General features: G+C 62.7%; 103 protein-coding genes and 2 pseudogenes. 55 read left to right on the forward strand and 50 right to left on the reverse strand.

Features of this window, described 5'->3' with window-relative positions; translation table 11 throughout:
- Positions 1–85: 85 nt before the first annotated feature.
- The 7 genes from LPA36_RS12010 (at position 86) to LPA36_RS12040 (ending at position 7,114) form a co-directional block, all read left to right on the forward strand.
- A complete protein-coding gene (locus tag LPA36_RS12010) occupies positions 86–1,060 on the forward strand; it encodes a DUF2971 domain-containing protein (RefSeq protein WP_228876733.1) in 975 nt (324 codons plus the stop codon).
- Between the two features lie 347 nt (positions 1,061–1,407).
- Positions 1,408–1,746, forward strand: coding sequence for a hypothetical protein (locus LPA36_RS12015; protein WP_228876735.1), 339 nt, complete (start codon positions 1,408–1,410; stop codon positions 1,744–1,746).
- 87 nt (positions 1,747–1,833) lie between these two features.
- Positions 1,834–2,730: a LysR substrate-binding domain-containing protein gene (locus LPA36_RS12020; protein WP_228876737.1), complete on the forward strand. Its 897-nt coding sequence runs from the start codon at positions 1,834–1,836 to the stop codon at positions 2,728–2,730.
- Between the two features lie 111 nt (positions 2,731–2,841).
- Positions 2,842–4,059 (forward strand): CaiB/BaiF CoA transferase family protein, encoded by a 1,218-nt coding sequence (locus tag LPA36_RS12025; protein ID WP_228876738.1) that lies wholly within the window; start codon positions 2,842–2,844, stop codon positions 4,057–4,059.
- Positions 4,060–4,069: 10 nt separating this feature from the next.
- Complete coding sequence (locus LPA36_RS12030; protein WP_228876739.1) at positions 4,070–4,846, forward strand: enoyl-CoA hydratase-related protein; 777 nt, start codon at positions 4,070–4,072, stop codon at positions 4,844–4,846.
- A gap of 46 nt (positions 4,847–4,892) precedes the next feature.
- Entirely contained in the window at positions 4,893–5,720 is an 828-nt protein-coding gene (locus LPA36_RS12035) for an enoyl-CoA hydratase-related protein (RefSeq protein WP_228877483.1), read from the forward strand.
- Positions 5,721–5,743: 23 nt separating this feature from the next.
- Positions 5,744–7,114 carry an MFS transporter gene (locus tag LPA36_RS12040; RefSeq protein WP_228876740.1) on the forward strand — a complete coding sequence of 457 codons (1,371 nt, stop codon included), beginning with the start codon at positions 5,744–5,746 and terminating at the stop codon, positions 7,112–7,114.
- A 33-nt stretch (positions 7,115–7,147) separates the two neighbouring features.
- Here LPA36_RS12040 and LPA36_RS12045 read toward each other — a convergent pair whose 3' ends face one another.
- The gene (locus LPA36_RS12045; RefSeq protein ID WP_228876741.1) at positions 7,148–8,524 is read right to left on the reverse strand and encodes an NAD-dependent succinate-semialdehyde dehydrogenase; all 1,377 of its coding nucleotides are present in this window, start codon (positions 8,522–8,524) and stop codon (positions 7,148–7,150) included.
- A 171-nt stretch (positions 8,525–8,695) separates the two neighbouring features.
- Here LPA36_RS12045 and LPA36_RS12050 point away from each other — a divergent pair, with 171 nt between their 5' ends.
- Complete coding sequence (locus LPA36_RS12050) at positions 8,696–9,649, forward strand: AraC family transcriptional regulator (protein WP_228876742.1); 954 nt, start codon at positions 8,696–8,698, stop codon at positions 9,647–9,649.
- Between the two features lie 47 nt (positions 9,650–9,696).
- On the opposite strand, the gene LPA36_RS12055 is transcribed toward LPA36_RS12050, so the two are convergent.
- Positions 9,697–9,858 carry a hypothetical protein gene (locus LPA36_RS12055; protein ID WP_228876745.1) on the reverse strand — a complete coding sequence of 54 codons (162 nt, stop codon included), beginning with the start codon at positions 9,856–9,858 and terminating at the stop codon, positions 9,697–9,699.
- 548 nt (positions 9,859–10,406) lie between these two features.
- On the opposite strand from LPA36_RS12055, the gene hydA reads away from it, so the two are divergent.
- From hydA to LPA36_RS12100, 9 genes are all read left to right on the forward strand, one after another.
- Positions 10,407–11,816: a dihydropyrimidinase gene (hydA, locus tag LPA36_RS12060; RefSeq protein ID WP_228876746.1), complete on the forward strand. Its 1,410-nt coding sequence runs from the start codon at positions 10,407–10,409 to the stop codon at positions 11,814–11,816.
- Positions 11,817–11,904: 88 nt separating this feature from the next.
- Complete coding sequence (locus LPA36_RS12065; protein WP_228876748.1) at positions 11,905–13,542, forward strand: ABC transporter substrate-binding protein; 1,638 nt, start codon at positions 11,905–11,907, stop codon at positions 13,540–13,542.
- Between the two features lie 52 nt (positions 13,543–13,594).
- The gene (locus LPA36_RS12070; protein WP_267478900.1) at positions 13,595–14,635 is read left to right on the forward strand and encodes an ABC transporter permease; all 1,041 of its coding nucleotides are present in this window, start codon (positions 13,595–13,597) and stop codon (positions 14,633–14,635) included.
- Positions 14,632–15,477 carry an ABC transporter permease gene (locus LPA36_RS12075; RefSeq protein ID WP_228876752.1) on the forward strand — a complete coding sequence of 282 codons (846 nt, stop codon included), beginning with the start codon at positions 14,632–14,634 and terminating at the stop codon, positions 15,475–15,477. The genes LPA36_RS12070 and LPA36_RS12075 overlap by 4 nt, the downstream gene beginning before the upstream one ends.
- A complete protein-coding gene (locus LPA36_RS12080) occupies positions 15,474–17,132 on the forward strand; it encodes an ATP-binding cassette domain-containing protein (RefSeq protein ID WP_228876754.1) in 1,659 nt (552 codons plus the stop codon). Before LPA36_RS12075 ends, LPA36_RS12080 begins: the two co-directional genes overlap by 4 nt.
- Complete coding sequence (locus tag LPA36_RS12085; protein WP_228876755.1) at positions 17,129–18,043, forward strand: NAD-dependent epimerase/dehydratase family protein; 915 nt, start codon at positions 17,129–17,131, stop codon at positions 18,041–18,043. The genes LPA36_RS12080 and LPA36_RS12085 overlap by 4 nt, the downstream gene beginning before the upstream one ends.
- An 11-nt stretch (positions 18,044–18,054) precedes the next feature.
- The gene (locus LPA36_RS12090; protein ID WP_228876757.1) at positions 18,055–18,813 is read left to right on the forward strand and encodes an SDR family NAD(P)-dependent oxidoreductase; all 759 of its coding nucleotides are present in this window, start codon (positions 18,055–18,057) and stop codon (positions 18,811–18,813) included.
- A 17-nt stretch (positions 18,814–18,830) separates the two neighbouring features.
- A complete protein-coding gene (locus tag LPA36_RS12095; RefSeq protein WP_228876758.1) occupies positions 18,831–19,754 on the forward strand; it encodes an allantoinase PuuE in 924 nt (307 codons plus the stop codon).
- 54 nt (positions 19,755–19,808) lie between these two features.
- Positions 19,809–20,519, forward strand: a complete 711-nt coding sequence (locus tag LPA36_RS12100) for a GntR family transcriptional regulator (protein WP_228876759.1) — start codon at positions 19,809–19,811, stop codon at positions 20,517–20,519.
- 627 nt (positions 20,520–21,146) lie between these two features.
- Here the strand turns inward: LPA36_RS12100 and LPA36_RS12105 are convergent.
- Complete coding sequence (locus LPA36_RS12105) at positions 21,147–21,746, reverse strand: TetR/AcrR family transcriptional regulator (RefSeq protein WP_228876760.1); 600 nt, start codon at positions 21,744–21,746, stop codon at positions 21,147–21,149.
- A gap of 81 nt (positions 21,747–21,827) precedes the next feature.
- On the opposite strand from LPA36_RS12105, the gene LPA36_RS12110 reads away from it, so the two are divergent.
- Genes LPA36_RS12110 through LPA36_RS12120 form a run of 3 tightly spaced genes read left to right on the forward strand, consistent with a single transcriptional unit; the run spans position 21,828 to position 24,644 of the window.
- Positions 21,828–22,922, forward strand: coding sequence for an FAD-dependent monooxygenase (locus tag LPA36_RS12110; RefSeq protein ID WP_228876761.1), 1,095 nt, complete (start codon positions 21,828–21,830; stop codon positions 22,920–22,922).
- Complete coding sequence (locus LPA36_RS12115; protein WP_228876762.1) at positions 22,882–24,354, forward strand: MFS transporter; 1,473 nt, start codon at positions 22,882–22,884, stop codon at positions 24,352–24,354. The genes LPA36_RS12110 and LPA36_RS12115 overlap by 41 nt, the downstream gene beginning before the upstream one ends.
- The gene (locus LPA36_RS12120) at positions 24,351–24,644 is read left to right on the forward strand and encodes a hypothetical protein (RefSeq protein ID WP_228876764.1); all 294 of its coding nucleotides are present in this window, start codon (positions 24,351–24,353) and stop codon (positions 24,642–24,644) included. The genes LPA36_RS12115 and LPA36_RS12120 overlap by 4 nt, the downstream gene beginning before the upstream one ends.
- A gap of 188 nt (positions 24,645–24,832) precedes the next feature.
- Here the strand turns inward: LPA36_RS12120 and LPA36_RS12125 are convergent, their stop codons facing one another.
- The 3 genes from LPA36_RS12125 to LPA36_RS12135 form a co-directional block, all read right to left on the reverse strand.
- Positions 24,833–26,215 (reverse strand): tyrosine-type recombinase/integrase, encoded by a 1,383-nt coding sequence (locus tag LPA36_RS12125; protein WP_228876767.1) that lies wholly within the window; start codon positions 26,213–26,215, stop codon positions 24,833–24,835.
- Positions 26,216–26,541: 326 nt separating this feature from the next.
- The gene (locus tag LPA36_RS12130) at positions 26,542–27,231 is read right to left on the reverse strand and encodes a haloacid dehalogenase type II (RefSeq protein WP_228876769.1); all 690 of its coding nucleotides are present in this window, start codon (positions 27,229–27,231) and stop codon (positions 26,542–26,544) included.
- A gap of 59 nt (positions 27,232–27,290) precedes the next feature.
- Positions 27,291–27,920, reverse strand: a complete 630-nt coding sequence (locus LPA36_RS12135; RefSeq protein ID WP_228876771.1) for a CGNR zinc finger domain-containing protein — start codon at positions 27,918–27,920, stop codon at positions 27,291–27,293.
- A gap of 172 nt (positions 27,921–28,092) precedes the next feature.
- Between LPA36_RS12135 and LPA36_RS12140 the strand changes: the two genes are divergently transcribed.
- From LPA36_RS12140 to LPA36_RS12155, 4 genes are read left to right on the forward strand one after another with little or no spacing between them, the layout of a single operon-like run.
- Positions 28,093–28,824 (forward strand): alpha/beta fold hydrolase, encoded by a 732-nt coding sequence (locus LPA36_RS12140; RefSeq protein WP_228876772.1) that lies wholly within the window; start codon positions 28,093–28,095, stop codon positions 28,822–28,824.
- 42 nt (positions 28,825–28,866) lie between these two features.
- Entirely contained in the window at positions 28,867–29,721 is an 855-nt protein-coding gene (locus LPA36_RS12145) for an alpha/beta fold hydrolase (RefSeq protein WP_228876774.1), read from the forward strand.
- Between the two features lie 54 nt (positions 29,722–29,775).
- Positions 29,776–30,747, forward strand: a complete 972-nt coding sequence (locus LPA36_RS12150; RefSeq protein ID WP_228876776.1) for a zinc-binding alcohol dehydrogenase family protein — start codon at positions 29,776–29,778, stop codon at positions 30,745–30,747.
- A gap of 33 nt (positions 30,748–30,780) precedes the next feature.
- On the forward strand, positions 30,781–31,551 hold the full coding sequence (locus tag LPA36_RS12155; RefSeq protein WP_228876778.1) for an SDR family oxidoreductase: 771 nt from the start codon (positions 30,781–30,783) through the stop codon (positions 31,549–31,551).
- Between the two features lie 3 nt (positions 31,552–31,554).
- On the opposite strand, the gene hpaC is transcribed toward LPA36_RS12155, so the two are convergent.
- Positions 31,555–32,088: a 4-hydroxyphenylacetate 3-monooxygenase, reductase component gene (gene hpaC / locus LPA36_RS12160; protein WP_228876780.1), complete on the reverse strand. Its 534-nt coding sequence runs from the start codon at positions 32,086–32,088 to the stop codon at positions 31,555–31,557.
- Between the two features lie 335 nt (positions 32,089–32,423).
- Between hpaC and LPA36_RS12165 the strand changes: the two genes are divergently transcribed.
- A complete protein-coding gene (locus LPA36_RS12165; protein WP_228876782.1) occupies positions 32,424–33,065 on the forward strand; it encodes a response regulator transcription factor in 642 nt (213 codons plus the stop codon).
- A gap of 66 nt (positions 33,066–33,131) precedes the next feature.
- Here LPA36_RS12165 and LPA36_RS12170 read toward each other — a convergent pair whose 3' ends face one another.
- The 5 genes from LPA36_RS12170 to LPA36_RS12190 all read right to left on the reverse strand — a co-directional run bounded on the left by LPA36_RS12170 (position 33,132) and on the right by LPA36_RS12190 (position 37,280).
- Positions 33,132–33,875, reverse strand: coding sequence for an SDR family NAD(P)-dependent oxidoreductase (locus LPA36_RS12170; protein WP_228876783.1), 744 nt, complete (start codon positions 33,873–33,875; stop codon positions 33,132–33,134).
- Between the two features lie 62 nt (positions 33,876–33,937).
- Positions 33,938–35,062 (reverse strand): amidase, encoded by a 1,125-nt coding sequence (locus LPA36_RS12175; protein ID WP_228876785.1) that lies wholly within the window; start codon positions 35,060–35,062, stop codon positions 33,938–33,940.
- A gap of 4 nt (positions 35,063–35,066) precedes the next feature.
- Positions 35,067–35,633, reverse strand: coding sequence for a nuclear transport factor 2 family protein (locus LPA36_RS12180; protein WP_407674266.1), 567 nt, complete (start codon positions 35,631–35,633; stop codon positions 35,067–35,069).
- 21 nt (positions 35,634–35,654) lie between these two features.
- Complete coding sequence (locus LPA36_RS12185) at positions 35,655–36,032, reverse strand: hypothetical protein (RefSeq protein ID WP_228876787.1); 378 nt, start codon at positions 36,030–36,032, stop codon at positions 35,655–35,657.
- Positions 36,033–36,140: 108 nt separating this feature from the next.
- The gene (locus LPA36_RS12190) at positions 36,141–37,280 is read right to left on the reverse strand and encodes an acyl-CoA dehydrogenase family protein (protein WP_228877487.1); all 1,140 of its coding nucleotides are present in this window, start codon (positions 37,278–37,280) and stop codon (positions 36,141–36,143) included.
- A 292-nt stretch (positions 37,281–37,572) separates the two neighbouring features.
- Here LPA36_RS12190 and LPA36_RS12195 point away from each other — a divergent pair, with 292 nt between their 5' ends.
- The gene (locus LPA36_RS12195) at positions 37,573–39,096 is read left to right on the forward strand and encodes a PAS domain-containing sensor histidine kinase (RefSeq protein ID WP_228876791.1); all 1,524 of its coding nucleotides are present in this window, start codon (positions 37,573–37,575) and stop codon (positions 39,094–39,096) included.
- Here the strand turns inward: LPA36_RS12195 and LPA36_RS12200 are convergent.
- The 3 genes from LPA36_RS12200 to LPA36_RS12210 form a co-directional block, all read right to left on the reverse strand.
- On the reverse strand, positions 39,093–39,479 hold the full coding sequence (locus LPA36_RS12200; protein WP_228876792.1) for a tautomerase family protein: 387 nt from the start codon (positions 39,477–39,479) through the stop codon (positions 39,093–39,095). The two genes, LPA36_RS12195 and LPA36_RS12200, sit on opposite strands and share 4 nt — an antisense overlap.
- A gap of 80 nt (positions 39,480–39,559) precedes the next feature.
- The gene (locus LPA36_RS12205) at positions 39,560–40,060 is read right to left on the reverse strand and encodes an aromatic-ring-hydroxylating dioxygenase subunit beta (RefSeq protein ID WP_228876794.1); all 501 of its coding nucleotides are present in this window, start codon (positions 40,058–40,060) and stop codon (positions 39,560–39,562) included.
- On the reverse strand, positions 40,057–41,340 hold the full coding sequence (locus LPA36_RS12210; RefSeq protein ID WP_228876796.1) for an aromatic ring-hydroxylating oxygenase subunit alpha: 1,284 nt from the start codon (positions 41,338–41,340) through the stop codon (positions 40,057–40,059). The genes LPA36_RS12205 and LPA36_RS12210 overlap by 4 nt, the downstream gene beginning before the upstream one ends.
- A 108-nt stretch (positions 41,341–41,448) precedes the next feature.
- Here LPA36_RS12210 and LPA36_RS12215 point away from each other — a divergent pair, with 108 nt between their 5' ends.
- Complete coding sequence (locus LPA36_RS12215; protein ID WP_228876798.1) at positions 41,449–42,369, forward strand: LysR family transcriptional regulator; 921 nt, start codon at positions 41,449–41,451, stop codon at positions 42,367–42,369.
- A gap of 8 nt (positions 42,370–42,377) precedes the next feature.
- Here LPA36_RS12215 and LPA36_RS12220 read toward each other — a convergent pair whose 3' ends face one another.
- Together LPA36_RS12220 and LPA36_RS12225 are read right to left on the reverse strand one after the other, a co-directional pair.
- Positions 42,378–43,355 (reverse strand): PDR/VanB family oxidoreductase, encoded by a 978-nt coding sequence (locus LPA36_RS12220; RefSeq protein ID WP_228876800.1) that lies wholly within the window; start codon positions 43,353–43,355, stop codon positions 42,378–42,380.
- 156 nt (positions 43,356–43,511) lie between these two features.
- Positions 43,512–44,939: a spinster family MFS transporter gene (locus LPA36_RS12225; protein WP_228876802.1), complete on the reverse strand. Its 1,428-nt coding sequence runs from the start codon at positions 44,937–44,939 to the stop codon at positions 43,512–43,514.
- 425 nt (positions 44,940–45,364) lie between these two features.
- On the opposite strand from LPA36_RS12225, the gene LPA36_RS12230 reads away from it, so the two are divergent.
- Complete coding sequence (locus tag LPA36_RS12230) at positions 45,365–46,459, forward strand: porin (protein WP_228876803.1); 1,095 nt, start codon at positions 45,365–45,367, stop codon at positions 46,457–46,459.
- A gap of 56 nt (positions 46,460–46,515) precedes the next feature.
- Here the strand turns inward: LPA36_RS12230 and LPA36_RS12235 are convergent, their stop codons facing one another.
- Together LPA36_RS12235 and LPA36_RS12240 are read right to left on the reverse strand one after the other, a co-directional pair.
- Entirely contained in the window at positions 46,516–47,559 is a 1,044-nt protein-coding gene (locus LPA36_RS12235; protein WP_228876805.1) for a LysR family transcriptional regulator, read from the reverse strand.
- Positions 47,560–47,588: 29 nt separating this feature from the next.
- Positions 47,589–48,572 (reverse strand): AraC family transcriptional regulator, encoded by a 984-nt coding sequence (locus tag LPA36_RS12240; RefSeq protein WP_228876807.1) that lies wholly within the window; start codon positions 48,570–48,572, stop codon positions 47,589–47,591.
- Between the two features lie 212 nt (positions 48,573–48,784).
- Between LPA36_RS12240 and LPA36_RS12245 the strand changes: the two genes are divergently transcribed.
- On the forward strand, positions 48,785–49,891 hold the full coding sequence (locus LPA36_RS12245; RefSeq protein WP_228876809.1) for an NAD/NADP-dependent octopine/nopaline dehydrogenase family protein: 1,107 nt from the start codon (positions 48,785–48,787) through the stop codon (positions 49,889–49,891).
- Positions 49,888–50,919 carry a 3-hydroxybutyryl-CoA dehydrogenase gene (locus tag LPA36_RS12250; protein WP_228876811.1) on the forward strand — a complete coding sequence of 344 codons (1,032 nt, stop codon included), beginning with the start codon at positions 49,888–49,890 and terminating at the stop codon, positions 50,917–50,919. The genes LPA36_RS12245 and LPA36_RS12250 overlap by 4 nt, the downstream gene beginning before the upstream one ends.
- 37 nt (positions 50,920–50,956) lie before the next feature.
- On the opposite strand, the gene LPA36_RS12255 is transcribed toward LPA36_RS12250, so the two are convergent.
- Positions 50,957–51,892: a LysR family transcriptional regulator gene (locus LPA36_RS12255; RefSeq protein WP_228876812.1), complete on the reverse strand. Its 936-nt coding sequence runs from the start codon at positions 51,890–51,892 to the stop codon at positions 50,957–50,959.
- 401 nt (positions 51,893–52,293) lie between these two features.
- Here LPA36_RS12255 and LPA36_RS12260 point away from each other — a divergent pair.
- Positions 52,294–53,536, forward strand: a pseudogene (locus tag LPA36_RS12260) (MFS transporter).
- Between the two features lie 326 nt (positions 53,537–53,862).
- Positions 53,863–54,972: an alkene reductase gene (locus LPA36_RS12265; protein WP_228876813.1), complete on the forward strand. Its 1,110-nt coding sequence runs from the start codon at positions 53,863–53,865 to the stop codon at positions 54,970–54,972.
- 92 nt (positions 54,973–55,064) lie between these two features.
- Here LPA36_RS12265 and LPA36_RS12270 read toward each other — a convergent pair whose 3' ends face one another.
- Both LPA36_RS12270 and LPA36_RS12275 read right to left on the reverse strand, forming a co-directional pair.
- Complete coding sequence (locus tag LPA36_RS12270) at positions 55,065–55,985, reverse strand: LysR family transcriptional regulator (protein WP_228877489.1); 921 nt, start codon at positions 55,983–55,985, stop codon at positions 55,065–55,067.
- Between the two features lie 195 nt (positions 55,986–56,180).
- The gene (locus LPA36_RS12275; RefSeq protein ID WP_228876815.1) at positions 56,181–57,299 is read right to left on the reverse strand and encodes a Gfo/Idh/MocA family protein; all 1,119 of its coding nucleotides are present in this window, start codon (positions 57,297–57,299) and stop codon (positions 56,181–56,183) included.
- Between the two features lie 283 nt (positions 57,300–57,582).
- On the opposite strand from LPA36_RS12275, the gene LPA36_RS12280 reads away from it, so the two are divergent.
- A complete protein-coding gene (locus LPA36_RS12280) occupies positions 57,583–57,981 on the forward strand; it encodes a hypothetical protein (RefSeq protein ID WP_228876818.1) in 399 nt (132 codons plus the stop codon).
- A 152-nt stretch (positions 57,982–58,133) separates the two neighbouring features.
- The gene (locus LPA36_RS12285; RefSeq protein ID WP_228876820.1) at positions 58,134–59,252 is read left to right on the forward strand and encodes a porin; all 1,119 of its coding nucleotides are present in this window, start codon (positions 58,134–58,136) and stop codon (positions 59,250–59,252) included.
- A 77-nt stretch (positions 59,253–59,329) separates the two neighbouring features.
- Here the strand turns inward: LPA36_RS12285 and LPA36_RS12290 are convergent, their stop codons facing one another.
- Both LPA36_RS12290 and LPA36_RS12295 read right to left on the reverse strand, forming a co-directional pair.
- Positions 59,330–59,908, reverse strand: a complete 579-nt coding sequence (locus LPA36_RS12290; protein ID WP_228876821.1) for a GNAT family N-acetyltransferase — start codon at positions 59,906–59,908, stop codon at positions 59,330–59,332.
- 79 nt (positions 59,909–59,987) lie between these two features.
- The gene (locus tag LPA36_RS12295; RefSeq protein WP_228876823.1) at positions 59,988–60,377 is read right to left on the reverse strand and encodes a VOC family protein; all 390 of its coding nucleotides are present in this window, start codon (positions 60,375–60,377) and stop codon (positions 59,988–59,990) included.
- 274 nt (positions 60,378–60,651) lie between these two features.
- Here LPA36_RS12295 and LPA36_RS12300 point away from each other — a divergent pair, with 274 nt between their 5' ends.
- Positions 60,652–61,590, forward strand: coding sequence for a hypothetical protein (locus LPA36_RS12300; RefSeq protein ID WP_228876826.1), 939 nt, complete (start codon positions 60,652–60,654; stop codon positions 61,588–61,590).
- Positions 61,591–61,600: 10 nt separating this feature from the next.
- Here the strand turns inward: LPA36_RS12300 and LPA36_RS12305 are convergent, their stop codons facing one another.
- Positions 61,601–64,033, reverse strand: coding sequence for an alkaline phosphatase family protein (locus tag LPA36_RS12305; protein ID WP_228876827.1), 2,433 nt, complete (start codon positions 64,031–64,033; stop codon positions 61,601–61,603).
- A gap of 455 nt (positions 64,034–64,488) precedes the next feature.
- Here LPA36_RS12305 and LPA36_RS12310 point away from each other — a divergent pair, with 455 nt between their 5' ends.
- Positions 64,489–67,416 carry an ATP-binding protein gene (locus LPA36_RS12310; protein ID WP_228876828.1) on the forward strand — a complete coding sequence of 976 codons (2,928 nt, stop codon included), beginning with the start codon at positions 64,489–64,491 and terminating at the stop codon, positions 67,414–67,416.
- 140 nt (positions 67,417–67,556) lie between these two features.
- Here the strand turns inward: LPA36_RS12310 and LPA36_RS12315 are convergent, their stop codons facing one another.
- Positions 67,557–68,213 carry a hypothetical protein gene (locus LPA36_RS12315; RefSeq protein WP_228876829.1) on the reverse strand — a complete coding sequence of 219 codons (657 nt, stop codon included), beginning with the start codon at positions 68,211–68,213 and terminating at the stop codon, positions 67,557–67,559.
- Between the two features lie 56 nt (positions 68,214–68,269).
- Positions 68,270–69,316 (reverse strand): annotated as a pseudogene (tehA, locus tag LPA36_RS12320) (dicarboxylate transporter/tellurite-resistance protein TehA).
- A 205-nt stretch (positions 69,317–69,521) separates the two neighbouring features.
- On the opposite strand from tehA, the gene LPA36_RS12325 reads away from it, so the two are divergent.
- The 3 genes from LPA36_RS12325 (at position 69,522) to LPA36_RS12335 (ending at position 70,356) form a co-directional block, all read left to right on the forward strand.
- Positions 69,522–69,779, forward strand: coding sequence for a hypothetical protein (locus LPA36_RS12325; RefSeq protein ID WP_228876831.1), 258 nt, complete (start codon positions 69,522–69,524; stop codon positions 69,777–69,779).
- A gap of 70 nt (positions 69,780–69,849) precedes the next feature.
- Positions 69,850–70,068, forward strand: coding sequence for a hypothetical protein (locus LPA36_RS12330; RefSeq protein ID WP_228876832.1), 219 nt, complete (start codon positions 69,850–69,852; stop codon positions 70,066–70,068).
- Positions 70,069–70,110: 42 nt separating this feature from the next.
- Positions 70,111–70,356: a hypothetical protein gene (locus tag LPA36_RS12335; RefSeq protein WP_228876833.1), complete on the forward strand. Its 246-nt coding sequence runs from the start codon at positions 70,111–70,113 to the stop codon at positions 70,354–70,356.
- A gap of 92 nt (positions 70,357–70,448) precedes the next feature.
- Here LPA36_RS12335 and LPA36_RS12340 read toward each other — a convergent pair whose 3' ends face one another.
- The 4 genes from LPA36_RS12340 to LPA36_RS12355 all read right to left on the reverse strand — a co-directional run bounded on the left by LPA36_RS12340 (position 70,449) and on the right by LPA36_RS12355 (position 71,984).
- The gene (locus tag LPA36_RS12340) at positions 70,449–70,652 is read right to left on the reverse strand and encodes a hypothetical protein (protein WP_228876834.1); all 204 of its coding nucleotides are present in this window, start codon (positions 70,650–70,652) and stop codon (positions 70,449–70,451) included.
- A gap of 256 nt (positions 70,653–70,908) precedes the next feature.
- Positions 70,909–71,139: a hypothetical protein gene (locus LPA36_RS12345; RefSeq protein WP_228876835.1), complete on the reverse strand. Its 231-nt coding sequence runs from the start codon at positions 71,137–71,139 to the stop codon at positions 70,909–70,911.
- A 196-nt stretch (positions 71,140–71,335) separates the two neighbouring features.
- Positions 71,336–71,620, reverse strand: a complete 285-nt coding sequence (locus LPA36_RS12350) for a hypothetical protein (protein ID WP_228876837.1) — start codon at positions 71,618–71,620, stop codon at positions 71,336–71,338.
- Between the two features lie 88 nt (positions 71,621–71,708).
- Positions 71,709–71,984 (reverse strand): hypothetical protein, encoded by a 276-nt coding sequence (locus LPA36_RS12355; protein WP_228876838.1) that lies wholly within the window; start codon positions 71,982–71,984, stop codon positions 71,709–71,711.
- 424 nt (positions 71,985–72,408) lie between these two features.
- On the opposite strand from LPA36_RS12355, the gene LPA36_RS12360 reads away from it, so the two are divergent.
- Positions 72,409–74,523, forward strand: coding sequence for a serine/threonine protein kinase (locus tag LPA36_RS12360; RefSeq protein WP_228876839.1), 2,115 nt, complete (start codon positions 72,409–72,411; stop codon positions 74,521–74,523).
- 50 nt (positions 74,524–74,573) lie between these two features.
- Here LPA36_RS12360 and LPA36_RS12365 read toward each other — a convergent pair whose 3' ends face one another.
- A complete protein-coding gene (locus tag LPA36_RS12365) occupies positions 74,574–76,484 on the reverse strand; it encodes an SUMF1/EgtB/PvdO family nonheme iron enzyme (protein WP_228876841.1) in 1,911 nt (636 codons plus the stop codon).
- Between the two features lie 356 nt (positions 76,485–76,840).
- Between LPA36_RS12365 and LPA36_RS12370 the strand changes: the two genes are divergently transcribed.
- The 9 genes from LPA36_RS12370 (at position 76,841) to LPA36_RS12410 (ending at position 89,483) form a co-directional block, all read left to right on the forward strand.
- Positions 76,841–77,281: a DUF4399 domain-containing protein gene (locus LPA36_RS12370; RefSeq protein ID WP_228876842.1), complete on the forward strand. Its 441-nt coding sequence runs from the start codon at positions 76,841–76,843 to the stop codon at positions 77,279–77,281.
- Positions 77,282–77,325: 44 nt separating this feature from the next.
- Complete coding sequence (locus LPA36_RS12375) at positions 77,326–77,769, forward strand: DUF4399 domain-containing protein (protein WP_228876843.1); 444 nt, start codon at positions 77,326–77,328, stop codon at positions 77,767–77,769.
- Between the two features lie 388 nt (positions 77,770–78,157).
- On the forward strand, positions 78,158–78,433 hold the full coding sequence (locus LPA36_RS12380) for a hypothetical protein (protein WP_228876845.1): 276 nt from the start codon (positions 78,158–78,160) through the stop codon (positions 78,431–78,433).
- A gap of 386 nt (positions 78,434–78,819) precedes the next feature.
- Positions 78,820–80,202, forward strand: a complete 1,383-nt coding sequence (locus tag LPA36_RS12385; RefSeq protein WP_228876847.1) for an efflux transporter outer membrane subunit — start codon at positions 78,820–78,822, stop codon at positions 80,200–80,202.
- Positions 80,203–80,413: 211 nt separating this feature from the next.
- A complete protein-coding gene (locus tag LPA36_RS12390) occupies positions 80,414–82,912 on the forward strand; it encodes an FHA domain-containing protein (protein ID WP_228876849.1) in 2,499 nt (832 codons plus the stop codon).
- Positions 82,890–84,263, forward strand: a complete 1,374-nt coding sequence (locus LPA36_RS12395) for an HlyD family efflux transporter periplasmic adaptor subunit (protein ID WP_228876851.1) — start codon at positions 82,890–82,892, stop codon at positions 84,261–84,263. The genes LPA36_RS12390 and LPA36_RS12395 overlap by 23 nt, the downstream gene beginning before the upstream one ends.
- Before the next feature lie 78 nt (positions 84,264–84,341).
- Positions 84,342–85,094 carry a peptidylprolyl isomerase gene (locus LPA36_RS12400; RefSeq protein ID WP_228876852.1) on the forward strand — a complete coding sequence of 251 codons (753 nt, stop codon included), beginning with the start codon at positions 84,342–84,344 and terminating at the stop codon, positions 85,092–85,094.
- Positions 85,095–85,098: 4 nt separating this feature from the next.
- Positions 85,099–88,155, forward strand: a complete 3,057-nt coding sequence (locus LPA36_RS12405) for a peptidase domain-containing ABC transporter (RefSeq protein ID WP_228876854.1) — start codon at positions 85,099–85,101, stop codon at positions 88,153–88,155.
- Positions 88,152–89,483: a sigma-54 interaction domain-containing protein gene (locus LPA36_RS12410; protein WP_228876855.1), complete on the forward strand. Its 1,332-nt coding sequence runs from the start codon at positions 88,152–88,154 to the stop codon at positions 89,481–89,483. Before LPA36_RS12405 ends, LPA36_RS12410 begins: the two co-directional genes overlap by 4 nt.
- Positions 89,484–89,526: 43 nt before the next feature.
- Here the strand turns inward: LPA36_RS12410 and LPA36_RS12415 are convergent, their stop codons facing one another.
- Together LPA36_RS12415 and LPA36_RS12420 are read right to left on the reverse strand one after the other, a co-directional pair.
- Positions 89,527–90,297, reverse strand: a complete 771-nt coding sequence (locus LPA36_RS12415; RefSeq protein ID WP_228876857.1) for a PP2C family protein-serine/threonine phosphatase — start codon at positions 90,295–90,297, stop codon at positions 89,527–89,529.
- A gap of 5 nt (positions 90,298–90,302) precedes the next feature.
- Positions 90,303–90,590: a hypothetical protein gene (locus tag LPA36_RS12420; protein WP_228876859.1), complete on the reverse strand. Its 288-nt coding sequence runs from the start codon at positions 90,588–90,590 to the stop codon at positions 90,303–90,305.
- 475 nt (positions 90,591–91,065) lie between these two features.
- Between LPA36_RS12420 and LPA36_RS12425 the strand changes: the two genes are divergently transcribed.
- The 3 genes from LPA36_RS12425 to LPA36_RS12435 all read left to right on the forward strand — a co-directional run bounded on the left by LPA36_RS12425 (position 91,066) and on the right by LPA36_RS12435 (position 92,478).
- Positions 91,066–91,596, forward strand: a complete 531-nt coding sequence (locus tag LPA36_RS12425; RefSeq protein ID WP_407674267.1) for a lecithin retinol acyltransferase family protein — start codon at positions 91,066–91,068, stop codon at positions 91,594–91,596.
- 38 nt (positions 91,597–91,634) lie between these two features.
- A complete protein-coding gene (locus tag LPA36_RS12430) occupies positions 91,635–91,880 on the forward strand; it encodes a hypothetical protein (RefSeq protein WP_228876860.1) in 246 nt (81 codons plus the stop codon).
- Between the two features lie 151 nt (positions 91,881–92,031).
- Positions 92,032–92,478, forward strand: coding sequence for a hypothetical protein (locus tag LPA36_RS12435; protein ID WP_228876862.1), 447 nt, complete (start codon positions 92,032–92,034; stop codon positions 92,476–92,478).
- 18 nt (positions 92,479–92,496) lie between these two features.
- On the opposite strand, the gene LPA36_RS12440 is transcribed toward LPA36_RS12435, so the two are convergent.
- The 5 genes from LPA36_RS12440 to LPA36_RS12460 form a co-directional block, all read right to left on the reverse strand.
- Entirely contained in the window at positions 92,497–94,275 is a 1,779-nt protein-coding gene (locus tag LPA36_RS12440) for a chloride channel protein (protein WP_228876863.1), read from the reverse strand.
- Between the two features lie 6 nt (positions 94,276–94,281).
- Positions 94,282–94,695 (reverse strand): MarR family winged helix-turn-helix transcriptional regulator, encoded by a 414-nt coding sequence (locus tag LPA36_RS12445; protein WP_228876865.1) that lies wholly within the window; start codon positions 94,693–94,695, stop codon positions 94,282–94,284.
- Positions 94,696–94,772: 77 nt separating this feature from the next.
- The gene (locus tag LPA36_RS12450) at positions 94,773–95,933 is read right to left on the reverse strand and encodes an HPP family protein (protein ID WP_228877494.1); all 1,161 of its coding nucleotides are present in this window, start codon (positions 95,931–95,933) and stop codon (positions 94,773–94,775) included.
- Between the two features lie 338 nt (positions 95,934–96,271).
- Positions 96,272–97,486, reverse strand: coding sequence for an NnrS family protein (locus LPA36_RS12455; RefSeq protein WP_228876866.1), 1,215 nt, complete (start codon positions 97,484–97,486; stop codon positions 96,272–96,274).
- Between the two features lie 238 nt (positions 97,487–97,724).
- Positions 97,725–97,970, reverse strand: coding sequence for a hypothetical protein (locus tag LPA36_RS12460; RefSeq protein WP_228876867.1), 246 nt, complete (start codon positions 97,968–97,970; stop codon positions 97,725–97,727).
- Position 97,971: 1 nt separating this feature from the next.
- On the opposite strand from LPA36_RS12460, the gene LPA36_RS12465 reads away from it, so the two are divergent.
- On the forward strand, positions 97,972–98,532 hold the full coding sequence (locus LPA36_RS12465) for a DUF3280 domain-containing protein (protein ID WP_324250934.1): 561 nt from the start codon (positions 97,972–97,974) through the stop codon (positions 98,530–98,532).
- A 172-nt stretch (positions 98,533–98,704) separates the two neighbouring features.
- The gene (locus LPA36_RS12470) at positions 98,705–99,814 is read left to right on the forward strand and encodes a beta-propeller fold lactonase family protein (RefSeq protein WP_228876868.1); all 1,110 of its coding nucleotides are present in this window, start codon (positions 98,705–98,707) and stop codon (positions 99,812–99,814) included.
- Between the two features lie 95 nt (positions 99,815–99,909).
- Here LPA36_RS12470 and LPA36_RS12475 read toward each other — a convergent pair whose 3' ends face one another.
- Complete coding sequence (locus tag LPA36_RS12475; protein ID WP_228876869.1) at positions 99,910–102,249, reverse strand: TonB-dependent receptor; 2,340 nt, start codon at positions 102,247–102,249, stop codon at positions 99,910–99,912.
- A 243-nt stretch (positions 102,250–102,492) separates the two neighbouring features.
- Between LPA36_RS12475 and LPA36_RS12480 the strand changes: the two genes are divergently transcribed.
- Positions 102,493–103,518 (forward strand): histidine kinase, encoded by a 1,026-nt coding sequence (locus LPA36_RS12480; protein WP_228876871.1) that lies wholly within the window; start codon positions 102,493–102,495, stop codon positions 103,516–103,518.
- On the opposite strand, the gene LPA36_RS12485 is transcribed toward LPA36_RS12480, so the two are convergent.
- From LPA36_RS12485 to LPA36_RS12530, 10 genes are all read right to left on the reverse strand, one after another.
- The gene (locus LPA36_RS12485; RefSeq protein WP_228876873.1) at positions 103,449–104,150 is read right to left on the reverse strand and encodes a response regulator; all 702 of its coding nucleotides are present in this window, start codon (positions 104,148–104,150) and stop codon (positions 103,449–103,451) included. The two genes, LPA36_RS12480 and LPA36_RS12485, sit on opposite strands and share 70 nt — an antisense overlap.
- Positions 104,147–105,382: a pyrroloquinoline quinone biosynthesis protein PqqE gene (gene pqqE / locus LPA36_RS12490; protein WP_228876874.1), complete on the reverse strand. Its 1,236-nt coding sequence runs from the start codon at positions 105,380–105,382 to the stop codon at positions 104,147–104,149. Before pqqE ends, LPA36_RS12485 begins: the two co-directional genes overlap by 4 nt.
- Before the next feature lie 5 nt (positions 105,383–105,387).
- The gene (gene pqqD, locus LPA36_RS12495; protein ID WP_228876875.1) at positions 105,388–105,687 is read right to left on the reverse strand and encodes a pyrroloquinoline quinone biosynthesis peptide chaperone PqqD; all 300 of its coding nucleotides are present in this window, start codon (positions 105,685–105,687) and stop codon (positions 105,388–105,390) included.
- Positions 105,684–106,421 (reverse strand): pyrroloquinoline-quinone synthase PqqC, encoded by a 738-nt coding sequence (gene pqqC, locus LPA36_RS12500; protein ID WP_228877499.1) that lies wholly within the window; start codon positions 106,419–106,421, stop codon positions 105,684–105,686. The genes pqqD and pqqC overlap by 4 nt, the downstream gene beginning before the upstream one ends.
- Positions 106,422–106,468: 47 nt before the next feature.
- The gene (gene pqqB / locus LPA36_RS12505; RefSeq protein ID WP_228876876.1) at positions 106,469–107,389 is read right to left on the reverse strand and encodes a pyrroloquinoline quinone biosynthesis protein PqqB; all 921 of its coding nucleotides are present in this window, start codon (positions 107,387–107,389) and stop codon (positions 106,469–106,471) included.
- A gap of 49 nt (positions 107,390–107,438) precedes the next feature.
- Positions 107,439–108,014, reverse strand: a complete 576-nt coding sequence (locus tag LPA36_RS12510; RefSeq protein WP_228876877.1) for a cytochrome b — start codon at positions 108,012–108,014, stop codon at positions 107,439–107,441.
- A gap of 127 nt (positions 108,015–108,141) precedes the next feature.
- Positions 108,142–108,960, reverse strand: coding sequence for a formylmethanofuran dehydrogenase subunit C (locus tag LPA36_RS12515; protein ID WP_228876878.1), 819 nt, complete (start codon positions 108,958–108,960; stop codon positions 108,142–108,144).
- Entirely contained in the window at positions 108,957–109,919 is a 963-nt protein-coding gene (gene fhcD, locus LPA36_RS12520) for a formylmethanofuran--tetrahydromethanopterin N-formyltransferase (protein WP_228876879.1), read from the reverse strand. The genes LPA36_RS12515 and fhcD overlap by 4 nt, the downstream gene beginning before the upstream one ends.
- Positions 109,916–111,625, reverse strand: coding sequence for a formylmethanofuran dehydrogenase subunit A (locus tag LPA36_RS12525; protein ID WP_228876882.1), 1,710 nt, complete (start codon positions 111,623–111,625; stop codon positions 109,916–109,918). Before LPA36_RS12525 ends, fhcD begins: the two co-directional genes overlap by 4 nt.
- Complete coding sequence (locus tag LPA36_RS12530; protein WP_228876883.1) at positions 111,622–113,001, reverse strand: molybdopterin-binding domain-containing protein; 1,380 nt, start codon at positions 112,999–113,001, stop codon at positions 111,622–111,624. Before LPA36_RS12530 ends, LPA36_RS12525 begins: the two co-directional genes overlap by 4 nt.
- Between the last annotated feature and the right edge of the window lie 171 nt (positions 113,002–113,172).

Raw genomic sequence — 113,172 nt, forward strand, 5'->3', positions numbered from 1 at the left:
CCAGCCTGATTCGAAAAGATCAGTCATGCGAGTTTGTTGGCTGGCCGTTTGCCGGCTACATGCCAGTAATTACGCGAATAAATTTATGATGAGACCGCCGGTTCTGTACAAGTACCGCCACTTCAATGATCGGACTGTCGAACTGTTGTGTGCCGATCGCGTCTACTATGCTGATCCAAGCACATTCAACGATCCGCTCGACACAAGACCATGTGTCGAAGCCGATTGCGATATCAGCACGCTCGAGCGTACCGTTCAGGAAATGGTGCGACGGCGCGTCAGCGCCGAGATGCGAGCTGCTGCGGATGCGGTCAAATACCGTGGTCCGAAAACGATGGCGCACATCGAGAAGCATAGCGAGGCTGCAGCGCTTAAGATGATCGACACGCTGCAATATCAAGCATCGGACCCCGAGTATTCAGAAGACGTGCTGGATGCGTACACCTTCGTCGTCACAAGGGCCATCGAGGACGAGTTGCTGCGTCAGTACAACAGGGGAATTCTGTCGCTCGCAAGCCGGCATGACTGCCCGTTGATGTGGAGCCACTACGGCGATCAACACCGCGGTCTGTGCATCGGGTACGCCGCCCCAACTCACGAACAGGCGCCCGATTGGGCCATCGAGTTGCACGAGGTCGTGTATGGCGGAAACCGGAATGTTCGCGCGAGCCTCGTTGCCGCGATGGTACTGGAAGACAATGCATTGGCGCGGAGAGAGGTGGACGCGGCCGTTCTTTTGCGAAAAGCACCCGATTGGCAGTATGAAAAGGAGTGGCGTCTGCTCGGCTCGCGCGGCACATCAGACTCGCCGCTGGAGATGGTCGAAGTCGTATTCGGTATGAGATGCGACAGCACTGTCATGCACACGGTGGCGCGTGCTTTGAGCGGGCGCGACAAGGAAGTAAAGCTATACGAGACGCATGAGGTCCGCGGAACCTTCGAGCTCACGCGAAACGAAGTGGACGTAGGCGAACTGTCTGCGTACTACCCCCGGCGCGCGCAGACCATTTTCGAAGAGTTTGCCCCTTTGACGGAGCAGGACGACGAGTCGCGTTCCTAGAGGCAGGGCTGCATGGATTCGAACCGCGTGCCGATGGCGACAATTCTGCCGCCTGCCAGCCGGGGCGAACGTCGTGACTGTTTTCGGCTTTACGCGGAACGCGCGGGAAACATTGTGACGGTACGTGTGACGGTATGGCCGTCACGCAATCTCTCTATTTGCCTCGTTCCTCGCGATGATTTAAACAATAGTTGCAGCGTCGTCCATTGCGATCGCTGCGAAGCCGAGGAGTGCCGACAGAATTTTTCGGTATCGCTGGCGGTATCGGTGGGACGGGAACTCGCCGAGCCGCTGTCATATAAAGGCTCCGGCGTGTTGATTGACAATCGAGTGGGAAGTGAAAACCCATGGTGCGACAACTGCAGCTCAATTTCACGCCGTTGCAGGTGAGCTGTGATGCTATTCGGCTGCAGACCTTGCCTTTCAAGGACGCTCAGCAACTTCGAGAACTGCGCGACGAATACCGTATGCGCTACGCGATGCCCCGACGCTCTGACCAGATTGTGGCGCTTCCCCTCATACCGGGTCTGCCACCCATTGGCAAAGAGAAGATTGTCTCGGCCGTCGTTCAAAGAACGGGTCACATTGTTCCGATGGCTTCAAACCAGATCGTTACCAATCCAGCACGCACCGGTGGGTTACGAAAGGCCAAACAATCGGTTTCCTCGCTGGCCAAATCCAAGTGAAACCGGTTGACCTCAAGTTGGACGAAACATTCCCAGCCCACGCGATTTTGCGTCAGAATTCCGAATTCCGATATCTCCCCGATATTCATGGACCGTCGCTCGCCGCTGCCCTCCCTTAATTCCATACGCGCTTTTGAAGCAACGGGGCGTCTGCTGAGCGTATCGAAAGCGGCGAATGAACTCGCCGTGACACCAGCGGCTGTGAGCCGACAGGTGAAGACGCTGGAAAGCTTTCTCGGTGTGGCATTGTTCGAGCGTGTCAAAGGACGGCTCGAGCTGACTTCGGCGGGTGCGCGCTATCTGGCCGAACTGATGCCGTTCTTCGCGGGCCTGCGACAGGCGACCGACAGCATTCGTACGGCAGGGCGACGCTCGCAGGTACTCAAGATTCGTTGCCCCGCCACGTTCGCGGTCCGCTGGCTCATACCGCGGCTCGCCAGTTTTCATCGGCAGCATGAGGACGTCGATGTGCAGCTCACCACTTCGTCGGCGCCGCTCAACTTCGAGCGCGAAGATATCGACGGCGGAATCCAGCTCGGCGATGGCAACTGGCCCGGTCTTTCTGCTCAGAGGCTCATTCCCAATGAACTCATACCCGTCGCCGCGCCATCGCGCAAAGTGCGGGCGCGAAGCAGACTGCAGGGTGAGACGCTGTTGCACTCGCTCGCGCGCGCCGATGACTGGGCGCTATGGATGAAAGCGGCGGGGTTCGCGCTCGACGGGCGTCGTCGCGAAATGCGCTATGAGACGTCGCTGCTAGCGTATCAGGCCGCCATCGAGGGACATGGCGTGGCGATCGCGCAAAAGGCGTTGGTACGAGCAGAACTCGATAGCGGGCAACTGGTCGCGCCGTTTCGCCTGGAGCTCGACCGTGGCGCCTATACGTATTACTTCGCATGGCCTGCTACGCGTCGTCAGTCCGCAGCATTGACGACGTTCCGCGACTGGCTGGTTTCACTCGTGCAGACTGCCGGCACCTTTTAACAAAAACTCAAAGCCCCATTTCGAAAAAGTCGATTGTTCCTGTGATGGCGCGAATCTAATCTGCGCACATGGTTCGACGCAACGTCGAACCCGGAGACAGGACCACGACGAATGATTCGAGACAGTTTGAAAGGCGTGCGCGTGCTCGACTTTTCGCACGTGCTGGCGGGACCGGTGTGTTCGATGACGCTTGCCGACCTCGGTGCCCACGTCGTCAAGATCGAGCCGCCCGGCGGCGAAATCGGCAGGCAGATCGGTCCGCCGTGGCAGAACGGCGTGAGCCCGGCTTTCATGAGCGTCAATCGCGGCAAGTACAGTCTCGCCATCGATCTGAAGACTGATGCCGGACGGCGGACTATCGCGACGATGGTGCGCAAGGCGGACGTGCTCATCGAGAACTTCCGGCCGGGCGTCATGGCCGCGATGGGACTCGGCTACGACGCGCTTCGCGCCGTCAATCCGAAGCTCGTCTATTGCTCGATTTCGGCGTTCGGGCAACGCGGCGAGAGCACGAAGCGGCCGGGGGTCGATGGCGTGATACAGGCCGTCAGCGGGCTCATGAGTACGCTCGGTACGGCGCACGGCGATCCGCTGAAGGTGCCGGTGCCCGTCGCCGACATGATGGGCGGCTACCTCGCCACGATTGCCGTGCTCGGCGCGCTGCACTCCGTGCGCACGAAAGGGATAGGGCAGCACCTCGACGTCAGCCTCTACAACTCGACGCTGATGCTGCAGCAGATCGCATTCGCGGCGTTTTTCGCGTCGGGGGCCGATCCGGAGAAGGTCGGGAGCGCGGCGCCCTATGCTTGTCCGAACGAAGCCTTCCGCACCCGCGACGGATGGATGATGGTCGTGGCCTACCATCCAGGCCGCTGGAACGCGTTGTGCGAATTGCTCGATGCGCCTGGTCTCGAGACCGACGCGCGCTTCGCCACCAACGATGCCCGCGTACATCACCGTGCGCAACTGCACGACATTCTCGACGCGCATTTCGCCCGGCGCAGCACCGCCGAGTGGATCGACATGCTGTCGGCGCGAGATATTCTCTGCGCGCCCGTCACGACTTACCGGGAAGTCATCGAAACGACGGAGTATCGGGAAAGCGGCATCGCCCGTACTGTCGCGCATCCGGTGGCGGGCCGCGTAAGAACACATGGCTTCGCGCTCGGGCCTTCCGATGCGCCTGCGCCGGACGAAACACCGGCTCCGATGACCGGGCAGCATACGCTCGAAATGCTCGGCTTCTATGGGATAGACGAAGACGAAGTCGCGGCGCTGCTGAACGCCGGTGTGATACGTGCAAGCGCGGCTCATGCCGGGACGGCATAGGAGAGTCAGCATGGAACGACAACTCATACGAAGCGAGCGGCGTGGAAAGGTCGCGCTCGTGCGGCTCGCGTCCGATAACACGTTGAACCCCCTCACGGACGCGCTCATCGACGCACTCGTCATGGAGATGCAACACATCGAGTCCGATCCCGCCGTGCACGCGACCGTACTGACGGGTTCGGAAAGGGCGTTCGCGGCGGGCGCCGATATCGTCGCCATGTCGAAGCTCGACTACGCCACGGCATTTTCCGAAGACTATATCGGCCGCAACTGGGACCACTTTCGGGCGCTGCGCAAGCCGGTCGTCGCGGCGGTCGGGGGTTACGCGCTCGGCGGCGGATGCGAGCTCGCGATGATGTGCGACATCGTGATCGCGGCGCGCAATGCGATGTTCGGTCAGCCCGAAATCAAGCTCGGGATCGTGCCCGGCGCGGGCGGTACGCAACGCCTGCCGCGCGCGGCTGGCAAGTCGACGGCGATGCTCGCCTGTCTCACCGGCGAATCGCTGACGGCAAGCGAGGCGCTCGCGTGCGGACTGGTGTCGAAAGTGGTCGAGCCGGAAGTGCTGGTCGATGAAGCGTTGCGGATCGGCGAGCAGATCGCCCGGCATTCGCTGCCCGTCATTCTGGCCATCAAGGAAGCCGTCAATCGCTCGTTCGAATCGTCGCTGGCAGAGGGACTGTTGTTCGAACGAAGGCTCTTTCATGCCGGCTTCGCGCTCGCCGACCAGAAGGAAGGCATGGCCGCGTTTCTCGGCCGGCGTAACGCCGCGTTTTCCAACCGATGAAGCGTCACAACCCCGGATTCAACTCAGGAGGCAGACCGTGCAGGAAATGGAACTGGATGAAGCGCCGCTCGTGCGCTACTCAGTGGAAGAGGGCGTAATGACACTCACGCTCGACGGCGCCGCGAATGGCAATGCGCTTACAGTGGCGATGACCGAAGCGTTATCGGACGTGCTCGAAAACGTCAACCGGAGGGACGACGTGCACTGTCTCCTGTTGCGCTCGTCGTCGAAGCACTTCTGCACGGGCGGAAACGTCAAGGACATGCAGAGCGGCAAGGATCTGATGGACGGCGGCATCGAACAGGTGCGTGAGCGCCTGCGCAGGAGTCTGCACCGGATCACGCGTGCGCTGAACGAACTGGATGTGCCTTCGATCTGCGCGGTCAACGGCGCCGCGGTCGGCGCAGGCTGTGACCTCGCGCTGATGTGCGATATCCGGCTCGCGGGAACGCGGGCTGTCTTCGCAGAAAGCTTTCTTCGGCTCGGCCTTGTGTCGGGCATCGGCGGCGCATGGTTTCTATCGCGCATCGTGGGGCCTGCGAAGGCGCTTGAATTGACGCTGACCAGCGAATTCCTCGATGCCGAAGCGGCAAAGCGACTCGGCATCGTCACAAGCGTTTATCCCGATGACGCGCTTGACCGCGAAGCGCTCGCGCTCGCGCAGCGCATCGCCGGCAGTCCGCCGCTCGCGCTGCGTATGGCGAAAAAGCTGGTGCGCGAGTCCTCGCAGTGTACGTTGTCCGCCGCGCTCGAAATGGCGGCGAACATGCAGGCCATTCTGCTTTGCGGGAGCGAGCACAAACAGGCGGTATCCGGCTTCCTTGAACAGCAGGCTCGACAGAAATCGCTGCGGACTGAATGCGGCGCCGCCTGACACATTCATTGGAGGAGACAAACATGATCATCGGACCGCGCAAGGTTCATCGTCGTCCAGGCATGTTGCGGATCATCGTGACATCCAGCCTGGGAACGATGCTCGAGTATTACGACTTCTTCGTCTATGTCGCGTTGACTGCGACGCTGACGCATCTGTTTCTTCCGTCCACCGACAAGTCCGTCGCGGCACTCGCCGGTGTCGCCACCTTCGGCATTGCCTATGTGGCACGCCCGCTGGGAACCGTGATCTTCAGTCCGATGGCCGACCGGGTCGGCCGCAAGAAGACCTTTGTCATCACCCTCGCGATCATGGGAGTCGCCACCGTCGGCATCGGTTGTCTGCCGACCTACGCAGCCGCCGGCATGGCCGCGCCTGTCGCGCTTCTCACACTGCGCGTCGTGCAGGGCGTCGCGATCGGTGGCGAGTACGGCTCGGCCGTCGTGTACGTCATGGAACATGCGACCGAAGGCCGCAAGGGTATGGCGACCAGCGTCCTGCAGGGCACGGCGAGCATCGGCTTGCTGCTTGCGCTCATCGTCGTGTCGGCGCTGAAGCTCTCGCTCGATGCGGCCAGCTTTCTGTCCTGGGGATGGCGTGTTCCCTTCCTGATCTCGGCGCCGATCGTGGCCGTCGCCACGTGGATACGGCTGGGCATGACAGAGACGCCGGTGTTCGCGGAGATGCGGGACGCGGGCCGGCTGTCGAAGCGGCCCTTGCGGGAGACACTGTCGAGCAGAACTTCCTGGAAAGCCATTCTGGTTGCGATGTTCGGCGCGCAGGGCGGCACGTCGGTGTCGCTCTACACGTCGATCGTCTACATGCTCTATTTCCTGCAAAACGTTCTCCAGGTCGAACCGATGCGGGCAAACCTGTGCCTCGGTGTTGGCATCCTGATTGCCGCGCCGCTCTATCCGGTGTTCGGCAAGTTGTCGGATATCTTCGGGCGCGCGCGCGTCATGTTGATCGGCATCGTCATGTGGATCGCCATTGTTTATCCGGCGTTCGCGGGCATCAGGGCAGGCGTGGCGTCGTCACAGTGGATCTCGGTCTCGCTGCTGATTGCGGTGCTTGCCGTGCTGACCGCAATGATCATGGCGCCGCTGCCCGCGTTTGTCGCCGAATGCTTTCCGCCGCAAAGCCGGACGACCGGGTTCGGCCTCGCGCAACAACTCGGCAACGTGATGTTCGGCGGGTTTCTGCCATTGATCAGTCTGTCGCTCGTCAATCTGACGGGCAATCCGCTCGCGGGCGTCGGGTATTCGATCGTCTCGCTGCTGCCTTGTCTTGTCGTGACGTGGATCTGGGGCCTGAAACAGGATGCGCGGATTAGAAACGTGCACGGCGGCGGGATGCCGGCGCATCCCGCCGCTGAGACAATGACCACCCGCTGAGCCAGGCACGAGCCGGGGTCGCCTGACGAAAGCTCAGGCCAGCCCGGCCATCAGCGTGTATTTGACATGCACATATTCCTCGATGCCGTAATGGCTGCCTTCACGCCCGTAGCCCGATTGCTTGACACCGCCGAATGGTACCGAGGCCGTGCCCACCGATCCGGAATTCAGGATCACCATGCCCGATTCGATATTGCGCGACAGCCGGAACGAGCGGCCGAGCTCGCGTGTCCAGGCGTAGGCGACAAGGCCATACTCCGTGTCGTTGCTGCGCGCGATGACTTCATCTTCGGTGTCGAAGCGATAGACGGGAAACACAGGTCCGAAGATTTCGGTCGAGCGGATCTGCATGTCGTCGTTCAGTTCCGTCAGGATCGTCGGTGCGTAGAAAAGTCCGCCTCTGGCGTGCGCGCTGCCGCCGAGCACGACCTTCGCGCCGTGTGCCTTCGCGTCATCGACGAGCTCGGCAACCTTGTCGAGCGCTCGGCGATTGATCAGCGGACCCACAACGAAGCGCTCCTGCAAGCCCTGCTCGACGGGGATCTCCTCGACCAGCTCCTTGATCCGCGCGACCAGGCGGTCGTGCACGCTCGACTGCACATAGATTCGGTTCGGCGAGATGCACACCTGCCCGGAGTTGCGCAGCTTTGCGGCGACGAGCCCTCTTGCGGCCTGCTCGATATCCGCATCGTCGAACACGATGAAGGGCGCGTTGCCGCCCAGCTCCATCGTCATCTTCTTGAGCGTGCCGGCACTCTGCCGCGCGAGCAGCTTGCCGACGGCCGTCGATCCGGTGAACGAGATTTTCCTGATGCGCGCATCATTCGTGAAGCGTTCGCCGATCCCGACGGGGTCACCCGTCACCATCTCGAAGACGCCCTCGGGAATGCCGGCCTTGCGTGCGTATTCGAGCAACTTGTACGCGGTGAGCGGCGTTTCCTCTGCCGGCTTGATGATGATCGTGCATCCGGCGGCAAGCGCGGTCGCCACCTTGCGCGTGATCATCATGAACGGAAAGTTCCACGGCGTGATGGCCGCGACCGGGCCCACGGGCTCCTTCGTGACGAGCACGGCGGCGTCGCTTGCGTGCGTGGGAATGGTGTCACCATAGACGCGCTTGGCTTCTTCCGCATACCACTCGATGAAGCCGAGCCCGTAGTCGATTTCGCCAAGCGCTTCGGCGACGCACTTACCGTTCTCGAGGCACATTAGTTCGGCGAAGGCGCGCCTGTCCGCGCTGACGAGTTCGAACCACTTGCGCAGCAGTTCGCTACGCTGTTTCGCGAGCGTGCGCGACCATGCGGGAAAGGCGGCGCTGGCGCGATCTACCGCGGCGCTAACCTGCGCCGCGGAATGCAAAGGTGCGCGTCCGACGAGCGTACCGTTCGCGGGATTGAACACATCGATCATGCTGATTTCTCCTTGCGTGGATGAATGAAAATAGCGTGATCGAATGCTATGGCTTGCGCGCAGTTCTGCGAACGCATGATCTTCTGAAAACCTTGCCTGATTCTATGAAGCACTGGAAACAGCGGTTTTTCATGTGTCACACTGAGCGCGTCAGAAGATGAGGCGAAGAGGATGGTCAGAGTGAAAGACGAAGCACTGACGCGCGTGCGCGCCGAGATGATTCCACTGATGCTCGAGCTCGCGCCGTCGGAAGGCTATAACCTGACGCCGATGCGCGATATACGCCTCCTGCGCTCGAATCGGTCGCTTACACGCACGCCCGTGTTGTACGAGCCGGGCATCGTTATCGTCTGTCAGGGAAGAAAGAGGGGCTTCCTCGGCGACACCGTCTATCTCTACGACGCGCAACATTATCTGGTCGTATCGTTGCCGCTGCCTTTCTCGATGGAGACGGACGCGAGCGAGGCGGAACCCTTGCTCGCGATCTATCTACGCCTCGACTTTGGTCTGGCGGCGGATGTTCTCACGCAAATCGACGAGCGAAGCGGCTTCGTGTTGAACGAACCATGTGGCATGGCGACGACGGAGCTTGACGTCGCGCTCGGCGATTCGGTTGTGCGCTTCCTGCGCGCCATGCGTAATCCGCTCGAAGCCGCGATTCTCGGCCCGGCGCTCGTTCGCGAGATTTATTTTCGCGTGTTCATCGGCGAGCAGGGTGGCTCGATGCGTGCTGCGTTGAACCGGGAAGGTAATTTTGGGCGTATATCAAAAGCGCTCAGGAAGATTCACTCCAGCTATGCGGAGCCGTTGTCGATGGAGTCGCTGGCGTTCGAGGCGCAGATGAGCGTTCCTTCGTTTCATGCACATTTCAAGACAACGACAAACACGTCACCTTTGCAGTACCTCAAGTCGACGCGGCTTCATCAAGCGCGCCTCCTGATGGCCAGACAGGGCATGACTGCGGCTGCTGCGAGCGCACAGGTCGGATATGAAAGTCCGTCCCAGTTCAGCCGCGAGTTCAAGCGTCTCTTCGGCAGAACGCCTTCGCAGGAGATCCTGCGTATGAAGCGGCACTTCGCAATACCGCATGCGGATCGCCACGCGGTGTTCGTGTCGTCGCATTGACCTTCGACGCATTTAACGGTGACTCCTGAAATCGGCCTGGCGTACAGTCACCGCTCACCAACCGCATACATCACTACCTGTCGAACCTCGAACGCCGGCATCACCTGCTCTGTGAATATCTGGGGAACGTGATCGACATCCGCGAGCAGTATCCGATCCATCCCACCACCGAGATGCATGCGCTCGCGGATGAAGTGGGTATCGCACATTCCTTGAACACCTAAACGGTTGTTCCGTCGCCGCACACGAGGTCCGCGTCCAGAAGCTGATCATGAACAGGTTGGAAGCCTCATGCCATGCTGGCGGCCGGCGGCCGGCGTCCGGGTGGCGGATCGCCGGCGGAGCGGGGCAGAAACTCGACAAGACCAGGCAGTGGTTGTGCATCGACTAACTCGAGGTGAACCGCGCAATGCGGAGTCGATCAATAGTCCCTTCGGGACGGGGCGCGTGGGTGGCGCCTCGCACACAGTCGTCCGTTTCTTGTGTGGCGCACGGTCGACGCCGTTGGCACTTATCTGCCCATCCTCAGAGTTGTTCTATTTACGTATGAAATGATTAATACAAACTACTGGTGACACCCGGGTTTGCACCAATTGAGTTCCTAGTGAGCTGATTTGATTATGCAATCGTTGTTGACATGTGTTGTTGACAACGTAGATTTATAAGCATGTTGACGAATCTTGTTGACGGATTTTTGGCGCGATAGATTCGCTTCACTGACGCGCGCGGCGCAATTCAAAAAGTGCAAGGGAACGCAATGCCCAACGATTTCAATCTGGTGGTTCGTAACGCCCGGGTAGCCACCGCGTGCGACACTTTTCAGTCGGACATCGGCATCAGGGATGGAGTCATCGCTCAGATGGGTTTGTCATTGCCGCGGGGCGACGAGGAGATTGACGCCGCCGGCCGTGTAGTAACCCCTGGGGGTGTTGACGGCCACTGCCATTTGGACCAGGTTATTCCGCCGCCAGCAAAGATGGCAGATGACTTTCTCACGGGCACCCGTTCCGCTGCATGCGGCGGAACGACCACTGTCATTCCATTCGCAGCTCAGCAGAAAGGCGAATCGCTTCGGGCTGCAGTGGAGGAATATCACCGCCGAGCCGACGGACGCGCCACCATTGATTATGGTTTCCATCTCATTGTCGTCGACCCCACGCCTGAAGTCATTGCGACGGAGTTGCCTCAGCTAATCAAAGAGGGATACACGTCATTTAAGATTTACATGACGTACGACGATCTGAAGCTAAATGACCGCCAGATGCTTGAGATGCTTGCCGCAGCACGCAAGCACGGCGCAATGAGTCTGGTTCACGCGGAAAATTCAGAGTGCATTGGGTGGCTCACGGAAAGTCTCGTGAGCAACGGGCTTACCGCACCGCGTTACCACGCAACATCCCGGCCGATGCTGGTGGAGCGTGAGGCTACGCATCGGGCAATCAGCTTCGCTGAGCTCGTCGATGTGCCTATTCTCATCGTTCACGTGTCGGGTCGCGAAGCGGTCGAGCAGATTCAATGGGCTCGTAATCGAGGCATCAATATTCTGGCGGAGACCTGCCCTCAGTATCTTCTTCTCACATCTGACGACTTGGGCATCGACGTTGACTATCACGGTGCAAAGTGTGTCTGTAGTCCTCCTCCTCGCGATTCGGAGAATCAGAACGTCATCTGGAGAGGGTTGGCCGACGGCACGTTCACTATTCTTTCTTCAGACCATGCACCGTTTTCCTTCGATGACGAACAGGGCAAACATCCAAATGGGGAGCAAGTCGCTTTTCCATATATTCCCAACGGAATTCCGGGCCTGGAGACCCGCCTTCCGCTGCTCTACACGGAAGGCGTGCTGGAAGGCCGGATCTCGCTCAACCGCTTCGTCGAATTGACGTCAACAAATCCAGCCAAACTCTACGGCTTGCATCCGCGTAAGGGCACCATCGCCATCGGCACGGATGCAGACCTTGTAATTTGGGATGAGGTCGACACGACGTTGACAAACTCAATGTTGCACCACGCCGTCGATTACACGCCATACGAGGGACGAAGAGTCCGTGCGTGGCCGGCGTACACCCTCTCGCGCGGGCAGATCGTGTGGGACGGCAAGGAATTCAGAGGAAAAGCCGGTGCCGGTCAGTTCCTGCGCCGCGGACTTCCGACGTTGCGCTGCTGAACGGAGAAAAGATGAAATTGAAGAAGTCGCTTTACTGGATGATTAGTTATACGTATTAAGAATCTTAACGAATCTGGATGAGGAAAACATGATGGAAAAATTTACAGATGTCTACGCCGCGCGCTCTGGTGGGTGCCGGGGTGCTTTCCGCGTCGCCCTCGCAAGCATCGTGCTCATGGGGGCGGTTGGAACTTCAGCGTCCGTTCAGGCGCAGAACAACAACTCGGTGCTGGTGGTAGCCGGTCCCCGGACGCCTGAATCCCTGGACCAGGAGTACCCTCCGACCGAAGCCAGTCATGAGGCACGGCGCAACATCTTCGAACGGCTCCTGACTTACGAGATGAAGCCGGGCGAAGGTGGCGTGACGGTTGAGAACTTCGACAAGCTTAAAGGCGCTCTTGCCGAGTCCTGGCAGACATCTCCCGACAAGACATCCATTACTTTTCATTTGCGAAAGGGCGTCAAGAGTGCTGCAGGAAATACGCTCAATGCCGACGACCTGATGTGGACCTTCGAACGTGGCTGGAATTTAAAGGCCAACTTCCACTGGTACATGACGCAGGTTCTTAAAATCCAGGACTTCAAGACGGCGTTCCAGAAAATTGACGACCAGACCGTGAAGGTGACGCTACCTAAGCCGTCGCCTCTGATTGAACGAATCTGGGTGAACAACGACCTCGGAATCATCGATTCCGTGGAAGCAAAGAAGCATGTGACACCCGACGACCAATGGGCCTCGCGTTGGCTGTCGAGCCATTCCGCTTCGTTTGCGCCCTACCAGGTGACCAAATACTCGCCAGGGCAGGAGGTGGTCTATGAAGCTAACCCGAACTACTATCGCGGCGCGCCGAAGATTTCGCGGGTAATCTTCCGTGAGATGCCAACGTCCGCCAACCGGCTGGCAGCCTTGCAAGCGGGGGCCGTGGATGTTGCCGAATGGTTGCCGCCGCGGGAACTCAATATTCTGGCCAGCATGCCAACCGTGAAAGTCTGGAAGGTGTACGGCAACTACGTACAGCGCGTCGAGATGAACAACACGACGCCTCCGTTCAATAACGAGAAGGTGCGTCAGGCGCTGAACTATGCCGTACCCCGTGACGAAATCCTGAAGTCAATCTTCTACGGGACCGCACGAGCGACCAAGAGCCCCATTTCGGAAATCTATCCAGCCTACACCGACAAATACTACGACTACGGCTACAACCTTGAAAAGGCAAAAGCGCTTCTCAAGGAAGCGGGGTTCGCAAATGGTTTCAAGACGCAGCTCGGATACCCGACCGGCGACCAGACCGAGGAAGAGCTCGCAATCGTCCTGAAGACAGCGTTCTCGAAGATTGGCGTCGATGTTGAGCTGCAGAAGCTGCCTGCGTCGACGCTCGTCGAGCGCTATTCGAAGGGAACCATCCCGATGTATTTCTTCCGCGACATGGCGATTGTTCCGGACGCGGGATATGTCGCGAATCTCTGGCTGAACAGTGCATCGTTGATTAACTACTCTCGATACAAGAATCCGGAAGTGGACCAGCTGATTAACGACAGCCTCTCGTCGACCGACGAACCGAAGCGCAAGACCCAGATGGAGCGAGTCCAGCAACTCGTCATGCAGCAGGCCCCTTGGGTCTTCCTCATCAACCCCGGCTACCAGCTGGCAACGCGAAGCAACGTGAAGGGTTATAGCTGGAATACCACTAACGGAAATACCTGGTACGACTTCTCGAAGAACTGATGGGCCCGGGGCCCTCCGGCCCTTTCTTCATGTTGCCGAAAGTGAGGTCACAATGGCACTTATATCGTTCTGGCGGTCGTTTCCGCGACCGATACGTATCATCCTTGCCAGACTTGGAACACTGGTGCCCCAGCTGTTCGGGGTCATGTTCGCAACATTTCTGCTGGTCCGACTGCTTCCCGGAGACCCAGCATTGTTGATGTTGGGAAATATGGCGACTCCGGAGGCCATCGCTGCCTTGCGCGAAAAGCTGCATCTGAACGCTTCCATCTGGTCACAGTTCGGCGCGTATCTCCACGCGCTTACGCACGGCGACCTGGGGACGTCCATGTTCACTTCTAACCCTGTAACGGTTGACCTGTTTCAGCGTGTCCCTGCCACCCTGGAACTCATCGTGTATTCAATGCTGGCGACCATCATCATCGGCGTCGGACTCGCGGTCGTGTCCGTGGTGCGAAAAGGGGGCATAGTCGACCGTATGGGCAAGGTCTACGGCCTGGCCGCGGGCGCTATCCCTGATTTCTGGGTTGGCCTGCTTCTGATTTACGCGCTCTTCCACATGGCTGGCATTGCTCCCGCACCGTTTGGCCGCATCGATACATTCATTACTCCACCATCGACGATAACCGGCTTCTACACAATAGACAGTCTCCTGACCGGGAATTGGGTCGCCTTCAGGTCGTCTGTTTCGCACCTCTTTCTGCCTGTGTTGACGTTGAGCATCGTCAATGCCGGCGGCCTGATGAAGTTAAGCCAGTCCGTGTTTGAAGACATCTACAAGAGCGAGTTCATCCGGCATGCCCGAGCGTCGGGTCTCTCCGAGCGACGCATCATCCTGAGTGCATTGCGTAACAGCCTTCCGCCCATCATCACCATGATTGGTTTCCTCTTCAGCTTCCTGCTTGGGGCCGCCGTTTTGGTAGAAACCATTTTCGCCTGGGGCGGCCTCGGTCAATACGCAGTTCAATCGGTGGTCAACAGTGACTATCCGGCCCTTCAGGGATTTGTCCTCGTTGCGGCAGGATTCATCCTTCTTGTCTACACCGCGGTGGACGTCCTGTATGGGTTGGCTGACCCGAGGATTGAAATATGAAAACGCTCAAGCTCTTTTCTGGAACTCGACTCAGTACTGGTTTAACCATCGGTTGCGTACTGCTTGGCCTCCAGATAGTTCTTATTGTGTTCGCGCCGTGGCTGTCACCATACTCGCCAGTTGATGCTGACCCGCTCAACGTGCTGCAGGCGCCGTCCTGGCAGCACTGGTTCGGTACCGACGTCTCGGGTATGGACATACTGTCTCGCGTCATCTATGCCACGCGTATTAACCTGTTGATTAGCATTACCGCGGTTGCAGCGGCGTTTGTGATTGGCGTGCCTATCGGCCTCCTCATAGGCTTCTATCGAAACACGGTGAGTACACTCGTGATGCGAGTGTTTGACTTCATTCAGTCGTTTCCGGTCTTCGTTATCGGCATGGCGCTCGTTTCGGTGATGGGCCAGGAAATCTGGAACGTGGCAATCGTACTGGCCGTCCTTTTCGTACCGATGTTCGCCCGCTTGATTCGGGGTGAGGTCCTGTCGCTTCGAGACCGGCCATTTATTAGTGCAGCCCGCTGCAGTGGTGCGACCGACGGAGCAATCATGTTCAGGCATATTCTGCCGAACGCCATAACTCCGGCCATTGTGCAAATTTCCATCTCTATCGGCATGGCGATTCTGCTGACTGCGGGCTTGTCCTTCGTCGGCGCCGGTGTCCGTATGCCAACGCCGGAGTGGGGGCTCATGGTTGCGAACGGTGCTCAACAGATGATTCTTGGTGTCTGGTGGGCGGCCCTGTTCCCGGGCCTGGCGATCGTAGTCTCCGTACTGACATTTGCCGTACTCGGCGATGCGCTTAAGCACATCGCCGCTCCGGCGTCGCGAGGTGAAAAGTGAACGCTTCCACAGAATCCCCGTTGCTCGAGGTCGACGGATTGTCCGTCAATTGGGGCGAAGGCGATACGAAGGTCCTGGACGGCATCGGTTTTTCGCTCAAACGCGGAGAAATCGTTGGTATTGTCGGCGAGACAGGTGCGGGTAAGTCGGTGCTTGCCCGCGCCATCATCGATATGCTTCCGGAAGGCGCGGGTATCAGCGGCGGCACGATTAAAGTTGAAGGGCGCGACATACTTCGGCTTAGCGAGGCGGAACGCCAAAAGTATCGCGGCGGCGACGTCGCTCTAATTGGCACCAATGCCAAGATGTTGCTCGACCCGGTCGAGACGGTCGGAGCACAGGTTGTACGTGTTCTGCGTGACCACAAGCGCATGAGCAGGAAACAGGCTTGGGCAGAGGCCATTGAACTGTTCAAGCAGGTCGGTATCGTCAACCCGGAAGCACGGGCTCATTCGTATCCGCATGAGATGTCGGGCGGGATGGCGCAACGGGTAGTCATTGCAATGGCACTCATCGCACAGCCGAAGATTCTGCTTGCCGACGATGCGACCCTTGGTCTGGATGCAACCATCCAGCTCCAGGTTCTTGACCTCATGGCCCAAAAGGGTAAAGACCTGGGCCTTGGTGTAGTGCTAATCACCCACGATCTCGGTATTGTCGCGAACTACTGCGACCGCGTTGCCATCATGAAGGGTGGGAAGCTGATTGAACTCGCGGACGTTGAAGATTTCGTTAAAGAACCTTCCCGGGAATACAGCAGAGAGTTGCTGGATGCGGCGAAGGTACGCCCTTCGACGCTCAGGTTGACCGCCAGTGCGACCAGCGCCCCGGCGGACAGGCCTACTCTGCTCGAGGTCGAGAACCTCGTTAAGACATTCAAGTCTGACCGGACTCACGCGGTTGTAAGAGCGATCGACGACGTTTCCTTCAAGATTGCGCGTGGCGAGACGTTGGCGTTGGTAGGGGAGAGTGGTTCCGGAAAGACAACGACCGGTCAGTGCCTCCTCCGGCTTCTCGAATCAGATTCCGGCTCAATGCGATTTGACGGGCAGAGTACCCGAGAGATGAGCAATTCCGAGTTTCGCGGCATCAGGCGTCGTATGCAGATGGTGTTCCAGGAACCCTACGTATCTCTGAACCCGCGCTGGCGGACGGGTGACCTGATCGCGGAACCTTTCGCGCTGCTTCCGAAGATGACGAGAGCGGACCGTCAAAAGCGCATCCTTGAACTTCTGCAACTCGTCGGCGTCTCCGCGCGGCGTGTGGGCTGCTATCCGCATGAACTGACGGCGGGCGAACAGAAGCGAGTCGGCATTGCACGCGCGCTGGCCGCGAACCCGGACTTCGTCGTGTTCGACGAATGCACGACGGCGCTGGATATTCGTGTACGCGCGCAGATTATCGACCTTGTCCGAAATCTGCAGGCAGAGATGGGATTGTCCGCGCTCTTCATCACGCATGACCTTAACTCTGTTCGTTCGCTCGCTCATTACGTTGCGGTGATGCAGCACGGCAAGATTGTTGAGACGGGAGAGACAGAATCAATTTTCTCGCAACCGGTGCAAGCATACACACGCAAACTTCTGCAAGCGGAGCTTCCGATTGAGTGCAAACCGCGGGTCTCTCATCTGGAAACCGCTGGAGTAAAACAATGAGCAAAGAACGAGTCCTTGTCACAGGCGCGGCAGGTTTGGTCGGCAACGCGGTCGCTCGCGCGTTGTTGGCAAGAGGCGATGAGGTGATCGCCATCGACCGGTTCCCTGGTGAGGTCGAAGGCGTCCGTGTGATTGCTTGCGACCTGAATGACATTCACCAACTGCACGCAGCGACGGGTCCGGGGCTTACGGCGATTGTTCATTGCGGGGCGTTTTCCGGCCCTATGGTGGCACGCGACAACCCCTATGCGATGGTGCAGGTCAATGTTGTGGGCACCGCGAACGTCCTTGAGATCGCTCGCATTTATGAGTCGCGCCGTTTTGTGTTCTGTTCGTCCACTAGTGCATATGGCCACACAAGAGGCGACCCGGTGCAGGAAGACTCGTGTATGGAACCCGAAAGCCTCTATGGGGCGAGCAAGGTCGCGAGTGAGCAGATGATTTCTGCTTACTCGAAACAATACGGTGTGGATGGGGTCAGCCTTCGTCTGTCCTGGGTGTATGGGCCGCGGCGGACGACCGACTGCGTCATCCGGGACATGCTGACGAACGCATTTGCCGGCCGACTGACGAAGTTGGGGTTTGGCGCTGACTTCTATCGCCAGTTCATTCATGTCGACGATGCGAGTGTTGCTGTGTTGAAGGCGCTCGATGTCCCCGAACTGCCGAGGCGCACGTACAACGTGACTGGAGGAACGCGGGTCACGCTACAGGAGGTCGGCAATATGGTGAAGCTGCTTTATCCTGCGGCGGAAATTGAGTTGGCCAACGGCCCAGATCCGGTGGATGAATTCCAGGATGCGTTTGATATCTCTGCTGCCCAGCGAGATCTGGGATATGTCCCGCGAGTTGGGCTTGCCGAAGGCATTCAAGAGTATGCCCGTTGGCTTATGGCTACACGAAAAGACTAGGAGAGGGACTCATGGAATCGTTTTCCCTGAAAGGAAAAACGGCGGTCGTGACCGGTGGGAATACCGGCATCGGCTTCTCAATTGCGAAGCTGTTCGCGGCCAATGGCGCGAGAGTGGTCATGTGCCATTTCAACGACCAGGAAGGAGCGAGGGAACTGGCTGCACAACTCGTACAGCAGGGGGCGGATGTAGTTACTGCCGAGTGCGATGTCACTGATGAAGCTTCTGTACAACGACTAGGCGAATGGGCAATTCACGACCTCGGACCTGTCGATATTCTGGTCAACGGCGCGGGCATCTGTAGCGAGGTCCCCTTCAGCCAGTTGTCGGTCAAAGAGTGGGACCGGATGATGTCGGTCAACCTCCGCGGCGCTTTCCTCGTCACCCGGCAGTTCTTCGATGGAATGAAGGAACGCCGATATGGGCGAATCATCAATATCGCCTCGCAGTTGGCCTACAAGGGCACAACTGACGCTGCGCACTATTGCGCTTCCAAGGCGGGCCTCGTCGGGTTCACGCGTGCGCTTTCCTACGAAGGCGCGCCCTTCGGCGTCACCGTCAATGCTATCGCACCGGGGCCGGTCGAGACTGCGATGCTCGCCGGATTTACAGACGAGTGGCGTGCCATGAAGTTCTCGCAGCTTCCGGCCGGGCGGTTTGGGAAAGTCGACGAAATCGCACCGACGGCGCTTCTGCTGGCGTCGGAAACCGGCGGTGCCTACTTCATTGGACAAACCCTGTCGCCCAATGGCGGCGACGTGATGCTCTAACCAGGAGCGAGGATTCTATGAACACCAATCAGTGGGCGACACCCACTCGCGATTTTGAGGGTTACGGAGCAAACCCTCCGCATGCGAACTGGCCAAACGGCGCTCGCATTGCCATTAACATTGTCCTGAATTATGAGGAAGGTTCGGAGCCGTCGATCGAACTCGGCGAGAAAGAGTCCGAAACGTGGTTCACGGAGTCGCACGGCTTGAATTCAGGCGTGGTTGGTCGTGACCTGGCTGCTGAGGGCCTCTTCGAATACGGCAGCAGGGTCGGCTTCTGGCGGCTCATGCGGATAATCCAGGAGCGGGAGTTGCCTGCGACCATCTATGGTTGCGCATTGGCACTGGAACGCAATCCGTCGGCAGCGGCTGCGATTCGCGAGTCCGATTTCGATGTTTGTAGCCACGGGTATCGGTGGGTGAAGCACTACTCACTCTCGCGAGAGGAGGAGAAGAAGCACATCCATCAGGCAGTCGAGTCCCTTACGAGGACGATTGGTCGTGCGCCAGAAGGATGGTATTGCCGGTATTCCCCATCGGTAAACACCCGGCGGTTGCTCGTCGAGCATGGCGGATTTCTGTACGATTCGGACTATTACGGCGACGAACTTCCGTTTTGGACGACGGTTGACGATACGCCGCATCTGGTCGTCCCTTACTCGTTGACGACCAATGATGGCCAATATGCTGGAGCAACCGGTACGTCGCAACAGTGGTTCGAATTCATGCGGGACGCGTTCGACACGCTCTACAAAGAGGGCGCCAGGACCCCGAGGATGATGTCAATAGGGCTTCACCTCAGACTTATCGGTCATCCATCGAGGGCCGCTGGCCTGGAGCGGTTTCTCGACTATGTTCAAAGACACGAGGATGTCTGGTTCACGCGGCGAATCGATATTGCTCGCCATTGGATAAAGGAGCATCCTTACGAGCGTGCGTGACAGCGCCCGCGCCCTCCCGAATCAGGCGCCTTCCAGAGTTTCGAATTTTTTGATATGCCCAAGACATCAGCTCTTCCGCTTCTCAAAGACCCGCAGTCAGCGGACAGCACCAGTGATGAAATCTACGAGCGAATCTATCTCGCGATCCTCGAGCATCGACTGACACCGGGGACGAAACTTGCCGAAGAACGCCTTGCCTCAATCTTCAAGGCTAGCCGGGCTCGCGTGCGCGAAGCGCTAAGCAAGTTGGCATATGAGCAGATTGTTGAGGTCTTTCCCAAGAAGGGTTGGTTTGTCGCCAGGCCGTCGGTAGAGCAGGCCCGTGACGTTTTCGAGGCAAGGCGGTTGATAGAGCCCGCGGTCATGAGACGCCTGGCGCAGAATATGGATGTAGAGAAAAAGACCGCTCTGCATGAACACCTGGAGAAGGAGATGGATGCGCGCAAAGTCGACGACAAGCGTGCAATCATCCGCCTCTCTGGCGAGTTTCATAACCTGGCGGCCGCGCTCGCCGGTAATTCATCTTTCACTCGGAGTCTGCGAGAGCTCTCAACGCTGACTTGTCTCGTGATTTTGCTATACAACGCTCCCATCGTGGCCAGTTGCCGAGCGGATGAACACGAAAGAATCGTTGAAGCGTTGGATAGAGGAGATGGGGAAACCGCTGCGCAGGTGATGCTCGAGCATCTCGACCACATTGAAGGGGCGTTGAAGTTGGATTCAACGGAAGAAGAGGCTGACCTCGAAGAGATATTTCTTCGCTAGATGCGAGGCGGTCAAACCAGACGCATCGGGTGTTGGTCTTTTTCCTTGACGGTAGACTGGCGTCGCGGTATCTAGATTGGGCCGCTGTCATCAGTGACGCGGTTAAGGCCCCCACAGAACTCGGTAATGAAGGATATTACCTTTCTGTGCCGGTTTTCATCGCCCAGGCAGAGGTTTGCTAAGCGAAATCACCGGTGTGAAGTCAGCCCTGATGCAATCTCAAAAATCGACGTGTTCGCCAAAGGAGTCGCAAGCCGCTGAAGCGTTGCGTCTCCGATTGCAGGCGGACCCGGGATCGATGGCTCTGGTCTCTTTCGGCCTATCGCCGAGCTTGATCTCGTTCAAGCGGAAGCTCCCCGCGGGGATGATCGCCACGTTCGAGCATTTGCTTCACCTGTCCGATGTAGTCACCGACCGGCGGCGCGAGGGTCAACAGCCTGCTGGGTACCGGTCAGTCCCGTTTGAACATTGGGAGGGTGGCGAAAGCTCACGCACTTCGACAGGAATTTTGCGGAGATGATGACTCCACTGGTGCGCTTCATACTGATCGTTTGGGTTGTCGCCTTCGTCGCTGTTTTTGCCCTTCAATCCTGCACGATCCGTTCGCGTCGCCAGAACGTGTCTCAATTAGTCACCGTGGCCGGGAGCCTTTGCTGAGATACCTGCGAGCAACAACTCAACCATTCGAACTGCCGAGCGCTTCCAGTTTTCGCCCACTCTAATCGTCGCCACGCCGGAGAGTGCGCGAAGCAAATCCAGCGGCTCAACATCCCTCTGACATGCACCCGCCTCGACTGCATAGGTGACCAGCGCCGTGATCGGCGATGCAAGTCGGTCTGGGGTCTTGCTGTAGAGATCCTCCGGACCTCCCATCAGGGTATCCATGGCCTCGGCCATGCCATGTTTTGCGTCGAGAAACTCTACGAAAAGCATCAGCCATTCGCGTAGAGCGGCCTCTGGCTCCCGTTCCGCAATCAAGCCGTCGGCAGCCTCGATGAGCGCATCTACTTCCTGCCGATAAACGGCCGAGATCACGGCGTCCCGCGTCGGAAAGTGTCGGTAGAGCGAAGCGATGCTGACCTTTGCCTCGCGCGCGACCTGTTCAAGGCTGGCGGCTGCCCCCTTTTCGGCAAAGACGTGCTTGGCCGCATCGATCAATCGCAGCCGGTTGCGTTCGCCATCGGAACGCGGCCGGCGGCTTGGTTTGGAAGGTGGGGCTGATTGCACCTCAGAAAGCTCCTTGTTAAGCGTAGTGGAACTACGGTAATATAACCGTAGTATCCCTCCGTATAATACAGGATCGAGCAGATGGAACGTCAGACGCACAAAACCGGCGGCGCGGCCGTGCTTGTCGGGGCATCCCTGTCAGGCTTGATGGGTGCTTTATCCCTATCCCGCATCGGAATGACTGTGACGATGCTGGAACGATCGGACGGGAAGGCTCGCGCGGGCGCAGCCTTGCCGGTCAGCGAGGGTCTCCTCCAACGTTTGACCGGTCGGAGCTTAGGACAGCATGCACTGCCTTCGGGGCCGCAAGCCTGGGCCGATGTCTACGCAGCTCTGCGTGCCGTCGTTGATGCCGATCCCAACATACGAGTTCGCGCTCCGGCGCGCGTGAAGTTTGTTGATCAGGATGAGCACTCAGCATGGGCGGTAACGGACAACGCGGAGGTTGTGCGAGGCGACATTGTCGTCGGCGCCGACGGTCATGCAAGCATCGTCCGTTGTCATGTTGCCCCTGAGCAGCCCGATGCGGTGTTCGCCGGCTATCTCATCTGGCTTGGCATAGTCGACGAAAGCGAAGTCCGAGCCCAGCCTTGGCCGGATCAACTCGCGATCCTCGAAGAGCGAGGGTACTGCCTCAACGCCTATTACCTACCGGGTGCGGATGGGTCGCTTGTGAGAGGCCATCGACGTTTGGGGTTTGGTTGGTACGACGCCGGCCGCAATGATCTCCTGCGGTCGAGCGGCGTCCTCGTTGGGGACGTCGTGCAGCGAACACTGCGTCCCGCTGACATTCCGGACGCTACTTTCAGGGACCTGGCGGCGGAGGCTAAAGCGATCTGGCCCGCCCCCTGGCGCGAAGCCATTCGCGACTGCCTTTCCCGACGCGCTGTGATCGGCACGCCCATCGGCGAATACATGCCGCAGCGCTTGGCACGCGGGAGGGTATGTCTCGTTGGAGATGCCGCTCATGTGCCGTCGCCGATGACCGGCAAGGGCTTCGATGCCTCGGCGCTCGATGCGCTCGCCCTCGCCGAAGCACTGCACGACGGCTTGGCTCATGGAGGCGCGGCCGAGGCCTTGCGCCACTACGAGGCAAAACGGCTCGCCGCGGCTCGCGAACTCGTCCGCTCCGGTTGTGGCTTCAGCCAGTCATTCGGGCCGCATCAGGCATCGTGACGCCGCGACGCTTCCAACAATCAATGATGAAAAGCAATTCTTGACAATGGAAATTCCTGAACTGACCCTGCGGCGCGGAAGCGACGCGCCCCCGATGACGGTACGACAACGGCTCATAGTCATCCTTCTTCTCGGTGCCAACTTCATGTTGTCCGCCGACTTCTCAATTCTTAACGTCGCATTGCCCGAAGTTGGACGGGCGGTCGGGCTTAAGGTGAGCGACTTCCCGTGGGTCGCTACGTCTTTTGCGCTACCAGCCGCAGGGCTGTCCCTGCTCTTCGGCCGGCTCGGCGATCTGTATGGTCTGCGCCGCATGTTTCTCATCGGCCTCGCGCTTCTGGCGGCATCGTCGCTCCTGGGCGGTATCGCAACCGAACCTGTCGTTCTTCTCGCTGCTCGCGTGCTCCAGGGCGTCGCAACAGCGATGACGGGCCCAGCCGCACTGGCACTGCTGATCACGGTGTTCGCCGACGAACGACAGCGCGCGCGGGCGCTAGGCTTGAACGGTGCACTGCTCTCAGGCGGTTTCACTTTTGGAGCCTTGGTGGGCGGGATGCTCGTCGACGTGCTGAGCTGGCGCTGGGCCTTTCTCATCAACGTTCCGACCGCCATCATCATCCTCGCCGTGACGCCGTTCGTGATTTCCGCGGCACATTCCCGGAACGGTGTTCGTCTGGACATCCCGGGCGCAGTATCGGGGACGCTCGGGCTTGTCGCCATCGTCTTCGGCTTCACGGAACAGTCCGCGGCAGCGCTCGCGGTCGGAGCGACGCTTCTAGTTCTGTTTTTCTGGATTGAGCGGCGTGCGTCAGCGCCTTTGGTCGCGATCGAGATGTTGGCCTGGCCCTCGGTGCGCTGGGGAAATGTGGCGGTGCTGACCATCTTCTCAATGGAGGCCGGCCTCATTTACCTCGTAACAATCTACTTGCAAGAGGTGCTGCATTTGGGGCCGTTCGCGACCGGCCTGGTGTTCGGCGTCCCGGGGCTCGCATCGATAGTTGCAGGCATTCTCGCCGGCCGGATCGTCGCTCGGCGCGGCGCGCGTCCCGTGCTTCTGGTGGCCTTGCTCGTTCAGGGCGGCTTTACCGCACCGCTGATCCTGCTTGGATCGGACCCGAACTCGATGTGGCTTTTGATCCCGGCACTCTTTGTCGGATTTTTCGGCCATATTACGGCTGTTGTGGCAGCTACCGTTGCCGCTACCTCGGAAGTTCCAGAGACCAGCAAAGGGCTTGCCTCTGGCCTGATGACAACGAGCCAGCGCGTTGCGTCCACCATCGGCATCCCGGCCTTGGCTGCCGTGATGGCCGCTCGTGCGAATCTCCTGGGCGGCATTCATATCGCGCTGGCTGCCGATGTACTGTTCACGGTGATCGCAGTGGTCCTGATTGCTGCCGGTTTGAAACAACGTCTGCCCGCTGCAACAAGATGATCCTGCATTACAGTCCAGTCGAAAGACCGTGGCGCGGTGCAAAACGTACCAATGCCGGCATCGGCATCGCGCGCGATTTGTTCAAGGTTTGTCGCCGCTTCTCGTTCCACGAATGGCGCGTTGATCTGGGACTAGACGTTGGCTACGAGGTGGACCTCTTTGGTCGTGTCAGCCGCAGCGTAGAAGCGGCGCGTAGCGAAGCGGATGCGTCCGACGCAGATGTCGATGCCGTACGAGCATCAACCAGCTGGCGTGGACAGATCCGTGGTGCTGTTCCGTCGCAACTATGATCGACTTCGCTCGACGAACCAATCGATTGCGTTTCCAGGCATTTGATCGATTCGCGCTTCGATATGCGTATCGATAAGAGAGTGAGCGGCCTCCGGTGAACAGTGCCATGATGTAAGCGAGTTTTCGGCAGGCCTGTTCGCTGCCTTCGCGATAATCGTGCAATGCAGAGAAGTTCGTTCCTCATGTCTCAAGGCAGGTGAGTGGTCTCGCCTGGCACTGCTTCGCTCGACTCCTTATCAGAAGAACTATCTTCGGTCTTTTGCTTGTCGGCGTCTTCCGCTGTCAGCTCTCCGAGGTGTGCGCCGAGCAGCCGCCAAGCCTCGCGTTTCTCGGCGGTGTATGGGTATCGCTGATAGATGCGCTTCATACGGTTCTGCTCGCGGTGATTCATGCACTTGTCGATCACTGCGGGCAATACACCAAGCTCCTGCATCAGCGTCGCGGCTGTCCGGCGCAGGTCATGAGGCGTCCACTTTTCCTCGCTGAGAACGAGAGAATTCCCGTTAGAGGCTCGCTTGGCGTGAGCCTCGCGCTCATAAAACACCAACTGACGATCAGAGACCTGCTTGGTAATACTTTTCAGCCCGACGTGCGTTTCAGGTTCGTTTTCGCGCCGGAGGCCCGGCAGCAGCCATTCCTTGCTGTCAGACAATTCAAAGAGTACCCGCATGTGCTGTAGAGCGAAGTCGGACAGGAACACGATGTGAGACTCTCTATTCTTCGCGTTCTGGAATGGAATGCGCCAGATCTTCAGTTCAAGATTGATATCCTGTTTGCGTGCTTTGATGACCTCGCCAACGCGCGCGTTGGTCGCCAGGATCAGCATAAGCGCCCGCTTTGTCGTTTCAAGGAGGTTGGCGCATTCCAGTACGCCTGGCAGGGCACGGATCTCATCTTTGGACAGTGTACGTTCCCGCTCGCCATCCGCGCCGCCCACGTCCTTTTTGACGATGGTGAGCAGGGGGTCGACTGAAACGTACTCGCGTACCTGGCACCATTTAATAAACTGTTTCAGGTCTGTGAGCATCCTGTTGGCAAGCCGGTTCGCCCCCCGAGCGACGATGGTATCGAGCGAGGATATGAGATGCGAGCGGCGGACGTCCTCCATCGCCATGTCGCCGACCACGGGAAGTATGTCTTTTTCGAACGCGCGTCGAACTTCTTGTCCCCCGTCTGCGCGCTTCTGAAGCGCAGAGTCGATCCATTCGTTGAATCGCTGCCGGAACGTCTTTCGGGCAAGCCTCTCTTCTAGATTGGAAACCGCTGCGTCAACCTCGACTTGCTTCCTCAACCTTTCGATGCGCTTATGCTCCAGTGGATCTTCACCCTCGTTGATTTGCGCCCGTGCACTATCACGAGCATCCCGGATCTGACGCAGGGTTGATTTCGGGAAGGTGCCGAGTCGAAGCTCGCGGATCGCGCCGGCTGATCGGTAGCGCAGCGAAAAATGGACCGAAATACTTTTTGCTCCCACGCGGACCACGCCAAAGACGCCATGCCCATCGGTGAGACGCCGTCCGTCGTCGCTTGACGTCAACGCTTGCAATTCCTTCGTCGTAAGTGTGGCCATTCACCCCTCCATCCAAGCAGATTTTGCCCCCACATTTGCCCCCACAGATCTGAAGGCGCGTGACGTATTGTAGTGGAAGTCGATAGCCTAGGCGGTGAGATTAAATCCATAAAATCAATGGATTATGTGATTTAGTTGGACGTTGTCGGAAACCCGTGGAACGGCAAAGACTTTTATGGGGTGCAGGTGGTCGGAGGTTCAAATCCTCTCGCCCCGACCAAAGAAATCAAGGCCTTACAAGCAATGCTTGTAAGGCCTTTTTCTATTTCTGGCTTCGACACTCGCGCGTTGCCCGACGTGTTCCGCGCAGCGACCTCGTCGCGCAATTACCGACCCGCAGCGCCCGAGTCGAACAGCGACAGCATTTCATCGAGGCCTCCGCGCTGCCAGTCGGGCGTCTGTCCCATCTCTTCGAAGACACTGCCGCTACGATTGATCCAGCACGTCGGAAAGCCAAAATAGCGCGCGCCCGTCGCGTCCCACGCATTCGATGATACAAACAGGATCGACGAACGGCCAACCCCGAAGGCCTTCTCCGCAAGCAGGTAAGCGCGATCGTCCGGCTTGTACACGCGCACCGGATCGACGCTAAGCAGATAGTCGAATTCGCCACGCAGTCCAGCGTTCCCCACTACCGCGCCAATCGAATGCGGAGAGCCGTTCGACAGCATCGCGAGCTTCAATCCGCGCCGACGCAATTCACGCAGCGTTTCGGGTACTTCGGGGAACGGCTGCAGACGCAGATATGCCTCGCAGAGTGTCTTGCACGCTTCGCTATCCAGATCAAGCCGCAGGTGCCGGCAGGTAAAGCGCAATGCGTCTTCGGTCGCCTGTTCGAAGGTGACGTAGCGGTTCATCAGGCTTCGCAGCCACGTGTATTCGAGTTGCTTCTGTCGCCAGATCGTGCTGATTTCACGCCCGCGTCCCGGGAATTGCTCATCGCAGCGGGCAACAACCGAATGGACATCGAACAGCGTGCCGTACAGATCGAATGCAATCGCCTTGATGTGATCCATATCTCCTCCCCGAAAAAACCATCAGCACACCGAACGGCCGGGTTTCAACCAGCCTGATGTCAAGCCTCACGTTCCTTGAGTCGCTTCCGGTGGGCCGCTACTTTCGCGCGATTACCGCAAATCGCCATGCTGCACCACCGGCGCGCGTGCCCGCGTGTGTGATCGGCAAACAGCAATGTGCAGCGGGGACCTTCACACGCCTTCACCTGTGCGAAGTCCTCGTCGCACACCAGTCTCGCCAACACCTCGACGATCGGCATCAGTAGCGATTCAGGGGACTTCCAGCGCCGATTCGCGCGCAATTCAAAGATTGATCCGCCTTGCGTGACATTGGCGACGATTTCTCCATATTGTTCGTCCCGCTCGAATAGCTGATTCAGCGGTTCGAGATCTCGCAGGTCGCTGGCGGTGAGCGGTCGCCCCTTTCGAGTCTGGACAAATTCCCTGAACCACTCGCGTAGTTCGCGCGCGCGCGCCGCAACCGCGTCGAGTTCGGACGGCGTGGCCTGCGAGCGCATCGTCGCGAGCGTGGCGCGAGGAACGAGCCCAGCCTGTTCCAGCCAGGCTAGCAAGCCCTCTCCGTCGCTGATCCAGTCGACTTCGACGTCCACCGGCGTTGCCACCGAGTTCAGGAAGTCGAGGCCCGGCGCATCGGCCAGGAACATCGCGGGAATCTGGCGGTAGTCCATTTGGTACGAGGAACCTGAAATGACGGTAAAACCATGGTAACCGCTAAAAACGCTGTTGACAAGTTACATCGACGATGAGTAACCTATAAAAAAGAAACAGACGGGTTACACGTTCGGCGTAGGAAAGCCGCACATCTCACGCAACATTCACTTTCCTGAAAAGGAGCGAGGCATGTCTTCTGGCAACGTGAGCGTGGTGCTTGTGCACGGCGCATGGGCGGACGGATCGAGCTGGAGCAAGGTGATCGGTCGTCTGAAGGGGCAGGGCATCGATGCGATCGCGGCGCCGCTGCCGCTCACTTCGCTGGGCGACGACGTCGCCGCGCTCGAGCGGACGCTCGAACGGATCGAGGGTCCGGTGGTGCTCGCCGGTCACGCCTATGCGGGCGCCGTGATCGGTTCGATCCGATCCAGCCGCGTCGCGGCGCTGGTCTACGTCGCCGCGCTCGCACCCGACGAAGGCGAAACAGTCGGCGATGTGTTCTATCGGGGCGAAGCGCATCCGCAGGCTCCGCAGCTGGCTCCGGATCGACACGGATGGATCTGGCTGCCGCAAGACGCGTTCGCGGCCGCGTTTGCACAGGACGCGACACCGGCAGAACGGGCGGTGCTCGCCGCGGTGCAGCGTCCGGTTGCAGTGTCATGCATTGGCGAAGCAGCCGGACGTCCGTTGTGGAAAGACCGTCCGAACTGGTTTCTGGTCGCCGAAGAGGACCGCATGATCAGCCCCGCCACCCAGCGCTTCATGGCGGCTCGCATGAATGCACACGTGCGCTCGTACGAGGTCGATCACACGCCGATCGTCACGGCACCTGACGTTGTGACGGATGTCATCGTCGAAGCGGTCCAGTCGGTTTCCGCAAGCCGCCTCTCATCACCCGCATCACCCGCATCACCCGCATAACCCGCATAACCCGCATAACCCGTTTCCCCTGTGAGGAAGATCATGACTTCAATTGCCTATCGCCGTGCCAACGTGGATGGTTTTAACGTGTTCTATCGTGAAGCCGGCCGCGTCGGCGCTCCGAAGCTGCTGCTCCTGCACGGCTTTCCAAGCGCGGGTCACATGTTTCGCGACCTGATTCCGAAGCTTGCCGACCGCTTCCATATCGTCGCGCCGGATCTGCCCGGATTCGGACAGTCGGATATGCCCAGCCGCGACAGTTTTGCGTACACGTTCGACAACATCGCCAACGTCATCGATCGCTTCACGGAGGTGATCGGATTCGACCGCTTCGCGCTCTATGTATTCGACTATGGCGCACCCACCGGCTTCCGGCTTGCGCTCAGGCATCCCGAGCGGATCGCCGCGATCATTTCGCAGAACGGCAATGCGTACGAAGAAGGATTGAGTGACGGCTGGAATCCAATCCGTGCCTACTGGCAGGAGGGTTCTCCCGCGAATCGCGAAGCGCTGCGCGGGTTTCTGACGCACGAGACGACGGTGTGGCAGTACACGCACGGCGTCGAGGACGGGACGTCCGTGTCGCCGGACGGTTACTCACTCGACGACTTCTATCTGGGCCGGCCGGGCGCACACGAAGTCCAGCTCGACCTGTTCGGCGACTATCACAGCAACGTCGCGCTGTACCCCGCGTTTCAGGAATATTTCCGCAAGCATCAGCCGCCGTTCCTCGCTGTGTGGGGAAAGAACGATCCGTTTTTCCTGCCCGCAGGCGCCGAGGCGTTCAGGCGCGACATGCCGGACGCCGTTGTGCGCTTCTTCGATACCGGCCACTTCGCGCTGGAGACGCACGCCGCGGAGATCGCCGCGGCCATGGCGGAATTTCTTGTTCGCTGACGTTTTGCAAGGTCAGCTTCGACAACAGTGTCATCCATCTGCAGGAGAACAGTCATGCGTGCAATCGTCCTCGACACGTTCGGCGGCCCCGATAGCCTCGTCTATACCGAGTTGCCGGAACCCGAACCGCTGGAGGGTCATGTGGTGATCGAGATCAAGGCGTTTGGCATCAACCACGCCGAGATGCATATGCGACGCGGCGAATGGGCCGAAGCGGCGCGGGTCAGCGGCATCGAATGCGTGGGCATCGTGAAGTCGTGCCCCGGCGGCGAATTTTCGGTCGGCGCGAAAGTCGCCGCGCTGATGGGCGGCCTCGGACGAACCATCAACGGCAGCTACGCGGAATACACACGGGCACCGGTGTCGAACGTGGCGCTGATCGAGTCCGATCTGCCGTGGGCGGAACTGGCGACGATTCCCGAAACGTACGCGACCGCGTGGACGTGCCTGTTCCGCAATCTCGAGATCAAGGAAGGACAGACGCTTGTGATTCGCGGCGCGACGTCGTCGTTCGGACAGGCTGCAGTCAAGCTCGCGGTGAACGCGGGTGCACACGTCATCGCGACGACACGCAGTGCGGCGCGCTTCGCGATGCTCGAAAGTCTCGGCGCGTCGCGTGTCGAGATCGAAGGCCCGGATCTGTCGAGTCGCATCGCCGAAGCAAAACGGATCGACGCGGTGCTCGACCTCGTCGGCAACAGCACGATGCTCGATTCGCTCGCGATGTTGCGGCGTGGCGGCCGCGTCTGTCTCGCGGGCTGGCTTGGCGGCCTCGATCCCATCGAGGGCTTCAACCCGCTGTTGCAAATGGCGAGCGGCGTCTGCCTGACGTTCTTCGGCAGCTTCGTGTTCGGCACGCCAGGTTTTCCGCTCTCGGACGTACCGCTTCAACAGATCGCGAGCGACGTCGCGGCGGGCCGTCTCAACGCGAAACCGTCGCGGGTGTTCGGGTTCGATGAGATCCGCGAAGCGCATCGCGTGATGGAAGCCAATGAGGCGGGTGGAAAGATGGTGGTGGTCCACTGAGCCGTGCGTGTTCACATGACAAGGAGAGGTGAGATGTCGAGGAAAGTCGCAATTGTCACAGGCGCGAGCCAGGGTATCGGCCGTTCGACGGCCATCAGGCTGGCGCGGGATTTTGATTCGCTCGTGCTGGTCGCGCGCGACCGCGCGAACCTCGAGCAGACCGCAGCCGAGGTGAAGAAGTTGGGTGCGGAGCCGCTCGTTATCGATGCCGATCTGTCACAACCTGACGCCGCACGGCGGGTCGTCGATGAAACGCTCGCCGTGTTCGGACAGATCGACGCGTTGCTCAACATCGCGGGCGCGGTCCCGCAGATCGACGTGCTCGAAATGACGGACGAGCAATGGGAGCGCGGCCTCGCTCTGAAGCTGCATGGCGCGCGACGCCTCACAGTGGCAGCGTGGCCATCGTTGAAGGCGACGTCGGGTTCGGTCGTGCTGATGTCGGGCAATTCGGCGCTTTTTCCCAAGGCGCCGTATGCGGCCGTGGGCACGATCAACGCGGCGATCATGGCGCTTGCGAAAGCCTTCTCGGATCGCGGCATCGCCGACGGCGTGCAGGTTAACAGCGTTCTGCCAGGACCGGTGATGACCGGCCGTCGACAATCCTATCTGGAGCACTGGGCGCCGCTGCACAACATGACCGTTGAAGAAGCGACAGCGAAATTTCCCGTCGAAGCGGGTATCGCCCGGTACGGCACACCGGAGGAGATCGCCGAACTGTTGGCATTTATTGTGTCGCCGGCGGCGCACTGGATGACAGGTTCGGCGTTGAGGATGGACGGCGGGGAAGTTAAATCGATGTGACGATCACGCACACGCCGCTGCTGGCCGCGGAATCCGGTGGAAGTTGCGATCGAAGTAGATCAACCCGTCGCCGTCGTCGCGCACCTTGATCTGGGCCACTTCCAGAAACATCACCGAATGTGAGCCGACCGGCTTGAGGTCGACGATGACACCCTGAATGCTCACGAGCGCATCACGCAGCACCGGCACGCCGTTCGTGCCTTCGTCCCAGATCGGCCAGCCGAAGCGCTCTTCCATCGACACCTGTGTCATGCCCGCGAAGTGGCGCGCGAGCAGTTCGTGTTCGGCCGTGAGCACGTTGACGCAGACGTTGCGGTTGCCCTCGAACGTCGAATGCATCGCGCTCGACCGGTTCAGGCACACGAGCAGTGTCGGTGGCGTATCGGTGACCGAGCACACTGCACTCGCCGTGATGCCGCATCGCCCGTGCGGCCCGGCCGTCGTGATGACGTTGACGGCGGCGGAGAGATGCGCCATCGCCTGACGAAACTGCTTCTTTGCGTCGGCGTTCTGATCCAGCGTTTGAGTTGAAGTCATGCGCGGTAGTCCTGCGTCGGTGAAGGGCATCGGGGAACAGTGCATGTTCATCCGGTCGTCGATGGATCAAGCGTACGGGATGCATCGACGAAAAAAAATGCGCGCGAGCGGCACCTGTTGTGTCGTCTTTCCCGAGCCATCTAAAGGTTTTCCCAGGTTGCGTAGGAAAGCGGGCAGAACATCCGAAAAATAAGGCCCGCCACAGGGAAATCATCACTTCTCACGGCGTTTTTCGCTGGGTATTATCAGATGCCCGTGATTGATGTATTGCTACGCATCAACCACATCTGACTTTTCTGTGTTTTTGTTTTCTGTCGTACTTGCCAGGCTTGCCGATGACTTCACCCACTCCCACCGTCTATATCGTCGATGACGACAACGGCATGCGCACGTCGCTGTCCTGGCTGCTCGAATCCGTGGGCGTCAAATCGGCGGGGTTTGCGAGCGCCGCGGAGTTTCTGAAGGCGTTCGATCCGGAGCTGCCGGCGTGCCTCGTGCTTGACGTACGCATGCCGGAGCAGAGCGGTTTCGATGTGCAGGCCGAGCTGAACCGGCAGGGCGCGACGTTGCCGATCATTTTCGTGAGCGGTCACGGCGACATTCCGATGTCTGTGCGCGCGTTACAAAACGGCGCGATCGATTTTGTCGAGAAGCCGTACAACTCGCAGCAGATGCTGGATCGCGTCCAGCACGCGCTGAAACTCGCCGGGCAACGTCATGCCGCCGACCAGAAGCGGCGCGAGCTGCGTCGCCGTATCGAGTCGCTCACCGCGCGCGAGAAGGAAGTGCTCCACGGTGTTGTCGACGGCAAGGGCAGCAAGCGCATCGCATCCGATCTGTCGATCAGCGTGAAAACCGTCGACGTGCACCGCGCGAGCATCAAGGACAAACTTGGCGCACCCTCGATTGCGATGCTGGTGCGCGAAGTGATGGCCGTATGGGATCGCGACGCGCCTGCAGGCGGCACACAACGTTAATGCTCGCCGTGACGCGCGCGTGCCGGGTGAACCACGCACACGCGAGCGCCGCGAACCACATGGCCGCTACCGCATGAACAACCCGCCGTTCACATCCCAGCACGCGCCGTTTGCAAACCAGGCGTTTTCGGCGGCGAGCATCACCGTGACATCCGCGACGTAATCTGCCGAACCCAGCTTTCCCGCCGGAATCCCGGCGATCACCGCCTTCAGTTTGTCGGCGGGCACGCTCTCATGCACGATCGGCAGATCCATCGGACCCGGTGAAATCGCGTTGACGGTCACACCTGCCGCGCCCAGATCGCGCGCGAACACCTTCGTCAGCGTGATGACGCCGCCCTTGGCCGCAGCGTAATGCGCGCCGGTCGCGGAGCCGCCGTTCTGACCCGCGAGCGAGGCGATGTTGACGATACGTCCCGTGCCGTTACCGGCAAAGTATTGTCCGAAGACCTGGCAGCCAAACAGCACGCTGCGCAGGTTCACGTTGATGACCTGATCGAACTGCTCGCCGGTAATCTCCATGACGGGCACGACCTTCGACGCGCCCGCGTTGTTCACGAGCGCGTCGATGCGCCCCCAGCGTGCGAAAAGCGTATCGCGTGCCACTTCGAATGCATCCTTCGACGTGACGTCGAGATGCAACGCACACGCGGTCGAGCCATCGGCGCTCAGATCGCGCGCGAGCGCTTCGGCGGAATCGAGCGCGATGTCGCCGATGGCAACGCGATAACCGGCCCGATGAAACTGCGTGGCGATAACGGCACCAAGTCCACGCGCGGCACCTGTGACCAGTACGACTCTATTCGACATTTCGTTTGCTCCATGAAAACCGGCGCGCAATGAACGCGCGCCGTTGCTGCGTTGATCCGTCTTTATCCCGCGATAGCCGCTTCGAAACGCGTGGCAATTGCGCAGACCTGTTCGTCCGCGCCCTTGCGCCCGACGATCTGCAAGCCGGCCTTGAGCGTGCTACCGCCAACGGGTAGCGGAAGACTGAGCGCGGGGTGGCCGCTCAGATTGAATGGGCGGATCAGCGAGGACATTGCAATCACCGAAACCCCGTTGCGCGCTTCATCGATCGTGACGGGAAACGCGGGGAGCGTGGGCAGGATGAGCACGTCGACGCTCTCGAGGGCGGCGTCGATTGCTGCGGTGATGTCGCGCCGCACCCGCTCTGCCGCTTCGAGTTGCGCATCGGTTGTCTTCGACGCGTTGCGCAGGCGCGCATCGAGATCCGCGCCAAGCTGGCCGGTTTCGACGAGGTGACCAAACGCACGCCACGTCTCCGCGTTGATGACGGTGAGCCCCGCGTCGAAGGCCGCTGCGAAGTGGGCGAGTTCAATCGGGCGTGTTGCGAAGCCGGCCTGTACGGGTGCTCGTGCGACGGCATCCCTGATTGCGGGCAGTGCATCGACGGCGACCACGCCGACGTTACATGTACCGCCTGAAGCCAGCGCTGCAACCCGGTCGAAACCCGGCGTAATCGCTGCCATCGCTTCGACGATCATGCGCATGTCGCGCGCAAAGGGACCGACGCAATCGAGCGACGATTCACGAGGCGCGACACCCCGACGCGACACGCGGCCAAACGTCGGCTTGAACCCGGCCACACCGCAGCATGCAGCCGGCCCGCGAATCGAACCGCCGGTGTCGGTGCCAAGCGCGGCATCGGCGAGGCTCAGGCCGACCGCCGCTGCGGAGCCGCTCGACGAGCCGCCCGGAATACGCGTCGCGTCCTGCGGGTTGCGCGGTGTACCGGTGAAGTCGTTGATACCGGTCATGCCGAACGCCAGTTCATGCATGTTCGCCTTGCCGACGATGCGCCAGCCCGCAGCGAGCACGCGTTCGACCACTTCCGCGTGATTCTGCGCGGCGGGCGCATCGGCGAGCGCGCGGCTCGCGGCGGTCGTCGCGTGTCCGCCGATGTCGATCGTGTCCTTGATCGCGATGGTCGGGCCGTCGCCGCCCAGCGAAAACTCGCGAATGAATTCGTGCATGCGTTCAGGTCCGTTCAGATGATGTAACGGGCGCCGGGCGTGGATTCACCTGCCACGGCGCGTCGAAAAGACGTTCGGTGCGGAAATGCGTGATCAGCCAGTCGCGGCCATTGGCGGCCGGCGCGAAGTCGATTTCGAGCCGCGCCGAAATCAGTTCGGCGGGCGCATCGACATAACCGGAAGCCTGCAACATGATCCAGTGACCTTTCGCACGTGCGCCATCGATATCGACGTCGATTGTCTCCGACGTCAGAAAGTGCACGTTCACCGTGAAGTGCGGCGAGGGCGGCAGGTAACGCGTCAGCATCGCGAGAATTTCCGCGTGACCCGTCAACCGGCCGAACCTGTTCGCGTACTGCGGGCCGATACCTTCCCACACCGCGTCGTGTGCAAAGAGGCCCGCGAGCGTCTCGCCATCGAGCACGCCCGATGGCACATCGCACAGCGCCATGTAACGCGAGATCGTATGGCGCACCGCGCGTTCGGCTTCGAGCGCGTCAAGGCGGCGCGTCAGCGTGGCAAGCGTCGTGTGCATATCGCCGGCTTCGGCGTCGTACGTCGTCGTGTTCATCGCGTGGCGCTCACTGTGTATTCAAGCCGGATTCGCGTGCTGCGGCGGCACAGCAAGCGCACGGCCGACGCGTGCTTCGATCTTGCCGTAGCGCCACAGGTTGTATTCGCCGACAGGCGTCGTGCGATACAGGTTGCACACGGCTACGGTCGTGTCGAAATCGACGACGTCGGCCATGATGTAGAACGTCCACGGCGCGTTGTCGGCGTTGCCGACGGTCAGACGGTCGTCGTCCATGATGCCGAGCACCTTGACGCCTTCCATCGATTCGATGGCGGCCAGCATTTTGCCGTACGCCTGCCAGACTTCGCCGATCTTCTCGCGCGGCAGGTCGAAGAAATTCTGCGTCACGCCGCAGCAGAAGAGGACGCGCAGCGGAAGCGATTGAGTATCGGCCATGAGAGACGACTCCTTGAATTCAGTGAAAGCGTTGAACACGCCAAAAACATTCGAACCATGAAAAGCACGCCCGGCTTTGTGCGAGCCGTGCGCGCTGGAAAGACAGGCTTAGAGATAACCGGGAATCGGCGGCACGCCGACGAACACCGCGCCCGCGCCATCGAAATTGCCTTCGCCGAGAAACGCGTGCTGCGTGACCACCATCGAGTCGCGCAGCAGGCGCTGCAGCGGATGCGTGCGATAGATCGCCATCGTGCCGCCCAGGCGGTAAGCGCGATGCACGACGTCGGCGCCTTCGCGGGCAATCTGCGTCGCCGCGAGTCGCAGCAGGCTGACCTGATCGGGCGTGACCGGGTTACCCGCGAGAATCGATTGCCACACATCGTTCGTCGATTCGTAGAAGAACGCACGCGCTGAGCGCAGCTGCGCTTCGGCTTTCGCCAGTTCGATGCGGTAGTACGCGCGGTCAGCCAGTTGCGGCGCACCGGTCGTGGTCTTGCGGCCACCGGCCATCTGGTTCGCGACATCGAGCGCCGCGCGCGCGAGGCCCAGGTTCACGACAGCCAGCACCTGTGCGGCGTATGCGATTGTCGGGTAGCGATAGAGCGGCTCGTCGACGGTCGGCTCGCCGCCGCGCACGAACGTCCACGCGTCGGCAACGAACTGGTCGGATACGCGCAGGTCGTGGCTGCCGGTACCCTGCATGCCGACCACGTCCCAGTTGTCGACGATGTCGACCTGATGCGGGCGAAACACGGCCGTGCGCGGCTTGCCCGGTGCGCCGCCGCCATTCGCGCCACCCGTGCCGATGCCGACGCCCAGCCAGTCCGCGCCCTTGCAGCCGCTTGCGAATTTCCACGTGCCGTTCACGCGGAAGCCGCCGTCGACGGGTTGCGCCGGCTGCACCGGAAAGAGGCCGCCTGCGAACACCTGGTCCGGACCGTCGGCGTAGATTTCGGCCTGGGTTTCGAGCGGCAGAGCGGCAAGGTACACGTTCGCCGAACCGAAGCTCGCGACCCACGCGGCGGAGCCGTCGGCCACTGCGATGCGCTCGATCATCTCGAGAAACGCGGCCGGCGCGAGCGCGTCGCCACCAAAGCGCTTCGGCGTGCCCGCGCGGTAGACGCCCGCGCGCTTGAGCTTCGCGATCACATCGCGCGGGACGTGCGACAGGCGATCGAATTCGTCGCGACGCGCGGCGATTTCCGCGATCACTTCATCGAGCGGCAGGGTTTGCGCGCTGGACATTTCCGGTACTGCGGCGACGACGCACGCGGTGGCTGACATGATGGCAATTCTCCTTGATCCGGTATCGGCTAAAAGACGTTGCACGCACGTTGAATGGGCCTCGTGCACGGTGATGACCAGTCTAGAAACGCAAAAAGAAGCCTTCAATTGGGGCGCGGGACGCACTTTTAGGTAACGTACCGGGTGCGTCTAAAGAAATCTTCAGACGCCGGCCACGCACGCAGGTGTTATGTTTCGTCGCATACGTCAATTGCGCGTCGCACCGTCTCACCCGACCTGACCGCCAGAAGCCATGAACTTTCCCGCCGACGAGGATTTCCACCGCCTGCTCGATGCGCTCACGCAGTGCATCCTGCTGCATGACGCCGAAACGAAGGCGATCGTCTGGGCCAATCGCGCGGCGTGCGACGCGCTCGGCTTTTCGCTCGAGGAAATGCTGCCGCTCAAGGCGGCCGACATGACGCGCCCGGTGCCGAAGTACCGCCGCGAGATTGGCGTCGGCGCGATGGATCGCTCGATCACACAGGGGCCGCAGGTCTACGAGTGGTGCTACCGCTCGCGCTCGGGCGTCGACATGCTTTCCGAGGCGATCGCGACGTATGTGCCGCTTGCCTCGCGCGCCGTGGTGATGGTGCAGTTCCGCGACATCAGCGCCGAAGACGCCGTCAAGCAGACACTGCGTCGCTACGAATCGCGGCTGCGCGAATTCATGCAGGATCTGGGCGAAGGCGTCGCGGTGCTGACGCCTGCGGGCGGCGTCGAGTTCATCAGCGAATCCGGGCGGCGCGTGCTCGGCATCGCCGACGATGCGCCGATGGGCGGCGTGCTCGACTACTGCAACGAGAACGACCGCGACCGGCTGCTCGAACAGCTCGATCATGCACCGCGTATCCAGCCTTCCGCGCCGCAGCGCTACCGCATTACGCGCCGCGATGGTGCCGCGCGCTGGCTGCGTATCACGTGCCGCCGCATCGAAATCGAAGACGACCTGAACGGCCTCCTGATCCACTTTCGCGATATCACCGACGAAGTCACGATCGAAGAAACGCGCCGCACCCAGGCGCGCATGCTCGAATACGCGGGACGGTACAACGCGATGGGCGAGATGGCGACCGCGATTGCCCACGAACTGAGCCAGCCGCTTGCTGCCGTGCGCAATTTCATCGAAGGCGCGATCCGGCGTCTCGCCCAGCCGGGTCCCGTCGACGACGCGATCTGGGGGCTGCGCAGCGCCGACCGTCAGGCGGAACACGCGGCGTTGATCATCAAGAGCGTGCGCGAATACATCGTCAAACGTGAGCCGACGGAAGCGCTGGTCGATCTGCGCGACGTACTGGGCGACGTCGCGTATTTCATCGAACTGCGCGCGCGCGAAATGGACGTGAAGGTGACGATCACCCAGGCGCCCGACACATTGCCGGTGTACTGCGAGCGTGTGCTGATCGGTCAGGTGATCCTGAACCTTGCGTTCAACGCCATCGACGCGCTTGCCGATGTCGATGCGCCACGCCGGCATCTGCAGCTTGTCACGATGTTGCGCGGCACGCAGGCGATCGTGCAGGTCGCGGATAACGGACCGGGCGTGCCGGAGGGCGCGCACGGCCGTCTCTTCGACGGCTTTTCTTCGTCGAAGGTAGGCGGCAACGGAATTGGTCTGTCGCTCTGCAAGAACATCGTCACGCGACACAACGGCGAGATCCGGGCGGAGCCGGCCGAGAAGGGCGGCCTTGTATGCAGCTTCGCGCTGCCACTTGCGCCGGCAAGCGACGAAGCAGCGCAGGCCGCATCGTCGCCTGATACCGAGACCAAAGACTAACGGCCGAGTGATTTCGCTGTCTTGCCGCCGATGCCGAAATCGGTGTTCGGGATATCCTTGATCATCACGCGCGTGACGTCGAGCGGCGCGCCGAGGATATCGGCGCTGGTCTTGCCGAGTGCCGCGATCAGCGCGGTCTTCTGCGCTGGCGTGCGACCTGCAATCAGGATCGCGACGATCACCGGCAGCGAAGCGGGTGCGCCCGCAACAGACGTGTTTCCACCGATGCCAAAATCGCTGTCGGGCAGCTCGCTCAACAGAATGCGAACCGATTCAGCGGGTGTGCTGATTGCATCCACGGTGGCCTGCGTGAGTCCAGAAATGAGCGATGCCTTGCGCGCTTCCGGTTGGCCCGCAGGCAGATAGACTTCGAGTGTCGGCATGGTTGGGTGTGGGTGATTGATTCGGTATCGCGACGCGGGTTGCTTTTACAGCCTCAATGCACCGCGCGTCGCGTGTGTCGTTACAGCAGGAAGCCGATTGCGTTCAACGCTTCGTTCGAATCGATCAGCCGGATCACCTTCTGCTCGATACGTGGCTCGCCGTCCGTGAAGCGGATACGGTGCGTCAGATCGGCCGCGAACAGCGTCGTCGTGCCGCGTTTGCACGCGACGATCACTTGCGACGAATTGACTTCGACCACGTCGGCCGCATCGCTCGTCAGCGTGAAACGCGAGACGGTGCGCACGGTGCGCGCCGCGTCGCTCGCGGATGCCGAATAGCCCGACACCATTCGCTGCACGCGCTTTTCACGCATGTCCTGATCGTCGAACACGTAGTTGAGCGTCGACGCGAAGTCGGTGGTCGCATGATCGATCGGCACCACGTAGAAGCCCGACGGTGTCCACAGGTCGAGCCACGCACGATAGTCCTTGCGATCCAGCAGTTCGGCCTCGCGCCAGATGAGCTCGACAGCGGCGGTGAAAGTCTGCTGCGAGAAAAGCGTGTTCCTGTCGTCCATCATGCCTGCTCCATCATCGTGCGCCATTGCGCGTACGCTTCGCGCATGCCGGTTTCGTCGGTTGCGTGTGCGGTCTTTTCGCCATTCGGCGCGGTGTTTTCGCGGTTGAGTCCCCGGTTCACGAGAATCGGCAGATCCGGTCCGGCGTGCGAGCCGCGCTGCACGCGTTCCCAGGCTTCGGCGTCATCGGGGCTGCCGAACCCGAACGGGCCCTGGAAGTGTTCATGAATGCGCAGACGCACGCGGTTCGCTTCATCGGGGCCGCCATCCATCGCCAGCGCGACGTGACGGATTTCGGTTTCGTTCGCCGAGATCGGGCGCAGCACGCGGAAAAATGCCATCGAAAGCGCGAGGTTCGGGAACAGGTTCAGATTGAAGCCGACACCCATCAGCGAGCGCACGATGCGCCGCACTTCTTCCGGCGTGTGCTTTTTCGCGAGTGTGGCGGCCAGTTCCTGGAAGCGTTCGGGAATCGGTGCGCCGTCGTCCTGATCGAGATCGACGAGTTCCGGCACGAGCACGGCGAGGCTGTGACCGTTGCCGAGCGAGCGGCAGAACGCCTCGTCGCTGGTCATGAAGCTGGTGATCGCGGCTGCGGTTTCCTCGTCGATCGATTTCATCCACGACTTGTGGACGACCGGGAAGTGGTACAGGTCCGTCGTGTTTTCGAGCTGGATCTTCCAGTTACCCTTGAAGCGAAACTTGTGCTCGCCGTTCGACTTGATCGGATAGCCCGCGCCCTGTTTCATGAAAAGGTCGATCCACGGCTTCGCGCCGCCCAGGAAATCTTCAAGCGGTTCGACGTTTTCGTCGAAGCTGGCGAAGATCAGACCTTGATAGATGCCTACACGCAGACTCGCAAGCGGCAGCTCCGACTTTTCGACGACGCCTTCATAGCCATCGCCATAAGGCAGCGCGCGCAGCGCGCCGTCGAGCCCATACGACCAGCTGTGATACGGGCACGTAAAACCCTTGGCGTTGCCCTTGTGCTCTTCGCAGACCGTCGCGCCGCGATGGCGGCAACGATTCTGCAGCACGTTGACCTTGCCGCTCTTGTCGCGAACGACGATCACCGGCTGGCGGCCGATCGTCGTCGTGCGGAAGTCGCCCGGATTCGGCAGTTCGCTTTCGTGCGCGACCCAGATCCACGTCTTGTAGAAAATGCGTTCGAGCTCGGCTTCGAAAACCGCCGGGTCGTAGTACAGCGAAGGGGCAACGCGATCGCCTTGCGCGCGTTGATGCAGCGCGCTGGTATCGATCGTCTGGTAACAGGATTCGCTCATGATCGTGTCTGATTGTGGGGTGGACGATGAAACACAGTCTGGATTGCCGGGTGATATGCGTCAAATTGATCTAAAATAACTGATCAAATCAATCTGATGGATATCTGGATGAATTCGCTCGATCACGTCGACCTCAATCTGCTGCGTGTCTTTCAGGCCATCGTCGAGGAACGCAGCCTGACGCGCGCGGGCCAGCGGCTCGCGCTGTCGCAGCCGGCCATCAGTTATTCGCTGGGACGTCTGCGCACGCTGTTCGACGATCCGCTGTTCATCCGCACGCGCGCCGGCATGCAGCCCACGCCGATTGCGCTGGAACTGTCGGGTATCGTCGGGCGTGCGCTGGATACGGTGCGCGAGGCGTTGCGGTATGCGGAGCATTTCGATCCGGCCGTCAGCACGCGCACGTTCCGTCTGTCGCTATCGGACGCGGGTGAACTCGCGTACCTGCCGCCGATCTGCGAGGCGCTGCACCGGCAGGCGCCGCGCGTGCGGTTGCGCATCGAGCCGCTGCCCGTCGAGGAAATCGAAGATGCGTTACGCGCGAGCCGGCTCGATTTCGCGATCGGCAATCTGCCGACGCTCACGGCGCATACGCGGCATCAGTTGCTGTTCGAGGAGACGTACGTCTGTATGACGAGAAAGCGCCGCGGCCTGCCGCGCGGGCAGGCGCTCAGTCTCGCGCAGTTTCTGGAGGCGTCGCACGTGCAGATTACGTCGGTGGAGCACAGCCACCATGCGCTCGACGACGCCTTCCGTTCGAAAGGCGTGGGGCGGCATATCGCACTCGAATTGCCGCATTTCGTGGCGTTGCCGAACGTGCTGGCTGTCACGGACCTGTTCGCGACCTTGCCGCGCCGTCTTGCGCAGATTTTCAATCGCGATCAGGGCTTCCAGATCTATGAATTGCCGGTCGCGCTACCGGCCGCGCAGGTGACGATGCACTGGCACGAGAACTTCGATCAGGACGAAGGCAACGTCTGGCTGCGCAACCTGATGGGCGGCATCGTGCAGCAATCGATCAGCGCCTGACCCAGGGCTTACAGATCGAGCACCAGGACAGGCGATGTCGAGCGCGACACGCAGCAGCAGATCACCTTGCCGCTCGCGCGCTCGGCCTTGCTAAGACAGTGGTCGCGATGATCGGGCGTGCCATCGACCACATCGATCATGCATGTGCCGCAGACGCCTTCGCCGCACGAGGTATCCACCTCAATGCCGATCGAAGCGAGTGCCGCGACAATCGACGTGTCCTTGTCGACCCGCACGGTCTGGCCCGTGCTTGCGAGCTTCACGTCGAACGCATCGAGCGACGCGGCCGCATTCGCAGCCGGCACCGCAGGATCGGCGGCGAAGCGTTCGAGGTGGATCGCGTCCGCAGGCAGGCGTTTTTCGCCGGCAGCGACGACACACGCCATGAAGGGCGACGGACCGCACGTATAAACGTGGGCGCCTTCGCTGGCGTCGGCAAGACACGCATCCAGTTCGCCATCGAGCGATTCCGGCGCGACGCCAAAATGCAGTTGCACGTACGAGGCGAACGGTGCGCGCGAGAGCAGCGGCAGGAACGCCGCGTGTTCCGTGCTGCGTGCGAAGTAGTGCAGCACGAAGGGCCGCGCCTCCTTGAGCAGGTGGTACGCCATGCTGAGTAGCGGCGTGATGCCAATGCCCGCGCCGATCAGGATGTGCGCGCGCGCCTCGGGCACCAGCTGGAACAGGTTGCGCGGCGCGCCGATCGTCAGTTCCGTGCCGACAGCGACATCGTCATGCAGCGAACGCGAGCCACCGCGCGAAGCCTCTTCGCGCTTGACGGCAAAGAGATGCGCATCGCGATGATCGGGGTCGCCGCACAGCGAATATTGGCGGGTAATGCCCGACGGACTGGTGACGTCGATGTGCGCGCCAGGTTCGTAGTGATCGAACGGCTGGCCGTCCAGACGCGTGACGCTGAATGAGCGGATGCCATGCGCTTCGTCGCGGACGGCGTTGACTCGAACGCTGAGTGTGGTTCTTTCCATGATCGTGCAGGTCGGGTGGAGCAGGGCGGTGCGGAAAGCCGCGCGCGGTTTGCACGCGGCCGTTACAACCAGCTTAAGAGACAGCCGTTAATCAGGCAAATCGATTAAAAATCTAAACCAAAATAAGTTGGGTGGATAATGCAATGGGCCGCCATGTCAGGCGTTCGTCGTTTCGAACGGCACCGCCGTGCCAGCAGACGTCGCTTCGCCGGCGTTCTGGCGGGTTCGCGCGGTCTCGCGGTCGATCCGCGCTTCCTCACGCGCGAGGCTCAGCCGGAACTGTTTGCAGCCGATCCAGAGCAGGCCGGCGGCGAGGAGCGTCGCAGCGAAATTGACGATCGACATCGAGTTGCCCACGGCCTGCGGCGAGCCGAACACCTTGTCGGTGAGGAGCGCGACGAGCGTCGTGCCGATGCCGAGCGCGATCAGGTTCGAGATCAGCAGGAACACGGCGGAAATCTGCGCGCGCATCTGGTTCGGCGCGAGCGTCTGCATCGCGGCAGTCGAGGTCGGCATCGGGAACGACGCGAAGAACATCGCGACGACGAGTAACCCCAGCGACACCGCAAGACTGTCCACCTGCGTGAACGCTACGGCGGGCACGAGCATGCCGGCCGCGCCGATAAAGCCGGCGAGCATCGGGCCGTCCGTGCGGCCTTTCTTCATCAGCCAGTCGTTGAGCCAGCCGCCGCAGAAGACGCCCACTGTGTTCGCCACCAGCAGGATCGTGCCGAGCGTATAGCCGGCCTGAACCGGCGTGAGACCGAAGTGACGGATATAGAACGCGGGCGTCCAGCTCATCAGGCAGAACAGCGTCATCGCGTAGAACGAGAACCCGAGGTAATGGCAGAAGAACGTCTTGCCGTGGCTCGCGATGAACCGCATCGAATCGCCCATCGACACGCGTTTAGCGTTGCCCGCGTCGTCCTGCACGAGACCTTTGCGCTGCGGATCGCGCACCGTCAGGATGAACAGCAGCGCGACGAGAAAGCCCGGCAGGCCGACGATCAGGAACGTGAGTTGCCATGAGCGCACATCGCCCAGCAGGGGCAGCGTGAACGTGGTCATCTGCTTGAGCAGGTTGATGACGTAGCCACCGATCAGAAACGCAATGCCGCCGCCGATGAACGAACCCAGCGAATAGATACCCACCGCGCGCCCGAGCTTCTCTTTCGGAAAGTAGTCGCTCAACATCGAATACGTTCCGGGGGAAAGCGCGGCTTCACCGACACCGACGCTCATCCGCGCGAAGAACATGTGAACGAAGTTCTGGCTCAACCCGCATGCGGCCGTTGCGAGGCTCCACAGCGCGATGCCGGTTGCGATGATGCGCGGCCGCGCGAAGCGGTCGGCGAGATACGCGAGCGGCATGCCCATCACGGCATAGAAGAGCGAGAAGGCGAAGCCGTGCAGCAGGCTGAACTGCGTATCGGTCAGATGCAGGTCTTTCTTGATCGGCTCGATCATCAACGCAAGCACCTGCCGGTCGACGAACGAGAACACATAGGCCAGCATGCAGATCACGACGACGTACCACTCGTACGTATAGCGCCTGCCTGGGAGCGTGCTGCGCGGTGATGCCATCTCGGTTCTCCAGTAATCGGTGTCCGGCAGCGCACGCTTTGCGTGTGTGCCGGTTTGCATGGGAAAGGTCGCGTCGGGGCGCCCCGGAAATGCAGCGTACGTAAACAAATTTCCGAAACATATGCGCAAAGCCAGTGGCGACACTGCTGCATTCACCTGGGCATCTAAGGCTTTTACCAGGGTGCACTCTTCAAAGCCCCGCTATACAAGGCGCAAAGGCATATGAGGGGGTGAGCGGACGCCGTCATGCGCGCTGTCTATAAGTGTTATATCGACGCGTTAATCGACGCTCGAATTTGGTCTTCCTAGACTCGCTTCGTTTTCCGCTTCATGTCGTGCAACAGGTTGTCGAAGCCGGGAAACGTCGCGCCGTGCCGGATTACCGGCGCGGCACAGAAAACCAATTTCTCGCCGGGACGACAGGAATGACCAACTGGAAGTGGTGCGCATCGCTGCTCAGCCTCGCAGCGGTACCCGCGCTCGCGCAGTCGAGTGTGACCTTGTATGGACGTATCGACACGTCGATCGAATATGCGAACTTCGGCCCGAATCACGTCGCGCGACTGGGCAGTGGCGACATTTTCGCGTCGCAATGGGGCTTGAAGGGCGCGGAAGACCTGGGCGGCGGCTACCGCGCGATCTTCAAGCTGGAGGACGGCTTCAATTCGACGAACGGCGCGATCGGCGGCAATGGCGCGCTGTTCGGACGCGAAGCATGGGTCGGGCTCTCCGGTCCGTTCGGCGCGATGCAGGCCGGCGTGAACTACACGATCCTGCATACGTCGTTCGTCACGTACAGCCAGCCGGGCTACGGCGCGGGCCTCGCATGGGGCAATGCGGCGAACAACTTCGTCGGACCGGCGTTCCTGCGCGTGAACAACTCGGTGCGCTATACGTCGCCCCGTATGGGCGGCGTGCTGCTGCGCGCCATCGCCGCGCGCGGTGCGAACGGCGCGGCGAATCTGCCTTCGACGCTCGGCGACACGTACGGCGCCTCGCTCAATTACATCGCAGGTGCCCTGTCGATCGACGTCGACTACATGCAGCAGACGTTCAGCCCCGCGAGCGCGGCAAACCTGAACACGACGAGCCCGACAGCAGCCGGCAACTATGCACTCGGCGCGATCTCGTACGATTTCGGCTTCATCAAGCCGGCGTTCATCTATCTGCGTCATCGTGGTGGACCCGATGTCGCGACGGGTGTGAACGCAGCCAGTTCGAATCCGCACAACGACCTGTTCGAACTCGATGCGACCGTGCCGGTGGGCAGCGCGCTCGTTCTGCTGAGCTACGGTCACTACCGGAAGGTGGCCGACAGCGAAGGCAACGCCGATTCGTTTGGCGTGCGCTACGACTATCCGCTTTCGAAGCGAACGGTGGTCTATACGGGCGCGGCAATGGTCCGCAACGGCGCACATGCATCGTTCACCGTGAACGGCGCAGCCGGTGGTGGCGTCGCCGTGTCGAAACCTGGCGCGACCGCGAGTTCGATCGTGGCCGGCATCATGACGGCGTTCTGATCCTGTGACCGCTACTGCCGGGATGGCAGTGCGGACAGCGCGCAGCGGGTGCTGCGTTACGCGTTGTGTGCGCTGTCCGGTGCGAGATCGAGGGGCGCGCCCAGCCAGCTGTCGAAAGGCTCGCGCGCGCCGATCCGGAACAGTTCCATCAGCAGGCCGCGTAGCCAGCGATGGCCCGGGTCGGCGTCGAAGCGGCGATGCCAGTACGCGTTCACGGGCCACGTGCTCGCATCGTCGATCTCGAACATCGCGGAATCGCCAGGTGTCGAGAACGCGCGTGCAACAGTGTGCGGAACGATCAACGCGTAGTCGCAGCGGCTCAGAATGGCAGGCACCACCATGAAGTTCGGCACGGCGAGCCGCACGCGCGAAGTCAGGCCGTAGCGTTCCAGCAGTTCCGTTGCCTGCGGGTGCGACGTTACCGCGATGAAGTGCAGCCCGTCAGGTGCGTTCAGGCCGAGCGTGAAGTGCTCATCCAGTTCGAGCCGCCGCGCTACGCGTCGCGCCATCAGCAGCACATAGCGCTCCTGCAGCAGTTCGCTGAAGTGAAAATGGCTCGATGCATGCGGAAAATGCCCCAATGCGAAATCGATGCGGCCGGATTCGATCGCCATGTTGAACTGGCTGTCTTCGATGTGATGCGTTTCGATCACGACGCCCGGCGCGCGCGTATCGAGTTCGCGCATGAGCGTCGGCAGAAACGCGCTTTCCGCGAAATCGCTCATATGCAGGCGAAACACGCGCCGCGACGTGGCGGCGCAAAACTGCGCGCCTTCATCGAGCATGTCCTGCAGGATGCGCAGCACGCGATCGATCGAGCCTGCGAGACGTTGCGCGCGTGGCGTCGCCTCGACGCCGCCTGGCGTGCGCACGAACAGCGCGTCGCGGAACACGAGCCGAAGCCGGCTTAACGCGTGGCTTACCGACGGCTGCGTCATGCCGAGTCGCAACGCCGCGCGGCCGACGTTCTTCTCCACGTACACCGCGTGAAACGCCTTGAGCAGGTTCAGGTCGAGGTCCTGCACACGCGGCACGTCGTCGCCGTCGGGTGGCAGAAGCACGTCCTGCCCGTTCGGATTGGAGTTCGGTTCGGTCTGCATGAGCGGTCTGGATTCAGGCGTGTAGCGGCTCAACTGTGCACGCGTCGCTTTGCGGTTGCCGATGGCAGGCAGCCGAACCGCCGGGCATACGCTTTCGCGAAATGGCCGAAGCTGTGTACGCCGTGTGCGACGAAGATATCGGTCACGGAGCGCTCCGGCTCGTCCTGCAGCGCGCGATGCACCGCTTCGAGCCGCCGCTCGCGGATGTAGCCGCCGGGCGACGTGTTGAGGAACTGGTTGAAGCCGTTTTGCAGCGTGCGCGTCGAAACACCGGCCTCGCGTGCCAGCGCATCCATCAGCAACGGCTCGTCGAGATGCGCGTCGATATAGTCGCGCGCGCGGCGCACGTGCGCCGGGAGCGGCGTGGCTGCACCCTTCGAAAGTGCCGTGCTGTAAGAGTGCGGCAACTGGCTGAGCAGCATCGTCATCAGCCATTGCGTGAGATCGCGGCCGAAAATCCGCTCGCGCGACGGCTCGTCGAACTGGTCGCACAGATTGCAGAGATAACGCAGCGTCGACAGAAACAACGTGGTGCCGGTGTGCGTGTCGTTCATCGAAAGATCGAACACCAGCGGCTGCCGGACGCTGTCCTGCAACAGCTCGGCGAGTTTCACTTCGAGCGCCTGCCGGTCGATGCGCAGCAACAGGTTGCGGCATTCGCGATCGGTCACGATGCGGCTTACACGCGCCGGCGACGATACGCTCAGGCTGCCCGCGCCGAGCGCCACGCGCTCGCTGCCCGACTCCAGCGCACACCGGCCGGTGAGCGTCGTGCGAAAAAGGTAGTGGTCGCCGAGATCGCCCGCATCGATCCGGGTTTCGCTGCCGTAGTGCAGTTCGAGCAACGCTGCCTGATGCAGCATGACGCCATACAGTTCGGCCTTGAGCGGCCCGCGATCTACGACTTCCATCCGGTGCGGGCAGAGCACCTGCGAGACTTCCCGCTCGATATCCTCGCGCGCATGCGATGCAATGAGCCGGTTGCGGTACTTGCGTGAAATCGCGATTTCCATTCAATAGCCTCGAAAACGTAAAGCGGGTGGCATCCCTATGATGCGGTGGCCAGATTGATCGCGCAAGAACGGATCGACCCTGAGGCCGGGTTGTCCGCGCGCAGTGGAACGTGTGAATCGAGTTGCCGGATTTGAATGCGGATTGCGCGCAATGAAGCGTCTGCGCCGCAGCGGCAACGTAGTCTGACAGTCATCGAACAAGGAGAATTGCGATGAATGTCAGCGTACTCGGTGGTGGGCACGGTTGTTATGCGGCGGTGATCGATCTGCTCGAAAAAGGGCACGAAGTCACGTGGTGGCGGCGCGATACGGCCGCTTCAGCACGCCTGCGTGAGATCGGCTCGCTGAAGGTCAAGGATTTTCGCGGCGAACGTCGCGTGCCGATTGGCGAAGCGCGTGGCACGGTGCGCATTGTCGATGCACTTGTGGATGCCGTTGAAGGCGCACGTCTGATTGTCGTTCCGCTGCCGTCCACGACGCACGAGACGCTGGCGACGCAACTCGCGCCGTTGCTCAAGGACGACCAGGTCGTGTTCCTGCCCCCAGGCACGTTCGGCAGCTATCTCTTCGCGAGCGCGATGCGCGATGCCGACAACACGCACAAGGTCGCGTTCGCGGAAACCGGCACGCTGCCGTATCTGGCTCGCAAGCACGGCGAAGACAACGTCGTCGTGAGCGCGTATGCGACGCGTCTGCCGACCGGCGTCTTCCCCGCCGCATTCTCGACGTGGGCGTTTCCGGTGCTGCAGGCGGGCTATCCGTCGGTCGAGCCGATCGAAGATGCGTTGAGCGGCGCATTGATGAATGCGGGCCCGGTGATTCATCCGCCGCTCATCATGATGAACGCCGGTCCGCTCGAACACTTCGACGCGTGGGATATCCACAACGAAGGCACGCAGCCTTCGATCCGTCGCGTGACGTCCGCGCTCGACGCGGAACGCATCGCGGTGCGCGAGGCGCTCGGCTACGGCGCGCCGCATTTTCCGCTTGCAGACCACTACGCGAGCGAAGGCGACGAATGGATGTACGGTCGCGGCGCGCACGGCAAGCTGACCGATAGCGGCGACTGGCGTGAGGATATCGACCTCAGGACGCATCGCTACATGCTGGAAGACACGCGGCTTGGTCTGTCGTTCCTGGTTTCGGCGGGTCGCTGGGCCGGCGTCGCGACGCCCGTTGCGGAAGGCCTGCTGAACGTGGCGAGCGCGGTCTCGGAGCGCGATCTCTACGGCGAAGGCCGCACGCTGGAAAAGCTGGGTCTCGCGTCGCTTTCGCGCGACGCCATGCGCGGGCTGCTCGACCGGGGCTTCGCACAATGAGCGCCGCCGACGCCATCCAGCACGTCGACATTCTCGGTGCGGGACGCATGGGCCAGGGCATGGCGCTCGCCTTTGCGTATGCGGGCCTGCACGTGACGCTGATCGATTTCAAGGAGCGCGACGTCGAAGCGCGCATCGCGTTCGCCGCGACCGCACGCGGCGACATCGTGCGGCAGTTGCAGACGCAGGTGGCGTTCGGCCGCATCAAGGAATCGCAGGCGGCGGAAGTCATGGCGCGCATCGCGATCGTGGACCGTGACCGCGCATGCGCGCTGCTTCCGGAAAGCGCGATCGTGTTCGAAGCCGTGCCAGAAGTGATGGAAGCGAAGGAGGCGGCCTTTGCGTGGCTATGCAACTACGTGCGTGCCGACACGGTGATCGCTTCGACGACGTCGACGTTTCTCGTGACGGAACTGCAGCGCATCATCACGCATCCGGCACGCGTGCTGAACGCGCACTGGCTCAACCCCGCGCATCTGATGCCGCTCGTCGAACTGAGCCGCAGCGATACGACCGACGAAGCGGTCGTGCAGCGCGTGGTCGCGTTACTGCGCCGGATCGGCAAGGTGCCGGTGGTCTGTGCGCCGTCGGCGGGTTACATCGTGCCGCGAATCCAGGCGCTCGCCATGAACGAAGCCGCGCGCATGGTCGAGGAGGGCGTCGCGAGTGCGGAGGATATCGACACGGCGATCCGCACGGGCTTCGGGCTGCGTTTTTCGATTCTTGGTCTGCTTGAGTTCATCGACTGGGGCGGCTGCGACATCCTGTATTACGCGTCGCACTATCTGGCCCGCGCGATCGATCCGCGTTTTGCCCCGCCGCAGATCGTCAGCGACCACATGCGCGAAGGGCGCGATGGACTGCGCGATGCGCGAGGCTTCTATGATTACGCGGATGTCGACGTGCCCGCGTATCTTCACAAGCGGTTAGGCGAATTTGGCAAGGCGCTCGACAACATGGGCCTTGCTCCCGCGTTTAACGCGGCGTTGCTGGAGAATCGCAGCAAGGCAGATCCACAGGCCGCCTGAAGGGCGGTACGACGAAACGTGCGGCGTGCAGCATCCGTCATTGCGTGCTGCACGCACCCGTCATTTCGCGCTCCCAGGGCGCAAGGGGTTGCCACGCTTCGACGAGGCTGTCGATAAAGAGCCGGACCTTCGGCGTCAGATGACGTCGCGTCGGATAGATCGCGCGAATGGGCAGCCCCGGCGGCGAGAACGCTTCGAGGAGCGGCACGAGGCGGCCTTCCTTGACGGCGGTGGAGACCAGATACGTGGGCAGATGGATGATGCCCACGCCGCTCACCGCCGTTTCGACGAGCGCTTCGGCGCTGTCCATGCGCAGCCGTCCGCCCGGATTGAACGGCGCCTGATCGTCACCGACAAAACTCCACGGCTGCGGCCTGCCCGAACTGACGAACTGCAGACACTCGTGCTCGACGAGTTCCGCAGGCGCCGACGGTACGCCATGCTTTGCAACATACGCAGGCGCAGCACAGGTCAGCAGATTCTGCTGCGCCACCGTACGCGCGATCAGTCGTGAGTCGGGTGCAGGCTCGCCGATGCGAATCGCGATGTCGATACCTTCGTCGATCAGGTCGACGTAGCGGTCCGTGAAGCTGACCTCGGCGGTCACGGCGGACCACTGTTCCAGGAACGCTTCGACGATGGGTCGCACGTGCCGGTGCCCGAGTGCAATCGGCACGCTGATGCGCAGGGTGCCCGCAGGCGTCGCGCTGCGCACGGCCATCGCCGTTTCGGTTTCTTCCAGGTCTTCGATGATCTGCGTGCAGCGCGCGTAGAACACGGCGCCGTCGTCGGTCAGGCTCAGGCTGCGCGGCGTGCGGTGCAAGAGGCGCACGCGCAGGCGTTCTTCAAGCCGCGCGATGATCTTGCCGACGGCAGAGCGCGTAATGCCCAGCTGCTGCGCAGCCGACGTGAAGCTGCCCGCGTTCACAACGGAAACGAAGGTGGCGATGTCGTTGAAGTTGCCGAGGCCCAAGGCGGTTTCCTTGACAGTCAGGACTGGACGCGCGACGGCCGGCGCGTGGACACGGGCGCAGCCTGTGCGAAGCGCGCGGCCAGCCAGTCGACGAACACGCGCGCCTTCGCGCTCAGATGCCGGTTCGGCGGATACACCAAACCGCCCCTTTCGATGGTGTGCTTCGCTGCGACACGCAAAGCGTCCCGATGATAACCCGCGTGGGCGGACAGCACGGCGCTCGCGGACGCCTCCGCGTTGTCGCTGACCCGTCGCCGCTATGGGGAAACCCATTCCCCATCGACATCCCTATCCTTCCTTTCAGCAAAAGCAGTTCTGTCCGGCGATATCGCAAGCGCCTGCATCACGCAAAGGCCGCCGTCGATCGCCCACCCACAGTCAAAATTGAAACGGAGTCAGTCATGGATGCCAACCCGGTTGTCTGCCCGTCCCGCGTGGACGGTGTTGCGCTTCACCCGCCCACTCACGCCGCGTCGCCCGGACGCGGCTGGCTCGCTGTCATGTCGGTAGCGATCTGCGCCTTTGCGTTCGTCGCGACGGAATACCTGCCGGTCGGCCTCCTGCCGCAGATCGCGCGCGACCTGGGCGTCACGCCCGGCACGGCCGGTCTGATGGTGACGACGCCTGGCGTGATCGCCGCGCTCTCCGCACCCGCGTTGCTGCTTGCCGCCGGCCGCATCAACCGGCGCCTCATTCTGCTGATGCTGTCGGTGCTGCTGCTTGCGTCCAATATCGTGGCCGCGGGCGCCCAGTTTCGCGATCATGCTCGCGGGCCGGGCGCTCCTTGGCGCGAGCCTCGGCGGGTTCTGGACCGTCGCGCTCGGCGCATCCGGCAAGCTCGTGCGTGAAGGCGAGGCCGCGCGGGCGAGCGCCACGATCTTCATGGGCATCACGCTCGCAACCGTGATCAGCGTGCCACTTGGCACGTTGATCGCCGACCTGACGTCGTGGCGCATATCGTTCGTCGCGACAGCGGGGCTCGTGGCCGTCGCGCTCGCGGCGCAGGCGGTGTTCCTGCCTTCGATTCCGCCTGAATCCGCGATGCGCGTGAGCGACTTCGGCGCGATGCTCAAGCGTGGCAACGTGCGTCGCAGCCTTTTGATGGTCGGCCTCCTGTTCGGCGCGCATTTCTCGTCGTACACGTATATCGCACCGTTCCTCGAACGCAATGCTTCGTTTGGCGCGCCGTGGATCACTGCGATCCTGCTTGGCTTTGGCATTGTCGGTTTCGTGGCCAACTTCGGCGTGTCGGCGTTCGTGTCGCGGCACCTGAAGACGTCGCTCTTCGCGATGGGCGCGCTTGTGACGGTTGCGCTGTTCGCGTTGCCGATGCTGCAGGCGTCGCGCGTGGGGGTAATTGCCACCGTGATGGCGTGGGGCATCGCATACGGCGCGATTCCGCTGTGCCTGAGCATCTGGATGCAGTTGACCTCGCCCGACCGTCCTGAAGCCGGCTCGTCGCTTTTCGTGAGCACCGTGCAGACGGCCATTGCACTCGGCTCGCTGAGCGGCGGCGCCGTTGTCGATCATCTCGGCATTCCGTCGACGATGCATCTGGGCGGACTGCTCGCCGCAGTCAGCCTGCTCGTGATCGTGTCGTTCAACACGCGCGGTGCGCCGCTCAAGGACGTGCTCGCGAACTAGCACCATCGTTTGCCGGTAACGGAAGAAGCCAGCCGCGCGCAAGCGTCGCTGGTTTTTTCATTGCGGCGAAAAATCGGGCAGACCACGCGCAAAACACACTGTTCAGAAACAGGCGCCAATCGCACAGAACCTTGAGCGCCAGCACTGGCGCGGCTCTGCGGACATTGTGGACGCTGCGGTCCGCAGTCTGTGGAGCGCAGCCCCGTTTTTCTCCGGCCCTCGAGCCTATAAATTTCAACTCAGCAACAGGCAACGAACCGCACCGGATTCCGGGCACGTCGAAGCCGCCAGCGACAGTTACCCAACATTTCACTCTCGAGGCCATCATGTCCAAACTCTTTACCCGCGTCAAAGTCGGACCCTACGAACTCGCACATCGTGTCGTGCTCGCGCCGCTTACCCGGATGCGCGCGGAAGAGGGCGCGAAGCCCGGCCCGCTGATGGCTGAGTACTATGCGCAACGCACATCGCAAGGCGCGTTGCTGATCGGCGAAGCGACCATCGCCGCTGCGAACGGCAACGGCTACCTCGGCGCGCCCGGCCTCTACGACGACAGCCAGATCGCAGGCTGGCGTCTCGTGACCGACGCCGTGCATGCGAAGGGCGGCAAGATCTTCCTGCAGCTTTACCACGCAGGCCGTCAGTCGAACGCCGAGTTGCAGCCTGAAGGTGGCCGCCCGGTGGGGCCGTCGGAAGTGCTGCACGGCGGTGTCGCCTACACGAACACCGGCTGGGTGCCGAACACGCCGAACCGCGCGCTGGACACCGCTGAGATCGCAGGCATCGTCGAAGAATTCCGCCGTGCTGCTGAACGCGGTATCGAGGCGGGTTTCGACGGCGTCGAACTCCATGCGGCCAACGGCTACCTGTTCGACCAGTTCCTTCAGGACGGCAGCAACAAGCGCACCGACGCCTATGGCGGCTCGTTCGAAAACCGTGCACGTCTCTTGATGGAAGCGACGCGCGCCGTGATCTCGGTGTGGGGCAGCGACAAGGTGGCCGTGCGTCTTGGGCCGAGCGGTTCGTGGGGCGACATGTCGGACAGCGATCCGGTTGGTCTTTTCTCGTACGTCGCGTCTGAACTGGCGAAGCTCGATCTGGCGTATGTGCATCTGATCGAGCCGCGCATTGCCGGCAACGTCGAGGACGAAAGCCGCAATCCGGCCCCGGTCGCCGCACAGACGATCCGCAAGCATTACCGTGGCACGATCATCGCAGCGGGTGGCTTCAAGGGCGACTCAGCGGAAGCGATTCTCGTGGACGGGGATGCGGACCTCGTCGCGTTTGGCCGCGACTTCATCGCGAATCCGGATTTGCCGGAACGTCTGCGCCGCAACCTGCCGCTCAACGCATATGACCGTCCGACGTTCTTTGGCGGCACGGAAGCGGGTTACACCGACTATCCGTTCTTCGCTGAAGAAGACGCGGTTGCGTAACTGAACCGGACGCGGGTTGTTCACCCGCAAGGCGCCTGAAGCCGGCGCATCCAGTGCGTTGCTGGATGCGCCGGCTTTTTTGCTGGCATCTGTTACGGCAAGGGCGCTTCGTGCGCGCCGTCTTCCGCAGCGGGAAAGAGATACGTACTCATGTAGTCGACGAACACGCGCACCTTCGGCGACACATGCCGGCCCGAAGGCCACAATGCGCGAAACGTGCTTGGCGTGTCGAGGTACTCGCCCAGCACCGAAACGAGCGAGCCGCGTGAGATCTGCGCACGCACGGTGAAATCCGGCACACAGGTAAGGCCAAGGCCGTGTTCGGCAAGGTGGATCAAAGGCTCGGCGGCGCTCGCAGTGGCCGTGTTCGGCAAATCGATATCGAGCATTTCGCCGCCGCTCATGAGCGGCCAGCGACGTAGCTTGCCCGTGGTCGGAAACCGGTGCTGAAGGCAGGCGTGCGCGGTCAGCTGTTGCGGTTCCGTGACGGCGCCGTGCTGTGCGAAGTAGTGCGGCGAGCCGACAATCACATGCCGGTACGTGCCCATCGTGCGTGTGATGAGCTGCGAGTCGCTGGCTTCCCCGGTACGCATGACGACGTCGAAGCCTTCTTCGATCACGTCCACTATCCGGTCCGAGAAATCGAGGTCGATCGTAATCTCGGGATACGCCTTCAGGAACGCGCCGATCACCGGCATCACAAGTGTGCCGACCATCGGCATGCTGACGCGCAGTTGCCCGCGTGGGGCCGAACTGGCGAGCGCAAGCTCGGCCTCGGCCGATTCGATTTCCTCGACGATGCGCTGACAGCGTTTCAGGAAGATCGCGCCTTCGGGCGTAAGCGCGATACTGCGCGTGCTGCGATGAAAGAGCCGCACGTTCAGGCGCGTTTCGAGCCGCGAGATCGCCTTGCCGACCGCCGAAGCCGAGATGCCGAGCTGCCGGCCGGCTTCGGTGAAGCTGCGGGTTTCCGCCGCACGCACGAACACGTTGATCGAGCCGAACCGCTCCATCGCACCCGAACCGCCACCGCTCGCGGTGTCGACGCTAACCGGTGACGCAGGTCGTGAAGGGGCGGAAGTCGGGCGCGTCGCCATGTGAGTGTCCTGGAGGTCTGTGGAAGACAACGAAACGGCCGGAAGCACTTGAATCTAACGCATTTCGTGACGCGTCCGCGCGTGCGTGCGCATCGCTTGCGGCACGACGGGTCAGCCGGGCGCGACGTGCCGACCCGTTTCGCCCGATTCCACCGCCGCATTGATCAGCTTGTGCATGCGCACGGCGTCTTCGAACGTGGGCGCCGTCGTGCTGCCGGTGTGGACGTCTTCTGCGTACGCAGCATACAGTTGCGCCAGTTCCAGCACGGCCGAAGGCAGATCCGACGGCGGCAGACGGTCGTACGAAGCGGGCACGGGCAGCACGACGAGCGGCTGGTTGTCGCCATGCGCGCCTTCGACGACGTAGTCGTCGCCGACGTTGCCGAACGCCGAGCGGTTCGAGATACGCAGGTCGCCTTCGGTGCCGGTGATGTCGATCTGCACGCCCGAGCCGTTGCGCTTGCCGCCTTCGATGTGCACGGAGACCACGGCTCCATCGCGCAGCCGGCCTGCGAGCACCAGCTGGTCCGGCGTCGACGTGGGCAGCACCTCGCCGGTTTCACGAATCGTGACAGCTTCGAACTGGTTGACGGCGAGTGCGGCGACGCTTGTCGGCCAGCCGGTCGCTTCGAACAGCATGTCGAGGAAGTGACCCGCATAGATCGCGATCACACTCGAAAAGTTTTCAGGCGGCACGGTCCAGCGCAGCGAGTTCGAGCGCAGCGCCTGGAAGTAATTCATGCTCACGTGAATGCGCACCGAGCGCAGCTTGCCGACATAGCCTTCGCCGATCAGATCGCGCACATAGCGGTTATGCGGCGCGAGGCGTCGCTGAAGACCCACGACGTGCCGCACGCCCGCCTTTTCCGCGAGTTCGATCAGTGCCTGCGATGTTTCGACGGCGGGCGTGAGCGGCCATTCGCTGTAGACGTTCTTCCTCGCGGCGATCGCGGCGCGAATGCCTTCTTCGTGTTGCGGCGCCGTCGTCAGAACGATGACGAGATCCACTTCGGGATGACCGGCGAGTTCTGCGACGGAATTCACCACGTATCTGAAGCCATATCGTTCGGCTACCGATGCCGCGGCTTCGCGCCGCTGGCTGAAGACGGCGGTCAGTTCGTATTGCGGCAGCAGGCTCAACACACGGAGGTGTCCATGTTGCGCCCAGTTGCCCACACCGATCAGGCCGACGCGGACAGGCGCCCCTGATGTGCCAGATTGTTCAGTCATTGAATCACCTGCAAAGAATCGGATGGCGGGCGGAATGAATCCGCCCGGTCGCACGGTCGCCTGGCCTTCGGCGAACCTGTCACCGCGCCAATATGGACGACCGCAATACCCCGATCAAGACGACGATTCCAAATTCACTATTTGTTCTGACCCAACAATGCCGATGAAATCGGTCGATTAAAAAGCCTGGCGATCCTGATAAGGTCGTAGATGCCATCACAGCGCGCCGGAACGATCTGATGCACGCCCCGCGCTGGCCCGTATCCGGAGGGAACGGCTGCGCGTGAATGCGGAGCTCAACCACTACGATCACCGCGCGCTCTACGGCGGCGCGGAGCAGGGCTATACGGATTACCCGACGCTCGCCGCATCGCTCAAAGCAGGCCGCGCAAAAATCTGTATTGCCATCGCGCTCGGGACGTTTTACAGCCATAAGCACTCACCAGACCGTCTCTGGCCTCATCGCCCGCGTACCGGGTTTTGCCGGGTCATTGCCCGGTATTTCCCTCCTATCGCCGCCTCACCGTGCACATTGCGCAACTCATCGCTAACCCTGGGTTTGGGAGCCGCGCCGGGCCTGCGTTTCCGGGCCTTTCAAGGCCCGCATTCCCCGCGCCGGACGGCATGCATTTTCTGCAAGCTTCTCATGAAAATATTGCACTGGTGTCATCGATATCGTTGACGTGAAATTAGCACGTCCATTCTATTTATGATGCGACCGGTCAGCCGCGAGCCGGCGATGCCATGCCGGCGGCGCGTTGCACGAAGGTCGCCGGACACCACAAAGATGTGCAATCAGATCCGCCGCAGGCGGACACCAAAGAGGAGACATGCATGCGTTTGATCAGTCAGGGTATTTGCGGGGCCACACTGGTTCTTGTCGCCGGGAGCGCGGCGGCGGAAGGCTCGAGTGTCACGTTGTACGGTGTGGCCGATACGTTCGTCCAGTACCTCGACAACGGTGGGCAGCATTCGTATTCCGAACGCAGCGGCGGCTCGACCGGTTCGCTGTTCGGTCTGAAGGGCGATGAAGATCTGGGCGGCGGCCTCAAGGCGCAGTTCGATGTCGAAACGGGTTTCAACATCAACAATGGCAGCCTGTTTGCCGATACGTCGGCGCTCTTCTACCGCCAGGCATGGGTCGGGCTGAATCACACGACGTACGGCTCGCTTTCGTTCGGGCGTCAGTACGAACCGAGCTTCCGCATCATTTACCCGACCGATCCGTTTCGCGCGAACGAAGTCCTGTCGCCGTTCTCGGCGAGCGTGCTCGCCGTCGACCGCAACACGCTTTCGACGCAGTACGACTCCGGCCGCGCAAGCAACTCGGTGATGTACCAGTCGCCGGACATGCACGGTGTGCAGCTGTATGGCATGTATGCGTTCGCGGCGACCGTCACGCAGCCCGTGCCGGCGACGAGCGGCAACATGCTGAACGTCGCGATGAGCTACTCGGGCTACGGCTTTTACGCAGGCCTTGCGTATGTGAACCAGCATCCGGGGCAGGAAACGGTTGCCGCATTGCCGGCACCGCTTGGCCTGCTCGGCACCGAACACTTTATCGGCTCGCTGGCTTACCGGCTGGGCATCGTGAACTTCCAGTTCAACTATTCGTATAACCGTGCGAAGGATCCGGCGGCAGGCTCGCTTGCCGCACGCGTCGGCACCGCGCACTCGCTGAGCATCGCCGAGCTGGGCGCGACGATTCAGGTGAGCGCTGCGGACGTCATCGAGATCGCCGGCATCGAGCGCAACGTGCGTGGCGCGCACGACAACACGCCAGGCGTACAGATCGGCGCGGAGCACTCGGTCTCGAAGCGCACGAGTTTCTATATGCGCGCGGGTTATCTGAAGAACAACGGCACCGCAACGGTCAGCTGGCCTGGCGTGACCGTCAGCGCGCCGGGCACGAAACAGGTTCTGGCGACGTTGGGCATGACGCATCGTTTTTGAGCAATCGCTACGTGTGCGTGAGGCATCCGGCGGTCCGCCACCTGGGCATCGCCGGGTGCTTATTCATTGCGTCGCGCTCAGGGCTGCTCTTCGGGATTGAGCAGCGAAGTCAGCACATGATCGGCCCATGCGCCGTTGATCTTCAGGTACGAGCGGGCGAGCCCTTCGTGCTGGAAGCCGGCGCGTTCCAGCAGCCGCGCGCTGCGCGTGTTGTCCGGGCGATAGTTCGCCATCACGCGATGCAGCTTCAGATGCCGGAACACGTGATCCAGCGCCCAGGTCAGCGCTTCGCGCATCAAGCCCTGGCCTTCAGCGCTCCGGGCGATCGAAAAACCCAGATGACACGCCTGAAACGGCCCGCGCACGATATTCGTGAAGTTGCAGTCGCCGATGATTTCATCGCTGCCATTGCGCGAGATCAGCAGGAAGAGCGCGGTGCCGGACGCGTTGTGCTGCGCCATCGAGCGTAGCCGTCCGGCGATGGCCGAGGTTTCGAAGAACGCTTCGGATCGCAGCGGTTCCCACGGCTGAAGGTGCGCGCGGTTCTCGACGTAGTAGCGTTGCAGGCCGGCGGTATGCTGAACGTCTGCGGGCTGCAGTTGCAGACGCGCGGTGTGAAGGCCGTGTTCAGGAAGGTGTGATGGCAGAGTGGTCACGCTCACAGGCTCGGGCTGACGTCGGGCGCTGAGTATAGCCCGGGACGGTTTCCGCACTGGCCACGATGCCCGCGCGCGCCTAACCCCAGGCTGCGTTTTGCAACACGATGCGGTAGCCGTCGGGGTCCTCGAACGTGATGCCATGATGGTCCCACCATGGGTTTTCGGATGTGACCGGCGTCGCCCCGAATGCGTGCAGCCCGGCGACTGCGGCGCTCCATTCGTCGCGATCCGGCAGATACAGCACCAGCAGATGTTCTTTCGTCGGCGCGTCTTCGACGCTCACGCCGTGCTGATGCGTGAACTCGAGATGCCACTGGCAGCCGGTCCTTCCGACGATGATGCCGTCAAAGCCGTCGTGATCCTCGAACCGCGCGAGCACAGCGAAGCCCAGCCCGGCGGTGTAGAAATCCGCGACGCGGTCGATGTCGTTCGTGGGCCGGGCGACCCGCAGAATGGGTTGTTGCATGTCACCGTTCTCCTCTGGACAGGTTCATACGGATTCGCGGGCGCGCGAATTGCGCCCCAGGATGTCGAGGGTTGCTGTGGCTCTTCATTCGATTCCGGCTCAGCCCGTTCATGTGTTAGCGAAGACTTGAATCCCGCTTCTGGCGGATATAGCCTGGATATTGACGCATCCACTGGCGCCCGGCCGGCGTAGATGAAAGATGCACCCGGGAGGCGCGTGGCCGCCGCTTGCCTGTGGCCGGGATACGTTTCGTCATCTTCAACGGAAGGACGCCATGACTAGCAGCCAGAAGAGCATTGTTCTTGCAGGTCTGATGATTGGCGTGCTGGCGCTGGCCGTCACTGTCGAGCCGCCCGGCAGGGATGCATTGTCGGCCAGTCTGGCCGGTTTCGACCACGATGGCGCGTCCGCATCGGGGCACGTCCAGATGCCGGCGGCTTCCGCGCGAAGCGGCCCGGTTTCAGCAGACGATACCGTGGATGCCGATATCGCGCAGGCGCTTCAGGCCGTGCGCTACGCGCTGCAGCGCAACGATCTGGTTTCCGCACGGCAACTGCTCGACGCGGTACACGCGCTTCACCGGGGCAACGCGGAAGTTGCCGCGCTCCAGAGTTCGCTGGCGTTTCGCGAAAGCGAGGCCGTGCGCGCCGCGACGGTGTCCGCGCTGCCGGTCACCCGGGCCGGGGGTTCCGCGAAAAAACGCGAGCCCGAACGGACTGGATCGCGCATGCCTGCGTCGCCTGGCCGGTCGCATGAAGATGCGGTGTCGTCACGCGAGGCTGCGACGGTCATGCAACGTCGGACCTCGCTTGCAGGTGCGAGTCGGATGAAGGTCGGGCTCGCCAGCGCGCCGCGCATCGACATGGCGCCCGTGACGTCGACCGGTGACACGCCGAGCCACGGCGCATCGCAGACGGTATCGACAGTGGCCGACGTGCCGCAGGCAATGCAATCCGCCGAACACACGCAGACGCTGCCAGTGCAAGCGCAATCGGCGCAACCCACGCAGGCTGCATCCGCCTCACCGACACCCCAGACTCCCACAGCCACCACGGAGTCTGCGAGCGGCGGCCGGAAGACGCGCGCGCAGGTCCGTGCGGAACTGGATCGGGCGCGCATCGACGGCGCGCTGCCGCGCTTTGGCAATCCCGACCCGAAAGGGCCGGGCGGCGCGCCGGGCACGACCGTTCCGCAGACGGTATCCGCGCACTAGCGGGCCGCCGTTACTGCCTTGGGCGTCGCGGACCCGACGTGCGGCGCCGCTTCGCGACCTCCGGCGCAGGCGCGACGGGCGCCGCGGTGACGTCAGCCCCATCCAGCGCTTCAACGCCCCTGTCGTCCAGCGCAGCAGCCGTTTCGGCCGGCGCCACGGCCGTGTCGGGTGGCACGGTGATCTCGCTTTGCGAAGCGGTCGGCGTGCCGGTCGCCTGAGCCGCGAACATCCAGCGCTCGACGTTCAACGCGCGTTTGTCGATGGTCGGCTGGGCGGCGGCAAGCGGTGCACTCGCGGCCAGGCGCCCTGCTGCCGGTTGCGGTCCAGCGGTGTTTCTCTGCTGTTCCTGCTGCACGAGTTCCGCGAAGGAGACAAGTGCCGTTTGCGCGTCGTGGAAGCTCGACGGCACAGCGGCAACGGCGGCCGCCATCTGGAGCGCGCCCGTCGCCGCGATCGTCGCGGGCGTATCGGTGCGCGGCTTGTCGAGCGAGATCGCCGAGGCGAAGTTGCCGATCGGATTCAGCCCGGGCCCCGACATCGTCCGACGGCAAAGATGTGGCAACTGCCATTTATCGCAGGCATAGCGAAGCACGCTGATGTGATCGTAGACGGTATGATCGACGCCCACCGGTACCCACGGCGACACGAGAATCGCGGGCACCCGCACGCCGAGATGATCGAACGCATAGTTGGCGGTGTGATCGTCCGGTGGCGTGGCGGCGGGCGGCTGCACGTGATCATAGAACCCGCCGTGCTCGTCGTACGTGATGACAAGCAGCGTGGATTCCCACAGCGCCTGGTTCGCGCGGATCGCGTTATAGACATCCGCGATCAACTGCTCGCCGGCAGCGATGCCCGCAGGCGAATGCTGGTCGTTCTCTACACCGCCCAAGCCCGCGAAATAGCGTGGCTCGATGAAGGCGTACGAAGGAAAGTCATCGGCGTTGCCTTTGCAGTCGGTGAAGAAGCTGTCCATGCCCTGGAAATGATTCGTCAGCAGACGTTTTTTCAGGCGCGTCAGCACGATCGATTGGGGCACGCCGCCGTGATAGATCCGCCATGAAATGCCTTTGGCGTCGAGATTGTCGTAGAGCGTCGGCTGCGTATAGCGGCCGAAAAACATCCGCACGGTATCGAACGCGCCGTCAGGCATCAGCACGTCGCCGAGCGTGGTGCCGCTATGCACGAAGAGACGGTTCGGCCACGTCGGTCCTGGCATCGACGAAAACCAGCGGTCGCAAATCGTGAAGTTTTTCGCGAGCGTATGCAGCGCGCTCAGGTCGCCATCCCTGAAGTACGCCATCACCTGATCGCCGTCGGGCGCGGGCGCATCCGGGCTCATCCGCCGGTATTCATCGACGAAATGCGCCATGCCGTCCTTGATCTGCGCTTCGACGTTGTCGAACTCATGCGGCACCTTGAAGTCCTTGCGCACGAACTGCGCGGCAACCGGTTTTTGCGCATACGTGACGTTGCTTCTGGCGTCGAGATTCGTGCCGGGATTGTTCGGATCGACACCATCGATGGCGTGATTGAACGACGCGCTCAACGCGCCGAGCATGTGATCGAACGAGCGGTTCTCCAGCATCAGGACCACGACGTGTTTGACCGGATCGTTCGCTGGCGTGGCCGCCGAGGCCCGCACTGTCGCAGCGTCCGCGGTCTGACCGGCAATCGCGCCGGAGAGACCGTTCGCACCACGATCGTCCTGCGTCGTCACGGCAAACATCGTATCGCGCAGCACCATCCGTCCGCTGCGCGATTCCGTCTTCATCCGCAGGCGCCGGGCCGCTTTCGGATCCTGCGCGAAAAACTGCTGGTTCTGGCGGGCAACCGGATCGAAGAAGCCGATATAGCCGCCTGGATTGACGCCGAACGAAGCGAGACCGGTCCCGCAGAAATCGTTGCGCGCGCCGGGTTGCTCGCCGGCGGTAAAGTAGTGCGGCAGCACGAAGTTCGACACCGACACGCCGTCGATCTCGTAGCACTGCGACTGCACCGCATCGCACATTTCAAAGAAGTGATACACGGTGCGATCGGGCACTTCAGGATGCGGACCCTGCACGAGCAGATTGCATTGCGGATCGCCGACCAGTTCGAGCGCCTCGTGCGAAAGCGTCGTCGACCAGTCGTCGCCGAGCGATTTGCACAGATCAAGAAATACGAAGCCGTACGGGATGCCCGACAGATTGCGATCGTGATAGCCGAGCGCATCGTTCGCATCCGCCGAATCGAGCACGTACAGAATGGCGTCGCCGCGCAGTTCGTCGAGTTGCTGAAGATCGGCTGTCTTGCCCGCCGGCCCTTCGACTCGCAGCCGGCCGCCGAACGCCCAGTACGGTTCGAAGTCCTCGGCGATCTGGCGGTTGATCGCGCGGACCACGCGATGCATTTCCCGCTCCGCAATACTGCTCGTGCGATTGACGACAGAAATCTGGAACATGGGACGCTCCGTCAAATGTCGTGCGTCGCGATGGCGGCGCAGCAGACGCGCCGTGCAAACGAACGACCGTTCGAGGTCTGCGGCGGTCTCTGGCTTCTTCTTACGAATGAAACGCCACGTCGAAAGATTAGGCGCTGCGCGAAGCGGGAGGCAAGGTTCGTGTAAAGACCGGCAGATGTCGGGCGACAGGCGCGTGCACTCCCGTCAGGTCGCGGTTTGAGCTACGTCGCCGATTCTGAGGCTTTCCTCATTGCATCGCCGCGCTACGTCTCTTTTCCCTGTTATCCACGCCGTATGATTCGCGAATGATAGACATTTTCGTTTGATCGAAGTACCGTCGCTCCAACCGGTCGAACGTGATGTATGTGCTTCCCGCGATCGGGTCGGGCCGATGTCCAACTGCTGATCGACCTTCCTCCATGTTCCGATTTGGCGATTTCGAACTGGATTCACGCATGCGGTCGCTTCGCTCCAGCGCGGGCGTCGTCCGCATCGGCACGCGCGCGTTCGACATCCTCGAGCGGCTCGCGGTGGCGCACGGCGATGTCGTCACAAAAGAAGAGCTGATGCAGCACGTGTGGCCGCATTCGATCGTCGAAGAGAGCAATCTCGCGGTGCATCTTTCCGCGCTGCGCAAGATTCTCGGCGACGCGCGCCATCTGATCGTGACCGTCCCGGGGCGTGGCTACCGGCTGCTCGGCGCGGTGTCGCTGGACGATTCGCAGACCGGGGCCTCCGGCGACGCCGAAGTTATCGAATCCGGCAGGCCAGGGCGAAACGCGCGAGGCGCGCTGCCGGATGGCAAACGCGTGCTGTTCGGTCGCGAAACGGCGCTCGCCGAGATTGGCGGGCTCATCGGCGTCGAGCCGCTTGTCACGCTGATCGGCGCGGGCGGCATCGGCAAGACAAGTCTCGCGGTCGAAACCGCGCGCACGCTGGGCGCGCGTTTCCGCGACGGCGTCGCGTGCGTCGAACTGGCCGGCCATACGGACCGCACCACGATTCTCAACGCGGTAGCTGAAGCATTCGGCGTGACGTATCCAGGCGGTGTGGTAACGCCCGCCCGCATCGCGGCTTCCGCCGCCGGCAAGTCATGTCTGCTGGTGCTCGATAACGCGGAACACGTGATCGAACTCGCCGCTGAACTCGTCGACGTGCTGACGGCGACTTGCCGCGACGTGTCGATACTGGTCACCAGCCGCGAGCCGCTCCGGGTGCGCAATGAATATCTGTATCGCGTGCTGCCGCTCGACGTGCCCGCGCCCGAGGCGGAAAGCCAGAACGTGCTGGCGCATCCGGCGGTGAAGCTCTTCTTCGCGCGCGCCCGCGCGCTCGAGCCGCGCCTCGGCCAGGACTCGCAGAGCATTGCGCTCGTCGGCGATATCTGCCGGCGTCTCGACGGCTTGCCGCTCGCGATCGAACTGGCTGCGGCAAGTGCGGCCACGCTCGGTATCGCGGCGCTTGTCTCGCGTCTCGACGACCGTCTGCAACTGCTGACCGCCGGGCATCGCAACGCCGAACCGCGTCACCAGACACTGCGCGCAACCTTCGAATGGAGTTACGCGCTGCTCGACGCACGCGGGCAGGCGATGTTCCGGCGGCTGGGCGTTTTCGTCGGCAGCTTCGAACTGGAGGGCTGCCTCGACGTCATCAGCGATATGCCGTTCACCCGCGCCGCTGCAATCGACGCCGTGCAGGATCTGATCAACAAGTCGCTCGTGGCCGTCGAGTTCGATGGCGCCGCGTCCCGCTTCAGGCTGATGGAATCGTCGCGCGCATTTGCGTGGGCGAAGCTCGTGGAAGAGGGCGAGGCGCATAGTGCCGCGGCGCGTCACATCGACTATCTGCGCGCCCGGTTTCGCCACATGTATCAGGATGAAGCGCCGCGCAGCGAAGCCGAACGCGGTGTCATCCGCCGGCATCTGCACGAGGCGCGCGCCGCGTTGCAACGGGCGTTTTCGCAGGATGGCGATCCGGCGTGCGGCGTCGAGCTGACGTCATGGATGGTCGAGGCGCTGTTCGAGTTTTCGCTCGTCGAGGAATGCTTCAACCGCGCGAGCCTGGCGCTCGATGAACTGCAGCGGATGTCGCAAGCGCAGCGCGAGCGCATCGGCGAGGAATGCCGGCTGCGGCTGCTGTGCGCGGTGGCGTCGACGCGCATCTATACGCGCGGACCGGTGAGCCGTTCCGAGGCGCTATGGACGGATGCGCTCGAACTCGCTACCCGGCTTGGACACCGCGAGTATCGCGAGCGCGCGATCTGGGGCATCTGGAACACGAAGATCGCATCGAGCCATATTACGGAGTCGTATCGCTACGCGACGCAGTTCAACGCGCTCGTCGAGCATGCCGGCAGCGCCCAGAGCCGTTCGCTCGCCACGCAGATGGTGGCTGTGTCGCTGCATTGTCTCGGCGAACACACGAAGGCGAGCGTGCTGCTCGCGAGCACGTTGTCGCTCGATCCGTCGGACACGTTGCCGGAAAAGCGCCAGCGATATCGCGTCGCGCCGGACGTGTCGGGCCAGGGCACGCTCGCGCGCATCTACTGGCTGCAGGGCAGGCCGGCTGAAGCGCAGGCGCTCGTCGAACTCACGCTTGAACGGGTGCAGCAGAACGCGCGTGAGCCATCGTTCAGCCATGTACTCGCAACCACGGCCGTGCCGCTCGCGTTATGGTCGGGCCATCTCGCGCGCGCCGGGGAATTGCTGGCGCTGCTGCGCAAGCAGGCCGACCGGAACGGATTCGAACTCTGGCTGGAATATTGCCGCGCACTGGAAGGGCATCTGCAGGTGTTGAGCGGTCATCCCGAACGCGGCCTCGCGCTACTCGACAGCGCGCTTGGCGCGCTCGCCGGCCGCGGCTTCAGGCGTGTGGTCACGCCACTCGTCTGCGCACAGGCCGAGGCGCTCGCGCGCGTCGGGCTGACCGCACGTGCGAAGCACGTCCTGGATCGCACCATCGCGCAATGCAGCGAGACCGGCGAACAGCTGTTTCTTGCGGAAGTCTGGCGCACGAAAGGCCTCGTCGACTGGCTGACGGCCCGCGACGAAACACACGCTGAGGCGATCGAACGACTGCATGCGAGCGCCGCGCACTGCATGATGAACGCGCACCGCATCGCGATGACGCAGGGCGCGCGGATGTACCAGTTGCGCGCGGCGCTGACGCTCGCACAGATTTCGCGGGATACGCATGCCGCCGGCGGCGCGCTGGAACTGCTGCGGGCTGCGTGTGCCGGCATCGCGGACCGCTCGTGTACATCGGATATCGACGATGCGTGGGCGTTACTCGAAGCGGCTTCGCTTCCGGCCCGCACGACACCGGCTGAATTATCGCAGGCCGCACGGCCGTCTTACTCGCCGCTTTCGCTTGTTTCGCGCTGAATGAACGCTTTGTATCGACGGCGCTTTGGACGCGGGTCGCTGATAGAGGTCTGACTGGCGCCGGCACGTCGATGTGCCGGCGTTGCCACGAAAGGGTGTGAAAAAGCGCGCGTCACGTCAAACCGTTCGCGCGCCGTGCATCACGACTTGCGGCCGTCGCGATCCGTGCCGGGGCGGTTGCCGGCGGCTTCGTGAACTGGATGGCCATGGTCGTTGTGCTGCGGACGTTGCGCAACCGGATGCGGATTCGCTTCATGAGCGTGCCCCGCGTCGTGCTGCCCTGACGGGCGGTGATGATCGTGATCACGCATCGCGACTGACTCGTGGTGCGCGTCGTGGTGCGCTTCGTGACGCGCCACTTCGCGACGATGTTCGTCGCGTGCGTGCCGGTCCGGCAGGTGGCCGTTGTGATGCGCCATCACTTCATGCAGATGCGCCCTGCGGCGGTACACGTCCTGGCGATGGTCGCCGTGCGCGTAGAACTGCCGGTGGCGCCTGCCGTCGGAACCGGTGAACCAGATGTACGTGCTGCCGTTCACATACATCACGTCCCGGTCGGAGACGGCTGCGATGTACACGTCGTATTGCGCGGGCACATACGTTTCGCGCACTACCGGCTGCGCGATCACGACGGGCGGTGCGGAACGCGGCGGCGCTGCGACGACGACCGTCCTCGGCGCGGGCTGCGGGGCGGGCTGGACGACGACCTGTGGCCCTCGTGGGGTGGTAACGCATCCTGCCAGCGTCAGGGTAAACGCAACAACTGCAACAGCGCTGGCCAGCCTCGAATTGTTCAAACCGTGCTCCGACGTCAGATTGAAAGGATGTCGTGGATAACGGTTCAAACGGCGCTTTACTTGAATTGCGTGCGACGGACGGGCAGTTGCACCACAGTCCTGCTGTCAGCCTCATCGCCTTGCGCTGCCGAAGAAGCGGCGGCCGATGCCGGCAGCGCGGGCAGCAGTCTGCCTTGTACCAGCAGGCTCACGGTCTTCACGATGAAGAGTCCGATCACGATGTTGGCCATCACGAAGAGCGCGGGGGCCAGCCATTCCAGCGGACCGGTGGCGCCGCGCTCGACCATGCGCAGGGCCATTCCCGGCAGCGCGGCCACACCGAAGCTGAACCCCCACCATGAAGGCGAAACCGGCTGCGCGCGGATCCACGGCACGAGCCGCGCCATCAGAAGCGCCTGATAGAGGCCGTAGCCGAGCAGGATCATCGCGAACGCGTCCGGCGTGCCGCTTGTGAGGCTCATCCACGCGATACCGCCCACCACCGGCGGCGCGATCTGGATGCCGAGCGACGGCCGCAGCGCATCCGGCAGCGCTCCATGCACGGCGGCGCGATGCAGGATCAGCGATTCCAGCGCGATCCACGACAGCATCCCGACGCCGAAGAACGCCATGCCGACCTGCGGCCAGCCGAACGTCGCGAAACCGGTGGCGGCGACAAAGCCGGGCGCGACCGTCGGCAGGTAGATGGCCGGCGTCACCAGTTCCGGCGGCCGGCCACCCTGCCACAGACGTCCGTGCAGAAACACGCCCAGGGCGAGTTGCGCGACCACCGCGACGCCGAACAGCGCGAACGCGGCCGGGCGGTCGTAGTTCGCGAGCGCAAGCGCCGCCAGCATGCTCGAAACCGGACCGAGCGCCGCGAACGACTATTGCACCGGATGTTGCATTTCCGCCTGCGCAGCCGCGCGGTGGCGCAGCCACTTGTGCGCATACGTTAGCAGGATGACGAGCCAGGTTGCCAGCGCGGCGAAGGTCAGTACGTCGACGAGCGCAGCCGGCACCGGCCAGAGTCTCGCGGCGAGCCGCCATGCGTTGACAAGCGCCAGCGATCCGACCGCAATACCGAAGAAAGCAACCGGCATCGGGCCACGAGGGGTTTTCATGATGAGCTCCTGAGTGATGTCACGTGCCGGGTACTGCACTGGCACATCGTGTGAAGCACTTTAAGGGGCCGCATGAAAATGGTGAATGCCGTCCAGACGCAACAATATGCTCGTTCGTCTCACATCACGCATGGGGTTGCAGGGTCTTTCCCTTTTGCCGTTTTGACCGCATGCTAGGGTTTCTGCACCGATCCGGAGACGCATCATGGACGAGCAGCAGGAACATCGCGGTTTTACGATCACCGTCAGTACCCGCGACGACCGCGCGGGCGGCGCATTTGTGACGTTGCTGATCGAGCGCACGTCGTCGCCGGGGCACGATACGCACAGCGGGGTCCCTCATTCCGAACCCGAGCATTACCGTTCGGTGCGCGCCGGGCCGGCGGCCGTCGGTGAAGCGATGGACCGCGCGCGACGCGCAATCGACGAGGCACTGGGCGAACCCGATCCGCTGGGCGACTGAGGTCGCCGCACATGACCCATGGTCCGGACCTTGCCGGCTCACCAGAACAATCGACAATCAGGACGCTGCCATGCAGTTCGACTACAAGACATTTCACATCGATTGCCGCGCGCGGCATGACGAAGATGGTCATTACGTCGCGCGTGCAAAAATCACGGTGCCGGCGGTGGGCGGCGGGCGCGTCACGACGCACGACTCCGGCGATATCGATTCGTTCGTGAACGAAGCGGATGCCATTTCCTGCGCGAAGGCGTGGGCGATCGAATGGTGTGACGAAAACTGGGACTGAGCCGGGCGCGGCGGTTCCGCGCACAGGACGATGGAGGCCGACATGCTGCGTGAAGCCAGAACGGAACAGGAACTGCTTGCGCTCGTAAGCGCCGCGCTCGAATCGAATCCGGATACATGCGGATGGAGTCCGACCGGCATTCAGGAGCAGGAGGAAGACACCGAGGGCTGCAACTGGGACATCCACTATCTGCGCGGCAATACCGACGCCGCTGAAGTGAAGGATGTCGTGATGCCAGTCGCCGCCGGCATCATCAATACGCTGCGCAACCGCTACAGCCTGCTGTAGCTGCGGGCGTACGTTGCGCCGGTAACACCTGGCCCCTCCCGTCGCGTCCGGCTGGAGGGGCTCTTCTTTTAATTTCGGGCATGACGAACGTCCTACAGGTAGGTTCCCCCGATGCGTCCTTCGAAAATCCCGATGTCGATGTCCCAGTCGTCCACGGTGCCTGTGGACGTGCCGTCGACACCGACGCGCACCGCGCGGCCGCCGGTCAGACGTTTCATCTGGTCGGCGGTGAGGGTGACTTCGTGGGCGTCCTCGACGGAGGGCGGGAGGTCTTTGATTACGACAGTGGCTTTCATGGCAGTTCTCCTTGGCGGCTGGACGAGCACGGCGGTGTGCTCGCCTCCAGTTCTGCAAGGGATATGCCAGTGAAGCGACGCGCACGGAAAATACGTTTCGCACCTTGAGCGCGGGTTCAGAACGCGCTGTGGCGGGGCTTTCGGGCGCTGATTCGACGGCGGACTCGCGCGCGCGCGCGGTCCGCTGCACGCCATGTGTCGGGATGCGGCGAACAGACGGCCGGCTGCTGTTGGAATAGGCGCGCTACGTGCCGCGTCAGGTGTGACGTAGCGACGGCGACGCTGCGATGCCCGGGGCATCGGACGATGCGACTGGCGCCTGGCGGGCCGAGGGGAACCCCGGCGGATAGTCGACGACACGCGGCGCGCCGGGCGTCGGCTGGGCGAGGTGCTGCGCGCCGATGCGTGCACCGCCGACGATGGCGGCCATCGCCTGGCTGTCGAGTTCGACGCTTTCGGTCAGATCGGTGATGACGAGGAGAGTCATGACGGTCCCAGGTGATCCAGGTAATCATGGAATGCGAGGCGCGGCAGCCTGTACGGCCGGCTGCCGCCCGATGGTTGCCGATGCGGATACCGCTTCGCACAACCAGTATAGGAAATTCGCCTCTGCCCCGTATGTTGCGGTTATCGTTTTAGCCGGCCGTAGCAGGAACCCCCGGGTCTCCTGCCCCGGCGCGGGATCAGAAGCTGGCCGTGTTGAAGGCCTGTTGCGTCGGGCTCACGTCGAAGGCGAGCGGGCCCAGGTTTGCGCCGAGTATGCCGATGTTGTTCAGCGCCTCTACGTTGACGTACTGCATCTGCTCGATGTTCTGGTTCACATTGACATTCACAGTGGGGCTCGCAACCGGGCCCTTGCCTTGCAGCCAGGGGTTGCCGAGGCCTGCCGTGCCACCGCGTACGGCCGACATGGCGCGATGGTCGAGGTCGCGTGTCTGCGACAGATCCTGAATCATGATGGTTGACATGACGATGCTCCAAAAGTATTGGAAAGAGAAAGGGAAGCGGTTCGCGAGCTTCGGACCGGCGAACCTGCGCGGGCCGCTTCCGTACGCATTACTTCACGTTGATCGTGTTCTTCGCGTCGATCGAAGGATTGACGTTCGAGGTGACGTTGTCGAGGAAAGCCGAGCCGTTGCCGGTGGCTACCTGAACGTCCATCAGCGAAGCGATCGACTGGCTGGCGTTCACGTGCTTGCTCGTGTCGACCGTAATCGGTTCGAAGTTGAAGAAGTTGCTCGTCGGGAACACGTAGCCACCGCGAACGGCGCGCATGGCGTGGCCGTCGAGTTGTTCGGTGTGCGACAGGTCTTTGATGGTCAGTGTTTTCATTTCGGGTCTCCTGGCGGAAAAAGAAGTCTTGCAGCTGGTTGCGAGCATCATGTTTGCTCGGATGTCACTCATGCACAGGCCGTGCCAGTTCTCCATGCATGCGGCAATAAACCTGCACGACGCCCGCTGCACAAGGCGCGGCCCGAATTGCGCGGTACGTGTGCCGTCGATGTGAACCGCACGCATGCGCCGGCGATGGTGGCGCGCGGCCAACTGCACGCTTCGCGGCGTTGGTCCCGTTACGACACCCGCGCTGTGAACGGGTCTCTACGGGCGTCGCGGGGCAATCCTGGTTTGCTTAAGATTCACCTGCGGGCTAGTATCGAAACAGCACATGTAACTGGTTACGACAGGTTGTTCACCGGCCTCTGCGGGGTTCACTGCCGCTCCTGCCGGTCCTACGGGAGCACGTCGCTTCGCACATATGGCTAGCCTTGCGCATGTGATTCGCGATTATCAGAACGGCGGCCTGACGCGCGATGAGTTCATCGCACGACTCGACAACACGCTGACGACCGACAGCCTGAGTCCCGCGCGGATGATGAATGTCCTCGACGAAGCGCACGCGCGTTCACCGCTGCCCGCCGATCTGCACGCGGAAGTGCGGCGCCGTATCGAACAGCTTCCCGTTTCGAACCTCGCTGCCGGTGGCGAGGAAACGCGGCTGCAGACGCGCGTGGATGCGCCGTCGCTCGCTTCGTCCGGCATGAGCACGCCGGGCCCACTGCCCGGTCACGACCAGATCAAGGGCACCGGCGACACGCTCAATAACCGCTTCGTGCTGGAAGAGTGTCTGGGCGTGGGCGGCATGGGCACCGTCTACAAGGCGCTCGATCTGCGCAAGCTCGAAGCCTCCGATCGCAAGCCGTATCTCGCGATCAAGGTGCTGAACGTCCAGTTCCGCGGCAATCCGAAATCGCTGATCGCCTTGCAGCGCGAAGCGCGCAAGGCGCAGGTGCTCGCGCATCGCAACATCGTGACCGTCTACGATTTCGACCGCGACGGCGCGATCGTCTATCTGACGATGGAGTATCTGTCGGGCAGGGCGTTGAGCCAGATCCTGCGTACCGAGGATTTTCACGGCATGCCTGTGCGCGCGGCGTTGCCGATCGTGCGCGGCATGTGCGGTGCGCTCGCGTACGCGCACGAGCGCGGCTTCGTGCATTGCGACTTCAAGCCGGCGAACGTGTTCCTGACGGATACGGGCGAAGTGAAGGTGATCGACTTCGGCATCGCGCGCGTGTTCCAGCGGCCCGAAGAGGAGAGCGACGCGACCGTGTTCGATCCCGGCACGCTCGGCGCGTTGACACCGGCGTATGCGAGCCCGGAAATGCTCGAGCATCGCGAGCCCGATCCACGTGACGATATCTATGCACTCGGCTGCATCACGTACGAACTGCTGACGGGACATCATCCGTTCGACCGGCAGTCCGCGACGCAGGCGCGCAGTACCGGTCGAAAACCGGAGCGACCGCCCAACCTCGACGCACGACAGTGGCGTGCGTTGCGCTCGGCCCTCTCGTTCGACCGCAATACGCGTATGCCGACTGTCGCGCGTTTCGTCGAAGAGTTCGGCGCCGAAGAAAAGGTCGCGGCGAAATCTGCGACGCGCGTGAAGGTGGGCATCGCAGCCGGTGTGGCGGTGCTGGTTGCCGCGGGCGTCGGCGTGGGGGTGTACCGGGCGTCGTCGGGCGGACATGGTGAAGCGGTGACATCCGGAGACGTTGCGTCGTCGGCGGCGGTGGGGGCTTCGGCGCCGGTGGCGACGGAGGCTTCCACGGCTTCTGCGGCGTCCGTCGTGCAGGCGGCACCTCCCCCGGCGCCAGCGCCAGTTGCGCCGCCTGCGCCTGCGCCGAAACCCGCGCTTTCGATGGCCGCGGTGACGCCTGTGCTTGCCCGGGTGGCGTGTTCCGCGCTCGCGCCTTCCGTCGACGGACACACCCTGCACGTGCAGGGTTTTGTTCCGCAGCACTATGGCGTGACGCAGCTGAAAAGTACGCTGGGCGCGGTGCCTGGCGTCGATGCGCTGAACCTCGACGTGCAGACAATCGCCGACGACAGGTGCGACGAGATGAAGTCGTTCGCGCCTTACTGGGTCAGCAACCTGCAGGGCGGCCACGCCACGGCGCTCCATGTGCGGCCGGCCAGCGGGCAGTTGACCGAAGGCGATCCGCTGGTCGTCGATATCACGACGCCGGGGTACGACTCATACGTAAATCTCGACTATTACCAGCTGGATGGCAGCGTCGTCCACATGGTGCCGGGGCCGCGCGCAAAGGACAATCAGGCGCCGCCGCACTATGCCGCGACGATTGGCGGAGGCGGAGACTGGGTGATCGCGAAACCGTTCGGATCGGAGCTGGTGGTGTTGATGGTGACACCTGTACCGCTCTTCGACAGGATGCGTCCGGAGAGCGAATCGCGCGCCGATTACCTGCATGCACTCGACGCGCGTCTCGCGCAGATCGCGGGCAAATACGGACGCGAGCGTATCGGTGTCGACATCGCGCAGATCACGACGAAGGCTCGCGCGCATTGAGCACATGCTGAACGCGCGCTTCAAACCCGCAGGCAGTTACGCCTTTTCGCTCACTTCAGATCTTTCGCGACGCGAAATCCATCCTGCGACTGACGCACGCTCGAACTGTACTTGAAGCGTGTGGACGTGAGCATGTAGTTCGCTCCTTCGCGCCATGAGCCGCCCCGGATCACGCGCATGTTGCAGCCGGGCGAATCCCATGTGCGGCCGTCGGTGGGCGCGCCTTGATACGAGTTGTGCCAGCAGTCGCTGACCCATTCCCAGACGCTGCCGTTCATGTCATGCAGACCGTAGGGGTTCGCGGTGAATGTACCGACGTTCTCGGGTCCTTCCTTGTGCCACGGATCGCCGCAGTCCTTGCAGTTCGCGGTGCCCTTTGCCATCTTGTCGCCCCACCAGTATTGCGTCGTCGTGCCGCCACGGTCCGCGTATTCCCATTCCGCTTCGGTCGGCAGGCGGTAGGGCTTGCCCGTGGTTTTCGCGAGCCACTTCACATAGACCTGGGTGTCGTCCCAGCTGAGGTCGCGGGCTGGAGCGGTCTTCGACGGGTTGTTGTCGCTCGAAAGTGGCGGACACGCTTTCGCATCCACGCATGCGTTCCATTGCTCGACGGTGACCTCGTATTTGCCGATGGCGAACGGCGCCTCGATTGTCACGTGATGGACGGGCTTCTCCGACGGGTCGTCGGTCGCGCTGCCCATCGCGAACGATCCCGGCGACAGCGAAACCATCATCGGACACGTTGCGCAGTCTTTGCTTTCGCCGTTGTTCGTGCCATGGCCGGCTGCCGCCGTGGGTGCGGGCGCAGCAGGCGTGACCGGTTTGGCCGGTGATGTTGCGGCCGGCGCGGGCGCAGGCGCGGGCGCGGCGGATGTCGTGCGCGGTTTTTCTGGCGGCAGCGGCGGCAGGGTGGTTGCCGGCGCGGCGTGCGTCGCTTCGGGCGCCGATTGCGCCTTTGCGGCGGCGCGCAGGCGGTCGATCCGCGCGTGCGCGAGCGTCGCGAAGCGTCCGTTCGGATAGGCCTTCAGATACGCCTCGTAGTCGCTTGGGTAGGTGCTGTCCTTGATTGAATCCCAGAACGTCAGTTCGTATTGCTCGCTGCTGTCCTTAGGCAGGATGCCGCGGCTATGGAGCGCGAACGACGCTGCGTTATCCGCGCCTGCGACATCGACATGTACGGATTCGACACGCTGCACATCAAGGGAGGACACCAGCTGTGGTCGTTGCGCATCTCCCGCCATCGCACGAACGTTCGCAGCGGCGTACGTAAAGAGCGCTGTTGCGTCTTGCGTCGAGCCGTCGGACAACGCGCGCAGCAGTGCATCCGTAAAGACGCCTCCGCGAGGCCCGTCCGCGGCGAACCCGCCTGGCGCGGTCGCGTAAGCGATCAGCGTTTGGGGCGGCGCTGCGACATTGCCGCTATTGCCGGCCTCGAACGGATTGTTCAGGCAGGTATCGAGAATCACAAGATTGAGCTTGTGCGCGCGGGGCGCGGACATCGCCTGAAGCGCTGCCTCAAGATTCACGCCGTCTTTCACGAGCGATGCGGGCGCACGCGCATCGACACCCGACGGCAAAAGCAACGTGTCGTGCGCCAGCTGCAGGCCGTGTCCAGCGAAATAGAACACGCCGGTGCCCCCATGTCGCAGACGCCGCGCGAATTCGGCAAGCGCGGCTTTCATGGCCTGGGGAGAAGCGTCAGTGCGCGTGATGACGTCAAAGCCGCGTGCGGCGAGCGCGTCGCGCATACGCGTCGCATCGCGTGGGGCGTTTTCAAGCGCGTGATCAGGGTATGCGCCGTTGCCGATCACGAGGGCGACGCCGCGCGAAGACGTGTCGCTATCGGGAAAAACGACCTGTGTGGCTGCGCGCGTGCCGGCAGGCGAGGGCGCGGCGAAAGCGTCGATCCATGGTGCGTTTAGCGCGCCAACGACACCCATGAGCAGGAGTTTTCGCCACATTTTTAAATCCTGTTTGTTCTGGACCGAACTCAGGTTTCCGGCCACCGGCGCTCCGGTACCGGCGGCTGCCACGCGTGGCGCGGCAGTCTCCGCGCACGACCCTGCCTGGCGTATCGATGTATGCGAGTCGTTATAACCAACGATAGCACGCAGTTCGCGCGTCAGAACGTTAACGAGAGTGGCGTATCTTTTTGGCAAGTTCCGTCCTAAGCTAAACCATAAAGCAGACAACAGAGATCGGGGTTTTTTACCGGTCGTTCCGACACGCACGTGTGCCCCGCGCCTCGCCAGAGCGTGCGGAGAGGCTCTTTTTGCACAGCAGGGGCGACCCGGATAATTCTTCGGGAGAATGCGCAATGCCAAAAAGAATAATGCTGGGTGCGCTGTATGTCTTTGCTTCGCTGTTCCTTGCGAACGCGCCTGCGTTCGCCGCCCAGACGCCTTCGCCGCCGGGCGCCGAGGAGTACATCATCTGGCCCGCCGACGGCACCGTGATTCACGGTGGCAAGTTATGGGTGCGCATGGGGTTGCGCAACATGGGCGTGTGTCCCAAGGGCGTCAACATCCCGAATACCGGGCACCACCATCTGCTGATCGATACCGACCTGCCGCCGATGCCGATGGATCAGGAAATTCCATCGGATCGCAATCACCTGCATTTCGGCGCGGGTGAAACGGATGCGCGCATCGAACTGCCGCCGGGCAAACATACGCTGCAGCTGCTGCTCGGCGACTACAACCACGTGCCGCACAATCCGCCGGTGTATTCGAAGAAGATCACCATCATCGTGAAATGAGCGGGCGCGGCCGCTTTGGCCTCCCAGGACGGAGAGCACCTTCCATGTACAAGATCATTGCTGTCGCTGCGTCCGCCGTGGCGTTTCTGGCACTGGCACCGCTTGCGCCCGAGGCGGCATTCGCGGGCACCACACCGTCGCCCGCCGGCGCCTTCGCGTATATCGGTTATCCAAACGACGGCCAGGTCGTGCCGGCCAACAAGCCGTTTCGCGTGTGGTTCGGGCTGCGCTATATGGGCGTCGCGCCGAAAGGCGTCAAGTATCCGAACACGGGCCACCACCACCTGCTGATCGATACCGATCTGCCACCGATGGACCAGGAGATTCCCTCCGATCGCAACCATCTGCATTTCGGCGCGGGTGAAACGGAGACGATGATCGAGTTGCCGCCCGGCAAGCACACGCTGCAACTGCTGATGGGCGACGACATGCATATGCCGCACAACCCGCCTGTCTACTCGAAGAAGATCACCGTCATCGCAAGGTGAGACGAGGCCGGCGCGACTGTGATCGCATGTCTTTAGCGCGTCGCCACGTCAGGCTGCGCGCTAAAGCCTGCTAAAGACCATGTCGAAGTCCTTTACCACTGCCGCAACGGGGACGCGCGCAAAGGCAGAAATCCAGAATGTCTTTCGTCACCCAACACTATCGCGTGTGTTGTCGGTCAAAGCCCATCACCCTTGCTGATCCCATCCCGTCCCCTGAGCGCGTCATGCACTCACGCGTAACGCGCACGCCCCAGTGTTTTCAAGGCTCCGCAGGTTTTCTTCGCTAAAGATCACGTGCCTGGCACAGGCCATGCATTAGTGACACCCGAGCAGACAAGATGCTCGAAACCAGATGCAGGACCTGACCTTTACCCTTTGGAGACCTATCATGACAACGCTGATGATCAAAGACCTTTCGAATGCTCAAGACCTCGACAGCAAGAAGATGCGCGCCGTGCGCGGTGGCTTCGCACCGTTCCCGTCGAACAACTACGTCAACATCATGCCGATCACGTTCGATGCCAGCAAGACGGCCTACGTCAAGCAGCTCAACGAAAACCAGCTCGGCTCGCAGATCGCTACCGGCAACGACTCGGCTTTCCTTGACAACGTCAAGACGATCTCGAATCCGTATATCGACAGCAAGAACACCGTCAACATGTAAAGCGTGACGGGGAGACCACCGCGGAGACCTCGCCGTCTCCGCGGACAGAAGCCGGCGACGCCATCGCGTACGCCGGCTCAAATGAAAAAGAGACCACCACCAATCGTTCTTTTTATAGACCTCGCCGCACCGCAACTACCCCCGCGCCCAACCGCCCGCCACGCTTCCGAACCGGAAGACGTGCAGGACGAGCTTTGCCTGATCGCGCGCGCCCGAATGCAGTGCCGCTGGATTGACCGGAGATTATCGTGTCAGCGTTGCTTCATTCGAGAGTCCGTCGTACCTGTCGCATCGCGTCAGCCAGCCGTCGTGTCGCGGATGATGGAGCAGGCGCAGAACCTCTCCCTGCCGCATCTTCCACACGCGCGTTCAGGACGCTCGGCGCCGTGCTGCTTTCCGCCGTTTTGCTTTCCGCATGTGTCGATGTCAGCATGCCCGACTACAAGCGCCCCGATACACCGGCGAAAGCGTCGTGGTCCGACAAGACCGGCTCGATCGTTTCGCCTGCCGAGACAATTGAACCCGACTGGTGGAAGGGCTTTCAGGACCCGTACCTGAATACGCTCATTGCAAAGGCGATTTCCGGCAACTTCGATATCAAGGTGCTGGCCGCACGCATCGACGTCGCCGGCGCGCAGATCGGCGAAGCGAAGTCCGGCGCGCTGCCGACGATGGATCTTGGCGCCGGCGCGAATTTCCAGAAGATCACCGGCCAGCCCTTTACGCAGCAATACAACCTTGCGACCCAGGTGAACTGGGACATCGATATCTGGGGCAAGGTCGAGAAGGGTGTGCAGGCGCAAAAAGCCGAATTTCATGCCACCGAAGCCGACTGGCGTGCGGGCTACCTCGAACTCGTATCGAACGTCTCGACGACGTATTTCCAGATTCTCCAGTTCGACGACCAGATCGAGCAGCAACAGAAGACGCTCGCGACGAACCGCCAGATCCTCGCGATCTACGACGGCATGAACCGCAACGGCCTCGTGCCGAAGACGCAGGTGCTGCGCCAGCAGGCGGAGATCAATCGTCTGACTAACGAACTGCTGGAACTGCGCCGCTCGCGCGACGTGGCGAACAACGCGCTCGCGACGCTCGTCGGCGTGCCTGCCGGGGAATTCAGGTTGCCGACCGGGCATCTCCAGCAGCGCGTCCAGCTGCCGCCGGTGCCGGCCGGCTTGCCCGCGCAACTGCTGTCGCGCCGGCCCGACGTGGTCGCAGCGGAATTCCGCGTGCTCGAATCGTACGACCTGGTGGGCGAATCCAAGCTCGCGCAGTTGCCGACGATCAGCCTGACGGGCCACGCCGGCACAGCCAGTTTCGCGCTGACGGATCTGCTGAAGTCGTTCACCTACGGCTTCATGCCGAGCATCAACATTCCGCTACTCGACCCGGGCGTGCGGGCGCACGTGAAAACCACGCAGGCGCAGCAGACAGTCGCCGAGCAGCAATATCGCAGCACGGTCATGGCTGCGTTTGAAGAAACGGAGAGTGCACTCGTCAACCTGAGTTCGCACCGTCAACAGCGCGTCGAACTACAGGAAGAGGTGTCGCGGCTGCAGATCGTCGCGAACCAGATCGAAGCGCAACTGAAGGAAGGCGTGGTGTCGCAGCTCGAAGTGTTCGAGACGGAACGCTCGCTGCTGCTGGCCCAGCAGGATCTGCTGGCCAATCATCAGCAGATTCTGTCGGACACCGTGCTGCTCTACAAGGCGCTCGGCGGCGGCTGGCCGACCGTTGACGTGCAGTTGCAGGTAAAGCAGCAATGAACCGGTCAAGCGGTGTCCAGGCGCACGGTGAGTGGTTGCTCACGCCGTTCATCTTCCGTGCCGGACAATTGACTACCGCGATGTGTGACTTACAATCTTTGTGTGACCGCGGCCCACACGGTCGGGCGCGTCTCGCAGCATCCGCCGCGGATCCCAGCGGCGCGCCACTGACGCATCCGCGGCAGCGGGTAAACGCTTAGTGATCCAGACCATGACTCCAGGCGAAGCCCAGATTGCCGAGGTGCGCACGACACTGGACCAGGCGTTCGACGTCGTGCTCTCGCCGGTGTCGCACCCGGCGCTCGGCGCGATCCGGATCATCGACTCGCTGTTTGCCATCGGCCGCAGCGAACCGCCGTTCGTCGATTATCCGCGTGAGCTGCTCACCCGCCTTTCACGCCGGCACGCGCGCATTTTTACCGAACACGGCGTCGTCTACGTCGCGGATCTCGAGAGCAAGAACGGCACGACGCTAAACGGCAAGGACGTCCGGCAGACACCGGGCCGCGTGCGCGCTGGCGACGAGTTGTGCTTTGGCGGCGAACTCTCGTATCGCGTCGGCATCGAGCCGCGCGCGCGTATTGTCGCCGCCGCGCAGGCTGCGCAGCCGGCTGGCCTCACGCTCGTGCCCGAGCGCGGCGACCTGGGCCTTTTGCCCATCGATGTGCGCGCGTTCCCGTTTCTCATCAGCAAAGCCGACGACGTTTTCGCGCGCTACAAGGAACGGTATCCGCATCAGGTCAATTACATTTCGCGGCGCCATGCGCACATTTTCGTGCGCGCGGGCGATCTGTACGTCGAGGATCTGGGCAGCACGAACGGCACGTTCGTCAACGGGAGGCGGCTCGACGAGTCGGCGCATGCGTTGCAGGAAGGCGACGTCCTTGCATTCGGCGGCGATCACTTCGTCTACAGGGTGGAACTGCAGCAGACACCCGAATTCGAGCCGACCGTGACCCAGATGATTGCCACCCCGCCGATCGAAGAAATCGACGCCGACAAGACCACCTTCGTCGGCGCGGCGCATTCGTTCCTCGATATCTTCTGCGTCGATCAGGCGCGGCAGCGCGAAGACGAAGTCAACGAAGCGACCCGACCCGACCCCGACGATACGAAGCGCGACACGCGTCCCCATCGCGTGCAGCGGCGCTGGCGCGTGCTGGCGACGGAACTCTCGAGCGCTTTTTCCGGCGGCGAGCGTCTCGCGACACGGCGTGCCGTATGGTGCGCGATCGCGGGTGTCGTCGTCGTGGCGGGGATCGGCGTGGCGCTGTATTTGAGGGGCGCATCGGAGCGCGAGCTGAAGAACCTGCTTGCGGCGGGCGATTACGAAGAGGCGCTGAGCGTCGCGAACGACGACGTGCGCCAGCATCCCGCGGACGTGCATCTGAAAGCGCTGGCAAGCGAAGCGCTCATGAAGGCGAAGGTGCCCGACTGGCTTGCCGCGCTGCAAAAACGCGAATTCGACCGCGCGGATTCGCTGCTCGGCAACATGAAAACGATCGGCGCGGCAAATCCCGATGCGGTCTCGCTTGTCGGCGAACTGCGGTGGGTAGGCGATCTCGAACGTTTCGTGGTGGGACGCGGCGGCCCGGATGCCCCGATCCGCATCTATGCTGACGAAGGAAAGATCAGCGATCTGCTCAGGCGCTGGGACGACGACGCGCGGGCCCACCAGCGCGCGCTCGACCGGATCGCCTCGTATGTGCCGGCGTTCGCGGATCCGTACGCGCAGGCGCTGAGCCATCTGCGCAAGCTGCAAAGCGACGATTCGGTCTATCTGGCGGCCATTGACCGCCTGAATACGACGATCAACACCGAGCTTGCGCGCGACAAGCCCGACGCGTTGCCGCCGGTGCTCGACGATTACGCGCAGCGTTATCCGCGTCTCGCGGGCCTCGACCGTGTGCGCGGCGACCTGAAGGCGTACACGGAACTGCTGGCCGATGCGCTCGCGCGAAAGCTCACCCCGTTGCTCGCCGCAATGAAGAGCGCGCATTTTTCGACGCCGCCGTTCAACGCGCAATACGCGCGGCTGGCGGCCAGCCGTCTGCCTTCCGCCGATGTGATCCAGCGCCACGACGCGGCCACGGCCGCGTGGCAGCGCGGCGATGGAATGCAGACGCTCGCCGCGTTGCAGGCGATTCCCGCGAACCCGTGGTCCGACGTGCTGACGGCCGAGCAGACGCACAAGCGGGCCGTGCTCGACCAGTACGCGGATCTGCAGAAGTCGCGCGGCACGAAGGGTTACGACGAGCGTCTGCTGTCGTTCTACGCCGCGCTCGATCCGGCGGCGGACACGTGGTTCATGCACGCGATCGAAGCGGACGTCACCGCGACGCACGACAAGGCGCTGGCCCGCGCGCAGGATCTGCTCACGCGCGCGCAGGCCGAATGGCGTCAGTATCGTGCGAACGGCTCGATTGGCGGCACGCAGCGGCTCGAATCCGGCATCTCCGGCGGCTTCCGCAGTCAGGCACATCTGCTGTCCGACGCGCAGTCGCTCGCGCAGCAGGGCATGCGCATCTATACGCAGCTAAAGGCGGATCATCCGTCCGACTGGGACACGCTGCTTGCCGATATCAACGCCGAAGCGGACATGCAGCGTCGCTCGTTGCAGGAGTTGCGCATGGTGCTCGAACCTGAACTGTTGAAGTCGAAGCTGGCACTCATCGGAGGCGACAGCAGTGAAACGCGACAGTCACCCTAAGTTGCTGTCCGAGGCGCTGGAGGACCACAGCGCCGAAGGCATCGCGATCCTGATGGCCGAGCCTGTCAAGCTCGCCCGTGCGCTGATCCTGGCGATGGCGGGGCTCGTGGTCGTCGGGCTGCTGTGGTCGTTCGTGGGCCGCGCGGATGTGATCGTGAGCGCGCCGGGCACGCTCTCGCCGGAATCGGATGTGCGGCGCTTCTATGCGCCGATCGACGGAGAACTCGCCGACGTGTACATCGCCGAAGGCCAGCCCGTATCGAAGGGCGACGTGCTCGCGCGTCTCAACGCGCGCGGCGCGATCGAGGCGGCGAGCAACGCGCTCCAGGCGCAGCTGAAACTCGAGGATGCCGAGCGCGAATGGCAGCAGTTCCCGGAAAAAAAGGCACTGATGGAACGCAAGGTCGCGGCGCTCAAGGACCAGATCGACGTCGAAACGCGCCAGCATGAAACGCGTGTCGCCGAAGGTACGACGAAGCTCGCCGAAGGACAGAAAGCCGAACTCGACGAAGCGCGCAGCATCCTCGACAACGCGCGACGCTCGCGCGACGCGGCGCGCCAGGAGCTCGACAGTTATTCGCGGCTCTTTGCGCAGCCTGGCGGCGGCGGTATCGCGGAACTTCAGGTCGAGTCGAAGCGCACCGCGTATCTCGCGGCGGAAAACGCCTATCGCGTTGCCCAGTCGAAGCTCGCGGAACTCGACTTCCGCCTGAGCCACGAATATACGCAGGCCAACGCGCAACTCGAAACGAGCGGACAGGAAACCACCAACCTGCAGATTCAATACGACGCGGCCGTCCGGGAAATTTCCACCACGGAAGACAAGCTGCGGCTGCAGGTGCAATCCGCGCGACTCGTCGCGGACGCCGCGGCGCGCATCCGTTTCGAGAATATCGACAAGGACAACTTCCTGCTGATTCTCGCGCCGACTTCCGGCGTGATTACCGATGTGACGTCGACGCAGCCGGGCGACAAGGTTCAGGCAAACGCGCCGCTTGGCGGCATCGCGCCTAAAGACGCGCGCCAGGTGCTCAAGATCGAGATACCCGAACACGACCGCGCGTTCCTTCACGAAGGCCTGCCGGTCAAGATGAAATTCAACGCGTTTCCTTACCAGCGCTACGGGCTCATCAGCGGGACGCTGGCGTACATATCGCCCGCGACGAAACCTTCGGCAGTCGACAAGCAGCCTGTCTATGAAGGTCGCGTCACACTCGACAGGAATTACTACCAGATCGCGGATACCCGTTATCCATTGCGATACGGCATGACAGCGAATGCGGAGATCGTCGTGCGCGAGCGGCGTCTGATCGATCTGGGCCTCGATCCGTTCCGGCAGATTGCCGGCTGATCGAAGTGTGAAGGTGCAGCACCGAAAAGAACCGATGGTCGCGCGAACGTGCACGGCCCAACCTTAGGAGCGGACGACATGACCGCGATAGTGCGAATCGATGAAGAAGTCGTGGACGTCGCCGAATTCATCCGGCTGCTTAAACTGACAGGTCAGTTCGAGAGCCTGATCGAGCAGCTCGTGCGCGACAAGCTCACGGTGCATGCGGCGAAGAAGCAGGGCATCACCGTCACCGCCGACGAAATCCAGCAGCGCGCCGACCAGTTTCGACGCGTGCGCGGCCTGCATCGCGCAACCGACATGAACCAGTACCTCGATACGCTCAATGTGAGCCTCGACGAGTTCGAGGCGTTCATCACCGACGGGCTGTATCAGGAGAAGATGCTCGACCAGGTCGGCAACGAAGCGGCGATCGAAGAATACTTCTCGCTGAATTCGCCGAAGTTCGACGCGATCGAAGTAAGCCATATCGTGCTCGACAGCGAAGGCAAGGCGAAGGAAATGATCTCGTACCTGAACGACGATCCCGAGAGCTTCGCCGAGATGGCGCGTGAGCATTCCATTGCCGATACGCGCGAGGCGGGCGGCGTGATCGGCAAGGTGTTGCGCGGGTCGCTCAAGCCCGATATCGAGGCGAAGATCTTTAACGCACAGGTCGGCGATCTGCTTGGGCCGTTTCCTTCGCCCGACCGTTCCTGCTATGAGATTTTTGCTGTCACCGCGAAATATCCCGCGACGCTCGACGCGGACGTCGCCGCCGAAGTGAGGCGTCTGCTGCGCGAAGGCTGGCTGATCGCGCGCTCGCAGGAACACGTGATCGAGGCGCGCTAGGCACATGGACGCGCCCCAGACCACGCCTTCGACGGCCGATTTTCTCTCGACCGTCGAGATTCTCTCGCCGTTCTCGCGCGACGAACTCGAACGTCTCGCGGAACACGCGCAGCCGCGCTTCTATTCTTTTGGCGAAACCGTGTGTAACGCGGGCGAGCCGGCAGAAGGTCTCTTTGTGATCCGTTCAGGATCGGTGCGGATCTTTACCGAGGAGCACGGCAAGGAAATCAGCATGGGCGTGCGCAAGGCGGGGGAAATCTTCGCCGATATCGCGATGCTGCGTGCGTATATGCATGAGTCGTCGGTGCGCGCATCGGCGAAGACCGAGTTGCTGTTCATTCCGCGTGGTGCGATCGAGCCTGTTATCGCGGGCAATCAGGCGGCGATGGCATTCATCGCGAGCTATGTCGCGATCAGTTCGGCGGGCGGCTTCGTTGCGCAACTCTTCGATCTGCGCGGCAAGCTGAACAAGGCCGAACTCGAGGAATACGTGCGCAGTGTCGGCGTGAAACGCGTGACGGCCGGCAAGGAAATTCTCAAGCAGGACGGGCGCGATGATCGCCGCCTTTACGTCGTACGTCAGGGCGAGGTGCGGATCGTTCGTAACGAGGACGGCAACGAATACACGCTTGCCACGCTCAAGGAAGGCGAAATCTTCGGTGAGAAGGCCTGCCTGATGCGTCAGGAACAGATGGCTTCGGTGGTGGCGACAACCGATACGCGCCTGCTGGTGATTCCCGAGCGCACGGTCCACTTCATTCTCGATCGCAATCCGAAGCTGCGCGAAGTGCTTGAAGAGCGCATCCGCTATGGCGATCGCGAACTGCAACGCCAGAAGCGCATCGAGCAGCGCCGCAAGCTGCCGCTGATGCTCGACCTTCATACGAAGCCTGAATTCGGCGAGAAGGTCATCAAGCGGTTTGCGCTCGTCGAGCAGGCCGAGGAAATGGACTGCGGCGCGGCGTGTCTTGCGATGGTGTGCCGTCACTACAGTATTCCGATGACGCTTGGCAAGCTGCGCGAACTGGCTAACGTGACGACGCAGGGTGCGACCCTGGACAGCCTTGCGCGTGCCGGCGAATCGCTTGGCTTCACGGCGCGCGGCGTGCAATGCACGTTCGATTCGCTGCGCGGCTTCGACCTGCCGTTCATCGTGCACTGGGAAGGCTATCACTACGTAGTGGTGTACGGCGTATCGAAAGACTACGTGTGGGTTGCCGATCCCGCGCTGGGCTTTCGCAAGCTCACGGTTGAAGACTTCGAGCGCGGCTGGAGCGGGACATGCCTCGTGTTTACCGCCGGCCCGAACCTCGTGCAGATTTCGGCGTCGCGCTCACCGTGGATCCGTTTTGTCGGCTATCTCACGCCGTACAAGAAGATTCTCGCGTACCTGTTCCTCGCGACGTTCGTGATTCAGGTGCTGGGCGTGATTCCGCCGCTCATCATCCAGAACATCCTCGATGGCGTGATCGTCCATCAGAACGTGAGCCTCTTGCATCTGCTGATCGTCGGCTTGATCATCTCGAACGTGTTTTCGCAGTTGATGTCGTCGATCCGTGCGTATCTGGCGAACTTCATGGTGCGCAACATGGACTTCGCGATGATGTCGCAGTTCTTCAAGCACACGATGTCGCTGCCGTTCTCGTTCTTCGCAAAGCGCAAGACCGGCGACATCTTTGCGCGCTTCCAGGAGAACCAGACGATCCGTGCGTTTTTGACCGAATCGACGGTGACCACCGCGCTCAATCTGCTGATGGTGTTCATCTACTTCTCGATCATGTTCTTCTATAACGTGAGGATGACGCTGGTGCTGATCGCGTTCGTGATCCCGATCATGGCGCTCACCGTCATCGCGACGCCAAAGATCAAGAACTATGCGCGCGAATCGTTCACCTCGTCGACCGATTCGAAGTCGTTCCTGATGGAAGCGCTTGCGGGTGTCGAGACGGTCAAGGGCATGGGCATCGAACGGCCGGTGCGTCTGCGCTGGGAAAAGAAATACGCGAAGGCACTTGAAGTGCAGTATCGCGCGCACGCGTTCAGCATTCTCGTCGGCCTTGGCAGCCAGCTGCTGAACGCCGCGACGACCATCGCGATTCTCTGGGTCGGGGCGAATCTCGTGCTCGCACGCGAAATGACGATCGGCCAGCTGATTGCGTTCAACGCGTTCATGGGCAGCGTGCTAAGCCCGCTGATGGGGCTCGTCGGACTGTGGAGCATGTTGAACGACGCAGGCGTCGCGATGGAACGGCTCGGCGACGTGCTCGATATCGAGCCTGAACAGAAGCCGCAGGACCTTGCATCGCGCGTGATGCTGCCCGACCTGCAGGGCGAAATCAGCCTGAACGGTGTGTACTTCCGTTACGGCGACAATGAAAGCGCGTACGTGCTGGAGAACATCAGCTTCGATATCAAGCCGGGCGAACTCGTCGCGATCGTCGGACGCAGCGGCTCGGGCAAGACCACGCTTGCCAAGCTGCTGGTGGGCTTTTACGCGCCGACGGAAGGCAGGATGTCGGTGGATGGCTATGACCTCAATGTGATCGACAAGGCGTATTACCGTGCGCAGATCGGCTACGTGATGCAGAGCAATCTGCTGTTCTCCGGCACGATCGCGGAAAACATCGCGAGCGGCGACGACACGCCAGACCGCCGCCGCATCGAGGAAGTCGCGAAAATGGCCGACGCGCACGCGTTCATCAGCAAGATGCCGCTCGGTTATGAGCAGATTGTCGGCGAGCGCGGCATCGGTTTGTCGGGCGGACAGATCCAGCGCCTGTGCATTGCCCGCGCGCTGTATCACGACCCGCGTCTGCTCGTGTTCGACGAGGCGACATCCGCGCTCGATTCGCAGTCCGAGAGCAATATTCTCGGCAACATGCACGATATCCTGAAGGGACGCACGGCGGTCATCATTGCGCACCGGCTCAGCACGATCATGCGCGCGGACAAGATTCTCGTGCTGTACGAAGGCGCGATCGTGGAACAGGGGCGGCACGAAGAACTCGTGCAACGCAAAGGCATGTACTACCAGCTCGTTCAAAAACAGTTGAGCGCGTGATGCAGATACTCGACCAGCCCGAAGACACCAGCCCCGCGATCTCGTATGCCGCCCTGATCGAGAAGATCGAAATCCTGCGCTCGACGCTGCGCTGGTCGTCGCGGCTCGAACGCGCGGATATCGAGAAGCTGCTGCGTCAGGCGAATACGCTGCGCGACGAAGTCATGCAGATGTCGCACAAGGAGCGCTTCGTGCAGGCGGCGGTGGCCGAGCCGGTGCGCGTCGAGCAGTCGCGTCAGGCGCGGCGCCAGGGCCTGCTTGAACGCAGCTTCATTTTCGAAGGCACGTTCGGCGACAACCCGCGTCTGCTCGAAGCGCTCGAAATCGCGGAGAAAGCCGCGCCGACCGATCTGCCTGTGCTGATCGACGGCGAAAGCGGTACCGGCAAGGAACTGATGGCGAAGGTCATCCACGCGAACGGCAGCCGCCCGGACAAGCCGTATATCTCGGTGAATTGCGGCGCGATTCCCGACAATCTGCTGGAGTCGGAACTGTTCGGCCATCGGCGCGGCGCGTTTACCGGCGCGTCGAGCGATCGCAAGGGGAAATTCGAAAGCGCGCATACGGGCACGATCTTTCTCGACGAAATCGGCGAGTTGCCGCTCGCGGGTCAGGTGAAACTGCTGCGTGTGCTCGAAGCGCACGAAATCCAGCGCGTCGGTTCCGATGAGCCGATTGCCGTCGATACACGCATCGTCGCGGCGACCAATCGCAATCTGCGGCAACTGAGCGAAGAGGGCAGGTTTCGCGAGGACCTGTTCTACCGGTTAAGCGTGATTCACGTCACGCTGCCGCCGCTGCGCGAGCGACGTGACGAAATCCCGCTGCTGTTCTCATGGTTCGCCGACGAAGCCGCGGGTGTGCTCAAGCGCCGGCCGGTTCGTCTCACGCCACGGCTGCGCGATTTTCTGTTGAGCTACGCGTATCCGGGCAATATCCGCGAGTTGCGCAACGTGATGTATCGCATCTCGTGCCTCGCAGGCGACACCGCCGACATGGAGCATCTGCCGGTCGACATGCGGCCCGCAATCACGACGCCAGCAGCGCAGGGCGGCGCGCGTGCGGCAGGCGCAAATGGTGCGAGCGTCGCGAACCTGATGTCGCTCAGCGACGCGAAGCGGGCCGCGAGCGACGAAGCCGAAAAGGCGTTTCTCGAACGCGGTCTTCATGAAGTGGGCGGCACGGTGGCGGAACTTGCGCGGCGCGTCGACATGAACCGCTCGCATCTGCAGATGCTGCTGAAAAAACATGGCCTGCATTCGAAGGATTTTCGCAATCACGCGAGCAAGGAAAGCCGCGACGACAGCGAAGAGAAAGAGGCCGGTTGACGCGTGGAATGAACGCAAAGGGCAGCACCCATCCAGACGCGTTTCAGGGCGCGGGGTTCAGCAACGTCTTGTCGGACACAGCGGGGTCTTCGGCCTGCACGACCACCGCTGTGATGTTGTCGCGACCACCGCGTGCGAGCGCGATTTCCACCAGTTCGTCCGAAGCCCGCAGGCAATCCACCGATGCGAGCGCAACGCGGATTTCCTGGTCGCTCACCTCGTTGCAGAGTCCGTCGCTGCAGAGCAGGAAGATATCGCCGTCGGCGACTTCGATGGCGGCTTCGTCGAGATCGAGCCGGTCGGTCGCGCCGACCGCGCGCGTGATCATGTGCTGCGCTGGGTGATTGCGCGCTTCCTCGTCGGTGATGTGGCCCATCTGGCGCAATTCCTCGACCTGGCTGTGGTCGCGCGTCAACTGTTGTAACTGGCCCTGCCGCAGCAGATAGATCCGGCTGTCGCCGGCCCACAGGTAGCCGCAGAAGCGGTCGCACGCCAGCAGGACGACGACGGTGCTGCCGATGCGCTGCACCTGGCGTCGCGAGGCTTCTTCGCGCAGCTGTCGGTTCGCAACCTGCAGCCGGGTGCGTGCATCCGCGATGAAGCGCTTCATGCTCGCGGGGGGTGCCAGCTGGCTTAGCGTTTCGATGACGAGACGGCTTGCCAGGTCACCCACCGCATGGCCGCCCATGCCGTCGGCGACGGCCCAGCGTCCCAGCCCTGACTGATCGAGGCAGGCGTCTTCGTTGATCTCACGGACGCGTCCCACATCGGAACGCGCCGATGACGTCCATCGAAACAGGCTGGCACAGGTCACGACATTTACACCGCATTGTTTTTGCTGCGAACGTCGGGAGACACATTGATGTTCGAGTTCGAGCCAGTGTTGTTGACGTCGACCGACTGGAACGTGTTGATCATCTGGTTAGCATAGAAGCTGTTCGAGATCTCGTACAGGTTAACGGTCGGGCCGAAGCTCGGCGTTTCGCGAACGTACGGCTGGATCCAGCCATACACCCACGGCGCACCGCCGCCGCCCCGGATCGCAGCCATCGCCTTGCGATCCAGCGCGAGATTCAACGAGAGGTCGTTCACAGTAATGGAAGCCATGTTGGGTCTCCGGTTGGCCGTCTGACACGGCCTGATCAAAAGAAGTCTGAGCCCTTACATGCAAGGGCCGTGCCGAAACTCCCCGCGTCACGTGTGTGTCGCGTAACGCATTGATTGTTAAAAGAATATCGGCGTGCTCGCGCCCTCGATCCACGTCATTTCCCACCTGTCCGTTGGTCCCGCGCCAACAGCGGTCGCCGCATAGCGGTGGCCGACCCAACACCCAGTATGTAAAGACGGGCGCGCGCGCCCTGATTTGAAATGGCGGTTCGTCGCCAACAGTTCGCCAGAAATTGTGTCGGCCCGAGCCATACAACCGGTGTCGCGCCTACCTTGCGAAAACTTGAATATCGATATAAATCAATGGTTTGCGTTACATGGCCCGGTTGATGCGCAACACCCGTCAGAAGTGTTGGCCATCGGGTGCAAGCGCCGCTTGCAGCAACCAGACGAACCAGACGAAATCGGGGCAGCCATGAACAGCAACCAGCAACTGACATGCAGCGAAGGGTGGGGACGGGACCCCATCGTCGTTGCGATGTCGCCGGACCTTCCGCTCAGCACGTACAGCGAACTTCCCCTCGGCGCGCATCTCGTGACCGAACGTCGTGGCTATGAACACCACGGCATCTATGTCGGGGAAGGCCGGGTTGTTCACTATTCGGGATTCGCTACATCGACGCATCGCGGTCCGGTCGAGGAAGTCACGCTGGCGCAGTTTGCTGCCGGGCACGCGGTGATGGTCCGCCCTTATCCGCATGCACGCTACGGCAGCGAAGAAGCGGTGCGCCGCGCCCGCTCCCGTCTCGGCGAAAACCGCTATCGCCTGCTCACCAACAACTGCGAGCACTTCTGCGCGTGGTGCCTGCTTGGCAAGAGCCATAGCGAACAGGTGCAGACCTGCCTCACCCATCCGCGTGCTGGTGTGCGCGCGCTCGTGTGCCTCGTCAAGGCATTCGTCGAAGGCGGCAGAAACGATGCGTATGTCGCGGCCGAGGCCGCTTGATACCGCACCCGGAATCGGAACACGCAAAGGAGACTGTCATGAACGCCGCCGAAAAATCCCTGCACCAGGCCGTCGACAAGTGGCTCGCACCGACGCCCGCCATGCCCGCCCGTGTCACGCGCTTTTGCCACGGCCTCGCGCGTCGCCGGTATGTGTGCGTCGAGGCGCTGCGGCCGGGCGGCCTGCTGTCGATTATCTTTTTCCGGCACGCCGACGGCTCATGGAACGTATTCCCGCCTTCCGATGTCCGACCTGCTATGGACGGCCGCCGGCTCGCCGCATAGGCGCCGGTTTCGATGCAAACTGGCAGGTGGCAGCGCCGCTGGTTGCTCGCCTGCAAGCCTGATTCTGATGTGTGACACTGGCGGCTAGCGTACATACGCCTCGCGCCGTCGCGTGAGAGGGTGACGCGATAAAGGAAACGGCATTGCTACCATGAGAAAGGTCGCTGTCCATGCACTGATCGCGTTCGTCACCGGCGGCACCCTGGTCATGCCGGTGCTGTGCAGCGCCTACGAACTCGATCCGCAGCTCGACTGCAAATCGAACGCGCACGACTTCATCTCGCAACTCCTCAACAGCCAGTACATCGAGCCGAACCCGATGCGCGTCGAGGCGAACTCGATCAACGCATTCCGGCCGATTCACGGCAGCAATCTGACGGCGTTCGGATTTCGCGTGTACGCCGTGCTCGGCTACGAACGCGACGATGCGATCTTCAAGCAGGGGAGCGGCGAGCCGATCAGCGATTCCGCTTACGGCGCCGTGGTGAACGGGCCGGCCGAAACCGTCGAGTCGCGCGTGCGCGAAGCGGGTAGCCAGGCTGTCGTCAAGCAGGTCGTCCCGCTTCTCGTGACCGCGATCCTCTGCGACGGGCGCTAGCGCCCGTCGGCATACCAATCAGGAATGGTGCCTGCCAACGCGCAGGCGCAGATGCCGGAAGCGTTCCTTCTTGTGCTCTTCTTCGAAGTGGGCGATCGTCGGCTTGACGAGATCGCTGCGCGATACGATGCCGACAAGGCGCCGGCTCTCCAGATCCGTCACCACCGCTAGCCGTTCCAGGCCGTGCACCGCGAGGCGCGTTGCGACAACGCGGCAGGTCTCGTCGGCGAGCGCGAATACCGTTGAATGCGTGTGCAGCATGTCGGCAAGCGTCTGGCCGGACGCGTCGCCGGTTTCGGTATCACGCACCCGTTCCAGCATCGCGCGATCCACGACGCCCAATACCGTGCCATCCTCGACCACGGGATACGCACGCCGTGTCTGCGTCGCGCCGAACCATGCCGCAAGCGCTTCGCGCACGGTGAGATGGGCATCGATGGCATCGACCGTGCGGGTCATGACTTCATCCACGTAGTGACGTTCGAGCGGATCGACACCGTACTCACGATAGATGTGATATCCACGACGTGCGATTTTCTCGGTCATGATCGAACGCTTCATGACGACCGTGGCGAATCCGTGCGCGACCAGCGTCGCTGCGAGCAGCGGCAGCAATGCATTGCTGTCGTGCGTCAGGCCGAATGCGAAGACGATGGCGGTCAGCGGTGCGCCAAGCGTGGCGCCGAGCGTCGCCGCCATGCAGATGAGCGGCCACAGCGCCGGTTCGCTTCCCGGCAGCCAGTGCGCGAGCACCGTGCCGAGCCCGGCACCGAGCATCAACAGCGGCGCAAGCACGCCACCCGACGTGCCCGAACCCAGCGCGACGACCCAGATCACGGCCTTCACGACGAGAATCGCGATCGCCACCCGCAACGCGAGGTGCTGGTGCAGCAGATCGCCGATCACGTCATAGCCCACGCCCAGCGCGCGCGGCTCGATCAGCCCGCCAAGACCCACGACGAGACCGCCGATCGCAGGCCACCACATCCAGTGAACCGGCAGACGGCCGAACAGGTCTTCGGTCTTGTAGAGCGCCGTGGACAGGCCGGACGCCAGCGCGCCCGACAGCAGGCCCGCAATGACGCACGAGACAAGTGACCACGCGTCGGGCGGTGCGGTGACGAGCGGAAAGAGCGGCCCCGTGCCGAAGAACGCGGCGCGCGCGAAACCCGCCACGGCGCACGCGAGCGCGACGGGCAGAAAGCTGCGCGGGCGCCATTCGAACAGCAGCAGTTCGACCGCCAGCAGCACGGCCGCGACGGGCGTGCCGAACACCGCTGTCATGCCGGCCGCGGCGCCCGCGACGAGCAGCGTCTTGCGCTCGGCCGACGTCACCTTCACGCATTGCGCGATCAGCGAACCGAGCGCACCGCCCGTCATGATGATCGGACCTTCTGCGCCGAACGGGCCGCCGCTGCCGATCACGATGCCCGACGACAGCGGCTTGAGTATCGCGACTTTCGGCGACATGCGGCTCTTGCCGAAAAGAATCGCTTCGATGGCTTCGGGAATGCCGTGACCGCGGATTTTCGGCGAGCCAAAGCGTGCCATCAAGCCGACGATCAGACCGCCGGCCGCCGGAATCAGGATGACCCACGCACCGAGCGTATTGAGCGCCGGCGAGCGGTCCGCAAACGAAAAGCTGCCGAAGAAAAACAGGTTCGTGAAGAGATGGATCAGGCTCAGCAGCACGTAGGCCGCGAGCGTACTGAGCGCGCCGATGCCGGCTGCGAGCGCGGAAATGCCGGGCAGCCGCCCGTTGATCGAGAAGTCGCGCTTGTGCGTATCGTGTTGCATGGTGATTTACAGATCGATTTGGGGAATCGTGAATGCGCCCTTGAGCGAGCGGAGTTCGGCGCGGTGCAGTTCGGCGAGGCGCGCGAGCACTTTCTCGCCGGCCTTCAGCAGATGAACTTCGACCTGGCGCCGGTCGGTTTCGCTGACCTTGCGCGTCACCAGTTCCAGCGCTTCGCAACGCGAGACCAGCGCAACGACGCCATGGTGTTGCGCCTGCAACCGCTCGGCCAGTTCGCCGACGGTCGCCCAGTCGCGGTCCGGGTAGCCCTTGATATGGAGCAGCAGCAGATACTGCAGCGGCGTGATGCCTTCGCCTTGCGCGGCCTGCTCGGAAAAGCGCTCGAAGCGCCGCATCTGGTAACGAAACTCCGACAGCTGTTCGAAGTCCGACTTCGCCAGCGCGCGTGTGGTCACTTTCATCAGGAATTCGCCCGTCAGTGAAGCAGGTTAAACGGCGAATATATCACAAGATGATATAAAGTCCGCCGTTCGGAAGATCACGCGACCAGGCGTTGCTGAACCTGCGTCTGCCGGTACAGGCCTGCGATCAGGTCGGCCTGCGTGATGATGCCGGTGAGTTGACGTCCCGCGTCCAGCACGGGGATGTGGTGGTGTCCGCGGTCCGCGAAAAGCGGAACCAGGTCGCCGATCGGCGTGCTGGCTTCGACGGCGCAGACTTCCGTGCTCATCACGGTGGCGACGGTCGCGTCAGGGTTCGGCGTGTCGGTGAACCAGCGCGCGGAGAGGCTTTCGGTCGGGCGCCTGCGCCGTCCCGTCGGGTTGCCCGACAGATCGGTACGGGTGACGATGCCGACCACCTGGCGGGCCTCATCGGTGACCGGGAGCGCCTTGATGCCGTGGCGCGTCAGCAGGTGCGTCGCCGTCTTGACCGTGGTGGAAGGCGAAATGCTGATCACACCCTTCGACATCACGTCCTCGCAGGTCGTCGCGCTGAAGGTGCGCGCCCAGGTGCGCATCTCGGCCTCATGCAGCAGCGACTCGAGGTCGTCCGGATCGATGGCGAGCAGTTCGCCGCGCCGGTTGATGACGGCTTCGAGATCGGCGCGCGTGACGCCGCCGCGCGATTCGCTACCGGCTGCCGCTGCGCCCGTCGAAACGTGCGCGGCGTGCGGATAGCGATGTCCGGTGACGGCGTGCCAGACGAGCGCGGCGCACAGCAGCGAGGCCGACTGCATGGCGATCGGTGCGAACACGAAGCCAAATCCGAGTGCATGTACAACCGGGCCGCCCAGCACGGCGGTAAGCGCAACCGCGCCTGAAGGCGGGTGCACGCAGCGCAGCGCGAACATCGCGCAGATCGCAAGCGAAACCGCGAGCGCTGAAGCGATGACCGGATCGGCGATCCAGTGCGCGCAGAACACGCCGACCATCGCCGAAACCAGATTGCCGCCGATGAGCGACCACGGCTGCGCGAGCGGGCTCGACGGCACGGCGAAGAGCAGCACGGCGGAGGCACCCATGGGTGCCACCAGCAGCGGGATCATCGCGAGGGGCCCGACGAGGAAATGCGTGATCATGCCGGTGAACGCGATGCCGAGCAGCGCGCCGATGCAAGCGCGTAGCCGTTCCGGCCAGCGGACCGTGAGGGCGGCGGGGGCGAATCGGGCAAACCACGCGAGCCGCGGGGACGTGGACAGCGTATGGGAGAGGAGCGGGCGGGGCACGGCCTGTCGGGTCGGGTGAAGGTGCCGCCACCTTAAGTGAAACTCAGGAATAAGGGAAAGAACTTGTGCTCATGAATGTATGCCAACGTGATATAAATCGACGGCCGGCGGTGCGGAAAAAGCGGCCGATCCGCACCTGAAAGTGCCAGAAATGCGGGGCAGTCGCGATGTGACGCGCCAGATCTGCACCGCGAATACACCTCACGGGGTGATATATTGCATCATGGAAAACCCGTATGACCCCGGGTTTTCTCTTATCTCCGTGCGTGTCCTGAACGCACTCCAGTGCGCGTTTGCAACAGATGACCTGTTCAGCCGGGCTTGCCGTCCTCACGCGGGCGGCACAGCGGCAGCGCGTACGCCATGACGTAGATCCCGAATCCCACGATCCAGCAGAGCCCCGCCGCCGTGATCCAGAAGAGGAAGAACTGCGGCGCGATGAGCGGTCCGAACACCCGGAGCGTCGAGCCCGCCATGACGAGCGTATAGCTCGCGATATCGCGGCGGTCGGCGGCGAGCGGCTTGCCGGTGTGTCCACGCGCGGTGCGCGTGATCATGGCGATGATCGCGCCACCGATGGCGCCTGCCGTGAACGCATGCACGGCTAGCGTGTGCGGCACGTCGCCGGCTGCGCTCAGCACGAGAAGCGCGAAGCCGACCGGAATCCACGCGTACGCGAGATGCAGGATCAGCAGGATCGGCGGCCGGCGCACCGCATACGAGCGCCATGCCACCATTCGCGCGGCGTGGACGGCACACGCTAGCACCGCCAGCGTGGCGACGACGAAAGGGTTCACCTGCGCGGCATCCGCGAACAGCGCCAGCAGCGTGACGGGCGACACGGCGAGTTCGACTGGCCGCCAGCGGCGCGACACAAAACCGGGAATGGCGTTGGCGGTGAACATGGGTACGACGCGTCCGGCGATCACGCTGACGAGCAGCACGACGATGCCGATGGACGCCACGACGCAGCGCAGCGCAAAATCCGCAGCGCCTGCGAGCGTGAAGTAATGAAAGAGCGCGTTCAGCAGCCCGAACAGCAGCAGCACGGGCACGAGAAAATAGTTACGCCGGTTACCCGCACGGCGCAGTGTGCGCAGCAGCAATAGCGCGGCAGCGGGTAGAAACAGGCTGTCGATCACGGCCGCGGGCACGGCCGGTCCGCTCCATACCAGCACGCGCGCGGCGAGCCACGTCGCGACGAGCAGCGCGAGCGTGACCCCGCGTGCAGTCGTCATGCCGGTCCACGCGCGTACGGCCGTCAGCAGAAACCCCGCGATGATCGCCGCGGCGAAGCCGAACACCATTTCGTGTGCATGCCACGCGACCGGATTGAGCTTCAGCAGATAGCCGCCTGTGAAAGGCACGCCGCGCAGCACGAGAAGCCACACCGCCAGCGCCACCGCGGCGCACGCTGCACCGCCCAGGTAGAGCGGCCGGAAGCCCAGATTGAAGAGCGCGAAGCGATGCGACGGCTGCCGCTCGGGCGGCGCGACAAAGGTCTGGCGTGGCTCTGCGATTTTCATGCTGGTCCCGCGTGGTCTGGTTTACTGCCCGAAGGTATCGATGCCTGCAAACCAGTATGCGATGCATGCGCGCGGAATGCATCGCAGGGGCGGGAAAAATAGCCGGGATTGTTCTGTCGTGAAGACGTCAAGGCAATGATTTGCCGGGGAAAATTCAGGGCGAGACGCGCGTGGCAAGAGCGCGCAGGCTATCCGCGGCGGGCACGTTCGCACGTGCCCGCCGTGCACGGTCACCGCATCAGACGAACGGCAGCGACATTGCCGCGAGCCTCGGTTCCATCAGCGGCGCGAGCGCGTCCGCGATGCGGTTGCCTTGCGCTTTGCTCACCATCCTCGCGAGCAGCGTGTGAAAGCGCGGCTCCCGTATGCCGGAGACGATGTTGCTGCGCTGCACGATCAGGCTGGCGACCGTGACGCTATCCGGTTGCACGCTTCTTGCGTGGAGTGCGCCGCGATACCCGCTGGTTTCGAGGAGACATGCCACCGTGATCCGATTGCCTGAAATGCCGTGCCCGATCTGGAAAACGCGCATCGTCGCCGCTCTGCTGTGCATGTGCGCGGCGGCGCTGCCGTTCGAAGCGCTTGCGCAATCCGCAGGCGTTGCGGGCACGATCGCCATTCCCGACTGCACACTGATCGACGACAACGCCGTCTACAACGATGCCGACGTGAACCGCGTCCAGCAACTGCGCGTCACGATGATCAGCGACCAGTTACGCAGCGCGTTGCGCGACCGCGGCCTCTACCGCGTCGCGGACAACGCGCCTGCGGCGGCCCTGATTGCGTCGTTGCAGTCCGCGCAGGACCTCAACGCGTGCAACGGATGCGAACGCGAAGTGGGGCGCCGGCTGAACGCCGGGCGCGTTGGCGTGTGCTGGGTGCAGAAGATCAGTAACCTGATCCTGAACATCAACCTGCGGATCGAAGACGTGCAAACGGGCGCGACCGTCTTTCAGCGCTCTGTCGACATACGCGGCAATACCGATCTGTCGTGGCAGCGCGGCGTGATCGCGCTGGTGGACCTACTGGCGCGAGAGCAGCAGTAGCGGCGCACAACAGCATCGCGGGCGCGCGGAATTCGGGAAATTCTCCCGCCCGGTTGCATTGCCAGACAAAGGGCGGATGGGCTAACTTGAGGATCGGGCTTCAGGTCAGACTCACCCTGCGGGCCGCAGCGATTCCCGAAGTCCGCACGTCAACAGAAAGCCGGAGACAATCATGCGTTTCACAAGAACGGCGGTGCATCTCGCGCTCCTGTCCACGTCTGGAGCGATCGCCTCGGGCGCGGGCACGGTGCAGGCCGCGACGCCCGTGGCCTACGTGACGAGCGAGACCGCCGGCGTCGGCGTTATCGATCTCGACCAGATGACGCTCTCGAACACCATCTCGCTCGGCGACGATGGCCCACGCGGACTCAGCCTGACTGCGGACGGCAAACATCTGCTGGTCGCGAACAAGAAGACCGGCGATCTCGCGGAAATCGATACCGCGACCGGCAAGGTCGAACGCCGCGCGAAGATCGGCAAGAACCCCGAGTTCGTGCGCGTACATCGCGGCTTCGCATACGTGACGTATGAACCCGGCGAGAACGGACCGCCGCCAGGCACGCCGGGTGCCGCGGGCGCATCGGCTGCGGCAGGCGGCGGCGAGCAGCACGGACCCGGCGGCAAGGACGACGATGATGCGAACTCGCCGCCCGCGGAAATCGCAATCGTCGACCTGAAGACACTGAAAGTGGTGCGCTCGGTGAAGAGCGGCCATGAAACGGAAGGCGTCGAGTTTTCGCCGGACGGCAAGCTGCTGCTCGTGACGAACGAAGGCGACGATACGGTGTCGGTGTATCGCGTCGGCAGCGGGGCGCCCGTGCGGAGCATCAAGGTGCCCAAAGGTTCGCGGCCGCGCGGCATTCGCGCTACACCGGATGGAAAGCAGTATGTCGTCACGCTGGAAAACACCAACAAGTTCGTCGTGCTCGATGGCGCGAGCCTGAAAACCGTGAAGACGGTCGATACGAAGCTGGGTCCCTACGGCGTCGCGTTCGATCCGTCGGGAAAGCATCTGCTTGTGGCGGCTTCGCGCGACAAGACGCTTCAGGTGTTCGACGCGAAGACTTACGAGCACATCAGCGATGCGCCCGTGGGCCAGCGGTGCTGGCACTTCAGTTTCACGCCGGACGGCTCGAAAGTGCTGCTTGCCTGTGGACGCTCGAACGCGGTGTACGTGCTCGACGCTTCGAACTATCAGACGGTCAAGCAGATCTCCGACCTGCCGCTCGCGTGGGGCATCGTCACGTATCCGGCCAGCTCAGGTTCGATCGAATCGCATTGAGCATCATGAAGTCGGGCAGCATCGATATGCCCGGATGACAAAAGACCGCGAACATTCGTCGCGGTCTTTTGCATTCGCGGCCACGACCGCCCGCGTCAATCCCACGCGTACCGCATCCCAACCCAGAAGCCGCGTGGCGCGCCGAGACCGAGGAACTGTTCGTTGACCGGATTCGCGCCGTCGAACGTGTGATTCGGTCCGTTGAAGAAATTCTCGCCGACGATGCCGAACGTCGAATACTTCTTGTCGAGCAGGTTCTTGATGCTGGCGAAAATCTGGAATTTCTTCGTCACGTTGTACGTCGTATCGAGATCGATCAGGAAGTAGCCCGGAATCTTGCCGTTCACATCCTGATTGTCTTCGTCGCCACGTGCGAAGATGCTGCCGCGATACGTCAGGTTCGTGCCGATGTTCCACTTCGCGAACGGCGTGTAGTCGATGCGCAGCTTGACGGTATTGGCCGGAATGCCCGGGATCCTGTCACCGGATTTGACGGTGATATTGCCGTCGGCGTCCGCGCTCGAATTGCTCGAGCTGTTCTCGGTCCACGTCGAGCGATACGTTGCGTCCACGTAGGCGTAGCTCGCGGTAAACGCGACGGGACCGTATTGCGTGCGGCCTGCGAGTTCAAGCCCTTGTCGGCGCGTCTTGCCGACGTTCTGGAAAAACCCGAGCGTGCTCGCTGCGCCATTGCTGCTGACGAACTGGATGTCGTTATCGAGCGTCGTGGAGTAGATCGCCGCGCTCCACGAGCTCGCGCTGCCGATGCGGCCGCGCGCGCCGATTTCGAACGTCTTCGAGATCACCGGCTGGAGATTCGGATCGGCGATGAAGTCGTTAGGCAGGGAGCAGGGCGCAGCCGGATCGGCGCAGGCAAGCTCGATTGCAGTCGGCGAGCGCATGCCTTCGTTATACGTCGCGTACGCCGTGAAATACGACGTGGGGTTCCAGTTGACGCCGATCGCCGGGTTAAAGCGCGAGAACGTATGGTTGCCGTCGAGCAGAGGCTGGATGCCGCTATCGTCGGAGATCACGGCTTTCGCCCAGTTGTAGCGTCCCGCCAGTGTCATCGACCACTGTTCCGTGAACGCCAGCGTGTTCTCGAAGTAGACACCGTACGTCTGGTTGCGCGTCTTCGCGTCGGTCTGCGGCGAAAAATCGCCGATGCCGATGGTCGCGCGCGAGTCGGTGAAAAACGCGTCCTGCGACTGCTGCGTGAAATGCGAGTTCGCGAAATCGGCGGCTGCGCCCAGCACGAGCTGGTTGTCCATGCCCGCCAGCCGGTTCAGCAACGTGAGCTGCAGGGTGGCGCCGTAACTGTCGGTGACGATCACCGACTGGTCGTTGGTCGCCTGGATCGTGTCGATGTCGCCGTCGTCGTCGACGGTGCCGAAGTCGTCGTTGACGTTACTGCTGGTGTTCCTGTTTCGATAATGCCGGTAGTAGACGTTGCCGCTCAGTTCGATGTTCGGCGTGAAGTAGTGTTCGCCGGAAAGCGTCAGATAGCCGACACTGTTTTCATTGGTATCCGGATACGTATACGCCTGGGCGCGATTGTCGAGGAACGATTTCGGAATCGTCTGCGAGCCGTTCAACGTATTGTCGGCGCCGCCCATCGAGAGCGATATCGTGTTGTCCGAGTCGTGATAACGCAGCTTGCCGAACGCCTGGCGCAACTGGCTCGAATTGTGATCGGCCCAGCCGTTGTCGTTCGTGATGTTGGCCGTGAAGTAGTAATCGAGGTTCGAGCCGATCGCGCCACCCTGTTCGATCTGCGCGACCTTGCGGCCAAACGAGCCGAAACTGACTTCGGCGTTGCCGCCGGGGTTCGTGTTGCCGTTCTTCGTCGTGACCGAGATGGCGCCGCCGAGCGTATTCAGACCGAAGGCCGGGTTGGAGCCCGGAATCAGCTGGATCGTGCTGATCGCGGCCTGCGGAATCAGATCCCAGTTCACCACGTCGCCGAACGGTTCGTTGATGCGCACGCCGTCGAGAAAGACCGAGAGCCCCTGCGGCGTTCCGAGCAGCGGCGACGCGGTAAATCCGCGATACGTGATGTCGGCCTGCGACGGGTTGCCCTGCGCATCGTTGATGAAGACACCTGGCAGGTTCGCCGCGAAATAATCGCCGAGCGTGACCGGATGCTGCTTTTCGATGTCGCGTCCGCGGACGGTCTGCACGTTCGCGGGCACCCGTTCAAGCGGCGTGCCGACACCGACGAGCGGCGTTGTGCCGATCACGAGGATCGGCGGCAGTTCCTGCACGGCGGCCTGCGTAGCCGGGGCCGCGGGTTCGGGCGCGGTGGCGCCGGTCGTGGCGTCCTGCGCGGCGGCCGCGACGGTGACGCTTGCGAGCGCACTGCCAAAACACAGGCGCAGCGCAGCACGGGGTTTGAACGGATGCGCCCGGGGCAGCTCGTGCGGCATGCTCTTCATCGTTGTCTCCTGCCGGTACATTCGCTATCGTTGTCGGTGTGGTGGTTCACCTGTCGCCGGTGGTCCGGCGTACACAAGGGTCCCGGGGACGGGACCTTACGGATAGCGTCGCACAGGGCAGTGCCGCATGGCTCGGGAAGTTCTCCCGATCGTGGTGGGAAGTGTTCCTGAACGTCGTATTTGTTGTGCGCGCATGCAATTGCGGCGGGTACGCTGCACAAACCAGGCAGACCAGGCTTCGTGATGCCAACCAGATCCTATCCTTCTCCCGCTGCAGGCAAGGCCGTTGCGCGGCACTCAACGGTGCGACGCGATCTCGCGTGCGTCGTTGCGATCACCGTGATCGCAGCGGTTCTCTGCGCGACGTTCGATTTCGGCGAACGCTTCTATCGCTGGACGCGCGGCGCCGAGCGCTTCCAGGTCGACGAACTGCCGCCCACGCTCTTCGTGCTGGCAAGCGGCCTTGCGTGGTTCGCGTGGCGCCGCTACCGCGAGTCGCAGCGCGAACTGGTCCTGCGCCGCGAACTGGAAGAGGAGGCTGAACGGCTACTCGCCGACAATCGCCGGCTGGCAAGCCAGGGCATCGATACGCAGGAAAACGAGCGACGTCACCTCGCCCGCGAACTGCATGACGAACTCGGCCAGTACCTGAACTCGATTTCACTCGACGCCGCGCGTATTCGCGATCTGGCGGCGCCCCGCGAGCCGGAGATCCACCGGATTTCTCTCGCGGTGATACAAAGCGCGCATCACGTGTATCGCGAGATTGGCGGGATGATCCGCCGGCTGCGCCCGATCGGGCTTGACGAATTCGGCTTGCCGGGCGCGCTGGAACATTGCGTCGACGGCTGGCGGGAACGTCTTCCGGATGCTTCTTTCACGTTGACGGTGGAAGGCGATTTCTCCACGCTCAGTGACGCGCAGAACATCACGCTCTACCGGCTCGTGCAGGAAGGGCTCACGAATATCTCGAAGTTTGCGCGTAACGCACGCGTGGAGATCTATCTGGTGCGCACGGCGGGCGAGCGCGGCGAGATCGTCGTTACGATGGCCGACGACGGGCCGGGCGTCGATCTCTCGATACCGCGCAAAGGGCTCGGGCTCATCGGCATGCGCGAGCGCGTCGAGGCGCTCGGCGGCGAGTTTCACATCGCAAGCGAGCCGGGCAGCGGCTTTCTTTTTTGCGCGCGCGTGCCGGCTCAGGCAAGCCCCGTCGCGCCGAATGCGGCCGGCGAACCCGCAGGCGCCGCGGCGAATTCCGAAAAATGAAGGCCGAGGCGGTTCGCCATCTGCGCGAGCTGCACGCCGTTGTCCGCGCCGAATTTCTGCCTGATCACCGATTGATGGTTCGCCACGGTCTTCTGGCTGAGGCCGAGGCGCTCGGCGATACTGGGCAGCGTGTAGCCCTGCACGAGCAGACGCAGCACCTCGAATTCACGCGCCGATAGCTGCCTTCCGGGCGGCCCTTCCTGGAACGACGTACGCAGCGCCAGCGCCTGCGAGACATCCGCGCTCAGATAGCAGACGCGCCGCGCGACCGAGCGTACCGCTTCCACCAGCACATCCGGCGCGCTCGCCTTCGTCACGTATCCGCGCGCGCCGGCATCGAGCGCGCGTCGCACGAAGAGCGTCTCCTCATGCACGCTGAAGATCAGCACATGCGCGTCGGGCTCGCGCGCGAGCATGCGCCGCATCGCCTCGATCCCGCTTGCGCCAGGCAGCGCGAGGTCCATCACGACGACATCCGGCTGCAACGCGCAGAACCGTTGATAGGCCTGCGCGGCGTCGGCCGCTTCGCCCGCGACCCGCACATCGGGGCTCAGTTCGAGCAGCCGCCGGTAGCCTTCGCGGACCACGGCGTGATCGTCTACCAGCAGGACGGAGATGGGGGCGGTTGTCATGTGCGCTCTCCTCGACTGATCGCTTGATCTTGATCTTGCGCTTGCGGGCGGCTGTCGCCTGTTGCAGCGAGCCGCCGCGAATTGGCGTCGTTGCGAAACAGTATCGGCTGCTCCTTCGCAGGTTGCTGCTCTGGCGTGCGTGTTGCGGCTGCCCGCACGACCTGCACGACGTGTTCGTGTTCCGGCGACTTGTCGCAGACGGGATCGGCGTTCGCCGGGTCGCCCGTCAACAGATACGCCTGACACCGGCAGCCGCCGAGATCGCGTTCCTTTTCGTCGCAGCTGCGGCACGGCTCTTTCATCCAGCCGAAGCCACGGAAGCGATTGAACGCATCGCTCTCGTACCAGATCTCGCGCAGCGGCGTTTCGGTGACGTTCGGAAACGTGAGGCCGGGCAGCGAGCGCGCCGTGTGGCACGGCAGCGCCGCGCCATCCGGCGCGATGCCGAGGAACACCGCGCCCCAGCCGTTCATGCAGCGCTTTGGACGCGTTTCGAAGTAATCCGGCACCACGAAGAAAATCTTGCAGCGCTCGCCGATTTCCTTGCGATAGCGGTTCACGACGGCTTCCGCTTCCTGCAGCTGCTCAGCCGTCGGCATCAGTTGCGCGCGGTTCGTATGCGCCCAGCCGTAGTACTGCGTGTTCGCGAGTTCCAGGTATTCGGCGCCCATCGCGAGCGCCATGTCGATGATCCTGTCGACGTGCGGCAGGTTGAAGCGATGCAGCACGCAGTTGAGCACCATCGGAAAGCCGTGCGCCTTGATCGATGCGGCTACCCGTTTCTTGAGATCGAACGTGCGCGTGCTGCTCAGGAAGTCGTTGAGTTCCTGCGTCGAATCCTGAAACGACAGCTGGATGTGATCGAGGCCCGCCGCTTTCAGCGCGTCGAGACGCGCGTCCGTGAGACCGATGCCCGACGTGATCAGGTTCGTATAGAAGCCCAGTTGACGGGCTTCGCCAACCAGCACTTCGAGATCCTCGCGCAGGAGCGGCTCGCCGCCGGAAAAACCGAGTTGCGCGGCACCGAGCGCCCGCGCTTCGCGCAGCACGTCGATCCACTGCGCGGTGGTGAGCTCGCGCGAATGATCGGTGTAGTTCGTCGGGTTGTAGCAGAACACACAATGCAGCGGGCAGCGATACGTCAGCTCCGCGAGCAGCCAGAGCGGCGGTGCGATCGCATCCGGCTTCGCTTCAGTCTGCGTGTTCGGGTCGGGACGGGAGAGGTCGGTCATGCTGTCTATTCCAGCCAGCCGCGCGTCTGGGCGTGGTCGACGAAGGTCTGCACGTCGGGCGCGAGGCCTGTTGCGTTGAACGCCTGTTCGAGGTCCGCGACGAGCGCCGGTAGATCGCGCGTGCCGTCACAGCGCAGCAGGATCTGCGCCGCGCTCGGGTTCAGCTTCACCATGCCTTCGGGGTAGAGCAGCACGTGCGCATCCTGCGCCGGTTCCCACTGCAGGCGGAACAGGCTCTTCAACCGCGGGCGCCATGCGCTGCCGGCCGCCTGCGTGCTGTTTTCCGGGGAAGTGTTGTCGTTCATGTCGGGAAGGCCCTCTCGATGGCATCCAGCATGGTCCACAGGATGTCGAGCTTGAACTGCAGAATGTCCAGCGCACGCTCCTGCTGCTCGCGTGTCCTGAAGTAGTCGAGCGTGACAGCAAGGCCGTGCTCCACGTCGCGCTGCGCGAGCGAGATACGTGAGCGGAAATACGTGAGGCCCGCAGGCTCGATCCACGGATAGTGCCCGGGCCACGTCGCGAGCCGGTCGCGATGGATCTGCGGCGCGAAAATCTCCGTGAGCGACGAACACACCGATTCCTGCCACGGCGCGCGGCGCGCGAAGTTCACGTACGCGTCCACGGCGAAACGCACGCCGGGCGCCACATGTTCGAGCGACCAGAGTTCGTCACGCGTGAGGCCGACCGCGTCGCCGAGACGCGCCCACGTTTCGATGCCGCCTTCGTCGTCGCCGTAACCGTCGTGATCGAGCACGCGCAGCACCCAGCGGCGCCGCGTTTCGCGATCCGGGCAGTTCGACAGGATCGCGGCGTCTTTCAGCGGAATGTTGATCTGGTAGTAGAAGCGGTTCGCCACCCAGCCGCGAATCTGTTCATGCGAGCAGCCGCCGCTGTTCATCTTGACGTTGAACGGATGATGAATGTGATAACCCGCGCCTTTGGCGCGCAACTGTGCTTCGAATTCCTCGCGCGACCAGGCGTGTTTCGAATCGCCGGCCTGCGCGGGTTCAACGTTGCTGCGAGGAGGGAAGGGCAATGTATTCACCTGCGGGTCTCCATCAGTCGGGTTCACGTCAACATGCGTCAGAGCTCGAAGGCCATGCCGTCGCTGGCGACCTCGATGCCGTGTTCAGCCAGCACACGGCGCTCGGGGCCATCCTCGACAAGAATCGGGTTCGTGTTGTTGATATGGATCAGCACCTTGCGCATGCCCGGACGGTCGATCGAATCCAGCACCTCGATCATGCCGCCCGCGCCGGTCTGCGCGAGATGGCCCATATCGGCAGCGGTTTTCTTCGAGAGGCCAAGCTGGATCATCTCGTCGTTGGTCCAGCAGGTGCCGTCGACGAGCAGCAGATCCGCACGCTGCATCGCCGCCATCACGTGTGGCTCGATGGCGCCGAGGCCGGGCGCATAGAACGCCCGTTTGCCCGAATGCGCATCGACGAACGACAGGCCGATGTTGTCGCCCCGTTGCGGCGCCTCACGATGCGGCGAATAGGGCGGCGCCTTGCTTGAGAGCGCCAGCGCTTCGATACGCACACCGGGCAGCGCGGGAATCGTGAGCGGCTCGCCATCGAACGGCACGCCATGCCGCTCCACGCCGCAGTAGTGCGACAGGATCGATGTGACGGGAAAGCCACTGCTCAGGTCCTGCCACACGACATCGGTCGTATAGAGCGGCAGCGGTGTATCGCGCTCGCGCAGCATCAGAAGACCCGTGACGTGGTCGATCTGTGCGTCCATCGTCAGCACGGCCGCGATGCCACTGTCGCGCGCGCGGCGCGCCGGCTGGAGTTCGCGATGCGCGGCGATCTGCGTCAGGATGTCCGGCGAAGCATTCACCAGCAGCCAGTCTTCGCCGTTCGCGCTGACGATAATCGACGACTGCGTGCGCGGCGTCGCCTTCAGCGTGCCGCGACGTACGCCGTCGCAATTGCGGCAGTTGCAGTTCCACTGCGGAAAGCCGCCGCCCGCCGAAGATCCGAGTACGCGGATTTTCATCGCGTGTCTCCGAAAAACGGCGGCGTGACCGTGAAAAACAGGGCGACGCTCATGGCAGCATCCTCGCGAGCAAACCATCGCGGTCGATCAGCTGATGCTTGAGTGCACCGGCGATATGCAGCGCAATCAGCGCGATCATGATCCATGCGCAGACCTCATGAATACCGAAGAAGAAGCTCCTCAATCCCTTGTCATCCCAGCCCCATTTGGGCAGCAGGATGCCCCAGAAGCGCGTGCCGTATGAATTGAACGACGAGCCGAGATAGCCCGTCAGCGGCATCACGATCATTCCCACATATAAAAGAACCTGCGTAATGCGCGCGGCGGCGCGTTGCCACGCTCGCATCGGCGGCAGGGCCGGTCGTCCGACGGCCATGCGCACCACAATGCGGATCAGCACCAGCAGGAAAACGGTCATTCCCAGCGACTTGTGGAAGTTGATCAGTGTCGCCTTGAACGGCAGCCCTTTCGGCAGGCCCACCATGTACAGGCCGACGCCCAGCATCCCGATGATGATGAGCGCGATCAGCCAGTGCAGGACGATCAGCGACGGCGCAAAGCGTGGCCCGCGTGCGTGGGCGTCCGGAGCGCTCCGGGTCGCACCTGGCGTCTGCGCAGTGTTCATGCCTGCCTCCTTTTCCCTGTCGCGGGCGATTCTTCCAGACAGCATGTCGCCCGCTTTCTGTTTGTTCCTCTCGCGCGCTGCGGGCTATCCGGTTTTACCCAGGTTCCCCCGTCGCTCTGCCGGCGTTCTAACGCATGACGAGCAGTTCGCCGCGACCATCGACGGCCAGATCACCCGCGTAGCGTCGCGGCAATGGTGCGCCGCGCAATGCCGAAAACGGCGCGATTTCCTGCGCAAACGAGCGCACCAGTAGCGACCAGAACACATCGAAGCCGCGCCCGCCTTCGGTGAAGGTCGGCGGAAGCGTTGCCGGCGCCTGCAGCAGCAGCAACGTGCCGCGTCGCATCCCATAACCGTAGTGCGCGCCGGCGCGTCCCGCAATGCCGACTGTCCCCGCCGCCATGCGCGAGGCCGCGCATTCGCCGGCATCGCCGCCCACCAGCACGAGGCCGCGGCGCATCCGGTCGGCGAGGCGCGCGCCGGCGTGACCGTGGATCGTGAGCGTGCCGCCCGTCATGCCTTCCATGTCGCCCGGCAACGCGCCGGCCGCGAACGCGTCGCTGTTGCCCGTGACCGTCAGGCGTCCGCCGCGCATCTCGCAGCCGGTAAAGCGGCCCGCGTCGCCTTCGATACGCAGCGCGCCGCCGTTCATCCGGAATCCGGCGTAGTCGCCGCACGCGCCGCGCACGGTGAGGGTGCCTTCGTCGAGTTGCGCGCCGACGTGGTCGAGCCAGGGCACGTCGCCCTCGATCACGAGCGCGACCGCTTCGCTTTCCGCGCGCGCAATGTCGAACAGGTCGGCGGCCACGCAGGTTTCGTTGCCGGCGGGCAACGCGACGCGCGCAATGTCGGCGACCGGCAACGCGGCAAGCGCAGCGGGAAGAAGGCGCGCGGCGTTCACGCGAAAGCCCGGCGCGTGCCTGACGCGCAGCGTGGTCGTGCTCATGCGCGCTTCTGCCCGACCGCGGCAGCCATCTCGTGCAGATGGAAGTGATAAGGCCCAAGCTTGCCGCCGTAGTTGCCCGCCGAAATCCGCAGCACGCCGGCGGCGCGTCCGCGCGCGGCGGCCGCGGCGATGCCGGCCGTCATCGCCGCGCCGACGTCGCTGTCGGTCAGGCCGTCGATCACGATTTCCATCACGCAGCCCACTTCGGCGGTCAGTTCGCTCTTTTTCGCGAGACCGGTGAGCGTGGGGCAGAACGCGTCGTTCGTCGAGGCCGTCGCGCCCGCGTATTTCGAGCCGATTTTCGAGCCGGAGCGCACGACGCCGCCTGGGAACGGCATGATCACGTTCGGCAGCGCGCGCATCGCGGCAGCGGCCGCCTCGGCGGCGGCGAGCGCGGCGTCGATGTCGGCGCCGAGCAGCAGCAGGTTGCCGCCGCCGACGCCCTTGACCGTCACCGCCGTTTCCTCGCAGACGAACTCGCCGTCCATCACCGGCACGCGCCAGTAGCGCGTGGTGCCGATCATCTTCGAGATCTGCCAGCCGTCGCCGAAGAAACGCAGGTTCTTGCCGAGCGCGGCGTCGTCGGAGCGCGGCGCCGCGCTCGTCGCAGGGTCGATGCCGCTGTAGATCGCGGTCGTCGGGCACGTCAGCACGCACTGGCCGACGCGCCGCTCGATCTGCTTCGCGAGTTCCTTCGACGACACCGCGAACAGCAGCACCGCGATGCCGGGGCGCCCGTCCGGTGTTTCCTCGCTGCCGAGTTCGCGTTCGATGCCCGCTTCGCAGCCGCAGCCGATTACGGAGGTCGCGAATCCCGTCAGCGATTGTGCGGCGTGCTTCGCCCAGACGGGCGTGTGCGCGGTGATGACGAGGCGCGTCGCCTTCATCGGGAACGCTTCCGCGAAGGTGTCGTCGATGAGTGTGCCGTTGATCTGCATCGGCGAAGCCGTGTTTGTCATGGGTTCACCGCCGCAAGACATGCGACCGGCAGCAGCCGGCCGCCGCGACAGCACGCGCAGATTTCGTCGTCGCTGATCGCCGCGTGCGCGAAGTTGCCGACGAGGTTGGCGTCGCTATACGCGCGCAGCGTTTTCTCGATGCCGCGATCGAAATCGGGCGACACGTAGTGGATGCCGCCCGTTGGCGTGGCGACAAGCGTCCCGTCGCGCGCGACGAGCTGGCCGTCCTTGAACACATACGCGGGCGACGAGAACATGCGCTCGCGATCCGCGTCGTCGCGATAGACGGCGATATCCGCCGCCGCACCTTCGCCGAGATGGCCGCGATCCTTCAGGCCGAGCAGGCGTGCGGGACCGGCGCGCGTGATGATCGCGATCTCGTACAGCGACAGTTCGCGTTTGAGCTCGGGCAGTGCGCTCGCGACCTGCGCTTCGGGATGCAGCTTTGCGATCTGTTCGTCGCGAAAGCTTTTGTCCATCAAGAGGCGGATCAGATGCGGATAGCTCGTGAACGGGCCGCCGTTCGGATGGTCGGTCGTCATCGACACGCGCCACGGATCGTCGATCAGCAGGAAGATTTCGAGGCCGATGATCCATTGCAGCGCGTTCACGTAACTTTGCTCGCGATAGCGGAACGGCACGATGCCGCAGCCGGCATCGCATTCGATATCGCCCACGATCCACTTGCGGGGCGAACCCAGCGGCGCGTTTTTGAACTGCATCATCGTGTCGCCGGAAGCGGTGACCGTCTGCCCGAAAATGATCTGGCCGACGTCGATCGACACGTTCGGACGCGCGTTGACGGCCTCGGCAATCGCGCGCGCGCCAGAGGAAAACCTGCGCGGTCCTTCGGTGCCGTAGCTGTGAAACTGGATGTGCGTCAGATGGATCGGCAGGCCATCGGCGGCGTCCATCGTCGCGATGGTCGACGCGATATTGCCTGGCACACCGAGATTGCTCGCGTGCACGTGCAGCGGGTGCGGCACGCGCAGCTCGGTCAGCGCGCGCGAGAGCGTGCGCAGCACGTCGCGCGGTGTGATGCCGTAATGCACGTGCGCCTCGTCGACATCGAGCGAGCGCTGGTTGAACTTGAACGCCGAGATGCCGCCCGGATTCACGACCTTCACGCCGAGCGCCTTGCTCGCATGGAGCGTCCAGCCGACGTAGTCGCGCAGCCGCTCGAAGCCGTCGCGCGCGGCGAGCATCTGCAGCAGCAGTTCGTCGTTGCCGAGCATCACGTAGGCGCCGTGATCGATGATCGGCGTGTCGCCCATTTCCAGATGCGTGTGGCGGGCGTTGGACGGCATCATCGCCGGCTCGAACGCCGCCGTGTAGCCCATCTCCGCATAGCGATAGCCGGTGGCGAGCGTCCCCGGCGTGCAGACGCCGCACGACGGCATACGCAGATAGCGACCCTGAGGATCGGCGGCCGATTCGTAACCGGCGTCGCGCGGCGCGTCGTTGCGATGGTCTTCGGGCAGCAGCAGACGCGAAAGGTTCGTCTTGCCGCCGCCGATGTGCGAATGCAGGTCGATGCCACCGGCCATCACGATCATGCCGCTCGCGTCGTAGTCGTGATCGAGCGGTGCGCCAGCCGCCGGTGCCGCGACGATACGACCGTCGCGGATATACAGGTCGCGCCGTTCGCCATCGACGTGATTCGCCGGATCATAGATCACGCCGCCGGTCAGCCGCACGAGGCTCATGGCGCGCTCCCTGCGGTGCTGGCAAGCCGGACGGCGAACTGTTCAGCAAGACGTGCGGCGATGTCGGCAACACCCGGCAAACCGGCATGGCGGGCGGCCGTGAGCGGCACGACAACGGTGCCGTCAGTGCGGAACAGATGGCCGCCGATGTCGATGCCCGGCGTCGCGACGGGAATGAAGACCGTCGGCCCGCGCCGCGCGTTCGCCGCGCCTGCGGCCATCGCCGGGTGGCCGAGCACGATCGCCGGCACATCGGGATCGAGCGTATCGGGCAGCGGCTGCGGGCCGAAGCTCGACACCCACAGCAACGTGTCGACTTCACGGCCCGCAAGCAGGGTGCGCGTGCGATAGCGCATGGGATCGTAGTCGAGCGGCGCTTGCGCGAGACGCCCCGGCATCGCGACGCGGGTGCGCAGCGGAAAGCCCGAGAGCCACGTGAACGTCTGGTTGACGCTGAGCGCGCCGTCGGCGCCGCCCAGCGGCAGGCCGCCCGCGCGCGAGGTCCGGTTCACGGCCTTGATGATCCGGTTCAACGCTTCGATCAGCAACGCCGCGTGCGGCGCAGGCAACGCTTCGGGTTCGTAGACGAACACCGTGTAGCGGGCGGCGTTCATTTCGTCGATGAGCGCTGCCAGTGCGCGGGCCGTGCCGCTTGCGTCGTTCAGGGCTTCGACGCTGCGGCCTTCCAGCAGCGCGGACCAGAGCGCAAGGAGGTCGAACAGATCGCTTCCGGCGAGGAGCGATGTGGCGCCCGCGTGATGGATTGCGTCAACGGCCAGATCGGCTTCGCAGCCCACGAACCTGAATGTGCGCGAGAGCGCGGGCGTGCCTTCCGCCGTGCCAAACGCGCGCGCGTAGAAACGCGGATGGCGCGCGGACGGCTCACACGCGAATACGACGACCAGATCGGCGCGCGCGCGCACTTCGGAGAGCGTCGTGAAGAATGCGCCACGGTCCTGGAGCGCGAGCGTCGCCGCCGTCAGTGCATCGCCGTGCAGATGGTCGACGATCGCGCCGCATTGCGCGGCCAGCGCAAACAGCGAACGGGCGCCGGCGATATCGGTGGCCATGCCGCCGAAGAGTGGCCGGTGCGCACCGGACAGGATCTCGGCGGCACGCGCGAGGGCGGTGTCGAGATCAGTCGCATGGCCATCGACGGAGGCCTTGCATTGCGCGTCGGTGGCGCCGTATAGCGCAAGCGCCCCTGCAAGGCGGGGGCAATCGGTGGCGGGCGCGCTGAGGCTGTCGTCGCTGCTCACGCCGGCTGCGATGTCGTCGCACAGCAGGGGGCAGAAAGGACAGGTCCAGTCGGACGTGATGGACGCGGACACGCCCGTGGGGCCAGCACTCGACGGATGGTTGGACGAACGATGCATGGTCGCGTTTTCAGCAAGGACCATGCCGGGAGCGCGTTCCCGGCGCGCGGTTTTGCCAGCGGATGAACGTGCATGAGGCGAATCCGCCCAGCGGCCGGATGACGGTGCGTTCATTTTTTGAAGGCGTCGCCCGTCTCATGAAGCGGGCGTGCTCGCACCACGTGAAGCCGT

The organism is Paraburkholderia saeva, from assembly GCF_907164555.1.
Taxonomy (GTDB): domain Bacteria; phylum Pseudomonadota; class Gammaproteobacteria; order Burkholderiales; family Burkholderiaceae; genus Paraburkholderia; species Paraburkholderia saeva.

What these genes read in the sequence shown, in the direction of transcription:
- LPA36_RS12340 (WP_228876834.1), bottom strand. Translation starts at nt 70,652, where the DNA reads ATGAAAGCCACTGTCGTAATCAAAGACCTCCCGCCCTCCGTCGAGGAC.
- LPA36_RS12435 (WP_228876862.1), top strand. Translation starts at nt 92,032, where the DNA reads ATGAGAAAGGTCGCTGTCCATGCACTGATCGCGTTCGTCACCGGCGGC.
- LPA36_RS12190 (WP_228877487.1), bottom strand. Translation starts at nt 37,280, where the DNA reads ATGTCCAGCGCGCAAACCCTGCCGCTCGATGAAGTGATCGCGGAAATC.
- LPA36_RS12200 (WP_228876792.1), bottom strand. Translation starts at nt 39,479, where the DNA reads ATGCCGACACTCGAAGTCTATCTGCCTGCGGGCCAACCGGAAGCGCGC.
- LPA36_RS12475 (WP_228876869.1), bottom strand. Translation starts at nt 102,249, where the DNA reads ATGAAGAGCATGCCGCACGAGCTGCCCCGGGCGCATCCGTTCAAACCC.
- LPA36_RS12075 (WP_228876752.1), top strand. Translation starts at nt 14,632, where the DNA reads ATGAAAACGCTCAAGCTCTTTTCTGGAACTCGACTCAGTACTGGTTTA.
- LPA36_RS12480 (WP_228876871.1), top strand. Translation starts at nt 102,493, where the DNA reads ATGCCAACCAGATCCTATCCTTCTCCCGCTGCAGGCAAGGCCGTTGCG.
- LPA36_RS12430 (WP_228876860.1), top strand. Translation starts at nt 91,635, where the DNA reads ATGAACGCCGCCGAAAAATCCCTGCACCAGGCCGTCGACAAGTGGCTC.
- LPA36_RS12440 (WP_228876863.1), bottom strand. Translation starts at nt 94,275, where the DNA reads ATGCAACACGATACGCACAAGCGCGACTTCTCGATCAACGGGCGGCTG.
- LPA36_RS12400 (WP_228876852.1), top strand. Translation starts at nt 84,342, where the DNA reads ATGACCGCGATAGTGCGAATCGATGAAGAAGTCGTGGACGTCGCCGAA.
- LPA36_RS12350 (WP_228876837.1), bottom strand. Translation starts at nt 71,620, where the DNA reads ATGTCAACCATCATGATTCAGGATCTGTCGCAGACACGCGACCTCGAC.
- LPA36_RS12175 (WP_228876785.1), bottom strand. Translation starts at nt 35,062, where the DNA reads ATGCACGAATTCATTCGCGAGTTTTCGCTGGGCGGCGACGGCCCGACC.
- LPA36_RS12305 (WP_228876827.1), bottom strand. Translation starts at nt 64,033, where the DNA reads ATGTTCCAGATTTCTGTCGTCAATCGCACGAGCAGTATTGCGGAGCGG.
- fhcD (WP_228876879.1), bottom strand. Translation starts at nt 109,919, where the DNA reads ATGACAAACACGGCTTCGCCGATGCAGATCAACGGCACACTCATCGAC.
- LPA36_RS12335 (WP_228876833.1), top strand. Translation starts at nt 70,111, where the DNA reads ATGCTGCGTGAAGCCAGAACGGAACAGGAACTGCTTGCGCTCGTAAGC.
- LPA36_RS12365 (WP_228876841.1), bottom strand. Translation starts at nt 76,484, where the DNA reads ATGTGGCGAAAACTCCTGCTCATGGGTGTCGTTGGCGCGCTAAACGCA.
- LPA36_RS12425 (WP_407674267.1), top strand. Translation starts at nt 91,066, where the DNA reads ATGAACAGCAACCAGCAACTGACATGCAGCGAAGGGTGGGGACGGGAC.
- LPA36_RS12510 (WP_228876877.1), bottom strand. Translation starts at nt 108,014, where the DNA reads ATGAACACTGCGCAGACGCCAGGTGCGACCCGGAGCGCTCCGGACGCC.
- LPA36_RS12135 (WP_228876771.1), bottom strand. Translation starts at nt 27,920, where the DNA reads ATGGACTACCGCCAGATTCCCGCGATGTTCCTGGCCGATGCGCCGGGC.
- LPA36_RS12275 (WP_228876815.1), bottom strand. Translation starts at nt 57,299, where the DNA reads ATGACTGAACAATCTGGCACATCAGGGGCGCCTGTCCGCGTCGGCCTG.
- LPA36_RS12180 (WP_407674266.1), bottom strand. Translation starts at nt 35,633, where the DNA reads ATGAACACGACGACGTACGACGCCGAAGCCGGCGATATGCACACGACG.
- LPA36_RS12090 (WP_228876757.1), top strand. Translation starts at nt 18,055, where the DNA reads ATGGAATCGTTTTCCCTGAAAGGAAAAACGGCGGTCGTGACCGGTGGG.
- pqqD (WP_228876875.1), bottom strand. Translation starts at nt 105,687, where the DNA reads ATGAACGACAACACTTCCCCGGAAAACAGCACGCAGGCGGCCGGCAGC.
- LPA36_RS12065 (WP_228876748.1), top strand. Translation starts at nt 11,905, where the DNA reads ATGATGGAAAAATTTACAGATGTCTACGCCGCGCGCTCTGGTGGGTGC.
- LPA36_RS12205 (WP_228876794.1), bottom strand. Translation starts at nt 40,060, where the DNA reads ATGATGGACGACAGGAACACGCTTTTCTCGCAGCAGACTTTCACCGCC.
- LPA36_RS12355 (WP_228876838.1), bottom strand. Translation starts at nt 71,984, where the DNA reads ATGAAAACACTGACCATCAAAGACCTGTCGCACACCGAACAACTCGAC.
- LPA36_RS12390 (WP_228876849.1), top strand. Translation starts at nt 80,414, where the DNA reads ATGACTCCAGGCGAAGCCCAGATTGCCGAGGTGCGCACGACACTGGAC.
- LPA36_RS12125 (WP_228876767.1), bottom strand. Translation starts at nt 26,215, where the DNA reads ATGGCCACACTTACGACGAAGGAATTGCAAGCGTTGACGTCAAGCGAC.
- LPA36_RS12485 (WP_228876873.1), bottom strand. Translation starts at nt 104,150, where the DNA reads ATGACAACCGCCCCCATCTCCGTCCTGCTGGTAGACGATCACGCCGTG.
- LPA36_RS12370 (WP_228876842.1), top strand. Translation starts at nt 76,841, where the DNA reads ATGCCAAAAAGAATAATGCTGGGTGCGCTGTATGTCTTTGCTTCGCTG.
- LPA36_RS12265 (WP_228876813.1), top strand. Translation starts at nt 53,863, where the DNA reads ATGTCCAAACTCTTTACCCGCGTCAAAGTCGGACCCTACGAACTCGCA.
- LPA36_RS12310 (WP_228876828.1), top strand. Translation starts at nt 64,489, where the DNA reads ATGCGGTCGCTTCGCTCCAGCGCGGGCGTCGTCCGCATCGGCACGCGC.
- pqqB (WP_228876876.1), bottom strand. Translation starts at nt 107,389, where the DNA reads ATGAAAATCCGCGTACTCGGATCTTCGGCGGGCGGCGGCTTTCCGCAG.
- LPA36_RS12285 (WP_228876820.1), top strand. Translation starts at nt 58,134, where the DNA reads ATGCGTTTGATCAGTCAGGGTATTTGCGGGGCCACACTGGTTCTTGTC.
- LPA36_RS12330 (WP_228876832.1), top strand. Translation starts at nt 69,850, where the DNA reads ATGCAGTTCGACTACAAGACATTTCACATCGATTGCCGCGCGCGGCAT.
- LPA36_RS12145 (WP_228876774.1), top strand. Translation starts at nt 28,867, where the DNA reads ATGACTTCAATTGCCTATCGCCGTGCCAACGTGGATGGTTTTAACGTG.
- LPA36_RS12235 (WP_228876805.1), bottom strand. Translation starts at nt 47,559, where the DNA reads ATGCAGACCGAACCGAACTCCAATCCGAACGGGCAGGACGTGCTTCTG.
- LPA36_RS12375 (WP_228876843.1), top strand. Translation starts at nt 77,326, where the DNA reads ATGTACAAGATCATTGCTGTCGCTGCGTCCGCCGTGGCGTTTCTGGCA.
- LPA36_RS12225 (WP_228876802.1), bottom strand. Translation starts at nt 44,939, where the DNA reads ATGGCATCACCGCGCAGCACGCTCCCAGGCAGGCGCTATACGTACGAG.
- LPA36_RS12345 (WP_228876835.1), bottom strand. Translation starts at nt 71,139, where the DNA reads ATGACTCTCCTCGTCATCACCGATCTGACCGAAAGCGTCGAACTCGAC.
- LPA36_RS12420 (WP_228876859.1), bottom strand. Translation starts at nt 90,590, where the DNA reads ATGGCTTCCATTACTGTGAACGACCTCTCGTTGAATCTCGCGCTGGAT.
- LPA36_RS12055 (WP_228876745.1), bottom strand. Translation starts at nt 9,858, where the DNA reads ATGTGCGATACCCACTTCATCCGCGAGCGCATGCATCTCGGTGGTGGG.
- LPA36_RS12170 (WP_228876783.1), bottom strand. Translation starts at nt 33,875, where the DNA reads ATGTCGAATAGAGTCGTACTGGTCACAGGTGCCGCGCGTGGACTTGGT.
- LPA36_RS12215 (WP_228876798.1), top strand. Translation starts at nt 41,449, where the DNA reads ATGAATTCGCTCGATCACGTCGACCTCAATCTGCTGCGTGTCTTTCAG.
- LPA36_RS12325 (WP_228876831.1), top strand. Translation starts at nt 69,522, where the DNA reads ATGGACGAGCAGCAGGAACATCGCGGTTTTACGATCACCGTCAGTACC.
- LPA36_RS12010 (WP_228876733.1), top strand. Translation starts at nt 86, where the DNA reads ATGATGAGACCGCCGGTTCTGTACAAGTACCGCCACTTCAATGATCGG.
- LPA36_RS12230 (WP_228876803.1), top strand. Translation starts at nt 45,365, where the DNA reads ATGACCAACTGGAAGTGGTGCGCATCGCTGCTCAGCCTCGCAGCGGTA.
- LPA36_RS12300 (WP_228876826.1), top strand. Translation starts at nt 60,652, where the DNA reads ATGACTAGCAGCCAGAAGAGCATTGTTCTTGCAGGTCTGATGATTGGC.
- LPA36_RS12185 (WP_228876787.1), bottom strand. Translation starts at nt 36,032, where the DNA reads ATGGCCGATACTCAATCGCTTCCGCTGCGCGTCCTCTTCTGCTGCGGC.
- LPA36_RS12380 (WP_228876845.1), top strand. Translation starts at nt 78,158, where the DNA reads ATGACAACGCTGATGATCAAAGACCTTTCGAATGCTCAAGACCTCGAC.
- LPA36_RS12015 (WP_228876735.1), top strand. Translation starts at nt 1,408, where the DNA reads ATGGTGCGACAACTGCAGCTCAATTTCACGCCGTTGCAGGTGAGCTGT.
- LPA36_RS12525 (WP_228876882.1), bottom strand. Translation starts at nt 111,625, where the DNA reads ATGAGCCTCGTGCGGCTGACCGGCGGCGTGATCTATGATCCGGCGAAT.
- LPA36_RS12515 (WP_228876878.1), bottom strand. Translation starts at nt 108,960, where the DNA reads ATGAGCACGACCACGCTGCGCGTCAGGCACGCGCCGGGCTTTCGCGTG.
- LPA36_RS12220 (WP_228876800.1), bottom strand. Translation starts at nt 43,355, where the DNA reads ATGGAAAGAACCACACTCAGCGTTCGAGTCAACGCCGTCCGCGACGAA.
- LPA36_RS12195 (WP_228876791.1), top strand. Translation starts at nt 37,573, where the DNA reads ATGAACTTTCCCGCCGACGAGGATTTCCACCGCCTGCTCGATGCGCTC.
- LPA36_RS12245 (WP_228876809.1), top strand. Translation starts at nt 48,785, where the DNA reads ATGAATGTCAGCGTACTCGGTGGTGGGCACGGTTGTTATGCGGCGGTG.
- LPA36_RS12295 (WP_228876823.1), bottom strand. Translation starts at nt 60,377, where the DNA reads ATGCAACAACCCATTCTGCGGGTCGCCCGGCCCACGAACGACATCGAC.
- hpaC (WP_228876780.1), bottom strand. Translation starts at nt 32,088, where the DNA reads ATGACTTCAACTCAAACGCTGGATCAGAACGCCGACGCAAAGAAGCAG.
- LPA36_RS12470 (WP_228876868.1), top strand. Translation starts at nt 98,705, where the DNA reads ATGCGTTTCACAAGAACGGCGGTGCATCTCGCGCTCCTGTCCACGTCT.
- LPA36_RS12020 (WP_228876737.1), top strand. Translation starts at nt 1,834, where the DNA reads ATGGACCGTCGCTCGCCGCTGCCCTCCCTTAATTCCATACGCGCTTTT.
- LPA36_RS12120 (WP_228876764.1), top strand. Translation starts at nt 24,351, where the DNA reads ATGATCCTGCATTACAGTCCAGTCGAAAGACCGTGGCGCGGTGCAAAA.
- LPA36_RS12530 (WP_228876883.1), bottom strand. Translation starts at nt 113,001, where the DNA reads ATGCATCGTTCGTCCAACCATCCGTCGAGTGCTGGCCCCACGGGCGTG.
- LPA36_RS12040 (WP_228876740.1), top strand. Translation starts at nt 5,744, where the DNA reads ATGATCATCGGACCGCGCAAGGTTCATCGTCGTCCAGGCATGTTGCGG.
- LPA36_RS12140 (WP_228876772.1), top strand. Translation starts at nt 28,093, where the DNA reads ATGTCTTCTGGCAACGTGAGCGTGGTGCTTGTGCACGGCGCATGGGCG.
- LPA36_RS12250 (WP_228876811.1), top strand. Translation starts at nt 49,888, where the DNA reads ATGAGCGCCGCCGACGCCATCCAGCACGTCGACATTCTCGGTGCGGGA.
- hydA (WP_228876746.1), top strand. Translation starts at nt 10,407, where the DNA reads ATGCCCAACGATTTCAATCTGGTGGTTCGTAACGCCCGGGTAGCCACC.
- LPA36_RS12095 (WP_228876758.1), top strand. Translation starts at nt 18,831, where the DNA reads ATGAACACCAATCAGTGGGCGACACCCACTCGCGATTTTGAGGGTTAC.
- LPA36_RS12445 (WP_228876865.1), bottom strand. Translation starts at nt 94,695, where the DNA reads ATGAAAGTGACCACACGCGCGCTGGCGAAGTCGGACTTCGAACAGCTG.
- LPA36_RS12240 (WP_228876807.1), bottom strand. Translation starts at nt 48,572, where the DNA reads ATGGAAATCGCGATTTCACGCAAGTACCGCAACCGGCTCATTGCATCG.
- LPA36_RS12455 (WP_228876866.1), bottom strand. Translation starts at nt 97,486, where the DNA reads ATGAAAATCGCAGAGCCACGCCAGACCTTTGTCGCGCCGCCCGAGCGG.
- LPA36_RS12025 (WP_228876738.1), top strand. Translation starts at nt 2,842, where the DNA reads ATGATTCGAGACAGTTTGAAAGGCGTGCGCGTGCTCGACTTTTCGCAC.
- LPA36_RS12030 (WP_228876739.1), top strand. Translation starts at nt 4,070, where the DNA reads ATGGAACGACAACTCATACGAAGCGAGCGGCGTGGAAAGGTCGCGCTC.
- LPA36_RS12100 (WP_228876759.1), top strand. Translation starts at nt 19,809, where the DNA reads ATGCCCAAGACATCAGCTCTTCCGCTTCTCAAAGACCCGCAGTCAGCG.
- LPA36_RS12210 (WP_228876796.1), bottom strand. Translation starts at nt 41,340, where the DNA reads ATGAGCGAATCCTGTTACCAGACGATCGATACCAGCGCGCTGCATCAA.
- LPA36_RS12130 (WP_228876769.1), bottom strand. Translation starts at nt 27,231, where the DNA reads ATGGATCACATCAAGGCGATTGCATTCGATCTGTACGGCACGCTGTTC.
- LPA36_RS12270 (WP_228877489.1), bottom strand. Translation starts at nt 55,985, where the DNA reads ATGGAGCGGTTCGGCTCGATCAACGTGTTCGTGCGTGCGGCGGAAACC.
- LPA36_RS12050 (WP_228876742.1), top strand. Translation starts at nt 8,696, where the DNA reads ATGGTCAGAGTGAAAGACGAAGCACTGACGCGCGTGCGCGCCGAGATG.
- LPA36_RS12360 (WP_228876839.1), top strand. Translation starts at nt 72,409, where the DNA reads ATGGCTAGCCTTGCGCATGTGATTCGCGATTATCAGAACGGCGGCCTG.
- LPA36_RS12035 (WP_228877483.1), top strand. Translation starts at nt 4,893, where the DNA reads ATGGAACTGGATGAAGCGCCGCTCGTGCGCTACTCAGTGGAAGAGGGC.
- LPA36_RS12110 (WP_228876761.1), top strand. Translation starts at nt 21,828, where the DNA reads ATGGAACGTCAGACGCACAAAACCGGCGGCGCGGCCGTGCTTGTCGGG.
- LPA36_RS12070 (WP_267478900.1), top strand. Translation starts at nt 13,595, where the DNA reads ATGGCACTTATATCGTTCTGGCGGTCGTTTCCGCGACCGATACGTATC.
- LPA36_RS12045 (WP_228876741.1), bottom strand. Translation starts at nt 8,524, where the DNA reads ATGATCGATGTGTTCAATCCCGCGAACGGTACGCTCGTCGGACGCGCA.
- LPA36_RS12155 (WP_228876778.1), top strand. Translation starts at nt 30,781, where the DNA reads ATGTCGAGGAAAGTCGCAATTGTCACAGGCGCGAGCCAGGGTATCGGC.
- LPA36_RS12165 (WP_228876782.1), top strand. Translation starts at nt 32,424, where the DNA reads ATGACTTCACCCACTCCCACCGTCTATATCGTCGATGACGACAACGGC.
- LPA36_RS12085 (WP_228876755.1), top strand. Translation starts at nt 17,129, where the DNA reads ATGAGCAAAGAACGAGTCCTTGTCACAGGCGCGGCAGGTTTGGTCGGC.
- LPA36_RS12150 (WP_228876776.1), top strand. Translation starts at nt 29,776, where the DNA reads ATGCGTGCAATCGTCCTCGACACGTTCGGCGGCCCCGATAGCCTCGTC.
- pqqE (WP_228876874.1), bottom strand. Translation starts at nt 105,382, where the DNA reads ATGACCGACCTCTCCCGTCCCGACCCGAACACGCAGACTGAAGCGAAG.
- LPA36_RS12405 (WP_228876854.1), top strand. Translation starts at nt 85,099, where the DNA reads ATGGACGCGCCCCAGACCACGCCTTCGACGGCCGATTTTCTCTCGACC.